Origin of the sequence: Aliiroseovarius sp. S1339, assembly GCF_023195695.1 — a bacterium.
In the GTDB taxonomy this organism is placed as follows: Bacteria; Pseudomonadota; Alphaproteobacteria; order Rhodobacterales; family Rhodobacteraceae; genus Aliiroseovarius.
On the sequence record NZ_JALPQG010000001.1, the window covers coordinates 460,068 to 571,622 of the forward strand.

General features: G+C 58.3%; 118 protein-coding genes, 5 tRNA genes and 1 pseudogene (2 of these 124 running past the window's edge). 62 read left to right on the plus strand and 62 right to left on the minus strand.

Translation table 11 applies throughout. The features are described from left to right. The 4 genes in view from MUY35_RS02040 to MUY35_RS02055 are tightly spaced (at most 3 nt apart) and all read right to left on the minus strand, a layout consistent with a single transcriptional unit that may run on beyond the window. Positions 1-1,766, minus strand: the 5' portion of a protein-coding gene (locus MUY35_RS02040) for a sarcosine oxidase subunit alpha family protein (RefSeq protein WP_248363530.1). It extends 1,252 nt beyond the left edge of the window; only the first 1,766 of its 3,018 coding nucleotides appear in the window; the start codon lies at positions 1,764-1,766; its stop codon lies off the left edge, out of view. After that, on the minus strand, positions 1,763-2,101 hold the full coding sequence (locus MUY35_RS02045) for a sarcosine oxidase subunit delta (RefSeq protein ID WP_248363532.1): 339 nt from the start codon (positions 2,099-2,101) through the stop codon (positions 1,763-1,765). The genes MUY35_RS02040 and MUY35_RS02045 overlap by 4 nt, the downstream gene beginning before the upstream one ends. Before the next feature lie 3 nt (positions 2,102-2,104). Further along, positions 2,105-2,623: a hypothetical protein gene (locus tag MUY35_RS02050; RefSeq protein ID WP_248363534.1), complete on the minus strand. Its 519-nt coding sequence runs from the start codon at positions 2,621-2,623 to the stop codon at positions 2,105-2,107. Then, the gene (locus MUY35_RS02055) at positions 2,620-3,867 is read right to left on the minus strand and encodes a sarcosine oxidase subunit beta family protein (protein WP_248363537.1); all 1,248 of its coding nucleotides are present in this window, start codon (positions 3,865-3,867) and stop codon (positions 2,620-2,622) included. The genes MUY35_RS02050 and MUY35_RS02055 overlap by 4 nt, the downstream gene beginning before the upstream one ends. A 216-nt stretch (positions 3,868-4,083) precedes the next feature. Here MUY35_RS02055 and ccmI point away from each other — a divergent pair, with 216 nt between their 5' ends. From ccmI to MUY35_RS02075, 4 genes are all read left to right on the plus strand, one after another. After that, positions 4,084-5,358 (plus strand): c-type cytochrome biogenesis protein CcmI, encoded by a 1,275-nt coding sequence (ccmI, locus tag MUY35_RS02060; protein ID WP_248363540.1) that lies wholly within the window; start codon positions 4,084-4,086, stop codon positions 5,356-5,358. Next, positions 5,355-5,819, plus strand: a complete 465-nt coding sequence (ruvX, locus tag MUY35_RS02065; protein WP_248363542.1) for a Holliday junction resolvase RuvX — start codon at positions 5,355-5,357, stop codon at positions 5,817-5,819. Before ccmI ends, ruvX begins: the two co-directional genes overlap by 4 nt. After that, complete coding sequence (locus MUY35_RS02070) at positions 5,819-6,052, plus strand: DUF1289 domain-containing protein (protein WP_248363544.1); 234 nt, start codon at positions 5,819-5,821, stop codon at positions 6,050-6,052. Before ruvX ends, MUY35_RS02070 begins: the two co-directional genes overlap by 1 nt. Positions 6,053-6,120: 68 nt before the next feature. Further along, positions 6,121-6,504: a hypothetical protein gene (locus MUY35_RS02075; protein WP_248363546.1), complete on the plus strand. Its 384-nt coding sequence runs from the start codon at positions 6,121-6,123 to the stop codon at positions 6,502-6,504. 1,377 nt (positions 6,505-7,881) lie between these two features. On the opposite strand, the gene ispG is transcribed toward MUY35_RS02075, so the two are convergent. The 3 genes from ispG to hemA all read right to left on the minus strand — a co-directional run bounded on the left by ispG (position 7,882) and on the right by hemA (position 11,740). Beyond that, positions 7,882-9,006 carry a flavodoxin-dependent (E)-4-hydroxy-3-methylbut-2-enyl-diphosphate synthase gene (gene ispG / locus MUY35_RS02080; protein ID WP_248363548.1) on the minus strand — a complete coding sequence of 375 codons (1,125 nt, stop codon included), beginning with the start codon at positions 9,004-9,006 and terminating at the stop codon, positions 7,882-7,884. 108 nt (positions 9,007-9,114) lie between these two features. After that, positions 9,115-10,404, minus strand: a complete 1,290-nt coding sequence (locus MUY35_RS02085; RefSeq protein ID WP_248363551.1) for a helix-turn-helix domain-containing protein — start codon at positions 10,402-10,404, stop codon at positions 9,115-9,117. A 112-nt stretch (positions 10,405-10,516) separates the two neighbouring features. Then, positions 10,517-11,740, minus strand: a complete 1,224-nt coding sequence (gene hemA / locus MUY35_RS02090) for a 5-aminolevulinate synthase (protein ID WP_248363553.1) — start codon at positions 11,738-11,740, stop codon at positions 10,517-10,519. Between the two features lie 267 nt (positions 11,741-12,007). Here hemA and MUY35_RS02095 point away from each other — a divergent pair, with 267 nt between their 5' ends. Next, on the plus strand, positions 12,008-13,384 hold the full coding sequence (locus MUY35_RS02095; protein WP_248363555.1) for a M20/M25/M40 family metallo-hydrolase: 1,377 nt from the start codon (positions 12,008-12,010) through the stop codon (positions 13,382-13,384). Between the two features lie 46 nt (positions 13,385-13,430). Here the strand turns inward: MUY35_RS02095 and MUY35_RS02100 are convergent, their stop codons facing one another. From MUY35_RS02100 to MUY35_RS02120, 5 genes are all read right to left on the minus strand, one after another. Then, on the minus strand, positions 13,431-13,664 hold the full coding sequence (locus MUY35_RS02100; RefSeq protein ID WP_248363557.1) for an RND transporter: 234 nt from the start codon (positions 13,662-13,664) through the stop codon (positions 13,431-13,433). 72 nt (positions 13,665-13,736) lie between these two features. Beyond that, positions 13,737-13,813, minus strand: a tRNA-Asp gene (locus MUY35_RS02105). A gap of 139 nt (positions 13,814-13,952) precedes the next feature. Next, positions 13,953-14,029, minus strand: a tRNA-Asp gene (locus MUY35_RS02110). An 81-nt stretch (positions 14,030-14,110) separates the two neighbouring features. Next, entirely contained in the window at positions 14,111-14,707 is a 597-nt protein-coding gene (locus tag MUY35_RS02115; RefSeq protein WP_248363558.1) for a histidine phosphatase family protein, read from the minus strand. A gap of 78 nt (positions 14,708-14,785) precedes the next feature. Next, positions 14,786-14,861 (minus strand) — tRNA-Val (locus MUY35_RS02120). 179 nt (positions 14,862-15,040) lie between these two features. Between MUY35_RS02120 and MUY35_RS02125 the strand changes: the two genes are divergently transcribed. Next, entirely contained in the window at positions 15,041-16,042 is a 1,002-nt protein-coding gene (locus tag MUY35_RS02125) for a GlxA family transcriptional regulator (protein WP_248363559.1), read from the plus strand. Between the two features lie 59 nt (positions 16,043-16,101). Here MUY35_RS02125 and MUY35_RS02130 read toward each other — a convergent pair. From MUY35_RS02130 to MUY35_RS02150, 5 genes are all read right to left on the minus strand, one after another. Then, positions 16,102-16,176, minus strand: a tRNA-Val gene (locus MUY35_RS02130). A gap of 19 nt (positions 16,177-16,195) precedes the next feature. Beyond that, positions 16,196-16,597 (minus strand): HU family DNA-binding protein, encoded by a 402-nt coding sequence (locus MUY35_RS02135; protein ID WP_248363560.1) that lies wholly within the window; start codon positions 16,595-16,597, stop codon positions 16,196-16,198. 143 nt (positions 16,598-16,740) lie between these two features. After that, a complete protein-coding gene (gene lon, locus MUY35_RS02140) occupies positions 16,741-19,146 on the minus strand; it encodes an endopeptidase La (RefSeq protein WP_248363562.1) in 2,406 nt (801 codons plus the stop codon). Positions 19,147-19,339: 193 nt separating this feature from the next. Further along, positions 19,340-20,482, minus strand: a complete 1,143-nt coding sequence (tgt, locus tag MUY35_RS02145; RefSeq protein ID WP_248363836.1) for a tRNA guanosine(34) transglycosylase Tgt — start codon at positions 20,480-20,482, stop codon at positions 19,340-19,342. Between the two features lie 91 nt (positions 20,483-20,573). Then, complete coding sequence (locus MUY35_RS02150; RefSeq protein WP_248363563.1) at positions 20,574-20,798, minus strand: hypothetical protein; 225 nt, start codon at positions 20,796-20,798, stop codon at positions 20,574-20,576. Between the two features lie 322 nt (positions 20,799-21,120). Here MUY35_RS02150 and MUY35_RS02155 point away from each other — a divergent pair, with 322 nt between their 5' ends. From MUY35_RS02155 to MUY35_RS02165, 3 genes are all read left to right on the plus strand, one after another. Next, entirely contained in the window at positions 21,121-21,486 is a 366-nt protein-coding gene (locus MUY35_RS02155) for an SUF system Fe-S cluster assembly protein (RefSeq protein ID WP_248363566.1), read from the plus strand. Between the two features lie 67 nt (positions 21,487-21,553). Then, positions 21,554-21,928 carry an iron-sulfur cluster assembly accessory protein gene (locus MUY35_RS02160; protein WP_248363569.1) on the plus strand — a complete coding sequence of 125 codons (375 nt, stop codon included), beginning with the start codon at positions 21,554-21,556 and terminating at the stop codon, positions 21,926-21,928. Continuing rightward, a complete protein-coding gene (locus MUY35_RS02165; RefSeq protein ID WP_248363571.1) occupies positions 21,928-22,239 on the plus strand; it encodes a TfoX/Sxy family protein in 312 nt (103 codons plus the stop codon). Before MUY35_RS02160 ends, MUY35_RS02165 begins: the two co-directional genes overlap by 1 nt. On the opposite strand, the gene MUY35_RS02170 is transcribed toward MUY35_RS02165, so the two are convergent. After that, a complete protein-coding gene (locus MUY35_RS02170; protein WP_248363574.1) occupies positions 22,236-23,165 on the minus strand; it encodes a 2-oxoglutarate and iron-dependent oxygenase domain-containing protein in 930 nt (309 codons plus the stop codon). The two genes, MUY35_RS02165 and MUY35_RS02170, sit on opposite strands and share 4 nt — an antisense overlap. 130 nt (positions 23,166-23,295) lie before the next feature. On the opposite strand from MUY35_RS02170, the gene tpiA reads away from it, so the two are divergent. The 4 genes from tpiA to MUY35_RS02190 all read left to right on the plus strand — a co-directional run bounded on the left by tpiA (position 23,296) and on the right by MUY35_RS02190 (position 28,054). Continuing rightward, positions 23,296-24,045 (plus strand): triose-phosphate isomerase, encoded by a 750-nt coding sequence (gene tpiA, locus MUY35_RS02175; protein ID WP_248363577.1) that lies wholly within the window; start codon positions 23,296-23,298, stop codon positions 24,043-24,045. A gap of 68 nt (positions 24,046-24,113) precedes the next feature. Continuing rightward, on the plus strand, positions 24,114-25,511 hold the full coding sequence (locus MUY35_RS02180) for a pyridoxal-dependent decarboxylase (RefSeq protein ID WP_248363579.1): 1,398 nt from the start codon (positions 24,114-24,116) through the stop codon (positions 25,509-25,511). A 144-nt stretch (positions 25,512-25,655) separates the two neighbouring features. Beyond that, a complete protein-coding gene (locus MUY35_RS02185) occupies positions 25,656-26,297 on the plus strand; it encodes a hemolysin III family protein (RefSeq protein ID WP_248363581.1) in 642 nt (213 codons plus the stop codon). Between the two features lie 218 nt (positions 26,298-26,515). Continuing rightward, positions 26,516-28,054 (plus strand): trimethylamine methyltransferase family protein, encoded by a 1,539-nt coding sequence (locus MUY35_RS02190; protein ID WP_248363583.1) that lies wholly within the window; start codon positions 26,516-26,518, stop codon positions 28,052-28,054. Between the two features lie 30 nt (positions 28,055-28,084). Here MUY35_RS02190 and MUY35_RS02195 read toward each other — a convergent pair whose 3' ends face one another. Together MUY35_RS02195 and MUY35_RS02200 are read right to left on the minus strand one after the other, a co-directional pair. Then, positions 28,085-29,911 (minus strand): ATP-binding cassette domain-containing protein, encoded by a 1,827-nt coding sequence (locus MUY35_RS02195; protein ID WP_248363586.1) that lies wholly within the window; start codon positions 29,909-29,911, stop codon positions 28,085-28,087. Positions 29,912-29,954: 43 nt separating this feature from the next. Beyond that, positions 29,955-30,689, minus strand: coding sequence for a GNAT family N-acetyltransferase (locus tag MUY35_RS02200; RefSeq protein ID WP_248363589.1), 735 nt, complete (start codon positions 30,687-30,689; stop codon positions 29,955-29,957). Positions 30,690-31,033: 344 nt separating this feature from the next. Between MUY35_RS02200 and MUY35_RS02205 the strand changes: the two genes are divergently transcribed. Continuing rightward, the gene (locus MUY35_RS02205; protein WP_248363591.1) at positions 31,034-31,426 is read left to right on the plus strand and encodes a hypothetical protein; all 393 of its coding nucleotides are present in this window, start codon (positions 31,034-31,036) and stop codon (positions 31,424-31,426) included. A gap of 212 nt (positions 31,427-31,638) precedes the next feature. Here the strand turns inward: MUY35_RS02205 and bamE are convergent, their stop codons facing one another. Further along, a complete protein-coding gene (bamE, locus tag MUY35_RS02210) occupies positions 31,639-32,112 on the minus strand; it encodes an outer membrane protein assembly factor BamE (RefSeq protein WP_248363593.1) in 474 nt (157 codons plus the stop codon). 148 nt (positions 32,113-32,260) lie between these two features. On the opposite strand from bamE, the gene MUY35_RS02215 reads away from it, so the two are divergent. The 8 genes from MUY35_RS02215 (at position 32,261) to MUY35_RS02250 (ending at position 38,176) form a co-directional block, all read left to right on the plus strand. Continuing rightward, on the plus strand, positions 32,261-32,839 hold the full coding sequence (locus MUY35_RS02215) for a DUF177 domain-containing protein (protein WP_248363595.1): 579 nt from the start codon (positions 32,261-32,263) through the stop codon (positions 32,837-32,839). A gap of 254 nt (positions 32,840-33,093) precedes the next feature. Next, a complete protein-coding gene (gene rpmF, locus MUY35_RS02220) occupies positions 33,094-33,303 on the plus strand; it encodes a 50S ribosomal protein L32 (protein WP_191284736.1) in 210 nt (69 codons plus the stop codon). A 56-nt stretch (positions 33,304-33,359) separates the two neighbouring features. Then, positions 33,360-34,448 (plus strand): phosphate acyltransferase PlsX, encoded by a 1,089-nt coding sequence (gene plsX, locus MUY35_RS02225; protein WP_248363598.1) that lies wholly within the window; start codon positions 33,360-33,362, stop codon positions 34,446-34,448. Then, a complete protein-coding gene (locus tag MUY35_RS02230) occupies positions 34,445-35,419 on the plus strand; it encodes a beta-ketoacyl-ACP synthase III (protein WP_248363601.1) in 975 nt (324 codons plus the stop codon). The genes plsX and MUY35_RS02230 overlap by 4 nt, the downstream gene beginning before the upstream one ends. Positions 35,420-35,518: 99 nt before the next feature. After that, complete coding sequence (gene ihfA / locus MUY35_RS02235) at positions 35,519-35,821, plus strand: integration host factor subunit alpha (protein WP_248363603.1); 303 nt, start codon at positions 35,519-35,521, stop codon at positions 35,819-35,821. 74 nt (positions 35,822-35,895) lie between these two features. Continuing rightward, positions 35,896-36,849 carry a MerR family transcriptional regulator gene (locus MUY35_RS02240; RefSeq protein ID WP_248363606.1) on the plus strand — a complete coding sequence of 318 codons (954 nt, stop codon included), beginning with the start codon at positions 35,896-35,898 and terminating at the stop codon, positions 36,847-36,849. 103 nt (positions 36,850-36,952) lie between these two features. Further along, positions 36,953-37,029: transfer RNA gene (locus MUY35_RS02245), tRNA-Pro, on the plus strand. A 73-nt stretch (positions 37,030-37,102) separates the two neighbouring features. Further along, on the plus strand, positions 37,103-38,176 hold the full coding sequence (locus MUY35_RS02250) for a 2'-deoxycytidine 5'-triphosphate deaminase (protein ID WP_248363609.1): 1,074 nt from the start codon (positions 37,103-37,105) through the stop codon (positions 38,174-38,176). Between the two features lie 75 nt (positions 38,177-38,251). Here MUY35_RS02250 and MUY35_RS02255 read toward each other — a convergent pair whose 3' ends face one another. Beyond that, positions 38,252-39,136, minus strand: coding sequence for a LysR family transcriptional regulator (locus tag MUY35_RS02255; RefSeq protein WP_248363611.1), 885 nt, complete (start codon positions 39,134-39,136; stop codon positions 38,252-38,254). A 104-nt stretch (positions 39,137-39,240) separates the two neighbouring features. On the opposite strand from MUY35_RS02255, the gene MUY35_RS02260 reads away from it, so the two are divergent. Genes MUY35_RS02260 through MUY35_RS02270 form a run of 3 tightly spaced genes read left to right on the plus strand, consistent with a single transcriptional unit; the run spans position 39,241 to position 42,083 of the window. After that, positions 39,241-39,846 carry an SDR family oxidoreductase gene (locus tag MUY35_RS02260; RefSeq protein ID WP_248363613.1) on the plus strand — a complete coding sequence of 202 codons (606 nt, stop codon included), beginning with the start codon at positions 39,241-39,243 and terminating at the stop codon, positions 39,844-39,846. Between the two features lie 28 nt (positions 39,847-39,874). Continuing rightward, the gene (locus tag MUY35_RS02265) at positions 39,875-41,050 is read left to right on the plus strand and encodes an MFS transporter (RefSeq protein ID WP_248363615.1); all 1,176 of its coding nucleotides are present in this window, start codon (positions 39,875-39,877) and stop codon (positions 41,048-41,050) included. A gap of 22 nt (positions 41,051-41,072) precedes the next feature. Then, the gene (locus tag MUY35_RS02270; RefSeq protein ID WP_248363618.1) at positions 41,073-42,083 is read left to right on the plus strand and encodes a zinc-binding alcohol dehydrogenase family protein; all 1,011 of its coding nucleotides are present in this window, start codon (positions 41,073-41,075) and stop codon (positions 42,081-42,083) included. A gap of 85 nt (positions 42,084-42,168) precedes the next feature. On the opposite strand, the gene MUY35_RS02275 is transcribed toward MUY35_RS02270, so the two are convergent. The 9 genes and pseudogenes from MUY35_RS02275 to MUY35_RS02310 form a co-directional block, all read right to left on the minus strand. Beyond that, positions 42,169-42,735 carry a hypothetical protein gene (locus MUY35_RS02275; RefSeq protein ID WP_348984490.1) on the minus strand — a complete coding sequence of 189 codons (567 nt, stop codon included), beginning with the start codon at positions 42,733-42,735 and terminating at the stop codon, positions 42,169-42,171. Beyond that, positions 42,654-43,157, minus strand: a complete 504-nt coding sequence (locus tag MUY35_RS02280; RefSeq protein ID WP_248363620.1) for a hypothetical protein — start codon at positions 43,155-43,157, stop codon at positions 42,654-42,656. Before MUY35_RS02280 ends, MUY35_RS02275 begins: the two co-directional genes overlap by 82 nt. Next, entirely contained in the window at positions 43,090-43,710 is a 621-nt protein-coding gene (locus MUY35_RS17145) for an FAD-dependent oxidoreductase (protein ID WP_248363621.1), read from the minus strand. Before MUY35_RS17145 ends, MUY35_RS02280 begins: the two co-directional genes overlap by 68 nt. A 218-nt stretch (positions 43,711-43,928) precedes the next feature. After that, positions 43,929-44,087 (minus strand): annotated as a pseudogene (locus MUY35_RS17150) (hypothetical protein); the annotation flags it as partial. A gap of 68 nt (positions 44,088-44,155) precedes the next feature. Beyond that, positions 44,156-44,365 carry an FAD-dependent oxidoreductase gene (locus MUY35_RS17075; protein WP_282569151.1) on the minus strand — a complete coding sequence of 70 codons (210 nt, stop codon included), beginning with the start codon at positions 44,363-44,365 and terminating at the stop codon, positions 44,156-44,158. A gap of 14 nt (positions 44,366-44,379) precedes the next feature. Then, the gene (locus MUY35_RS02295; RefSeq protein WP_248363622.1) at positions 44,380-44,736 is read right to left on the minus strand and encodes a hypothetical protein; all 357 of its coding nucleotides are present in this window, start codon (positions 44,734-44,736) and stop codon (positions 44,380-44,382) included. Between the two features lie 38 nt (positions 44,737-44,774). Then, on the minus strand, positions 44,775-44,948 hold the full coding sequence (locus MUY35_RS02300) for a hypothetical protein (RefSeq protein ID WP_248363623.1): 174 nt from the start codon (positions 44,946-44,948) through the stop codon (positions 44,775-44,777). After that, positions 44,949-45,155, minus strand: a complete 207-nt coding sequence (locus tag MUY35_RS02305; protein WP_248363624.1) for a hypothetical protein — start codon at positions 45,153-45,155, stop codon at positions 44,949-44,951. 25 nt (positions 45,156-45,180) lie between these two features. Further along, positions 45,181-45,903, minus strand: a complete 723-nt coding sequence (locus MUY35_RS02310) for a phytanoyl-CoA dioxygenase family protein (protein ID WP_248363625.1) — start codon at positions 45,901-45,903, stop codon at positions 45,181-45,183. Positions 45,904-46,195: 292 nt separating this feature from the next. Here MUY35_RS02310 and MUY35_RS02315 point away from each other — a divergent pair, with 292 nt between their 5' ends. From MUY35_RS02315 to MUY35_RS02335, 5 genes are all read left to right on the plus strand, one after another. After that, positions 46,196-46,951, plus strand: coding sequence for a GntR family transcriptional regulator (locus tag MUY35_RS02315; RefSeq protein WP_248363626.1), 756 nt, complete (start codon positions 46,196-46,198; stop codon positions 46,949-46,951). 37 nt (positions 46,952-46,988) lie between these two features. Further along, positions 46,989-48,167, plus strand: a complete 1,179-nt coding sequence (locus MUY35_RS02320; protein WP_248363628.1) for a Xaa-Pro peptidase family protein — start codon at positions 46,989-46,991, stop codon at positions 48,165-48,167. Positions 48,168-48,372: 205 nt separating this feature from the next. Then, a complete protein-coding gene (locus tag MUY35_RS02325) occupies positions 48,373-49,347 on the plus strand; it encodes an ABC transporter substrate-binding protein (protein WP_248363629.1) in 975 nt (324 codons plus the stop codon). Positions 49,348-49,469: 122 nt separating this feature from the next. Next, positions 49,470-50,501: an ABC transporter permease subunit gene (locus tag MUY35_RS02330; protein ID WP_248363631.1), complete on the plus strand. Its 1,032-nt coding sequence runs from the start codon at positions 49,470-49,472 to the stop codon at positions 50,499-50,501. 14 nt (positions 50,502-50,515) lie between these two features. Beyond that, entirely contained in the window at positions 50,516-51,577 is a 1,062-nt protein-coding gene (locus tag MUY35_RS02335; RefSeq protein WP_248363633.1) for a glycine betaine/L-proline ABC transporter ATP-binding protein, read from the plus strand. 366 nt (positions 51,578-51,943) lie between these two features. Here MUY35_RS02335 and MUY35_RS02340 read toward each other — a convergent pair whose 3' ends face one another. The 7 genes from MUY35_RS02340 to MUY35_RS02370 form a co-directional block, all read right to left on the minus strand. Continuing rightward, positions 51,944-52,171 carry a hypothetical protein gene (locus MUY35_RS02340; RefSeq protein WP_348984491.1) on the minus strand — a complete coding sequence of 76 codons (228 nt, stop codon included), beginning with the start codon at positions 52,169-52,171 and terminating at the stop codon, positions 51,944-51,946. A 79-nt stretch (positions 52,172-52,250) separates the two neighbouring features. Continuing rightward, the gene (gene scpB, locus MUY35_RS02345; RefSeq protein WP_248363635.1) at positions 52,251-52,937 is read right to left on the minus strand and encodes an SMC-Scp complex subunit ScpB; all 687 of its coding nucleotides are present in this window, start codon (positions 52,935-52,937) and stop codon (positions 52,251-52,253) included. Then, complete coding sequence (locus tag MUY35_RS02350; RefSeq protein ID WP_248363636.1) at positions 52,927-53,721, minus strand: ScpA family protein; 795 nt, start codon at positions 53,719-53,721, stop codon at positions 52,927-52,929. The genes scpB and MUY35_RS02350 overlap by 11 nt, the downstream gene beginning before the upstream one ends. Further along, positions 53,708-54,739 (minus strand): glycoside hydrolase family 3 N-terminal domain-containing protein, encoded by a 1,032-nt coding sequence (locus tag MUY35_RS02355; protein ID WP_248363638.1) that lies wholly within the window; start codon positions 54,737-54,739, stop codon positions 53,708-53,710. The genes MUY35_RS02350 and MUY35_RS02355 overlap by 14 nt, the downstream gene beginning before the upstream one ends. Position 54,740: 1 nt before the next feature. Further along, the gene (locus MUY35_RS02360; RefSeq protein ID WP_248363640.1) at positions 54,741-55,895 is read right to left on the minus strand and encodes an SPOR domain-containing protein; all 1,155 of its coding nucleotides are present in this window, start codon (positions 55,893-55,895) and stop codon (positions 54,741-54,743) included. Between the two features lie 105 nt (positions 55,896-56,000). Next, complete coding sequence (gene argS / locus MUY35_RS02365; protein ID WP_248363642.1) at positions 56,001-57,722, minus strand: arginine--tRNA ligase; 1,722 nt, start codon at positions 57,720-57,722, stop codon at positions 56,001-56,003. Positions 57,723-57,867: 145 nt separating this feature from the next. Next, a complete protein-coding gene (locus MUY35_RS02370; RefSeq protein ID WP_248363644.1) occupies positions 57,868-59,010 on the minus strand; it encodes a deoxyguanosinetriphosphate triphosphohydrolase in 1,143 nt (380 codons plus the stop codon). Positions 59,011-59,147: 137 nt separating this feature from the next. Here MUY35_RS02370 and MUY35_RS02375 point away from each other — a divergent pair, with 137 nt between their 5' ends. Then, positions 59,148-59,471: an iron-sulfur cluster assembly accessory protein gene (locus MUY35_RS02375; RefSeq protein WP_248363840.1), complete on the plus strand. Its 324-nt coding sequence runs from the start codon at positions 59,148-59,150 to the stop codon at positions 59,469-59,471. Between the two features lie 8 nt (positions 59,472-59,479). Here the strand turns inward: MUY35_RS02375 and MUY35_RS02380 are convergent, their stop codons facing one another. Further along, positions 59,480-59,887 (minus strand): globin, encoded by a 408-nt coding sequence (locus tag MUY35_RS02380; RefSeq protein ID WP_248363646.1) that lies wholly within the window; start codon positions 59,885-59,887, stop codon positions 59,480-59,482. A gap of 148 nt (positions 59,888-60,035) precedes the next feature. Here MUY35_RS02380 and MUY35_RS02385 point away from each other — a divergent pair, with 148 nt between their 5' ends. The 7 genes from MUY35_RS02385 to MUY35_RS02415 all read left to right on the plus strand — a co-directional run bounded on the left by MUY35_RS02385 (position 60,036) and on the right by MUY35_RS02415 (position 67,003). Continuing rightward, positions 60,036-61,229 (plus strand): NAD(P)/FAD-dependent oxidoreductase, encoded by a 1,194-nt coding sequence (locus tag MUY35_RS02385; protein WP_248363647.1) that lies wholly within the window; start codon positions 60,036-60,038, stop codon positions 61,227-61,229. 64 nt (positions 61,230-61,293) lie between these two features. After that, entirely contained in the window at positions 61,294-62,073 is a 780-nt protein-coding gene (gene xth / locus MUY35_RS02390) for an exodeoxyribonuclease III (RefSeq protein ID WP_248363648.1), read from the plus strand. 9 nt (positions 62,074-62,082) lie between these two features. Beyond that, complete coding sequence (locus MUY35_RS02395; RefSeq protein WP_248363649.1) at positions 62,083-63,021, plus strand: nucleoside hydrolase; 939 nt, start codon at positions 62,083-62,085, stop codon at positions 63,019-63,021. Next, positions 63,018-63,464, plus strand: a complete 447-nt coding sequence (locus MUY35_RS02400; RefSeq protein WP_248363651.1) for a GNAT family N-acetyltransferase — start codon at positions 63,018-63,020, stop codon at positions 63,462-63,464. The genes MUY35_RS02395 and MUY35_RS02400 overlap by 4 nt, the downstream gene beginning before the upstream one ends. Before the next feature lie 30 nt (positions 63,465-63,494). Further along, positions 63,495-64,904 carry a protein adenylyltransferase SelO gene (locus MUY35_RS02405; RefSeq protein ID WP_248363653.1) on the plus strand — a complete coding sequence of 470 codons (1,410 nt, stop codon included), beginning with the start codon at positions 63,495-63,497 and terminating at the stop codon, positions 64,902-64,904. 48 nt (positions 64,905-64,952) lie between these two features. Beyond that, on the plus strand, positions 64,953-65,651 hold the full coding sequence (locus MUY35_RS02410) for an endonuclease/exonuclease/phosphatase family protein (RefSeq protein WP_248363654.1): 699 nt from the start codon (positions 64,953-64,955) through the stop codon (positions 65,649-65,651). A 95-nt stretch (positions 65,652-65,746) separates the two neighbouring features. After that, complete coding sequence (locus MUY35_RS02415; RefSeq protein WP_248363655.1) at positions 65,747-67,003, plus strand: sodium:proton antiporter; 1,257 nt, start codon at positions 65,747-65,749, stop codon at positions 67,001-67,003. Positions 67,004-67,038: 35 nt separating this feature from the next. Here MUY35_RS02415 and MUY35_RS02420 read toward each other — a convergent pair whose 3' ends face one another. Next, positions 67,039-67,692, minus strand: coding sequence for a TetR/AcrR family transcriptional regulator (locus tag MUY35_RS02420; protein ID WP_282569152.1), 654 nt, complete (start codon positions 67,690-67,692; stop codon positions 67,039-67,041). A 304-nt stretch (positions 67,693-67,996) separates the two neighbouring features. On the opposite strand from MUY35_RS02420, the gene MUY35_RS02425 reads away from it, so the two are divergent. From MUY35_RS02425 to eno, 3 genes are all read left to right on the plus strand, one after another. Next, on the plus strand, positions 67,997-68,419 hold the full coding sequence (locus MUY35_RS02425) for a Fur family transcriptional regulator (protein WP_248363658.1): 423 nt from the start codon (positions 67,997-67,999) through the stop codon (positions 68,417-68,419). A 121-nt stretch (positions 68,420-68,540) separates the two neighbouring features. After that, complete coding sequence (locus tag MUY35_RS02430; RefSeq protein WP_248363659.1) at positions 68,541-69,434, plus strand: DMT family transporter; 894 nt, start codon at positions 68,541-68,543, stop codon at positions 69,432-69,434. A 70-nt stretch (positions 69,435-69,504) separates the two neighbouring features. Next, positions 69,505-70,779 carry a phosphopyruvate hydratase gene (gene eno, locus MUY35_RS02435; RefSeq protein ID WP_248363660.1) on the plus strand — a complete coding sequence of 425 codons (1,275 nt, stop codon included), beginning with the start codon at positions 69,505-69,507 and terminating at the stop codon, positions 70,777-70,779. Positions 70,780-70,853: 74 nt separating this feature from the next. Here eno and MUY35_RS02440 read toward each other — a convergent pair whose 3' ends face one another. Then, positions 70,854-71,186, minus strand: coding sequence for a GYD domain-containing protein (locus MUY35_RS02440; RefSeq protein WP_248363662.1), 333 nt, complete (start codon positions 71,184-71,186; stop codon positions 70,854-70,856). A 252-nt stretch (positions 71,187-71,438) separates the two neighbouring features. On the opposite strand from MUY35_RS02440, the gene MUY35_RS02445 reads away from it, so the two are divergent. Continuing rightward, complete coding sequence (locus MUY35_RS02445; protein ID WP_248363663.1) at positions 71,439-72,224, plus strand: hypothetical protein; 786 nt, start codon at positions 71,439-71,441, stop codon at positions 72,222-72,224. A gap of 41 nt (positions 72,225-72,265) precedes the next feature. Here the strand turns inward: MUY35_RS02445 and MUY35_RS02450 are convergent, their stop codons facing one another. Then, entirely contained in the window at positions 72,266-73,567 is a 1,302-nt protein-coding gene (locus MUY35_RS02450; RefSeq protein ID WP_248363665.1) for a divergent polysaccharide deacetylase family protein, read from the minus strand. A 131-nt stretch (positions 73,568-73,698) separates the two neighbouring features. On the opposite strand from MUY35_RS02450, the gene MUY35_RS02455 reads away from it, so the two are divergent. The 6 genes from MUY35_RS02455 (at position 73,699) to lexA (ending at position 78,662) form a co-directional block, all read left to right on the plus strand. Further along, a complete protein-coding gene (locus MUY35_RS02455; protein ID WP_248363666.1) occupies positions 73,699-74,280 on the plus strand; it encodes an aminodeoxychorismate/anthranilate synthase component II in 582 nt (193 codons plus the stop codon). Then, on the plus strand, positions 74,277-75,293 hold the full coding sequence (gene trpD, locus MUY35_RS02460; RefSeq protein ID WP_248363667.1) for an anthranilate phosphoribosyltransferase: 1,017 nt from the start codon (positions 74,277-74,279) through the stop codon (positions 75,291-75,293). The genes MUY35_RS02455 and trpD overlap by 4 nt, the downstream gene beginning before the upstream one ends. A 46-nt stretch (positions 75,294-75,339) precedes the next feature. Next, positions 75,340-76,140: an indole-3-glycerol phosphate synthase TrpC gene (gene trpC / locus MUY35_RS02465; RefSeq protein WP_248363669.1), complete on the plus strand. Its 801-nt coding sequence runs from the start codon at positions 75,340-75,342 to the stop codon at positions 76,138-76,140. Then, positions 76,137-76,634: a cyclic pyranopterin monophosphate synthase MoaC gene (gene moaC / locus MUY35_RS02470; protein ID WP_248363670.1), complete on the plus strand. Its 498-nt coding sequence runs from the start codon at positions 76,137-76,139 to the stop codon at positions 76,632-76,634. Before trpC ends, moaC begins: the two co-directional genes overlap by 4 nt. Next, positions 76,634-77,806, plus strand: coding sequence for a gephyrin-like molybdotransferase Glp (gene glp / locus MUY35_RS02475; protein ID WP_248363671.1), 1,173 nt, complete (start codon positions 76,634-76,636; stop codon positions 77,804-77,806). Before moaC ends, glp begins: the two co-directional genes overlap by 1 nt. A gap of 157 nt (positions 77,807-77,963) precedes the next feature. After that, on the plus strand, positions 77,964-78,662 hold the full coding sequence (gene lexA, locus MUY35_RS02480; RefSeq protein ID WP_248363673.1) for a transcriptional repressor LexA: 699 nt from the start codon (positions 77,964-77,966) through the stop codon (positions 78,660-78,662). Between the two features lie 81 nt (positions 78,663-78,743). Here lexA and phaR read toward each other — a convergent pair whose 3' ends face one another. From phaR to phaC, 3 genes are all read right to left on the minus strand, one after another. Next, a complete protein-coding gene (gene phaR / locus MUY35_RS02485; RefSeq protein ID WP_248363674.1) occupies positions 78,744-79,313 on the minus strand; it encodes a polyhydroxyalkanoate synthesis repressor PhaR in 570 nt (189 codons plus the stop codon). 188 nt (positions 79,314-79,501) lie between these two features. Continuing rightward, on the minus strand, positions 79,502-79,945 hold the full coding sequence (locus MUY35_RS02490; RefSeq protein ID WP_248363676.1) for a phasin, PhaP: 444 nt from the start codon (positions 79,943-79,945) through the stop codon (positions 79,502-79,504). Positions 79,946-80,081: 136 nt separating this feature from the next. Beyond that, positions 80,082-81,875: a class I poly(R)-hydroxyalkanoic acid synthase gene (gene phaC, locus MUY35_RS02495; RefSeq protein ID WP_248363677.1), complete on the minus strand. Its 1,794-nt coding sequence runs from the start codon at positions 81,873-81,875 to the stop codon at positions 80,082-80,084. A 104-nt stretch (positions 81,876-81,979) separates the two neighbouring features. Here phaC and phaZ point away from each other — a divergent pair, with 104 nt between their 5' ends. Beyond that, positions 81,980-83,299: a polyhydroxyalkanoate depolymerase gene (gene phaZ / locus MUY35_RS02500; RefSeq protein ID WP_248363678.1), complete on the plus strand. Its 1,320-nt coding sequence runs from the start codon at positions 81,980-81,982 to the stop codon at positions 83,297-83,299. 71 nt (positions 83,300-83,370) lie between these two features. Here the strand turns inward: phaZ and MUY35_RS02505 are convergent, their stop codons facing one another. Together MUY35_RS02505 and MUY35_RS02510 are read right to left on the minus strand one after the other, a co-directional pair. Further along, on the minus strand, positions 83,371-84,084 hold the full coding sequence (locus tag MUY35_RS02505; RefSeq protein WP_348984492.1) for an alpha/beta fold hydrolase: 714 nt from the start codon (positions 84,082-84,084) through the stop codon (positions 83,371-83,373). Between the two features lie 95 nt (positions 84,085-84,179). Next, the gene (locus MUY35_RS02510; RefSeq protein ID WP_248363680.1) at positions 84,180-84,929 is read right to left on the minus strand and encodes an alpha/beta hydrolase; all 750 of its coding nucleotides are present in this window, start codon (positions 84,927-84,929) and stop codon (positions 84,180-84,182) included. Between the two features lie 170 nt (positions 84,930-85,099). On the opposite strand from MUY35_RS02510, the gene thrS reads away from it, so the two are divergent. From thrS to MUY35_RS02535, 5 genes are all read left to right on the plus strand, one after another. Next, positions 85,100-87,046, plus strand: a complete 1,947-nt coding sequence (gene thrS, locus MUY35_RS02515) for a threonine--tRNA ligase (protein WP_248363682.1) — start codon at positions 85,100-85,102, stop codon at positions 87,044-87,046. 407 nt (positions 87,047-87,453) lie between these two features. Beyond that, the gene (locus tag MUY35_RS02520) at positions 87,454-87,759 is read left to right on the plus strand and encodes a DUF2282 domain-containing protein (RefSeq protein WP_248363683.1); all 306 of its coding nucleotides are present in this window, start codon (positions 87,454-87,456) and stop codon (positions 87,757-87,759) included. 114 nt (positions 87,760-87,873) lie between these two features. Then, entirely contained in the window at positions 87,874-88,743 is an 870-nt protein-coding gene (locus MUY35_RS02525; protein WP_248363685.1) for a DUF692 domain-containing protein, read from the plus strand. Then, entirely contained in the window at positions 88,740-89,528 is a 789-nt protein-coding gene (locus MUY35_RS02530) for a DNA-binding domain-containing protein (RefSeq protein ID WP_248363687.1), read from the plus strand. The genes MUY35_RS02525 and MUY35_RS02530 overlap by 4 nt, the downstream gene beginning before the upstream one ends. A gap of 20 nt (positions 89,529-89,548) precedes the next feature. Then, a complete protein-coding gene (locus MUY35_RS02535; protein WP_248363690.1) occupies positions 89,549-90,097 on the plus strand; it encodes a DoxX family membrane protein in 549 nt (182 codons plus the stop codon). A gap of 8 nt (positions 90,098-90,105) precedes the next feature. Here the strand turns inward: MUY35_RS02535 and MUY35_RS02540 are convergent, their stop codons facing one another. Together MUY35_RS02540 and MUY35_RS02545 are read right to left on the minus strand one after the other, a co-directional pair. After that, entirely contained in the window at positions 90,106-90,462 is a 357-nt protein-coding gene (locus tag MUY35_RS02540; RefSeq protein WP_248363693.1) for a hypothetical protein, read from the minus strand. Positions 90,463-90,496: 34 nt separating this feature from the next. Further along, a complete protein-coding gene (locus MUY35_RS02545) occupies positions 90,497-90,832 on the minus strand; it encodes an ArsC/Spx/MgsR family protein (RefSeq protein WP_248363844.1) in 336 nt (111 codons plus the stop codon). A 259-nt stretch (positions 90,833-91,091) separates the two neighbouring features. On the opposite strand from MUY35_RS02545, the gene MUY35_RS02550 reads away from it, so the two are divergent. Continuing rightward, complete coding sequence (locus MUY35_RS02550; RefSeq protein ID WP_242113536.1) at positions 91,092-91,310, plus strand: cold-shock protein; 219 nt, start codon at positions 91,092-91,094, stop codon at positions 91,308-91,310. A 412-nt stretch (positions 91,311-91,722) separates the two neighbouring features. Here the strand turns inward: MUY35_RS02550 and MUY35_RS02555 are convergent, their stop codons facing one another. Both MUY35_RS02555 and thyX read right to left on the minus strand, forming a co-directional pair. Beyond that, complete coding sequence (locus MUY35_RS02555) at positions 91,723-92,571, minus strand: nucleotide-binding protein (RefSeq protein WP_248363695.1); 849 nt, start codon at positions 92,569-92,571, stop codon at positions 91,723-91,725. After that, positions 92,568-93,476, minus strand: coding sequence for an FAD-dependent thymidylate synthase (gene thyX / locus MUY35_RS02560; RefSeq protein ID WP_248363698.1), 909 nt, complete (start codon positions 93,474-93,476; stop codon positions 92,568-92,570). The genes MUY35_RS02555 and thyX overlap by 4 nt, the downstream gene beginning before the upstream one ends. Before the next feature lie 154 nt (positions 93,477-93,630). Here thyX and MUY35_RS02565 point away from each other — a divergent pair, with 154 nt between their 5' ends. Beyond that, complete coding sequence (locus MUY35_RS02565) at positions 93,631-94,059, plus strand: VOC family protein (protein WP_248363700.1); 429 nt, start codon at positions 93,631-93,633, stop codon at positions 94,057-94,059. Continuing rightward, positions 94,059-94,772 (plus strand): DUF1194 domain-containing protein, encoded by a 714-nt coding sequence (locus MUY35_RS02570; RefSeq protein ID WP_248363702.1) that lies wholly within the window; start codon positions 94,059-94,061, stop codon positions 94,770-94,772. The genes MUY35_RS02565 and MUY35_RS02570 overlap by 1 nt, the downstream gene beginning before the upstream one ends. A 21-nt stretch (positions 94,773-94,793) precedes the next feature. Here MUY35_RS02570 and MUY35_RS02575 read toward each other — a convergent pair whose 3' ends face one another. From MUY35_RS02575 to MUY35_RS02585, 3 genes are all read right to left on the minus strand, one after another. After that, the gene (locus MUY35_RS02575; RefSeq protein WP_248363704.1) at positions 94,794-95,291 is read right to left on the minus strand and encodes a MarR family transcriptional regulator; all 498 of its coding nucleotides are present in this window, start codon (positions 95,289-95,291) and stop codon (positions 94,794-94,796) included. A 105-nt stretch (positions 95,292-95,396) separates the two neighbouring features. Then, on the minus strand, positions 95,397-95,618 hold the full coding sequence (locus tag MUY35_RS02580) for a succinate dehydrogenase assembly factor 2 (protein ID WP_248363846.1): 222 nt from the start codon (positions 95,616-95,618) through the stop codon (positions 95,397-95,399). Positions 95,619-95,701: 83 nt separating this feature from the next. Continuing rightward, the gene (locus MUY35_RS02585; protein ID WP_248363705.1) at positions 95,702-96,106 is read right to left on the minus strand and encodes a helix-turn-helix domain-containing protein; all 405 of its coding nucleotides are present in this window, start codon (positions 96,104-96,106) and stop codon (positions 95,702-95,704) included. Between the two features lie 108 nt (positions 96,107-96,214). Here MUY35_RS02585 and MUY35_RS02590 point away from each other — a divergent pair, with 108 nt between their 5' ends. Then, the gene (locus MUY35_RS02590) at positions 96,215-97,417 is read left to right on the plus strand and encodes a pyridoxal phosphate-dependent aminotransferase (protein ID WP_248363707.1); all 1,203 of its coding nucleotides are present in this window, start codon (positions 96,215-96,217) and stop codon (positions 97,415-97,417) included. 31 nt (positions 97,418-97,448) lie between these two features. Continuing rightward, positions 97,449-97,850, plus strand: coding sequence for a hypothetical protein (locus tag MUY35_RS02595; RefSeq protein WP_248363709.1), 402 nt, complete (start codon positions 97,449-97,451; stop codon positions 97,848-97,850). A gap of 13 nt (positions 97,851-97,863) precedes the next feature. Here MUY35_RS02595 and MUY35_RS02600 read toward each other — a convergent pair whose 3' ends face one another. The 5 genes from MUY35_RS02600 to MUY35_RS02620 form a co-directional block, all read right to left on the minus strand. Further along, positions 97,864-99,228, minus strand: coding sequence for an MATE family efflux transporter (locus MUY35_RS02600; RefSeq protein WP_248363712.1), 1,365 nt, complete (start codon positions 99,226-99,228; stop codon positions 97,864-97,866). A 73-nt stretch (positions 99,229-99,301) separates the two neighbouring features. After that, positions 99,302-100,450 carry a lytic murein transglycosylase gene (locus MUY35_RS02605; RefSeq protein WP_248363716.1) on the minus strand — a complete coding sequence of 383 codons (1,149 nt, stop codon included), beginning with the start codon at positions 100,448-100,450 and terminating at the stop codon, positions 99,302-99,304. A gap of 148 nt (positions 100,451-100,598) precedes the next feature. Then, the gene (ppk2, locus tag MUY35_RS02610; RefSeq protein ID WP_248363718.1) at positions 100,599-101,582 is read right to left on the minus strand and encodes a polyphosphate kinase 2; all 984 of its coding nucleotides are present in this window, start codon (positions 101,580-101,582) and stop codon (positions 100,599-100,601) included. 144 nt (positions 101,583-101,726) lie between these two features. Next, on the minus strand, positions 101,727-104,018 hold the full coding sequence (locus MUY35_RS02615) for a glycoside hydrolase family 55 protein (RefSeq protein ID WP_248363720.1): 2,292 nt from the start codon (positions 104,016-104,018) through the stop codon (positions 101,727-101,729). A 215-nt stretch (positions 104,019-104,233) separates the two neighbouring features. Then, complete coding sequence (locus MUY35_RS02620; protein ID WP_248363722.1) at positions 104,234-105,880, minus strand: lysine--tRNA ligase; 1,647 nt, start codon at positions 105,878-105,880, stop codon at positions 104,234-104,236. A gap of 142 nt (positions 105,881-106,022) precedes the next feature. Between MUY35_RS02620 and MUY35_RS02625 the strand changes: the two genes are divergently transcribed. After that, complete coding sequence (locus MUY35_RS02625) at positions 106,023-106,424, plus strand: tellurite resistance TerB family protein (RefSeq protein ID WP_248363848.1); 402 nt, start codon at positions 106,023-106,025, stop codon at positions 106,422-106,424. Between the two features lie 88 nt (positions 106,425-106,512). Then, on the plus strand, positions 106,513-107,211 hold the full coding sequence (locus MUY35_RS02630; RefSeq protein WP_248363724.1) for a glutathione S-transferase N-terminal domain-containing protein: 699 nt from the start codon (positions 106,513-106,515) through the stop codon (positions 107,209-107,211). A gap of 40 nt (positions 107,212-107,251) precedes the next feature. Here MUY35_RS02630 and dacB read toward each other — a convergent pair whose 3' ends face one another. From dacB to mgrA, 3 genes are all read right to left on the minus strand, one after another. After that, positions 107,252-108,742 (minus strand): D-alanyl-D-alanine carboxypeptidase/D-alanyl-D-alanine-endopeptidase, encoded by a 1,491-nt coding sequence (gene dacB / locus MUY35_RS02635; RefSeq protein WP_248363726.1) that lies wholly within the window; start codon positions 108,740-108,742, stop codon positions 107,252-107,254. A gap of 96 nt (positions 108,743-108,838) precedes the next feature. Beyond that, complete coding sequence (locus MUY35_RS02640) at positions 108,839-109,435, minus strand: nicotinate-nucleotide adenylyltransferase (RefSeq protein WP_248363728.1); 597 nt, start codon at positions 109,433-109,435, stop codon at positions 108,839-108,841. A gap of 40 nt (positions 109,436-109,475) precedes the next feature. After that, positions 109,476-110,507, minus strand: a complete 1,032-nt coding sequence (mgrA, locus tag MUY35_RS02645) for an L-glyceraldehyde 3-phosphate reductase (protein ID WP_248363730.1) — start codon at positions 110,505-110,507, stop codon at positions 109,476-109,478. Between the two features lie 75 nt (positions 110,508-110,582). Here mgrA and ettA point away from each other — a divergent pair, with 75 nt between their 5' ends. Further along, positions 110,583-111,555 carry the 5' portion of an energy-dependent translational throttle protein EttA gene (gene ettA, locus MUY35_RS02650; RefSeq protein ID WP_248363733.1) on the plus strand. It continues 683 nt past the right edge of the window, so 973 of the gene's 1,656 nt are visible here — the first part of the coding sequence; the start codon lies at positions 110,583-110,585; its stop codon lies beyond the right edge, outside the window.

A 111,555-nucleotide genomic window follows, 5' to 3' on the forward strand; every position in this document is an offset into this window, starting at 1 on the left:
GTGGTGGTGCCGGTCGCCGGAATGGGTTGACCCAATGCATCAGAAAGGATCGCCAAGCCATTGATATTGGATAGCTTCCCTTGGTCCGTCGCCATGCCCAATGTGGTATAACGCTTGGTGTGCTCAACGCTTTCATATCCCTCACGGGCAGCAAGCTGCACGTCCGACACCTTCACGTCGTTCTGATAATCCAGCCACATTTTCATGCGTTTCTGATGACCAGCACCCTGCGGCATGATCCAGACAGGAGCCATTGGCTGTGTCGCCTCGGGGTCTGCCTTGGGGCCAGCCTTGCGCACGGCCTTGCCGCCTGCCGCTTTCGCAGCTTGCTGGCCCGCCGCATAAGCGTCCGACAGCACATCCGCCAAACTCATCGCGCCCGAAGCGGCACCCGCGGTGACCACAAAGGATTGGCCATCATGGCCTGTGGGCGCGCGGTCAGGGTCGGGGCGGAAATGGCTCTGTTCGTCGTCCCAGATCAGTTTGCCGCCGCAATGCGACCACAGGTGCACGACGGGGGACCAGCCGCCCGACATGGCGACCGCGTCGCAAGCGATATCTTCGACCGCCGAGCCTTCGCCTGCCTGCGAGCAGATCGAAACGCCCGTCACGCGTTTGCCGCCGTTCACCTTGGCGATGGCCTTGCCGACTTCGACTCGAATGCCAGCGGCGCGGGCAGCCTCTGCCAGCGGACCGGTGGCTTGGTCGCGTGCGTCCAGAATAACCGGAACCTCAAGCCCGGCCTCTTTCAACACAAGTGCAGTGCGGTATGCATCGTCATTGTTGGTCACAACCACGGTGCGGTCGCCCACCGACACGCCCCAGTTCACGGCGTAGTCACGCACGGCAGCCGCCAGCATGACACCCGGAATGTCGTTGCCTGCAAAGGACAACGGGCGTTCGATCGACCCCGTCGCGGTGACGATTTGCTGCGCACGGATGCGCCACAGGCGATGGCGCGGGCGGTCGTCGCCCGGCGTGTGATCGGCCACACGTTCATAGCCAAGCGCATAGCCGTGGTCATAAACGCCCGATCCCATCATGCGGGTGCGCAGGGTGACGTTGTCCATACTTTCAAGCTCGGCCAGGGTCGCGGCGGTCCAGTCATCGGGCGACTGCCCGTCAATCTCGCCACCATCAACCGGGGCACGACCGCCCCAATGGTGCGTCTGCTCCATCACCAGCACTTTCGCGCCCGACCGACCCGCGGCCAGAGCGGCGGCCAGACCGGCGACACCGCCACCGATCACCAGCACATCAGTGTGGTGATAGAAATGCTCGTAACGATCCACGTCAGCCTCGGTCGGGACTTTGCCCAGACCGGCGGATTTACGGATGATCGGTTCGAACACGTGTTTCCACGCGGGCGCGGGCGCCATGAAGGTTTTGTAATAGAACCCCGCCGGCAGGAAACGCGCAGCGTAGTTGTTCACCACGCCCACGTCGAATTCAAGGCTCGGCCAGTGGTTTTGCGAAGTGCAGGCGAGGCCGTCAAACAGCTCGGTCGTGGTGACGCGTTGGTTGGGTTCAAAACGCCCGCCCTGCCCCATGTTGACCAGCGCATTGGGTTCTTCCGCGCCAGACGCGACAATGCCGCGCGGGCGGTGGTATTTGAACGACCGGCCAACCAGCATCTGGTCTTCGCCCAGAAGGGCTGCGGCCAGCGTGTCGCCCTCATACCCCTTCATGCGTTTACCGTTGAAGGTGAAATTCTTCGGTTTGGTGCGGTCGATCAGGCGACCGCCCTTTGCCAGACGGGTGCTCATTTCGCTTCACCCATGTTCGGGCCCTCCCACTCGGGATGTTTCTTTTTAACCGCATTGATGATCGCCTTGGGCGGCTCATAAGTCTGGGCGGAATAGGTGCCGTAGACCTCTAGCGTCATGGTGTTACGCGCCGCGTGGAACCACTTGCCGCAACCCGACACGTGCCGCCAGCGTTCAAAGTGAACACCCTTGGGGTTCGCGCGGTGGAACAAATATGTCTGAAAATCTTCATCGGACGAGCCGGGGCCATAGCGCTTCAGATGCGCCTCGCCACCGCCATGCAGGTCCGTTTCATCGGCCATCACGCCGCAATAGGGGCATTCAAGGATCAGCATATTTTATCCTTCCAACATTCTTAGCAAAACTGTTTCGCCAACACCGCTCTGGACTGAGGCGATGATTACAAGCGCTATCTCCCACCAACCCATCTTCGAAAGAACCTGTTCATGCTTCTGGATCATCCGATCAAGTGCGGTGATTATAGGTTTACTCATCTCATGTGCTTGCGTAATTGCACCTTTGTTTTGCTCCAAAACTGCACGATCATCAGGCCCAAAGTGCAGCTTGGCTTTGTCATAAATCGCAAAAAACTCTGCGGTTTTGGGAGCGACTGAAAACAATTCGGCATTCCAAAGAGCTATATGTGTTTGAAGCCAGCGGACGTAGGATGCATAGGCATTTCTCGCAAACGCAAAAGAAACCAATATAAGACCCAGGCCAACAATTCCCATCCGCCCGAAAAGTGCAGGCAAATGTTCATATATTGCGATAAGAGAAACAGTGCCCCACAGCGCAACTGCCACCAGTGGAGCAAAGCGTTTCCAACCAACTTGCCTAGCCGGATCTCTGAAAATCAATGAGCCACCCCCGCAGCCACGCTTTCATCAATGAAGCGTCCTTCAGTGAAGCGGTCCAAACCGAACTCGCTTGCCAGCGCGCCGGGTTCGCCCTTGGCGACAGTTTCGGCCATGGCCCAGCCCGATCCGGGGATCGATTTGAAGCCGCCGGTGCCCCAACCGCAGTTGATGAAGCAGTTGCCCAAGGGCGTCTTGCCGATGATGGGTGAGCGGTCGCCGGTCACGTCCACGATGCCGCCCCATTGGCGCAGCATTTTCAGGCGTGAGATGATTGGGAAGGTCTCGACCAAGGCCCGCACGGTTTCTTCCACATGGTGGAACGATCCGCGCTGGGTGTAGTTGTTGTAACCGTCCGTGCCGCCACCGATGACCAGCTCACCCTTGTCGGACTGAGACATGTAGCCGTGCACCGTGTTGGCCATGACCACCACGTCGATGCAGGGTTTGATCGGCTCGGACACCAGTGCTTGCAACGCCACGCTTTCCATCGGCAGACGGAAGCCCGCCATATCGGCCAGATGGCTTGCGTTTCCGGCCACAAGCATGGCCAGCTTGTCGCAATCAATCTGACCCTGCGTGGTATCAACGCCCGTGACCTTGCCGCCCGACTGGCGCACCCCGGTCACTTCACATTTCTGGATGATGTCCATGCCCATGTCTGAACACGCACGCGCATAGCCCCAAGCCACCGCATCGTGACGCGCGGTGCCCGCACGGGCCTGCCACAGCGCACCCAGAACGGGATAGCGCGGGCCGTCGATGTTCATGATCGGCACGAGTTCCTTCACCCGCTGCGGCGAGATAAATTCAGTCGTCACACCCTGCAGCGCATTGGCGTGGGCCGTGCGCACATATCCGCGCACCTCGCTTTCGGTCTGGGCCAGCATCATGACGCCACGCGGGCTGAACATGACGTTGTAGTTCAGGTCCTGGCTCATCGTCTCGTAAAGCGAGCGGGCTTTTTCATAGATCGCGGCAGAAGGGTCTTGCAGATAGTTCGACCGGATGATCGTGGTGTTGCGGCCCGTATTGCCGCCGCCCAGCCAGCCCTTTTCGATGATCGCCACATTGGTGATCCCGAAATTCTTGCCCAGATAAAACGCCGTGGCCAACCCGTGGCCACCCGCGCCCACGATGACCACATCGTATTTCTTCTTCGGCTTGGGCGACGCCCACGCGCGCTCCCACCCCTGGTGATAACGCGCAGCCTCGCGCGCAATGGCAAATGCAGAATAACGTCGCATGCGAATCCCCTCAGCTGGGCACACAGTTCATGTCGGTTTTACACGTCTTGCGACGTTGGCGGACGATATTCCAGCGTCATTTGGAATGAAAAAGGCGACATAGCGCGGAATTTACCGCCCCGCGCGGCATCGTGATTGTCGCACTTGACCTTTAAGGGTTTTGCCCGCCCGCGTTGCGCATTACATGGGGGGGTAACTTAAGCTCGCGGAGGGAACATGGTTTTCTGGCTGATCATCGGGGCGCTCACGCTCGTCACCATTTTGGTTCTGGCGCGGCAAATGTTGCGGCCCCACGACCTGTCTGCGCCCGCGGACGGCGAAACGGGTAAGTTAAGCTCGGACATGAAAGTTTATCGCGACCAACTCAGCGAGCTGGATCGTGACTTGGAACGTGGCACTGTGACCGCGCAAGAAGCCGACCGCGCCCGGATCGAGATTTCGCGACGCCTGCTTGAGGCCGACAAAACCGCGCAAGCCAAAATCGTGCCTGCCGACGCCCCGGCTGGTGTCAGCCGCCTCGCCATGGCGCTGTCCGCCGGCGCAATCGCTTGTGGCGCCTTTGGGCTCTATTGGGTCATGGGCTCACCCGGCTATCAGGATCTTGGCCGCGAAAAACGGATCGCAATGAGCCAAGAGATGCGCGAAAGCCGTCCCAGCCAGGCTGAAGTCGAAGCCGACATGCCACCGTGGCCCGGGCCCCCTCCCGAAGCGCCTGAAGATTATCTTGCACTGATCAATAATCTGCGTGAAGCGGTCGCCAAAAAACCCGATGACATCCGCGGTTTGGACCTATTGGCGCAGCACGAAGCCGCCCTTGGCAACATGGTGGCTGCGCGCGAGGCGATGAGCCAGTTGCTGGCAATCAAAGGGCAATCCGCGACCGCAGACGATTATGTCCGGCAAGCCGACCTGATGGTCAACGCGGCGGGCGGTTTTATCTCGCCCGAAGCCGAGGACATGTTGAAAAATGCCCTTGAGCGTGACCCACGTCACCAGTTGGCACGTTACTATACCGGGCTAATGTTTGCCCAAAACGGACGCCCCGACATGGGGTTCCGCCTGTGGCGCGGGCTGCTGGAAGAAGGCCCTGACACCGCCATCTGGTGGACGTCGGTGCGAACGCAAATCGGTAGCCTCGCGGCTCATGCTGGCGTCGACTACACCCCGCCCGATGCCGCGCCCCGACCCACGATGCCTGCCGCCCCCGGCCTGCCCGGCCCCAGCGCCGACGATGTCGACGCAGCCCAAGACATGAGCGAAGAAGACCGCAACGCGATGATTCAAGGGATGATCGAACAGCTCTCGGAACGGCTGGCCACTGAAGGCGGCACGCCCGAGGAATGGGCCCGCCTGATCAGTGTGCTTGGCGTTGTTGGCGACACAGAACGCGCTGCGGCCATCTGGGGCGAGGCTCAGACCGTGTTTGCCGACACCCCCGATGCGCTGGCCACTGTGCGCGCCGCTGCCGAACAAGCCGGGGTCGCCTCGTGATCCATGAGACGGTCGAGGCCTTCGCCCAAGACCTGCCCCCAATGGCGGCGCTGGGTGGGTTGGATCTTGGCACGAAAACCATCGGCGTCGCGGTGTCTGATGGATTGCGTCAGGTTTCAACCCCGCTTGAGACCATCAAACGCAAGAAGTTCACCACGGACGCGGCCCGCTTGCTTGACATCATCGCGGATCGCCAGCTTGGCGGGTTGGTCCTTGGTCTGCCGCGCAACATGGACGGTAGCGAAGGGCCGCGCTGCCAATCCACCCGTGCTTTCGCCCGAAATCTGGAAAAGCTGGTCGACATCCCGATCACATTCTGGGACGAACGCCTGTCTACCGTCGCTGCCGAACGCGCCCTGCTAGAGGCGGATACGTCCCGAAAGCGTCGCGCAGAGGTGATCGACCATGTCGCCGCCGGGTATATCCTGCAAGGTGTGCTGGACCGAATGAGGCATCTGTAATGACCGACGACATCTGGAAACGCGACGAGGTGGAAAGCCCCTGCGTCAACGTCTGTGTCGTCCACCCCGTGGCACGCATTTGCACCGGATGCTTCCGCACGATCGAAGAAATCGGCGGATGGTCACGCCTGTCACCCGCCGCCCGACGGGCCGTGATGATCGACTTGCCAGACCGCAAAAACTTGCTGACCAAACGGCGAGGTGGACGCAAAGCGCGACTTGCGCAGGAATAAGCCTGCTCACCGCAACGTGACGCGACACAGTTGAGATTGCCGTTAGTCTTGGGGTGAAAGGAAGCCCCATGCCCCACCCGACCCATCTCGCGCTGTGCCTGACCGCCCTGTCTTTCGGATTTCCAGCACAGGCCGAAAACTGGAAAACCCGGCCAAACGACACCCGCCTAAGCGCTTCAGAGTTGTCCGACACTCTGACAGGACACACACTGACATACCATGATGGAGGCACCTCGGCGTTCGAAAAAGACGGGCATTACACTTATACCTATGGCGGCGGGGGAACATGGCTGGGGGAATATGTGATTGGCGCGGACAGTACGGCTTGCGTGACATTTGTCACCGGTATTTCACGCTGCGATCTTTACATAATGAATGGCACCAGCCTGGTGGTCATCACCGAGGACGGGCTTCGGTTTCCGATCCAATCGGTCACGCCTAATGAGGAGTAGGCCCGAGTATAGGTCGGAAGAGGCCTCGGCCCTCGCACCTTCGGGGCTCACCCCAGGATATTTCGCGCCGGAAGAAACCCGCAGCAATCATCGGGATTCTGGGCCCGACGAACACAAGCTCGTGACGCTGCAACTGCAGCTTCATCGCCGTCGGCTGTATCCCACTTCATTTGCGCAGGACTTGGTTGCGATTTGGTGCTTCTTCTGGCCTGAAATATCTACCATGGCGCGCTGGCCAACACCCAGCTTAATCGTGAGCATGGGTAAAGCGCGTCTAGGCGCCAAATATCGGACGCTCTTTGCGAATGCGGTTTCAGCAGAGCAGCCGTTCGTCCCGCGCGCGACATAGTCGTCCTCCGAGCCCTCATTAACTTTCTTATGGGACAACTCTCCACCCAAAATAATCCGTTTCGAACCACATCAACCTTGCCGAGCCAGTAGCTTTCGCAGCTTCCGCGCGCGCGCTCGAACTGAAGCGGCTTCATCTAACTCTGCCGAACTCAAAGCAAGTCCGGAGGCATGTCTGTGCTTTGCGAACTTGATCCCAAGCTTCACTCTCGCATGTAGGCTCCATGCCCTCAGGAACGGGCGTGAATGGTCAGCTAGTTGTGCCGCCCACGCGATAAATCGATCTGCTTGAGCTGCTGTAAACTGAAACCCGTCAACGGATTGGCAAATATGGAGTTTTGCTTGCCACGATTGAAGATTTTCCAGCGAAGCGACAATCAGATCAACCAAATCCGGTGCCAATTGAACACCGTCCTCAATTTCCGCCTTGAGTATCCAAGTCGCTCCGTCCGCGATGTTTGGTCTTGGGTCAAAACACAGAGGTATGAGGTCATCAAGGTAACCGTGTGCGTCTCGACTGGCAGCTCTCGCCTCTGACAATATTGAAATGGCAGTACCATCGAATTCTTGTATCCGAGACTCAAGACCAGATTGCATAACGTTCTTATAAAGCACTTCGCAACGCATTGACTATCAAAGACTGCATTGTCCGGCCCTCTCACCAGCTCATGCCTGCTCAGCGAACGGCATACCGCTTTGATCGTCGCGTGTTCCGGGCGGCTTTGCTTGATCCGCGTGACCTTGGCCGGATTGTCCCGGCGGCGACGCTAGGCCCGCAGCTTTCGGTTCAATCGGTTGCCAAAGCCGTAATCCATCCGACTTTAGCGCGAACACGGCCAGCATCCACGCATCAATCGCGTCTGTCTTGCGAACCCGGCCCAGGAAGCGCGCGAAAAGGCACGTCCGGGTGCCAGGCGCCTGATGCCAGACAGACTGTCTATCCTCAATCTGGCATTCGTCAGACCAGAGACAATGATAAACGCATGATCTTATGGAGAATGCCAACGGATCGAGGGGGCCAAGTCCCCGTTATTCGGCCGCCTCGTCTGCCTGAGCATCAATCTCTGCCGCACGCTTTTCGACAAGCCCGACGATATGGTCGACCATCTTTTCATTGTCGAGTTTGTGGTCCTGCTTCCCGGCCACGTAGACCATACCGGACCCAGCGCCGCCGCCGGTGAACCCGACATCGGTCATCAAAGCCTCGCCCGGTCCGTTCACCACGCAGCCGATGATCGACAGGCTCATCGGCGTGTGGATATGGGCCAAACGTTCTTCCAGCGTTGCGACGGTCTTGATCACATCAAACCCCTGTCGCGCGCAGGACGGGCACGAGATAATGTTCACACCCCGGTGGCGAAGGCCTAGGCTTTTCAGAATTTCAAATCCAACTTTGACTTCTTCCACCGGATCGGCAGACAAGCTGACGCGGATCGTGTCCCCGATCCCGGCCCACAGAAGATTGCCCAGCCCGACGGCACTTTTGATTGTGCCGGACACAAACCCGCCAGCCTCAGTTATGCCAAGATGGATCGGGGCGTCGGTCGCCTCGGCGATCCCGTGATAGGCGGCGGCGGACAGGAACACATCTGACGCTTTCACGCTGATTTTATAGTCGCGGAAGTCATTGTCTTCCAAAATGCGGATATGATCCAAGCCACTTTCCACCATCGCCTCAGGGCATGGCTCGCCGTATTTCTCAAGCAGGTGACGTTCCAGCGATCCGGCGTTCACGCCAATCCGGATTGAGCAGCCGTGGTCCTTCGCAGCCTTGATCACTTCACGCACCCGACCTTCATCACCGATATTGCCGGGATTAATGCGCAGACAGGCAGCACCCGCTTCGGCCGCTTCAATCGCGCGTTTGTAATGAAAATGGATGTCGGCCACGATGGGCACTGGGCTTTCTGCGGTAATCTCTTTCAACGCTACCGTCGATCCCACGTCTGGGCACGATATACGTACGATATCCGCGCCAGCCTCGGCAGCGGCTTGAACCTGCGCCAGCGTGGCCTTCACGTCTGAGCTGTCGGTGTTGGTCATCGTCTGCACGGCAATCGGGGCATCGCCACCGACTGGTACATTGCCCACCATCACCTGCCGCGACTTGCGACGTTCGATATCTCGCCATGGTCGGATCGGATTGTGGGACATGGGGGTCACTCTTTTGCCGGTTTGTTCGGGGTTAGGGATAACGTGCGCAGGCAACGGCGACAAGCGCAACGGCGCGCCGCGCATCCCAAGTTTTCGTGAAAGGTGAAGTTACTGCGCCACGGTCAGTTCGGCCACATAGGTGGCCAGATCAGCATCGTTTGCCAGATCGGCGAGTGCGAAGGTTTCGGTCAGCGCATCTTGCGACAGCGCGATGTTCTTCACAACCGATGGGCCATCGCCTGATGGACCATAGGCTGTGCCGTTGACCGCGAAGTAAATCGAACCGGCATTCCCGGTGCGCATGACGGGCGCTTGTTCGGTTTTTGGTAGGATGTAGTGTTCGCCAGCGTCCAAAATCTTTTCAAAAATAACTGTGCCGTCAGCGGACTTGATGCGTACCCAGGACGGGCGCACGGCAAAGACGGCCACCTCGGCGGCCTCTGCCCCCAGCACCTGTACAGCGCGGGTTGTGTCTTCTATCGGGGCACCGGCAACCGGCGCGGTCAAATTCGTGGCGAAGCGCTGCGTATCGCGTGACGCGATGGAACTCGGTTTCGCAAAGCTGGGCGCAATCCCCAGATCGGGGCCAAGATCCGGCGCGCTGACACCGGCCAGAACACCAACCCTGGATGGATCTAAAGTCGAGATCGGCGCATCGCGATGGGTCAGCACCGGCACCTCCAGCGCTTGCGGCCGATACAGCCGGTCCAGCGCTTCGGCCGATGGGGGTTGGGACAGGCCAACGCCAGCTTGTGCCAATACTTCTGTATCGTTCACACCACGGTCAGACGGCCCCCCACCAACGTCCGGCAGTTCGGCCAGCACACCGGGTGTTTGCTCAATGGGCGCGAAGTCGACACGTTGAATTTCTTGCAGCACCGACCAGCTGCCAAAGCCCAAAACGCCGATCAGCGCGGCAAGAACAGCGACAGAACCGACCGCCCCGGGTTCAATGCCGGCAAAGACGCTTTCGGTTTGCGGCACCCAGTTTGCGTTGGGGTTGGCCAGCGGATCGCCTGAGTGATCGGCGCGCTTGGACTGCTTGGATGACTTTTCGGACAAGGTGGACGCGCTAGGGGCCAGACCATGGGCCGTGGTAAACCCGCTTTCCGCGCAGAATGTGGCATAGGCCCATTCTGGGTCCATCCCCAAATACCGGGCATAAGACCGAACATAACCGGCGATGAACCCCTGCGTTTCGAACGCAGCGACATCTGCGTTTTCGATCGCAGCGATATAGGTGGCTTTAATTTTCAGTTCGCGCTGAACATCCAACAGCGATTTGCCCAGCGTGGCACGTTCGCCACGCATGACATCGCCTAGTCGGAGATCAAAGGAGTCATAGCCTGTTGGCTTCTCTTCTTCCTCGATCCGAGACGTGTTCCAACGCCCGATCATCCAGCTGCTCCTAGTGCCTCAAGTGTCCCAAAGAAGCTGACGATTCGCGTTCGTCACCTTCCCTAGTGGAAAAGTAACACATTCTCACAAAATGTGCAGTGCGTGATTGAGGTTAAGCTGACAGTTCGGCGCGATTTAGCTCACAATGGGACCAAAGTTGGTCAAGTGCATTGATAAGCGCATCCATTTCCTTCGGCCCATGCACTGGCGACGGGGTAAACCGCAACCGTTCAGTGCCGCGCGGCACCGTCGGATAGTTAATCGGCTGGACGTAAATTCCGAAGTTTTCCAATAACATATCAGACAATTGCTTGGTGTGGACGGGGTCGCCAACGATAACCGGCACGATGTGCGAATCATGGTCGATGATCGGAAGTCCAAGCGCTTTCAAGCGGGTCTTCAAAATCTTGGCCTGAGTCTGATGCGCTTCGCGCAACGCCTGATCTTCCTTCAGGTGCTTGACCGACGCCGCCGCTCCGGCCGCAACGGCTGGCGGCAGTGACGTCGTGAAGATGAAGCCAGGCGCATAAGACCTGATCGCATCACACATTTTCGTCGATGCCGCGATATAGCCGCCCATCACGCCATACGCCTTGGCCAAAGTGCCGTTGATAATGTCGATACGGTGCGCAAGGTTATCACGCTCGGAAACACCTGCCCCGCGCGGGCCATACATGCCAACCGCGTGCACTTCATCGATATAGGTCAGCGCGCCGAACTCGTCGGCCAAATCGCACAGCGCTTCGATCGGTCCGAAATCACCATCCATCGAATAGACGCTTTCAAACGCAATCAGCTTGGGCGCGGCGGGATCGTCGGCCTCCAGAAGCTCGCGAAGGTGCGCCAGGTCGTTGTGGCGGAAAATACGTTTTGCCCCACCATTGCGGCGCACACCTTCGATCATCGAGGCGTGGTTCAGCGCGTCCGAATAAATAATCAGGCCCGGAAACAGTTTCGGCAATGTCGACAGAGTCGCGTCATTGGCGATGTAGGCCGAGGTGAAGATCAGCGCGTCTTCCTTCTGGTGAAGGTCCGCGATCTCGGCCTCTAGCCGTTTGTGATAGACGGTTGTGCCAGAGATGTTGCGTGTGCCGCCCGAACCGGCGCCGGTGGCTTCAATCGCTTCGTGCATGGCATCGCGCACGGCGGGGTGCTGACCCATACCCAGATAGTCGTTGCCGCACCAGACGGTGACGGGCGCTTCGGTGCCATCGGGCTTGTTCCATGTGGCGTGGGGGAACTGGCCCTGACGGCGCTCAATCTCGATGAATGTGCGATAGCGGCCTTCGTCGTGCAGGCGCTGCAGCGCTGCGTCGAGCTCGTGATTATAGTCCAAGGTTCCCTCCTGGCCGGTCTGATCCTGTTCGTTCGCTCAACATACAGGGTATCACCTCACAAACATATTCAAAAATTAGATATGTTTTCCCTGATCGTCGCTGCTTGCCGTGTTAACGGTTTGCACGCGGGTTTTACATTGATCCAGCGCAAACGGAACCCTTTTTGGGATTTCCGCGACACTACGCCCCCTTTTCCAGACGGGGTGGACAGTGTCAGACGGGCTGGTAGGCTCGGCGCCAACGACCACAAATTTGGAGCCTTTCCCATGTCGCTCGACCCTGTTCTGGACCGTATTGACGCGGACCTTCCTGACGCCATCGACCGCCTTCTGGCGCTGTTGCGCATCCCGTCCATTTCGACGGACCCAGCATATGCCGTGGAATGCCAGAAGGCTGCCGATTGGTTGGTGGGCGACCTGAAAACCATTGGATTTCAAGTAGATAAACGCCAAACGCCGGGCCACCCGATGGTCGTGGCGCATGCAGATGGCCCTGCAGATGCGCCGCATCTGATGTTCTATGGGCATTATGACGTGCAGCCCGTTGACCCGCTGGAGCTGTGGGACTCGCCGCCGTTTGAGCCCGCCCTTGAAGGCACGCCAGCCGGCAAGGTGATCCGGGGTCGCGGATCGTCCGATGACAAGGGACAATTGATGACTTTTGTCGAAGCCTGCCGGGCGTGGATTGCCGTCCACGGCAGCCTGCCCGCGCGCATTTCGCTGTTTTTTGAAGGCGAAGAAGAATCAGGCTCGCCCTCGCTGATCCCCTTCATGGAGGACAACAAAGACGAACTGACCTCCGATATCGCGCTGATCTGCGACACCGGGCTGTTCGAATCAAAAACGCCCGCGATCATCACCCAATTGCGCGGTATGACCTGCGAGGATTTCACCATCACCGGCCCCGACCGCGACCTGCATTCAGGCATGTATGGCGGTGTGGCGATGAATCCCATCCGAATCCTGGCCCGCGCGCTGGCAGACCTGCATGACGACACGGGCCGCATCACCCTGCCCGGCTTTTATGACGGGGTTGAGGAACTGTCAGACGATATGCGCGCCCAATGGCAGGGGTTGGGCTTTGATCACGTGTCTTTCCTTGGTGACGTGGGCCTAAAACACCCGGCGGGCGAACAAGACCGTATGCCGATCGAGATGCTGTGGTCGCGCCCCACCTGCGATGTGAACGGCATCTGGGGAGGCTATACCGGTGACGGGTTCAAGACCGTGCTGCCCAGCAAAGCCTCGGCCAAGGTCAGTTTCCGACTGGTGGGCAAGCAAGACCCCGACGCAATCCGCAAGACCTTCCGCGCCTATCTGGAAGACCGCTTGCCCGAGGGCTTCACGGTTGAATATCGCACCGAAAAAGGATCGCCCGCCGCGCAGGTCTCAACGGAAAATCCGATGTTCGAACAAGCCCGCAAGGCGCTGAGTGACGAATGGGGCATCCCTGCTGCCTTTGCGGGTTGCGGTGGGTCGATCCCGATTGCGGGCTATTTCAAGGACATCCTTGGTGTGGACGCGATGCTGATCGGGTTTGCAAAGGATGACGACAACATCCACAGCCCGAACGAGAAATACGATCTGGAAAGCTTCCACAAAGGCATCCGTAGCTGGGCGCGCATTCTGGCGGAATTATCGTAAGCCGCAAAGCTCACGCGTCCCATGACGCATGCCAGCAAAACTTCGATCAGCCCTCTTTCCCGGGCTGATCGCCGCGACGCATCCGCACAAGTTTGATGGCCAAGACCACCCACGGCGTGCCGTGCATCAGCAGATCAAACATATCAATCGGCCGCACCAGCGTCCCAGTGAACAGCATGACAAGCTTTTCCCACACATGGGGCGGCGTAAACGGCGCAAGCCCGATGGTCGCGCAGAATATCAAAATTGTCAGAAGCGGAATATCATCAATGACCGACACAATCTTTCCTCATCCGCAGCGGTGGATATAGACAGGCTAGCCGCCAATAGTGTTGGCGAAAATGTGGTGAAGTGGCGCGGTTGACGGGGCTCGAACCCGCGACCCCCGGCGTGACAGGCCGGTACTCTAACCAGCTGAGCTACAACCGCGCGTGGCGGCGTGGATACAGCGCGCATGGGCAGGCGTCAATGGGGAAATCACGAAGCCTGGCCTTCGGATTTGCACCTTCTACGGCACGTTCAAAACGAAAAAACCCCGCCAAAAGCGGGGCTTCATTTCGGGCAGTGGTGGCGCGGTTGACGGGACTCGAACCCGCGACCCCCGGCGTGACAGGCCGGTACTCTAACCAACTGAGCTACAACCGCTCACTGCCAGCCTCTCGGCTAGTTCGGGCGTTCTAGGCTGCACACCCAAGGGCGTCAAGCGGCCAATGCCGATTTTCAGGATTATTTTTCGATCACCTGATGACCGTGCCGGGGCGAGAGGTGGAAAATGATCCCCTGCCCGCCCGGCAGGTCCAACATTTCATATTCGTTTAGCCCCAGCCAGCGTGCCCGCAGCACCCGTGACAAAACCCCATGGGTAAAAATCACCGCCGGACCGGCCAGGTCTTTCAAAAAGCTGTCAGTGCGCAGCTGCAGGTCTGCCAAAGTCTCGCCACCCGGCGACATGTAGTTCCAAGCCACTGGATGCTGTTCTGCATAGGCAGCCTGATCGCCCCAACCTGCGTCTATTTCGTCTCGCGTCAGGCCTTCCCAGACGCCAAAAGCCACCTCACATAGCCGCTCGTCTTGCTTGATCGGCCAACCCAACGACGCCAGCGACAATTGGGCCGTATGAAACGCCCGCTCCTGCGGCGAACTGAGGGCCGCCACGTCCGTTCGCCCACCGACCACCCGCTGCAACACCGACCCCATGTGGCGCGCCTGTTGCTGCCCTTTCTCGGTCAAAGGCGAATCCAGTCGCCCTTGATGACGGCGCGCCAAATTCCATTCGGTCTGACCGTGGCGAATGACAAACAGTTCGGGATATTGGATGGGCATGGCGCACCTATTGGGGCTGGACGCAACCACGCTAACGTAATCGGGCCATTTGGCAAATCAGCTATGCGGTTAGGGGAATGGTGGGTCGTGAGAGGCTCGAACTCCCGACATCTTCGGTGTAAACGAAGCGCTCTACCAACTGAGCTAACGACCCGTTGCGCCAGCTAATAGCCTTGTCAAACCGGGGATTGCAAGAGCGGTTTGCGCAAAGGGCAAAAAAATTATCTGTCCACCACTGGTAGGGTGCACAAAACAATCATATCCTGCCCCAACACTTGTACTTTGCATAAGCTGACGTCTGCTGCGTCACTCCCTTTGACAAGGAACCGGAAAATGTCGGCGTCTGTCGTTCCAAAAGGCGTTGCCCATGTTGCAATCGACGCTCCGGACAACCCGGAGCCGATTGTCTTTGTGCTGCTGCCCAACCTGTCGATGCTGGCGTTCACCTCAGCCATTGAACCATTGCGCATCGCCAACCAATTGACCGGGCAAAGCCTTTACACGTGGACCACTATGTCCGAAGACGGCGGCAATGTGCGCTGTTCGAACGGGATCGAGATCGGGATTGATCGCCCGTTGGGTGACACCCCCACCGACAGTCGGATTTTCATCTGCTCGGGCGTGCAACCAGAGCTGTCCACCAGCACCAAGGTTGCGGATTGGACGCGTAAGCAATGGCGCATGGGGCGCACGGTCGGGGGCTTGTGCACTGGCACTTACACACTGGCGCGCGCAGGCATTCTGGCTGGTCACAAGTTTACGCTGCACTGGGAAAATATCGCCCCGTTTCGTGAGCATTTCCCAGACCTCACCCCGGTCGAGCAGCTATATACAATAGACAACCGCGTGCTGACCTGTGGCGGAGGGTCCGCGGCGACCGATTTGTTTTTCAAACTGATCTATGACACCCATGGACCCGTGCTGGCGCAAGCGGTTCTGAACATGTGCCTGCATACCGTGCAACGATCAGAAACCGATCGGCAGCAAAGCTCGACCTCGGCCTCGATTGGGGTGCGCAACGACAAGTTGGTCCGCATCATCAACCATTTCGAAGAACACATGGACGATCATATCAATTTGGATGTTGTGATCGAACAGCTAGGGATATCGCGCCGACAAATGGAACGCTTGTTCCGGCAATACTTGGACACGACACCCAAGAAATACCTGCAAAACCTGCGGCTGCAACGGGCCCGCATCCTGCTGGCGGAAACCAATCTGGCCGTGGTTGATGTGGCAGTGGCGTGTGGTTTTGAATCAGCCGCCTATTTTTCTAAGCGATTTCGAGAAGCGTTTGGCATGTCACCGCACAAATTCTCGACCGGTCACGGGTAGAGTCTGATAAGATAACGGGCGTTAAAACAGCGCCCGGTGGGTGGCCAAAAAAAGGAAGCTGGTGGGTGATAAGAGATTTGAACTCCTGACATCTTCGATGTGAACGAAGCGCTCTACCACTGAGCTAATCACCCAACGCCGCGCGTTTTAGCGTCACTCGTCCGTCGGCGCGAGTTCATCTTTGCCGCTGCCCGTCGCCTTATTGCGCCGGATTTTACACACAATGATATCCGCGTCCGGCAGTTCTTTGTGGCGGTTCACCTTCACCAAGCCCAAGGGGGGCAGGCGCAGCTTTTCACCGCGCAGCAACGCGTCACCAAGCTCTTGCAACACCGCGTCATAAACGGTGCGAACTTCGCTGGGGCGTAGATTTGCGCGCGCCGCGACGCGGGCCATCAAATCTTTCTTTTTCACGACCGGCTCTTTGGGGGCGGCAAGGCTATCAGTCTTTGGCTCTTTGGACGGGGCTGTCTGGGACGGCTTCGCCACACCCCGTTTGGCCGCCGCGGCGGTGCCATGCTTGGCCTTTGACGTTGATTTGGTACTGGCTGCCATGGAGCGCCCCTTTGATATTATGTTAGATTTGTTGCACGGCGAAAGTAATCTGACGCCGACAACCGTGTCGTTGTGATCATAGTCCGCAAAATGGAAAGGCGCGAGCATTTTGCCCGCGCTTTTCCGTTGTCGTAAGAAACCGCTTAGTGTGCGACCGGGGTCGCGCCAGCGGGGTTCTTGGCCAAGGCCGCCGCGGCAGCTTCTTCCGCCGCTTCGTCCCATTCAACCGCGACCGGCTCCCGCACCAAGGCGTGTTTCAGAACCTCGGACACGTGGCTGACCGGAATGATTGTCAGACCTTCTTTCACATTGTCCGGAATCTCGCGCAGATCTTTTTCGTTTTCCTGCGGGATAAGTACAGTTTTGACACCACCACGAAGGGCCGCCAGCAGTTTTTCTTTCAGGCCACCGATGGCCAGCGCGTTGCCGCGAAGCGTGACTTCACCGGTCATGGCGAGATCTTTTTTCACCGGAATGCCGGTCAAGACAGACACGATGGACGTGACCATCGCCAGACCCGCTGAAGGGCCATCCTTGGGTGTCGCGCCTTCCGGCACGTGTACGTGGATATCCCACTTTTCGAACTTGGGTGGCTTCACGCCGATCTCGGGTGCGATCGAACGGACATAGGAACTGGCCGCGTCGATGGACTCCTTCATCACGTCACCCAGTTTCCCGGTGGTCTTCATGCGACCTTTGCCCGGCAGCCGCAGCGCCTCGATAGACAGCAGATCACCGCCCACACTGGTCCAAGCCAGGCCCGTGACGACACCGACCTGATCTTCCTGTTCGGCCAGACCAAAGCGATGCTTGCGCACGCCCAGATAGTCCTCAAGCAGATCAGGCGTGACCTCGACGGTCTCGACCTCTTTCTTGACCAGCTGGGTCACGGCCTTGCGGGCCAGTTTCGCCAATTCGCGCTTCAGGTTCCGCACACCCGCTTCACGGGTATAGTAGCGGATCATATCCGTCAGGGCGGCTTCGCTGACCGCGAATTCGTCCTTTTTCAGCCCGTGATCCTTGATCACTTCCGGCAGAAGGTGACGCGACGCAATCTCGCGCTTCTCATCTTCGGTGTAGCCCGCCAGCGGAATGATCTCCATCCGGTCCAGAAGCGGGCCGGGCATGTTGTAGGAGTTCGCCGTGGTCAGGAACATCACGTTCGACAGGTCATATTCGACCTCAAGATAGTGGTCGACAAAGGTCGAGTTCTGTTCAGGATCAAGCACTTCCAGCATCGCCGATGCCGGGTCGCCACGAAAATCCTGCCCCATCTTGTCGATCTCGTCGAGCAGGATCAGCGGGTTCGTGGTTTTCGCCTTTTTCAGCGCCTGAATGATCTTGCCGGGCATCGAGCCGATATAGGTCCGGCGGTGGCCGCGAATTTCACTTTCATCACGTACGCCACCCAGCGAGATGCGGATAAACTCGCGCCCCGTGGCCTTCGCAACCGATTTCCCAAGCGAGGTTTTGCCCACACCCGGAGGGCCGACAAGGCACATGATCGGGCCCTTCAGCTTCTTCGACCGTTGCTGCACCGCCAGATATTCGACGATCCGTTCCTTGACCTTCTCAAGCCCATAGTGATCGGCGTCGAGCACTTTTTGCGCGTTGTTCAGGTCTTTCTTCACGCGGCTTTTTACGCCCCATGGAACACCAAGCATCCAATCCAGATAGTTGCGCACGACGGTCGCTTCCGCCGACATCGGCGACATGTTCTTGAGCTTTTTCAGCTCAGCGTCAGCCTTTTCGCGCGCCTCTTTGGAAAGCTTGGTGGCTTCGATCTTTTCTTCCAGCTCGGTCAGTTCGTTCTGACCTTCTTCGCCGTCACCAAGTTCCTTCTGAATGGCCTTCATTTGCTCATTCAAATAGTACTCACGCTGGGTGCGCTCCATCTGGCTTTTGACGCGGGTCTTGATCTTTTTCTCGACCCGCAAAACCGACATTTCGCCCTGCATCAGACCATAGACCTTCTCAAGCCGTTCGCTGACGGTGAAGGTTTCGAGAAGCTCCTGTTTCTGGTCGACTTCCACGCCCAGATGACCGGCCACAAGGTCAGCCAGTTTGTCAGGGGCGCGGGTTTCGGACACTGCGGCAAGGGCTTCTTCAGGAATGTTCTTTTTGATCTTGGCGTAGCGTTCGAATTCGTCGCCGACCGAGCGCAACAGCGCTTCAATCTCGTTCGGATCGCCGGGGCGTTCTTCGATCACTTCGGCGAAAGCTTCGAAATAATCTTCATTGTCGACATAGTCGCTGATGCGCACCCGCGACTGACCTTCGACCAGAACTTTTACTGTGCCGTCGGGCAGTTTCAACAGTTGCAGCACATTGGCCAGCACACCGACGGTATAGATGCCTTCGACATCCGGCTCATCAATCGACGGGTCGATCTGGCTGGACAGAAGGATTTGCTTGTCATCCGCCATCACTTCTTCCAAGGCGCGCACGCTTTTTTCGCGTCCAACGAACAGCGGCACGATCATGTGTGGGAACACCACAATGTCACGCAGCGGAAGGACCGGGAAGGATTGGCTCAGTTGCTCACTCATAGTTTTTCCTTATTCTTGGCAAAGCGCCCTGCCCCTGTGTTTCGGCAGCTCGGGCGCCTCCTGTTCGGACTATTCAGATGGGGGTCGCACCGCCCAACGTCAACCCGTTTTGCCCCGACACTTTGCCCCTGGCGCGCGCGGACGACAAGGGGAAAGCTGGCGAGATGTTGGCATGAACGGGATTTCAGAACCCTTAAAGCGGGTCGATATCGCCTTGCGCGCGGCCTGCATGGAAATCGGCCTCCCACTCAGCGAATCTTTGAGTCGCAATCGCGTCGCGCATACTCTGCATGATGTCTTGGAAATAATGCAGATTGTGCCATGTCAGCAGCATGCCTGAGATCATTTCCTGAGCGCGAAAAACGTGATGCAGATAGGCGCGGGAATAGTTGCGGCAGGCTGGGCAGCCACAGTTTTCATCCAACGGGCGCGGGTCATCTTGGTGACGCGCATTCTTGATGTTCAAAACTCCGTGACGGGTGAACACTTGCCCCGTCCGACCAGATCGAGACGGCAGCACGCAATCCATCATGTCGATGCCGCGTTTGACCGCGCCAACGATGTCGTCGGGCTTGCCGACACCCATCAAATAACGCGGCTTGTCGTCGGGCAGGAAATCGGGCGCATAATCGAGGCAGTCAAACATCGCCGCCTGCCCTTCGCCCACGGCCAGCCCGCCAACCGCGTAGCCGTCAAAGCCGATCTTTTTCAGCGCCTCGGCGCTTTCTTCTCGGAAATCGCGTTCCAGCCCGCCTTGCATAATGCCAAACAAGGCGTGGCCGGGCCGATCCCCGAACGCGTCGCGCGACCGTGCCGCCCAGCGCATCGACAGGCGCATGCTTTCGGCGATCCGGTCGCGATCTGCTGGCAAAGCGGGGCATTCGTCGAAACACATCACGATATCGGACCCCAGAAGCTTTTGAATCTCCATCGACCGTTCCGGCGTCAGCTCGTGTTTCGAGCCATCAATGTGGGATTTGAAGGTCACGCCCGTTTCGGTCATCTTGCGAAGGTCGGCAAGGCTCATCACCTGAAACCCGCCGCTGTCGGTTAGAATCGGTTTGTCCCAATTCATAAACTTGTGCAGCCCGCCCAGACGATCGATCCGTTCTGCCGTCGGGCGCAGCATAAGGTGATAGGTGTTGCCAAGCAGAATGTCGGCCCCTGTCGCCGCCACACTTTCCGGCATCATCGCTTTTACGGTGGCCGCGGTTCCAACGGGCATAAAGGCAGGCGTGCGGATCTGGCCGCGCGGCGTGTCGATCACACCGGAGCGGGCCTTGCCGTCTGTGGCATTCAGGGAAAACGAAACGCGGTTTGGGCTTTGGGCTTGCATGCGGCTGATTTGGCCCATGCAGACCCGATTGCCAAGGGTTTTTTGACGTCAGGTGATCAGCGCCGCCGCGATCTGCTGGTCAACTGGCCCTTCAGCGGTCATCGTCGCGGTTGATCTTGACGGACCCCAAATTGGCAGCATTCACCCGTTCAGACAACCTCTCCAGCTTGCGGCTGGTCAGCATCAGCTCGGTCAGCGTCGTGTTGTCCACCCGGTTGGCCAACGCATAGGCAACGTCCTGCACCATCCGCGCGGCCTGATCCAGCTGCTCGGCACATGTTATAGTTTTGGTGTCACCGTTTTTCGTCGAAATCACCGTTCTGGCTCCTCGTGCTGCCCCGACTCTTTAAGAAGAGCGCTTCCAGTGGAAAATTGAAGGCGAACACGTCTATTTTATGGCGAATTATAGGCGATTGCGCATCATGTGGCTGTGATTTCCAACACAATGCACCGGATTTACCTAGTTTTGGATCAAATCAGGAAACAGGCAACTGTTCAATTTTCGGGCCAGCGACCCACTTGCCCACGACCAAGTTGGGGCAGAAGCTGCACCGCAACATCTGCGTTCTTCCGGTCTGGCTCTGGACCTTACCCGCCGCAATCCTTATATGTTCAGTCAGGATTAGGACGATGGCAAAATGACAATGAACACAACCGACAAGCTTGAAGGTGAACCACTGATCAAGCCCTCTACCGTTGACCACCCGCTATATGACAGCGTGGTCGAAGCCTGCCGCACGGTCTATGACCCGGAAATTCCGGTCAATATCTATGACTTGGGGCTGGTCTATACGGTTGAGATCAATAAAGAAAACGAAGTTGATCTGATCATGACACTGACCGCACCCGGCTGCCCTGTGGCAGGCGAAATGCCCGGCTGGCTGGTCGAGGCGATCGAGCCCGTCGCGGGTGTCAAGCAGGTGAACGTCGAAATGACATGGGATCCGCCTTGGGGGATGGAGATGATGTCAGACGAAGCGCGTCTTGAACTGGGGTTCATGTAACCCCAGATGCACCCTGCCCTTGAGCAAACCGACCTGACGGCTTAGCCTTGGGATGAAGGAGAATTCGATGTTTGGCATACCCGGCAAATCGCCGATCACCATGACGACGGCCGCCGAGGCCCAGATCGCTAAGCTTATGGCGTCGGGCGGGCACAAAGGCTTGCGCATTGGTGTCAAGAAAGGCGGCTGTGCGGGCATGGAATACACCATGGATTATGTCGATGATGTCGACACCCACGACGAGGTGGTCGAACAGGGCAATGCCCGCGTAATGATCGCGCCAATGGCGCAGATGTTCTTGTTCGGGACCGAAATCGACTATGAAATCTCGCTTCTGGAAGCCGGGTTCAAGTTCCGCAATCCGAATGTCAGCGAAGCCTGCGGGTGCGGCGAATCGATTAAATTCGATGATGCGCTCAGCGCGGACACATCACGGGCCTGATGTCGGTCACCGATTCAGATATCGCCTTTGTCAAAGAGCTGCTTGAAGGGCTTGGCCCCCTGACCCACCGCAAAATGATGGGCGGCGCGACATTCTATTTTGACGGTCAGGTCTTCGCGATCCTGTCCAGCAGCGGCGATATCTATTTGAAGGCCAAAGGTCCCTTCGCCGAGGCGCTTGAGGCCGAGGGCAGTCGCATTTTCGGTATGGATGGCAAAACCATGGGATATTGGACCCTGCCGGACGCCGCATTGGACGACCCGGAACTGGCCTGCGCATGGGCGCGCCGCGCGCTGGACGCGCTGGCTTAGGCTTTGGTTGCCGCCTTGAGGTGCAGATAGGTCTCGTCGAACCGTTTCTTCATGTGGTCCCCAGCCAGAATGGTCTGGCCCGAACCAACCGGCGCAACGTTGGTGTCATGGTTCGGATTGAAAAACATCGGAACCGAAATACGCTCGGCACTTGACCCGACCACCCTGTGCATCGTGGCCTTCACCCAACCGCCGGTCCACATCTCCAGCATCTCACCGAAATTGACCACGAATTCGCCGAGCGGGGCGTCAACAGGCAGCCATTTTCCGTCCGCCGCCAACACCTCAAGACCGGCAACACCGTCGGTTGCCAGAAGGGTCAGGCAACCATAGTCGGTGTGCGGGGCAATGCCGAAATCCTTAGCCCCTGCCCAATCCGGGCGCGGCGGATAGTAATTACCGCGCAGCAGTGCCATAGGGCGGGTAAAGGCGTCGTCAAAGAAAGTCTCATCCTCGCCGATGGCAACTGAAATACCGCGCAGCAGCTCCATCAAGACTTTCAGCGCTTGGGCATAGTAGTCCTGAATTTCCTGCCGAAACCCCGGCAGATCGGGCCACAGATTGTCGCCATAAACTGAAAGCCCCTCGGCCCGCAGCGGGTCATCGTCGGCCAGTTCAAACCCGCAATCAAAGACCTGCTTGAAATCGGGGTTGGCTTTGGGATCGACTTGCTCGGATCCCGACCCGCCCCATCCGCGATTTGCACCGGTCCGCGCCATATCGACGGCCCACTTTTCCGCGTCCGGCAATTGAAAAAACCGCCGATAGGTGTCCAGCACTCTGACCATCTCCTTCTCGGAAATGCCCGTATTATGGACGGTCAGAAACCCGACCTCCTCGACTGCGTATTTCAGCTCGGCCATTGTTTCGGGATCACCAATGGCGGTTTTTGCGGCATCCAGTCGTGGTATAAGTGTGGGGATCATCTGACTTCCCTCTAGAACGACCCATTCCACTTAGACTTGTAGCGATCCATGATTGGTGCGCAAGCACTACCAGGGCTTGACGCCCCCCGCCGCGCATCCGACAACATATCAACCAATAGGGAGAGATGTGATGACGCGGCGCAAAATGGCAGCAGGCAATTGGAAGATGAACGGGACCAGCGCAAATCTGACCGAGCTTGACGCGCTGGCGAAGGCGCACCCGACGCCGGGTTGTGACATCCTGATCTGCCCCCCAGCCACGCTGATTTCGCGTGCAGCGAACGCGACGCCCGACCAGATCGCCATCGGCGGGCAGGATTGCCATTCCAGTGAAACCGGCGCGCATACCGGCGATATTTCCGCGCAAATGTTGGTTGATGCGGGCGCGAGTCATGTAATCCTTGGTCATTCCGAACGGCGCCAAGATTACGAAGAAAGCGACGCGGATGTGCGCAACAAGGTTGTCACCGCTCTGACCGCCGGGTTGAAAGTTGTGGTCTGCGTCGGCGAAAGCCTTGCCGAACGCGAGGCCCGAAACACGCTGGATATCATCGGCGGGCAAATGGCGGGCTCCATCCCGGATGTGGTGACGGGCGAAAACCTTGTCGTCGCCTACGAGCCGATTTGGGCCATTGGCACGGGTAAGGTGCCGACACTGGACCAGATCGGTGATGTGCATGACTTCATCCGCGCCGGTCTGGAACGACGGTTCGGCGCGGGCGTCGGGCTTTCAACCCGCATTCTTTATGGCGGCTCGGTCAAACCATCCAATGCGGCAGACATCTTTGCGGTGTCAAACGTAGATGGCGCGTTGGTTGGCGGGGCAAGCCTGTCGGCGGCGGACTTTTCGCCGATCATCACAGCACTTGAAAACGCCTGAGCCTGCCCAATCTGCTGGGTGACCGCCTGGCGGCCCGGCCCTTGATTGCTAATCCCACGGAGCGTGCGATGGACTATTCCGAACTAGCAGAGTGGCAAAAACGCGCAGCCGACTGGGCACGTGACTACCACGCCGGTCTGCGTGACCGCCCGGTGCGCCCCGACCTCGCGCCGGGTGACTTTCTGGCCAAGATCGAGGCCCCCGTCCCCGAAGCGCCCGAACCGATCGAGGCTATCTTTGACGACTTTACCCGACTGGTGCCCGACGCCATGACCCACTGGCAACACCCGCGTTTCTTTGCCTATTTCCCTGCCAATGCTGCGCCTGCGTCAATGCTGGCCGAGCAACTGGCCAACGCGATGTCTGCCCAAGCGATGCTGTGGCAAACGGCCCCTGCAGCCAACGAGATGGAAGACCTTGTCATCCGGTGGCTGCGCGACGCGATGGGGCTGCCTAGCGATTTCACCGGCACAATCCATGACAGTGCGACCACCGCAACATTTTCAGCCGTCACCACGATGCGAGAGCTGGCGTTGGGGCACGAAGGCATCACCAAGGGGCTGTCCGGCGCGCCGACGCTGCGCATCTATGCCAGCGCGCAAACCCATTCCAGCGTGGACAAGGCGGTGCGCCTGTCGGGGATTGGGCAGGACAATCTTGTCAAAGTTCCGACCATCCCCCACCACCCAACATGGTCGATGGACCCCACCGCGCTGGATGCGATGATCCGCGCCGATCTTAAGGCGGGTATGAAGCCTGCGGGCGTGGTCTTATGCGTTGGCGGCACCTCAATCGGGGCCTGTGACGACATTGCTGCCTGCATCGACGTGGCGCGATCTCACGGCCTGACCGTGCATGTGGACGCCGCCTGGGCAGGGTCCGCCATGATCTGCGAGGAGTTTCGAACCCTCTGGAAAGGGGTCGAGGCCGCTGACAGCATCATCTTCAATCCTCACAAATGGCTGGGCGCTCAGTTCGATTGCGCCGTGCAGTTCCTGCGCGATCCCGCTCCGCAGATCGGCGCGATGGGCTTACGCCCCGAATATCTGAAGACCCAAGGCGCGGATGAGGTTGTGAATTACAACGAATGGACCCTGCCGCTTGGCCGTCGTTTCCGGGCGTTGAAACTATGGTTCCTGCTGCGATCCGAAGGTCTGACCGGCCTGCGTGCACGCATCCGCAACCATGTCGCATGGGCGGCGGAGGCGGCAGAGGAGATTGCCGCCCTGCCCGGCACGGACATCACCACGCCCCCGATCCTGTCGCTGTTCTCGTTCCGCTTCAAAGATGATGCAAAAACCGCCGAACTGCTGGAACGGGTGAACCGCGACGGGCGCATCTATCTGACCCAGACCAATCACGCAGGGCAGTTCGTCATCCGCGTTGCTGTCGGGCAGTTTGCGTGCACCCGCGAAGATGTGATGATGATCCCCGACGTACTCAAAGACCTCACCCGCGACCTGTAACAGCAAGAAATCTTTACTTTTCCGTGCCAGCGTATAAACTGGATGTGGGTCGTGCCCTGTGCGGCGGACATTAACTTTACCGCACAACGGCATGCCGGCACCCGCTTTGGTTCTTATCTATTTGATAGGCGAAAGGGGAATCCAATGGAGTTCGGGAAGGACTTTACATATCACGAGTACGTCGCCGACGGCGTCGTTCACGGCTTAGGGGTAATTGCGGCCATGATTGGTGCGGCGGCCCTGATCTACTGGTCAATGGGTGATGCACCTTTGGGTCACTTGCCCCCAATGCTGGCTTATGGGGCTGGTTTGATCGCAAGCTTCACGCTTTCTGCCGCATACAACATGACCTTGCATCGTTCAGCGCGCCAAGTGCTGCGCAAGTTCGACCACGCGGCCATCTATCTGATGATCGCGGGGACATATACACCAATCGCCCTGATCGGAATCGGTGGCACAAACGGCTACGCGCTGGTAGCGGCGGCATGGACGTTGGCCATTGTCGGCGTTTGTATGAAGCTGTTTTTCTTTGGGCGATTTGAACGGTTTGGGCTGATGTTGACCTTGATGCAGGGCTGGATGGCCGTTCTGATGATCGGCCCGCTGATTGCCACGTTCAGCCCTGTGGTTCTCGTGCTGCTTGTGGGTGGCGGCTTGCTGTTCACGCTGGGCATCTTCTTCCATCTGGGCGAGCATTTGCCGTTTAACCGAGCTATCTGGCATGTCCATGTGCTGCTGGGTGCAGCCGCTCATTACGCGGCTGTTGTAATGGTTGTGGGCACCTAAGGTCTGATTTAGCCGCCAAGAATGACGCGAATAGGATAGACCTGTCGCTTTCTGCCCCACTACGCTTGTCGGCAGGAGGACGGGAATGGATCGGCTAGACTGGCTCGTTTCAATTGTTGTGCGCACAATCGGTGCGGACCGCGGGCGTGCGGCGCGTGGGCGGCCCTGAAGGGTCGTTGCCCTCACCCAAGCGCCACAACAATTTTCAGGTATTCAATATGACAACGACATCTGCCCGCCGCTCTGGCGGTCGCGCCGCCCGCCAAGCCCTTCGCGCCGCCCCCCTTGCCCAAGATGTTCGCCCCGTTCGGGCGGGGATGGAGGGGGGGACGTTCAAGCCCCTTACCCCAGCCGGCATCAATCGCATTCACCACGCCGCGCTGGACGCTTTGGAACAGATCGGTTTGGCGGACGCGCCGCCGTCAGGCATCGACATCATGACCCGCGCGGGTGCGATCCTTGGCGACGACGGTCGCCTGCGCTTCCCGCGTGCTCTGGTTGAAGACATGCTGGCCAAAGCAGCCAAGGGCATCACCCTGTGCGGTCGCGACCCTCAGCATGACCTGACCCTCAGCGGCAAGCGCGTGCATTACGGCACCGCAGGCGCGGCGGTTCATATGGTTGATCCGCACGGGCGCGAATACCGGGAAAGCACGGTTCAGGACCTGCATGATGCTGCACGCATCGTCGATCAGCTGGACAACATCCATTTCCTTCAGCGGCCCATGGTCTGCCGGGATATTCCCGACAACCGCGAGATGGACCTGAACTCGATCTACGCCTGCACATCAGGGACAAAAAAGCATGTCGGCGTCTCGTTTTCAGAGCCTGACTTCGTAGAAGACGGGATCGAGCTTCTGCACATGATCGCGGGCGGCGAGGACGCGTGGCGCGCGCGCCCCTTCGTGTCGAACACCAACTGTTTTGTCGTGCCGCCGATGAAATTCGCCACCGAAAGCTGTCAGGTGATGGAGAAGGTCATCGCGGCTGGCATGCCCGTGTTGCTGTTGTCAGCCGGCATGGCCACAGCCACGGCGCCCCCCACGCTGGCCGGCGCGATCGTTCAGGCCGTGGCGGAATGTCTGGCGGGCGTTGTCTATGTCAATTCAATCGCACCGGGGCACCCCGCGATCTTCGGCACGTGGCCCTTCCTGGTCGATCTGCGGTCCGGGGCGATGTCGGGCGGATCGGGCGAACAGGCTTTGATGTCGGCTGGTTGCGCGCAGATGCACCAGTTCTATGGCCTGCCCGGTGGGGCGGCCGCCGGGTTCTCGGATTCAAAACTGCCGGATATGCAGGCTGGCTGGGAACAGATGTGTTCCAATGTGCTGGCCGGTCTTTCGGGTCTGAACATGGTTTACGAGGCCGCCGGCATGCACGCTTCGCTTCTGGGCTTCTGTCATGAAAGCCTGATCCTTGGCGACGACATCGTCGGGCAGGCGTTGCGCTGCGTGCGCGGGATCGAGATCACTGAGGATTCGGTCAGCATCGAAATGATGAGATCGGTCTGTCTTGGGGGGCCGGGTCATTACCTAGGGGAAGATCAGACGTTAAGCCGGATGCAGACAGATTTTGTCTATCCGACCCTCGGCGACAGGACGTCCCCGAAAGAATGGGCTGAGGTTGGCAAACCCGATCTGATCGCTGCCGCCACCGCGCGGAAAGAGGATATTCTGGCGCAGCGGGCCAGTGCGCGCTTCGACCCGCAAGTTGACGCCGCGATCCGGGCGCGGTTCAACATCCACCTTCCGATGTAAATCCTTAGAAGCGGGGCCACTGGCCTCGCTTTACCCCTGCGCGGCCTCCGCCTTTTCTTCCAACAAAAGCCATTCCTCTTCCGCAGCCGCCAACGCTTGCTGCCTCTGGGTCAGCCCTTCGGTCGCTTTCTTGAACTTCACCGGTTCTTTGGTGAACAGATCGGGGTCCATCAGGAACTCTTCCAGCTTGGCAATCTCGGCGGACAGACGGTCCATTTCGGCAGGTAGCGCGTCAAGACGGTGCTGTTCGGTGAATGACAGACCGTCGGGTTCGGGCTTCACGTCCTGCTTGACCTTGTCGGCCTTGGTCCTTGTTTTTGAAGGCTTTCTTGCAAAATTATCCTCGTGATCGCCGCGCTGTGCCTGATAGTCGGACCAGCCGCCGGGATAGATCGTGGCCCGCCCGTCTCCTTCCATCGCAATGGTGCGTTCAGCAACTCGGTCAAGGAAGTCGCGGTCGTGGCTGACCACCAAAACCGTCCCGTTATAGGCGGTGATCAGCTCTTGCAGCAGGTCCAGCGTTTCGACGTCCAAATCGTTGGTCGGCTCGTCCATCACCAGCAGGTTGGACTGCCGCGCCATGATCTTTGCCAGGATCAATCGTGCCTTTTCGCCGCCTGACAGAGACCGCACAGGCGCGCGGGCTTGGGCGTCGGAAAACAGGAACTCTTTCAGATAGCCGACAACGTGTTTAGGCGTGCCGCGCACCATCACCTGATCAGCCTTGCCCGACACCCGCATTTCGGGATCACCCGCTAGGTTTTCCCACAGGCTGTCATCCTCAACCAACCCGGTTCGGTTTTGGTCAAAGACGGCAATCTCAAGCCCGGTGCCGTGTTGCACGCTGCCGGTGTCGGGCGTTTCCTGACCGATCAACATCTTCAAAAGCGTTGTTTTGCCAGCGCCATTGGGGCCAACCAACGCAATGGTTTCGCCGCGCATCACGCGCAGGTCGAATTCATTCAGAATCACTCGGTCGCCGTATGATTTCGAGATGCCGCGCGCCTCGATCACCTTGCGGCCAGATTTTGGCCCAGCGTCCAGCGCCATTTCGGCAGCACCTTGGCGGTTGATCTGGGCGGCGCGCTCGGCCCTCAGATCACCCAACGCCCGCAGACGACCCTGATTGCGTTTGCGCCGCGCGCTAATACCTTCGACGGCCCAGCGTCCCTCGGCCTTGATCTTGCGGTTCAGCTTGTGGCGGCTCTGGTCTTCTTCATCCCAAACCTTGTCGCGCCATGCCTCAAAATGCTCAAAGCCCTTTTCCTGTCGGCGCACCTGCCCGCGATCCACCCACAGCGTGGCGCGTGTCAGCGCACGCAGGAAGGCGCGGTCGTGGCTGATCAGAACAAAACCCGCGCGCGTTTGCGTCAGCTCGGCCTCCAACCACTCGATTGCTTCGATATCCAAATGGTTCGTGGGTTCGTCCAGCAACATCAGGTCAGGCGCCTCGGCCAGCAACTTGGCAAGGGCTGCGCGCCGCCGCTCGCCGCCCGACGCGGTGCCAACCGGAGCGTCCAGTTGGAACTTCAGGCCTTCGGCGACCCGTTCGACCAGATAATCCTGCCCCGGCTCAAGTCCGGAGGTCGCGAAATCGCCCAGCGTGGTAAATTCCGATAAATCAGGGTGTTGTTCCATATATCCGACCGAGACACCGGGCGACAGAACGCGCGTGCCGTGATCGGCTTCGATCAGTCCCGCCATGACCTTCATCAACGTCGATTTGCCCGATCCGTTGCGCCCCACCAGCGCCACGCGGTCGCCCGGTTGCACCACAAGGTCAAGCCCGTCAAAGACGGGATCGCCACCAAAGGTCAGCGAGATATCAGACATCTGAAGAAGGGGTATACGTGCCATAAGGCGGAGTTAGGCAATCACACCTGCAAGGTCAACCAAAGGCTTATCCGGTGATGGCCCGCAACAGGCGTGCGCGGGTTGGCGGCACCGCGCCGATCTCAAGCCCGGTGAAGACATGCAGGGTGTTCAGGTCATGATCGACCACAGCGTGATCGGACACCCACCCCCCCATCAAAAGATAGGTGCGCAACAGCGGAGGCATCGTGCGCATCGCAAGTTTAGCGTCCGGTTTGCGGCGTAACCGTTGGGCAAAACGAAACACTTTGGGGGCTTTCACCCGAGGCAGCCAACGCTTAGGCGCGATGTGACGGTCGCGCAACATGGCGAAGGTATCGAAATACTGCGCCGCATCCGTGCCTTGAAAAGAAGAACAGCCAAACAGCATTCCCACATTTTCGTCGTCCACATAGCGCGTCATTGCGCCCCAAGCGACGCGCAGGATGTCAGCGCCGCCCTTGGCCTCGGGGTCAATGCAAAACCGCCCCATCTCGATCATCGGAGCGTCATAGGCGCGCAGGGCAGACAGTTCGTAATACTGGGCACTATAGCTGTCCCCGATGCGTGTGCCGTTTTCAAGCGGCATCAATCGAAAGCACCCGACCAGCGCGCGCGTCGCGCGATCCTCGATCAAGATATGACGACAGAGTTGGTCAAATGGGTCCGCGTCCGACCCATCATGGCCGCGAAAACAGCGATGGCGCAGGGCCTGGGCCGCCTTGATATCATCTTGGCTTTCGCCAAAGCGGGCGACATAGCAGCCTTTGGTAACTGTCGGCATTGCGGACCTCCGCCCATGATGCAGTGCTGTTGGTAAAACATATGCGCCTCTGACACCGTGGCGACAAGATGTGACAGAAATATGAGCAGCGTAGCAAACGAAAAGAAGCCACGGCGACCCTGCGCCAAGCCCCTTACCTGTTGTGTGGGGGAGTGTGTCCTCTTGTGGCCGCGATCAGTTCTCCCATCGGCCGCTTTGCTCTTTGCAGACAAGAGTTAACCCATAATCGAATGATTTCAGTGGGTCGGCCAATGCCGATTGGACCAGCCGCCGTCCAATATTGTTTTGACAACTGATGGCTAACCCCAGAAAATTTGCGTTTGCGCTTTATGAAAGGTCGGGCCATGGCGACCGACGAGTTCTTTGGAAACGACGATCAGCGCGCCGTCTTGCGGCGCGGCCGGATGATGGTTGCCTTGCTGGATCAGGATGAGCGCTACTTTTACTACGGTCGCACGCTTGGCTTGACCAAACCAGAGGACGGCGATGTGGATCAGCTTGCCGCCTTGGCCATAGTCCAGGGCAATGCGGCCTACGGTGCCGTCCGGGTGAATGGGGCACATGCCCTCCTCGAGATGGAAACGCGGTTCGGGTTTGGTGATTTCATGACCGGCGTCGAGCCCGGAAACGCGCCATCAGAATCCGTCTGCACCCGAATGGGGCTGTCTCGGGGGGATGTTGCGATCATGGGATGCGCCGATCCGCACGCCTTGGCTGGCGGAAGGATGACGAAATAGAGCTTTGGACAAACGCGCAACCCCGAAGGCGGAGCGTGCTGCTATTCTCGCACTGCCAGCATTCAACAGGTCATTTCCCCTTGCGTATTATTGCGCGGACGTCGCCATCAAACGCTCAGAGACTTTTCACGATTGGCCCGGCCGTTCAACTCATCTGGTTAGGGGCTTGACCCTGCGGTCTCGCGCGTTTCGCGGTAAAGTCCCTTCGCCCGTTAGTTGCCGCGAAGTCGCTCGGCCACATCGATCCTACCGATCGAGCCAAACAGCTGCCTTAGGAACCCAACACCCTTGATGTTGCTGTCTGTCACACGACGTTCCAGTGCAACCACACGCCCCTGCTCAAGACCGAAGCGTTCGATGTTCTCGACCACCCCTTTGTCGCTGAACGAAATGGCCAATACCTCGCGGTCAATTTCTTTCGGAGCGTTATAAAGATAGTGCTTGAACCGCGAGCGCACGTAATAATAGCCACTGTCTGCCAGCAAGCCAGATGTGCCGGGCTTGCCAATCGACGTGGCAACGGTTTCGCGCGTATCCTTGCCGACCTCGATCAGATCCACATCTTCCTTCAGCGGCATATAGCCGTGATTGCGGTACGTTGCGGAACAGGCTGCAACAAGTGCCACAAGCAGCACCACACCCATTACTTTACCCATTTTCTTGCCTGTTTGGCGCAGATAAGACATACCGCCCCCCTTGCGTTCGCCACTCTGTCTTGGGTATCGGCTTAGCCTAGGATCGCGCATGGTTCAAGAAACGATCACCAGCTATGTTGGCACAGGGCCAAGATAAACTGGATCAAACACGAGACTGAAAAACCAGCGGAGACGCAAAATGACCAACACGACCCCTTCGGGCAACGCCCTGCCCTTCAAACATCCCATCCGTCCGGCTGATCTGTCGACCAAGCGTGTGACCGAGTTCGAACTGGTGCCAAGCCAAGCAGATTGCGACGCCATCGCGCGCGATCTGGGCATTGTTGGTCTGCGCAAGCTGCGCTTTACCGGCGCGTTGAAGCCTTTGGATAGGCGCGACTGGCAAATGACGGCTGATCTTGGGGCAACTGTAACGCAGGAATGTGTGGTTACACTGGACCCCGTGACAACGCGGATTGACGACAAGATCGAACGCCGCTGGCTTCAGCATCTGTCTGAGCCAAGCGACGACGACGAGGTCGAGATGCCGGAAGATGACAGCGTCGAGCCGCTGACGGACGTGATTGACCTTGGACTGGTGATGATCGAGGCATTGGCGCTGGCCCTGCCCCTGTACCCTCGTGTCGAAGGCGCAGAAGTGCAGGCGAGTGTGTTCGCCGAGACGGGCACCAAGCCTTTGACAGATGATGACGTGAAGCCATTTGCAGGCCTGTCTGAATTGCGTGACAAGCTTTCTGGTGGTGGCGAAAAGACCTGAGGCGGGCTGACGATACCCCACGTGTCAGGTACTTCTGCCAAAAAATCGACGATTTCACCCGAAATTGGCGCGTTTCACCCCTTGCACGAAAAAAGAATCCCAGTATTTTGCCGCCTTCTTCCACAAGATGGGTTGGACAGCGCACCGCAAACCGCGTATGAGGCGCCGAGACTCAGGAATATTTGAGAACACCGGGCGATATCGCCCCTGAAACACACCGGGCCCTGCGCCCCCGAAATCCAAAGGTTGAGACCATGGCTGTCCAACAGAACAAAGTATCAAAGTCGCGTCGCAACAACCGTCGCGCGCATGACGCCCTGGTTGCCGCGAACCCGAACGAATGTTCGAACTGCGGCGAGCTGAAGCGCCCCCACCACGTCTGCCCCTCGTGCGGCCACTATGACGACCGTGAAGTGGTCGCCATTGCCGACGAAGTCGATTTCGACGACGAAGACGCGGCGTAAGCCTCTTGCCCGGCGCGGGCGGTCGTGTCAGAAAATCCCCGAGCATGGGATGAAGAATGACAATGGACGCCCCCAAACGCACAATCGTATCGGTCGACGCCATGGGCGGCGACTTGGGGCCGGCAGCCGTGGTTGCCGGTCTTGCGCTGTCTGCGGACAAGAACCCGGAAATCGGGTTCATTCTGCACGGCAACAAACCAGAGCTTGAGCAGTTGGTCGCCCGCACCAAGGGCCTGTCCGAGGTGTGCGAGATACGTCACGCTGACGAAGTCGTCACGATGGATGACAAACCCAGCCAAGTGATGCGCAATGGTCAGAAGACCTCGATGTGGTCGGCGATTGACGCGGTGCGCGACGGCGACGCCGATGTGGCTGTCAGCTGCGGCAATACCGGCGCGCTGATGCTGTTGTCGATGGTGCGCTTGCGCAAGCTGCCGGGTGTCAGCCGGCCCGCGATTGCCTGCCTGTGGCCATCACGTAACCCGACTGGGTTCAACGTGATGCTGGATGTGGGTGCCGATGTGCGCGCCGATGAAAACGACCTGCTGCAATATGCCATGATGGGCGCGTCCTATGCGCGCAACGGGCTGGGCATCAATCGCCCGCGGGTCGGGTTGTTGAATGTCGGAACCGAAGAACACAAGGGCCGCAGCGAATTGAAGGCTGCGCATGAGCTGATCTCTAATGCCGCAGATGGCGCGCAAATCGACTTTGTCGGTTTTATCGAAGGGGTCGACTTGCCGTCTGATCGGGTTGATGTGATCGTCACGGATGGGTTTACGGGCAATGTTGCCCTGAAAACCGGCGAAGGCACGGCCAACCTGATCTCGGGCCTGCTGCGGGACGCTTTCAAATCGACCCTCCTGTCAAAGATCGCCGCCCTTTTGGCGATGTCGCCACTTAAACGGATGCGCAATCGCGTGGACCCCAGCCGCAACAATGGCGGTGTGTTTCTGGGACTGAACGGGACGGTTGTGAAAAGCCACGGATCGGCAGATGCCACAGGTATTTCCGCAGCGGTCAGACTGGCCTTTCAACTGGGCAAAAGCGGTTTCAACCAGAAGCTCGCCGCGCGGGTTGCATCCGGGGACGCATCACGCCAAGATGTCGCAACGGAAAGCCGGCAAGGTGAGCAGCAAGAATGACAAGACGCGCCGTGGTCAAGGGCGTCGGGCACTACCTGCCCGAGCAAGTCGTCCCAAACTCGCACTTCGAAGACATTGTGGATACCACGGACGAATGGATTCGCACGCGGTCAGGCATTGAACGTCGCCATTTTGCTGCCGAAGGTGAAACCACCTCGCAGATGGCCACGCACGCCGCACGCGCAGCCCTGAAGCACGCAGGGTTGGACGTCGACGATATCGACGCAATCATCGTCGCCACCTCGACCCCCGATCTGACATTTCCCTCGGTCGCCACCATGGTGCAGAACGAACTGGGTATGACGCGCGGCTTCGGCTTTGACGTGCAGGCGGTCTGCGCGGGCTTCGTCTTTGCGCTAACCAACGCCAATGCGCTGATCCTGTCAGGACAGATCGACCGCGCGCTGGTGATCGGTTCAGAAACCTTTTCGCGCATCCTTGATATGACGGATCGGGCAACTTGCGTCCTGTTTGGCGACGGCGCGGGCGCGGTGGTGCTGGAAGCACAAAACGGCAGCGGAGAGACCACGGATCGCGGCATCCTGTCGGCCGACCTGAACTCGGACGGACGCATGCGGGACATGCTTTTCGTCGACGGTGGGGTGTCGACAACCCAGACCTCCGGCCATTTGCGCATGCAGGGCAATCCGCTGTTCCGTCAGGCCATTGGAAAGCTTACTGAAACTGCTGAAACAGCGCTGACCAAGGTCGGCCTGAACGATGATGACGTTGACTGGATCGTCCCCCATCAAGCCAACATCCGCATCATTCAAGGCACCGCCAAGAAAATGGGCGTGCCGATGGATCGCGTGATTGTGACGGTGCAGGATCACGGCAATACGTCGGCGGCATCGATCCCGTTGGCCCTGTCGGTGGGATGCGCTGAAGGCAAGATCAAACACGGTGATCTTGTCGTCACCGAGGCGATTGGCGGCGGTCTGGCGTGGGGCGCGGTGGTTATCCGCTGGTAACGCCCTTAAACCCATGCACGAACGCCTTTTCCCAAGCCGTTGATATTGACTCGTAAATTCAAACGACCCATGCTTCCCGAAAATAATCAGGGGGACGACATGAGTGAAAAGACTTTGACCCGGATGGACCTAAGCGAGGCCGTGTTCCGCGAAGTCGGCCTGTCACGCAACGAAAGCGCGCAACTGGTCGAGACCGTATTGGGTCACATTTCCGATGCATTGGTAGATGGCGAAAGCGTGAAAATCTCGTCTTTCGGAACGTTTTCAGTGCGCGACAAGGCGGCCCGCGTGGGTCGAAACCCGAAAACAGGCGAAGAAGCGCCGATCCCGCCGCGTCGGGTTCTGACCTTCCGCCCGTCCCACCTTATGAAAGACCGCGTTGACGACGGAAACAAGCGCTGACGCGTCTGCGTGACCACCACACCGGGCGCGTGCGTCCTTAATGATGATAAGAAGCAGAACAGACAGGTCTGGACATGGATAAGAAGTCTCCCGACGCCTTCCGCACGATAAGCGAGGTGGCCGAATGGTTAGGCGTGCCGACCCATGTGCTGCGGTTCTGGGAAAGCCGTTTCAGTCAAGTTAAGCCGGTGAAACGCGCCGGTGGCCGTCGGTATTATCGCCCCAATGACATGGAGCTTCTGGGCGGCATCAGAAAGCTGTTGCACCAAGATGGGATGACCATTCGCGGGGTGCAGAAACTGCTGCGCGAAGAAGGCGTGAAGCATGTAGCGGCGATGTCCCCACCACTTGACAGCGATGAAATGCGCGACGTCACACCGTCAAACGTTGTTCCGTTGGCAGGCAAATCTGGCAAGGAAGACACGTCAACGAAAGACGCTAAGCCCCAGATCGAAGACGCACAGACCATCGACGACAATGCGGCAGCTGAACCCGAGCCGAACACGCCGCCTGCCAAGGAAGAACGGCCAGTCGCCGCAAAATCCGAAGCGCAGCCAATGTCGCCGTCAGAAAAAGATGCGGCTAAAGCCCCGATCGAAAGCGAGGCACCCTTTACGCGCGGCGATGTGGCTGACTCTTCTGATGCACCATTGCCCAAAGAAACAGCTGCCCCGGGCCAACCCCCTGCCCCGCCGACGCAACCTGTGTTCGGCTCGGACCGCGTGGCGTCAGCCGATCAGGCCGCGTCGCAAGAAGACACCACAGACACCCCGCCGCCGGTCGCCCCCGAACTGCCCGGATTGCAAAACGATGCCGAATCGTCCACCGCGGCACCCTCAGTTGATATTTCTCATGTTCCCAGCGACCCCGGCGATGACGACGCAGCCGCCCACGCACCACTGTCCAGCGCCCTGCGACGCGCACGCAAATCCGGTACCGGGGCGAATATTGCTGCCCTGCAGGCGCTTGCCGATCGACTGGAGTCGCTTGGCGCACAGATGGGCCGCCAGCCCGGACAAACGCCTTAAGCGCGCCGATGCCCGGCCCATGTGCACAGGAAAGCGGAATGATGAATTTCCTGCTGTTTCCCGCTTGCCCTGCCTGCGAAAATCACTATGTAAGGTCTCCAGTCGGGCTATGGCGCAGCCTGGTAGCGCGTCCGTCTGGGGGACGGAAGGTCGCAGGTTCGAGTCCTGCTAGCCCGACCAAATTCAAAACCGCCCGCCCGTCTATCGGGCGGGTGTTTTTGTATCCGCAGCACGGGTCCGAGGAGGGACGCAGATGAAAACCGGCGTTTTGGCAGACCGACAGATCCGGCAGATGGTTGCCGAAGGCGGCATCGCGGCCTCGTCTCCGATCCTCAATGAACAAATTCAACCGGCATCGCTGGATTTGCGTCTGGGGGATACAGCCTATCGCGTCCGCGCGTCGTTCCTGCCCGGCAAAACCTCGACCGTGGCCGAGCGGCTGGACGAGTTGACCATGCACGAAGTTTCGCTGACCGGCGGTGCTGTGTTGGAAAAAGGCTGCGTATATGTCGTTCCGTTGATGGAGCGCCTGCGCCTGCCCAAGGGCATGACCGCCGCCGCCAGCGCCAAAAGCTCGATCGGGCGCGTTGACCTGATGACCCGCGTCATCACCGATCACGGGATCGAATTCGACCGCGTGCCCGAAGGCTATGACGGACCGCTCTATGCCGAGCTCTGCCCGCAAAGCTTTTCGGTCGTCGCCCAGCCCGGCCAATTGCTGAACCAGATCATTTTCCGGCAAGGCAAAACGATTCTGTCCGATGACGAGTTGCGGGACGTGCACGCCCGCACGCCGATTGTTTCAGGCGATCCGGTAATTTCGGACGGGCTTGGGTTTTCGGTCGATTTAAAACCGGCCTCGGGCGATCTGGTTGGCTATCGCGCCAAGCGGCACACGGGCGTTGTCGATCTGTCAAAACTCGCACATTACGACCCGGCGGAATACTGGGAAGAGGTGCATACCACCGACGGGCGCATCATCCTTGACCCCGGCGCGTTCTATATCCTCGTCAGTCGCGAGGCGATTGCCATTCCACCCGATTGCGCCGCCGAAATGGCCCCTTACCTGGCAATGGTCGGCGAGTTTCGCGTGCACTACGCAGGCTTTTTTGATCCTGGTTTTGGCTATGACGCCGCAGGCGGCTCGGGCTCGCGCGGCGTGCTTGAAGTGCGCTGCCACGAAGCACCGTTTGTGTTGGAACATGGACAGGTCGTGGGGCGATTGGTTTATGAGCGAATGAGCGAAGTGCCTGAAGCGCTGTATGGGTCCGACATCAAGTCGAATTATCAGGGTCAGGGGCTAAAGCTGTCGAAGCATTTTCGGTGAGGGGATGGCCGGTATGCGAACAAAGCGCAATTTCACCACAGAAGTGCGAAAGTCTGCTTTTCCAACGTCCGGTCGCTAGTGATCAAGCATCTCTGACAGGTAATCCATCAGCGCACGCACACGACGCGGTTGCACCGCGCCTGCGGGATATACAATTTGCAGCGCGCTTGGACTCGGTGCGTACTCACCGAGGACCGAGACAAGGTTGCCCGCTGCCAGATCGTGTCGGACATCCCACTCGGACTTCAGGGCCACGCCACGTCCATTCAGGCACCAACGCCGAATAAGATCGCCCCTATTGGCAATTCGATCACCGTAAACGCGGAAGTTCCGCAGTTTTCCATCCACGACAAATGCCCAATCCTGATCGGTGCTGGTCCCAAACCGCATGATCAGGCAATTGTGGTGGGCAAGATCATCAGGATGCGCAGGCACACCGTTGCACTTCAGGTAGTCCGGGCTGGCACAGATGTGGCGGCGATTACTTCCAAGCTTGCGCGATTTCATCGTGCTGTCTGACAGCTCGCCATATCTCAAAGCAAGGTCAATACCTTGCCCCACAAGATCGACATATCCATCAGTGAGAGTTAGATCGACGGCAATTTCAGAGTGCTCAGACATGAAGCGGTCAAGCAAAGGCACAATCTGACTGCGCCCCAGATCGTTCGGCGCGCTGATATGGATTGTTCCTGATATCTTCTCGACGCCCAGCTTGATCCGCGCTTCTGTTTCGTCGGCCTCGGCCAAGATGCGTCTCGCACCTTTCACCAACTCACCGCCCTCATCTGTCAGGCTGATTGAGCGTGTCGTTCGCGTCAAAAGCCGCGCGCCGTAATGCGCCTCAAGGGTCGCTAGCCGATCTGTGACTGTGGCCGGCGATAAGCCGACCTCTCGGCCCGCCGCCGCAAGCCCACCTTTTTCAACGATTTTTAAGAACAGCTTGAGGTTTTCAATCAGCATTTGGTTTTCCATTATACGGTCAGACCGAATTATAAATTCATATTTTGATCAATTATACTGCCTATAGGCAAGTGCTACGTGATGACCAACGAAAGGAGGACATTATGCACCTTGATCACATCACACTGCACACCCGCGATCTGGCCTGCACACGAGCGTTCTTTCCCAAAGTCTTCGGCGATCTGGAGGAGCGCGATCGACCCAAGGCGATCCATCGCGATCCCGGACACAGGCTCTATGCAGGTGACAAGCCGTTCGTTCACCTGATCGTCACACGCGGTAACGGGAGAGATACGGCCGACGAAACCTTCGATCACTTTGGTATCCGCCTTGCGGGCTACAAGTCGTTTCGCGCCAGACTCCAAGATCTCGGGATCCAGCATTCAACGATGGACTTTCCAGAGATTGAGGAGCGACTCCTATTTTCGCGCGCCCCATCCAGTCCGCTTCTTGAAGCCGTCGCAAGAATCCTCGCCAACGAACTGGCCCCGATCCGCGTCAATGTGATCAGCCCCCACCTAACCGATACCGAGGCCCATTCGGGAATGAATGAAGAGGCGCGCAACGCCATGCTGGACCGCGCGGTGTCTTTGCTGCCGCTGGTACAGCAGGCGCACCGAAAAACCTCGCACGAGTCTCTCTTCGCAATCGACAATCCCTTTGTCACCGGTGCCGTCATGGACATCGACGGTGGCGCATTGATCAACTGAACACCACGTCCGCGAAAGGATCAGACACATGTCACTGAAATCAAAAATGCCGCTACAGGTCTGGATTTTGACCTTGGCCGCCTTCGCCATCGGCACCGCAGAGTTTGTGATCGCCGGTATCCTGACGCAGGTCGCTGAAAGCCTGACCATTTCTGAAGGACAGGCAGGTCACCTTATCACAGCCTATGCCTTGGCCATCGTGATCGGTGGGCCAATCTTGACGCTCTGGCTTGCGCGCTATCGCAAGCGGGTGGTCCTAATCGGCCTGATGGCGTTGTTTGTCGTCTCCAACCTGATCACGGCATTCTCAACCGACTACACAACGTTGATGATCAGCCGCGTGATGGCCGGTCTGACACAAGGGCCGTTTTATGGGATCGGGGCCGTCGTCGCGACCCGTCTGGTGTCAGAGAAAATGGCAGGACAGGCCGTGGGCCAAATGTTTGCAGGTCTGACGCTGGCCAATGTGCTGGGCGTGCCCGGTGGTGCATGGATCGGCAACATCTACGGCTGGAACACTACGTTCGTTGTTGTCGCCATCCTTGGCGCACTATCTGCGGTCGCCATAGCAATTGGCGTTCCTGCGCGAGGGGCGGAAGAGCCGAAATCCGTGCGCTCGCAACTTGGCGCGTTCCGCAATCCACAATTGATCGCCAGCTTGATGATCACGACTTTGGGCTGGGTCGGGTTTATGACGTTCTATGGATACATAGCACCGATTGCCGAGAACATCGCAGGCTTCGAGCGTTCATCCCTGACTTGGATTTTGGCAATCGTTGGCTTGGGCTTGGTCTTGGGCAACACGCTTGGCGGCAAAACCGCTGACAGGAACCTCAGCGTATCCCTAATCGGCTGGCCCGCCGCGATGATCGCCTCTTTGATCCTCGTCGGGCTGGTGGCATCCCAACCTTTCCTTTTCGTCGCAGCCGCCTTTGTCTTCGGTATTGTCTCCTTCGCCAATGTGCCACCGATGCAGATGCGCGTGATGAAGCACGCTGGCGACGCGCCCGAGTTTGCAGCAACGGCCAACATCTCTGCCTTCAATATCGCCAACGCCTTGGGCGGGATTATTGGCGGGATCGTTGTCGATAGCACCTATGGTGCGGGCTACATCCCATTCGCAGCGATTATCGTTCCAGCCATAGGGCTGGCCTTCATCATCTGGCAAGAACACAAATCTCGCTTTGCCAACGTCATAGCTTAAATTTATCAAAAGGAACAAACCCATGAAGGCCGTAGGATTTACACACTACTTGCCCGTCGAGGACAGCAATGCATTTCTCGATCTGGACATCAAAACACCGACGGCGACAGGCCGGGACGTCTTGGTCGCCGTCAAGGCGGTTGCAGTGAACCCCGTCGATACCAAAGTCCGCGCGCCCAAGGACAAGGTTGAGGAAGCGCCACGCATCATTGGCTACGACGCATCCGGCGTTGTCGAATCTGTCGGCCCTGACGTAACGCTCTTCAAGCCCGGCGATGAGGTCTACTACGCCGGCGATATCTCCCGCTCCGGCACTAATGCTGAGTTTCATTTGGTGGATGAACGGATTGTCGGCCACAAACCAAAATCCTTGGGCCATGCCGAAGCCGCCGCCCTGCCGCTGACGACCATCACCGCGTATGAGGCGTTCTTTGATCGCTTGGGCATCGACCGTGATGGCACCGATAAGGGACAGTCAGTCCTGATCATCGGCGCGGGTGGCGGCGTTGGTTCCATCGGTATTCAGCTTGCAAAACAGGCGGGATTGACTGTTATCGCCACAGCGTCGCGCCCAGAGACGACTGTTTGGGTCAAAGAACTGGGCGCAGATCATGTCGTCAATCACCGCAAAGACATGGTTCTACAGATCCGAGCATTGGGGATGCATTACGTCGATCACATCGCCATCTTCAATGACATGCGCCATTGGGATACCGCCGTAGAGCTTATTCGCCCCCAAGGCGGCATTGTGTCAATCGACGACACCGACATACCAATGCCGATGGGAGGCATGAAAATGAAGGCGGCCAGTCTCCATTGGGAGTTCATGTTCGCACGATCTATGCACCAAACACCGGACATGATCGAACAGCATAACCTGTTGTCCTATATTGCCGCGCAAATCGACGCTGGAAACATCAAGACGACAGTCTCCAAAATCTTATCACCAATCGACGCCGCCAACATGCGCGAAGCACATAGGTTGGTTGAAACGGGACAAGCGAAAGGCAAAATCGTCGTCGAAGGCTTTTGATCTGGAACCGCGCAGAATGGCAGTTGGGTCTGCCTTCTCGCATCCTTTGTGGTTGCGTAGTGCATTGGCTCAATCGGTGCGCCGGTCACATCCATGAAAGCGACGGTAAACCCGGCCGACAGCGAGTTAGGCGCGACCGGCACCTTGTGGTGCAGCAGTCGCTCTGCGTCAATGAGTTTGATGAAACACAGGAACGCCTTTGCACTCGGCCTTGCACTGAAAGTAGGCCCCGCGACCAATGAAGGGGATCGCTTTGTTCGGTTTGCAGGTGAACGCCTAGACCAACCGGATACGGCACTTCTGTATAGGCCAAGTTATGCCCCCAATGCAGGAAGCCCATTTCGATACGCAGCGCATTGAGCGCCGCGCCGCCTACAAGTTTGTGGCCAAGCGGCGCACCTGCGTCCATGAGCGCTTCGAACACATGTTCGGCGAAGTCGGGAGAGATAAATATCTCCCAGCCGTGCTCGCCTGTGTAAGAGAGATGCTGAGCAAAAACCGGCGCATGGCCGATGTGAAAATCCTGCAGGCAGTTGAGGGGCAAGGTCTCGCTTGAGAGGTCGATATTTGTCACCGCAGCGAGCAGATCACGCGCTTTGGGCCCGGCAACCGAGAGCACACCGTAAGAGGATGTGACGTCGCGCAGGTGCACGTCTTCGCCCGGTTGGAATGGCGCTTCAGGTGGTCGCGGTCGCGGCGGGTGTCAGAAATAGAAGACATTACCATGTAGGCGTCGTTGCCGTGGCGGGCGACTGTCACATCGCTTTCGACGCCGCCGCGTTCGTTGAGCAACAGCGAATAGGCAAGGCGGCCGACCGGCATGGCCATATCGTTGGTGCAAACCCTTTGCGCGAAGCTTTCGGCATCGCGTCCTTCGATCATCAACTTACCAAGCATCGAATAGTCGATCATCGCGAAGCATTCGCGGGCCGCCTTTTGCTCTGCCTGCGCCTGATCGAACCAACTGGGGCAGTGGAAGGAATAATCGTATTTCGGCACGACACCTTTAGGGGCGAACCAACCCGGGCGTTCCCAGACTTGGGCTTCGGCATAGACAGCGCCGCGCGCTTTCATGGCGTGAAAAAACGGGGTGCGGCGCAGGCCACGTGCGCTTTCGCGCTGGCGATCCGGCCAGTGCATCGCATAGGTCAGCACCAGTGTCTTCGGGGCAGCGTTCGCGCAAGTAAGGGTCGCGCGCCTGCAATTCTTCGATGCGGGCAGGGTCCATCTCGGCCAGGTCCACAGGCGGATGGCCCGCCATGATCCAGTCGGCCCGTGCTTTGCCTGCGCCCGGGCCAGACTGGATACCTGTCGAGTTTACACCTGCCAGCACGTAGCAGCCCCTAAGGTCAGGTGCTTCTCCGAGAGTAAAGCGGCAATCATGCGAATAGCTTTCCGCCCCGTTGAAGAAGGTGCGAATGCCGGTTTCGAGCAAGATCGGAACGCGGCTCATGCTGCGTTCGAGCACCTCCATCACGTCGTCCTCCATGAACGGCAGACTGTCGAACTCGAAGCTTTCCGGGATGCCATCCTTTGCCCGGGCCTTCGCGTGGAAGTGGGCAAAACCAAAGAGCAGTTTGCCAGCGCCCTCCTTCCAATTGGTGCCATCGCAGCCACAGCGAAGCACCGGCAAATCGGAGGGCAGATCAGTGATCGGCTCGGTCCGAGGTAGTAGTGTTCACAAGCATGGAGCGGCACGCCGACGCCGTTCTGGCGACCCAGCTCGCGCGCCCACCTGCCGCCGCAATTGGCGACAATATCGGCGGTGATTGTCCCATGATCAATGCGCAGGCCTGTGGCAAGCGCCTGCGCCAGATCAATCGGGTTGGCGGAGCCGTCAGAGGGCATATGGATACCCCCCAGAACGCCATCGGCGTTCATCAAAGGCCAGCGCTCAGCGGCCTCGGCGGTTTCCATATTGTGCGCCTCGATACCGAAGAGCGAGGCAAAATCAGCTTTGCGACTCAGCTCGGACAGCCGCTCTTTATTGACGGCGATAGGGATGGAACCTGATTGGCGAAAGCCGGAGTTTTGGCCGGTTTCAGTTTTACTTCTTGAAGCATTTCAAAGCCCTAACTGGCGAAGGCGGTTGTCGAATAGCTCCCTTCTAACTGTCCAGTAAGTCCTGCAGCATGCCATGTAGTGCGGCTGGTCAGCGCCTTGCGTTCGAGCAGGATCACCTCTTTCCAAACCGTGTTCGCGATGTGATAGGCCACCGAACAGCCATGAACGCCGCCACCGATAACCACCACTTGCGCGTGGGAAGGAAGAGGTTTTGACATTGGGGTATCCTGTTCTACTTAATGTCGGTCTCGAAAAGGTGTCCGGCGTTCGCTGGCCCGTCTGCGAGACCCGCAAGGCGCATCATGTGCCAGGCGAGTGCTTGATTGGATGAATTGACGGGTTTACCAATTTCGGCTTCAGCCCCAACGATCACTTGCAGTGTTCGCAGGCTGGTGCAGGAAACAAAGGCACCATCACAGTCTTTTCGCGCGCCGACCCGCTGCACAGCTTTAAGGATACTGTCGGCACTGATCCTTGCCACTGTGAAATCATCGGATTGATCAAATGTCGCTGCGGCAGTTGTGTCAAATCTGTCAGCGCGCAATTTGGCTTGCATTTCCAGCGTGACATCAACCGCATAGGGCGTCATCAAGGCGATACGTCAAGCCCGAGCGCGGCCATGGCCATCTAACAGACACTGAGCGGATTGGTGGTTTTCACCTCTGGATATACGTTCCGGATCAGCGCGCCCACGCGGTCTTCGCCGATCATCGTGGCACTCGACGTGCAGGCATAACCAATCACATCAAACCCGAAACTTGCAGGCAGAAGCGCTGCGGCAATTGGCAGTCGATCTGTCACTTACCGCAGCGCTTCAGGCGTGACATCCATCGCGTTGGGAATGCGTGCTGCGTAAAGCACAATATCGGATTGTGCGCCGAAAATACCTGCGCGCTCTTGCTCGATTGTTTGGTCGGTGTGCAACACGATCAGACCAAGGCGCACGCCCGTGCTAAGGCCCTCGTCGGCACCGAAGTCGAGCGTTTCGACCTGATCGTTTGTTGTCATGGTTGCAGGCTCCAACGAACTGGCATCAGCCGATATCGCCCCCTTCTTGTTGCGCAAAGAACGACGTTGCCTTTGGCACGGCAGGTAGCTCCATCTTGTAAGGGGTGCAGCGCACGCGTCCGCTGGCTTCACCGCGCACCAGTACGTGTGTCAATGTGCAGGGCAAGTGGTTCGGGCTCAGTTCAATCGCATCTTCCGCGTAGCACGCGGTGATGTAGAGCCTACGCGATTGATCCGACAGATTGCGTGCAGAGGCATGAAGCAGGTTGGCGTGGATCAGGCAGGCTGCCCCCCCCCCGCCTGTGCATTTCACGATCTTGTCGCGCTGTGCGTCGGTAATCGCGTCATCCACCGCACCGGTGAAGACACCGTCATGCCAGTGAGAATGGGTCGAGCCCTTGTGTTTTCCGGGAAGAACTTCATGCGGGCCGTTTTCCAGCGTTACGTCGTCGATAAACAAAAGGCAGGTGATCATGTCGTCGTTCGTCATTGGTTCAAACGGGAAGTCCTGATGCCATTTCATTTGTGTCGCGGTGCCGGGCAGCTTGGAGTTCACCTTGCCGTGGTGAAGGCGGATGCCGGGGCCGATGAGCTCGGCGCAATATTCTACCGTCTTGGCGTTGCGCCTGGTCTGAGCAAATACTTGTGAAACTTCTTCCGGAGATTGCACTCGGCGCAAGCCGGGTGTTTCTGCGCTGTGGCCAGGCTGCAAGTCAAACCTTGGGCAGACCATCAAGGGTTTCGCCATGGCCGCCGTCATGGGCACGTCTTTCTTCAACCCAGCTGGCAAGTTCCGCCCTCAAGGCAGCCAGCTCGTCAGCGGTGATCGCGTTTTCTACAACTATCACGCCAGAAAGTGTCGGTCTGTTCTTGTGTCAGCAATCCCATTCCGCACCTCTCCTTTGCAACTGGTATATACTAGGTAGACAGGCTGAGTTGGCGAGACAATATCACCACCTGTCAACGCAAAAGAATTTCCTTGATTAACCTGGTATATACCACCTAGGCTACCAGCCACGGTAAGATACGAGGGTGCAGATTTGCGAGACAAACGAAGCAAACAGGACGGCGACGACGAACCTTCGACCCGCCCCCGTTTTCTTCAAATTGCCGATAAAATTCGCGAGAAAATCGAAAGAGGCGACCTGACGGTGCACGACATTTTGCCCTCGGAACGGAGTCTTTCAGAACAGTATAACGTAAGCCGCATGACGGGTCGGCGCGCTCTTGAAGCATTGGAAACCGAGGGGCTTGTCTACAACGCAGACAGGCGCGGGCGCTTTGTTTCGCCCAAGCGGCTTAACTACAACGTCAGCAACATGGTCAGCTTTGTTGTGAACGCCCAGACCAACGAATTTGATCTGGAGATCAATGTTATCGAGGCCGCTGAGAGCATCGCCGACTCGCGTCTGGCGGCATTGCTCGAACAGCCCGAAGAATGCGATGTTGTCCAATACACCCGCCTTTTTCATTCTGGCAATCATCCGATTTTCATTGAGACCGAGTATTTGATCGCCGAACGCTTCCCTGATTTTCTTGATCATGATTTGCGGCAATCCACCGCGCAGATCCTTGAGAAGAGCTACAACACATCGGCAAACACCGGTGATATCGTGATCCGAATGCGGGGCGTGCAAGCACACGAGGCGCAGCTATTGAACATCGCTGCCAGTCATACGGTGATCGAACTGGAACAGGTTATCCGCGATGACAAAGGGACTCCGTTCTGTTTTGGACGTCAGGTCTGGCGCGGAGAGATGGCCGAGTTTTCGGCTCATGCCATTGTCACCCGGTAAAATCAAATCAAAGCAAGGCTTGAGAAGTACGATCAACATGACACGCGCCTCCGCAACCCCCAAACGTGGCTTTACCGATTTGGAGTTCAGCCAGCGCACTGCACGCGCACAGGCGTTGATGGCACAAGCCGGGTTGGCCGGCCTTTTGCTGATGAGTGAACACGAAGTGCGTTATTTCACGGGCTTTCACACATTGTTCTGGCAAAGCCCAACCCGACCTTGGTTCGTGTTTGTGCCAGCCACCGGCAAGCCCATCGCCGTGATCCCCGAGATCGGCGCCGAACTGATGCGCCGCTGTTGGCTTGAGGACATCCGAACATGGAGCGCTCCAACGCCGGATGATGACGGCATCAGCCTGTTGACGGATTTGCTGGCTCCATTTGCCAAAGCAGGTGACAAGATCGGTGTGATGAAAGGCCATGAGACGTTGTTGCGGATGCCCTTGGGCGACTGGGAGCGCTTGATGGCTGCGTTGCCCGGGCTTGAAGTGACCGATGCGACAGGCCTTGTTCAAGGGTTGCGCATGGTCAAGTCAGAAGCAGAGATCGAAAAGCTTAGCTATATTTGCAGTGTTGGCTCGGCCGCCTTTGGCAAGGTGCCTGAACTGATCCAAGAAGGCTTGCCGCTGGAAGAGGTTTTCCGCAAGTTCCGACTCGCTGCAATTGGCCTTGGTGCCGATGACGCGCCTTATGTTGTAGGGGCGGCAGATCAGGGTGGCTATGCCGATGTTATCTCGCCGCCCTCGCGCCGCCCCTTGCAGTCCGGAGATATTCTGATGCTGGATACGGGGTGCACGTGGGATGGATATTTCTGCGATTTTGATCGAAACTGGGCAGTCGGTCACACAGACGACGGCGCAAAACGTGCCTATGATGTATTGTGGCGTGCCACACAAGCGGGCATTGAAGCGGCCAAGCCAGGCAATACCTGCCGCGATCTGTTTGCTGCCATGTCCGCTGTGATCGCGGAACTAGACGACAGCCGCGGCGACATTGGGCGTCTTGGCCACGGGCTGGGTATGCAGCTCACTGAGCAACCTTCGCACGCCGCATTCGACGAAACAGCGCTGGTGGAAAACATGGTGCTGACGATCGAACCATCACTGTCCTACGGAAAAGGACATATGATGGTACACGAAGAAAACATTGTTGTCGGCGCGCAGGGATCGACCTTGCTTACGGAAAGGGCAGCTCGCGAGCTCCCAGTCATTCGTTGACGTATGAACAAGAAACCGAAGGAGGAATATCACGCAACAAGTTGATGAATTCACATATCGCGATTTCAATTCTACTGAAACTGAATGCAGTTAATTCTAATTGCTGTGAACCTATTAGGTATCTAGCTTTGTAACGCGGCAATGCGCCCAATAGACCCAAAAACTAGGGGAATTGGCGTAAAAAGACCACCAACGGGAGAAAAAAATGAAAAACTCACTGAAACTGATGAAAGGCATTGTGGCGGTTGCCGTTATGTCAACTGCGTCAGCAGCCTATGCTGATTGCGGCGAAGTTTCGATCACCGAGATGAACTGGCCATCATCCCAGATCATTACCCATGTGTCCAAATTCCTGATGGAACAGGGCTATGGGTGCACGGTTGAGCTGGTGCCATCTGCAACGGTAACCGCCGTTGCATCGCTGTCTGAAAACCAAGAACCTGACATCGTGACCGAGCTTTGGCTGAACTCAACCGGTGAAGCTTATGCAAAACTTCGGGACGAAGGCAAAGTGAAACAACTCGCCGACGTGTTCAATCCCGGTGGTGTTGAAGGTTGGTGGATCCCATCATACTTGGCCGAAGCTCATCCTGAACTAAAGACCATTCAGGACATTTTGGCCAATCCTGATCTTGTCGGTGGTCGCTTCAACAACTGCCCGGTTGGCTGGGGTTGCCGGATTGTTAACGACAACATCATAACCGCCCTTGGCATGCGAGACAAAATTGAAGTCTTCGATCACGGATCGGGCGAAACGCTGGCAACATCAATCGCCGCCGCCTACGACGACAAGCAGCCCTGGTTTGGGTACTATTGGGCGCCGACTGCTGTTCTTGGCAAATACCCAATGACCAAGATTGAGATCGGACCGATTGATGTCGACATCCACAAAGCGAACGGACAGGCGGACAATGACGCGCCAGGCGTCTCCGATTTCCCGCCGGCGCCGGTTTTGACGGTTGCGACTTCGGATTTGTCCGACCGCGAACCCGACATCGCAGCCCTGATGTCCAACGTTAGCTTCGACATTGAAGTGCTGAACAGTGTTCTGGCCTGGGCCGACGAAAACGGCGCTTCGACAGAAGAAGCCGCAGTTTACTTCATCACCAACAACTCGGAAATCTGGTCGGGTTGGATCAATGACAGCGCGCGCGAAAAACTGGCCGCTTTGATCAAGTAAAACTGCGATCACATGGTATCGCCGGACCGCTTCTTTGGTCCGGCGGCATCCAAAGGTGATCTCTTCTATTTCCACGAGACGGGCCACGCTCGTGTCAAACACGGCGGAAGGGGCAGCGTATCATGGCGACTTATGATTTCCTGTTTGACGGACTTGGCCTACGAGACTGGTGCAATAGGGGAGGCTCCGACGACGCCCCCGCTTCAATGGCAGATTTGCTGGCGCAGGCCGGTGTCGAGGACAAGGGATCCGTCCTGGATGTTCCGTTCCCCTCGCTTGATGAACTAAACCAAGCCTGTGGGTCCTTTGCACAGTCTCGTGACGTCACAAAAGGCGTTGAGAATGGATTTCTGGCGGCCAAGGATGCGCTGCGCTTCATCCTTGACCCGCTCACTCAACCGCTGAGCTGGATGTTGGATTTCGCCCTTGCGACATTCGAAGCCACGCCCTGGTGGATCATGATGCCAATCCTTGGGCTGATTGTTTATTACGCGTCCAAGTCAGTTAAACTGGTGGGCTTTGTCTTGGCCTGCCTGATGTTTCTCGCCTTCGTCGATCACTACGATCATGCCATGCAGACGCTGGCGATTATCTTTGTCTGTGCGTTCTTATGCGTCTTGTTGGGGGTACCCATCGGAATTGCGATGTCACGCAACGACCGGCTTCAAAGGATGACGATCCCGGTGTTGGATATGCTGCAGACGCTTCCCTCATTCGTCTACCTGATCCCGCTTATCTTTCTGTTTTCGGTGACCGAACCAAAGCTCTACGGTATCGCCATTATTCTTTACGCCATCGTTCCTGTTATCCGACTGACGGATTTGGGCATCCGGCTTGTCGACAAAGAAGTGATTGAAGCGGCAGACAGCTTTGGCATGACCGACCGGCAAAAGCTTTTCAACGTGCAAATTCCATTGGCCCTCCCCAACATCATGGCGGGCGTGAACCAGACCATCATGATGAGCCTCGCCATGGTCGTTATTGCTTCGCTGGTGTCTGCACCAGGGCTGGGTGTGCTTGTGCTTCGCGGCATCCGAAACCTTGAGCTGGGTGTGGGACTCGTGTCGGGTCTTGGAATTGTGCTGTTGGCGATCATCCTGGACCGCGTCACCAAAGCTGCACTTGACCGTGTCAACGCTTCGCAGAAACACTGATCGGGAATGAACAAATGACCAACAATATCAAAGTCTCGATCCGCAACCTCTATAAGATCTTTGGTGCCAACCCCGAGAGCGCATTGAAGCACGTATATGACGGAACCTCTAAGGCTGATCTGCTGAAAAAGCACCGCCATGTGCTGGGTCTGAAGGACATCAATGTCGATATGCGCGAAGGCGAGATCACCGTGATCATGGGGCTGTCGGGGTCTGGCAAGTCAACCCTGATCCGCCACCTGAACCGCCTGATCGAACCCACCGCTGGGCAGGTTGAGGTCGATGGTGAAGATGTTCTGTCATACGACGAAGAGCAGTTGCGCAACATGCGTCGTGAAGTCATGTCGATGGTGTTCCAGAAGTTCGCCCTTTTGCCTCACCGAACCGTGGCCGAAAACGCTGGAACCACATTGGCTGTGCGCGGGGTGCCCAAAAGTGAATACCTGCCCGAAGCCGACAAGTGGCTCGATCGGGTGGGCCTGCACGGATATGGGGGACATTATCCGCACCAGCTTTCGGGTGGTATGCAGCAACGTGTGGGCATTGCCCGGGCACTGACCTCGAACTCGCCCATCATGCTGATGGATGAAGCGTTCTCGGCGCTTGACCCGTTGATCCGCACCGACATGCAGGATTTGCTGCTGGAACTTCAAAAAGAACTGCATAAGACAATCATCTTCATCACTCACGATCTGGACGAAGCGCTGAAACTGGCGGATCATCTGGTGATCTTGAAGGACGGTTATGTGGTTCAGCAAGGGGAGCCGCAACACATCCTGCTGAACCCAAACGATCCGTATATCGAAGACTTTGTGAGCGACATCAATCGCGCGCGCGTTCTGCGTGTGCGATCGATTATGACACCTCTTATAGGCAACGTGGTGCCACCAGAGGCCCATGGCGATGTTGACTATGACGATACCCTGGAAAGCATGATCGCACGGTCGGGCGGAGACACTTCGCATGCCTACGTCGTTATGCAAGATGGCAATCCCGTCGGCACGCTGGATATGACCAGCCTCGTCCGGGCGCTGGTACCCCGCGTGGCGTCAGAAGCGGGCGCGCGGCAGTACTAACTTGTTCTGAGGGGGCACTATGACCCTCCTCGGGTATTTCGATCGCTCGGCAAATAGGGGGCTGCAGCCATTCAATTGCAGGTCCTGGATGCGGCCTTTGAATCAGCGAATGTTGGTTCATCATCGGCACATAATTCCGCGATGTACACACATCGCGGATCGCTGCTATCCCGATGTCTTGGCCGAAAACCCACTTTATCCCGCGACCAGTGAGTTCGAGGACCAATCCTTGTTGTAGCCCGCATGAAAAACCGATCTTGCCGCTGCATGGCAGAAAGAAAATCAAATTCACAGTATGGGATCATTCCGGACATTCAGATCATAGGCAGAACGAGCTTGCGTTGAACAGAAGCCGCCAGATACTCTTCAAAAAAACTTGCGCGTAAGCCGTCGCGCTTGTTTTGCACGCTTCGTCATGTCTTTGCCCTGACGGGCCTGTGACCGGGCTTGCGCGCGCTCCTCGTCAGTCATCTCGTCTTTGGATTTGCCGCGCCGCGACGCAAGATCGATCCCGGCATCCACGCCCTTATTGACCAGCCGACGGGTTAGCTGCCGGATGATCATGTTGATGATCTGGTTGACATTCATCGTCATGCGTCCTTTTTTCTGCCCGCAGGCAGCATACACGAAAATTGGGTGATTTCACGGCGTGGCGGAGCCCGCTCCAATATGATCAATCCTCGAAAAGTTCCGACTGCCCTTCAGGGCTTTCATCCTCGTCATCCGTTTCCGGCCCCGGCATAGATCCGGGGGGCGGGCGACTTTCCAGAAGGCCGGCCGAGCGTAGTTCTTTCAGACCCGGCAAGTCGCGCGCGCTTTCCAGACCGAAATGGTCCATGAAAATCTGGGTGACCACGAACGTCACCGGACGGCCCGGTGTCATACGGCGGCGGCCAAAGCGGATCCACTCCATTTCGATCAACTGATCCACGGTGCCACGACTGACCGAGACACCACGGATTTCTTCAATCTCGGCGCGGGTAACCGGCTGGTGATAAGCGATGATCGCCAGCGTTTCGATGGCTGCGCGCGACAGCTTGCGCGTCTCGACCGTTTCTTTTTGCATCAGGTAGCCCAGGTCCGGTGCGGTGCGAATGGCCCACGCGTCGCCGACCTTCACCACCGACACCCCCCGCCCTTCATAGCGTTTGCGCAGATAGACCAGTGCTTCAGCGGCGTCTGACCCATGCGGCATGCGCGCCTCTAGCTCTTTCACCGTCACAGGCTCGGCAGAGGCAAACAGGATGGCTTCCACCATGCGTTCCTGTTCGCCCATTGGCGGGGCCTCGAACAGGCTGTCATTGGGCGCAACTGCACCTTTTTCGGCGGTTACATCGTCACGCGTTACATCATCCGTCATGTGTCTTCCTGCGGATTTGAATGGGGGCGAATACGTCCCCCTGTCGAAGTTCTACGGCGCCACGTTTGGCAAGCTCCAGCGTGGCTGCAAAGTTTGCGGCGGTGGCCGAGCGGCGGCGCGCGGGGTCGGTTTGCCAGCCTTCCGGCAGATACGAGGTCAAGTCGGTCCAGTCGCCCGCATAACCGATCAGCCCCCGCATCCGGTCCAGCGCCTGTTCCATCGTCATCACCGCGTCACGGTCCATGACGAAGGGGCGGAATTCATCCTTGGTGCGGATGCGTGCGTAACCCTGCATCAGGTCCAGAAGGGTCGCGGTATAGGTCACGCGGCGCACGCGCGTCACGTCTTCGGGAATACCGCGGGCAAAGAAATCGCGCCCCAACTGGTCGCGCGCCATCAGCTTGGCCGCCGCATCACGCATCCCCTGAAGGCGTTCAAGCTGGAACGCGAGGTGGGCTGCCAGTTCTTCGCCTGACGGGCCGTCTTCAGACGGATCAGGTGGCAACAACAGGCGTGATTTCAGAAACGCCAGCCACGCCGCCATCACCAGATAGTCCGCCGCCAGTTCGATGCGCAGGTGTCGCGCCTTTTCGACAAAGCCCAAATACTGCTCGGCCAATTCCAGAACCGACACCTTGCGCAGGTCAACTTTCTGGGTGCGGCTGAGGGTCAACAGCAGGTCAAGCGGACCTTCATACCCCTCGACATCCACGATCAGCGCCTCGGTCGCCAAGCGTTCCGAGACCGACATCGCGTCGCTTTCAAATTCGTCAGTCTCGCTCATCCGTCGCCTGTTCCGACCCCTGACCTGTCATCAGGTTCTGAAACTCGGCGTCAAGCGCGGGAATGTCAATGGGATCGGGGCGGCGGCGCCAAGTCAAAGCGGCCTCGGCCCGTTCCAGCGCCTTGCCATCCAGACGTCCGGCGGCGTCGGCAACCTCTTCCATCTGCTCCAGCACACCATTGCAATGCAGGATCATATCGCAACCGGCATGCAACGACCTGCGCGCACGCAGCGACAACGGCCCCGACAGCGCTTCCATCGACAGATCGTCTGTCATCAAGAGGCCACCGAACCCGATACGGTCGCGGATCAATTGGATCATCGCCGGGCTTTGCGTGGCGGGGTTTTCAGCGTCGATATCTTCGTAAACGACATGCGCGGTCATCGCGATGGGCAAGGCGGCCAGAGGCTCAAACGCCATGAAATCGGTGCGCGCCAGTTCTTTGGCCTTGGTTTTTACGCGCGGCAGATCTTTGTGGCTGTCCAAACTGGCGCGCCCGTGGCCGGGGATGTGCTTGACCACTGGCAAGACACCGCCTTCCAGCAGCGCTTGCGCCACGGTGCCCGCCCGTTCCGCCACGCGCACAACATCTTCGCCGTAACAGCGGTTGCGCAGGATCGGATGGGTGTCGGCATTGGCAATGTCAGCGATTGGCGCGCAGTTGCCGTCGATACCGACGGCCATCAATTCATCGGCAATCAGGCGATATCGAATATAAAGTGTGCGCAGGGCGTCGCGTTTGTTCAGCGTCACTTGATCCAGCGCAGGCAACCATTCGCGCCAATGCGGCCCGGTCATCCGCGCCACGCGCCCACCTTCTTGATCTATAAAAACCGGAACGTCACGCCCAACCGCACCGCGCAACTCGGCGGTCAGCGCCCGGATCTGATCAGGGTCTTCGACGTTACGAGCAAACAGGATGAAGCCCCAAGGCTGGGCGCGCTCATAGAAATCCCGTTCGGACTGTTTGAGCCGCGGCCCCTCGCATCCGAGGATAAAAGCGCCCGGCCCCGACATGTTAACGGGTCACAACAGGAATACAGGCGGCTTTCGCAGCCATCAGGACAGAACAGAACCGACGTGCATCAGCAAGGTCGTCAAAGCCCATAACGCGCAGGCGATAGAAGGTTTTTCCACCCGACTTGGCCTGCTGGATGACGCGTGACTTGCCTGAAAGGTAGTCCTCGAAGCGGACGGACAGTTTGTCCCATTCGGCGCGGGCCACATCGGCGCTGTCAAATGCCCCAAGCTGAACCAGACGCGTGCCAACGGCGATCTTGTCAGGTGCGACATCGGTAACCGTCGCGGTCGCGTTGGTGGCAGCGGGCGCTGCGGCAACACGTGTATCAAGATCGGCCGGGCGACCCGAGGGGCGGGGCGACTTGCGCACACCGGGAACCGAGGCAGGAATTATTTTTGGGACGCTAGCTTCTGAAGCCGCATCAGGCACGGTCGGTTGTGCAACCGAGGCCACGACAGCTTCGTCCAGCGCCTCGCCAGATAACGGCTCTGCGTCCGCAGCAATCTGTTTGGCGATGGCCAATGCTGCGGCCACGGGGTCGACAGCCGTGGGCTTGGGCGCAGGCACGATGGCGGAGGCCTCGTGCAACGGCAGTGCGGCCCCGGGCGCGGTATCGGCGCGGGCGGAGACTTCAGCCGTCATATCTTCTTCGGCCAACTCGTCGGGGGCTGGAGCCAAAACCAATCGGTCTGCGGGCGCAGCGGCCTGCCCTTCGGACTGTACATCGTTCACGGCAAAGCCTTGATGGGCTGCGGATTGGCCGCCGGGGTTTTCCGGCTGCACGCGCATCGGCCCTTCAAGGGCACGCACGACGGGAATGCCAGTCACGTCGCGCACCGCCAGCTTATAGCCCCAGACGCCCAGACCTACGATCAGCGCAAGCGACAAAGCCGCGCCAGCATAGTTTAGGGCCGAGCCTAAACCACCAGGCGCAGTTGGGGCTCCGGTCGACATGGTATCTTCTTCGGTCAGGTCAGCCATCGGCGCAGCATATCCCGCCTGCACCCCGTGCGGATGCGGCGCGTAGTGCGACTGCGGCGACACAGGTGCAACCAACGGAGGTTCAACCCGATGCGCCAGATCATAGCCCTGATCATATTGATTTTGATACGTCGCCTGCCGGGTCTCGGGACCCCAGTTTGCTTCTGCCATTATGCCTCACCTCCGGATACGAACGCGCCCGGCCATTGATGGCTCTGCGTGCGTCCCGTTCCGACTACTGCGTCAACCTCTCTCCGGGCCAAGCAGCACTTGTGATCAGCGCATTTCCTCGGCAGGAGTGATGCCCAAAATACCCAAGCCTGAAGAAATGACAACGGCTACCGCACGCGGTAGGGCGATTTTCGCCGCCGATGAGTCATTATTACCATCCTGAAGGAAGCGCAGTTCGGGCTTGTCATTGCCCCGGTTCCACAACCCATGAAAGTCCGAGGCAAGCTCGTACAAGTAAAACGCAATCCGGTGCGGCTCGTGCGTGCGCGCGGCGATTTCGACCAAGCGTGGCCATTCGGCCAGTTTTTTGGCGACCGCCGCCTCGGCCTCATCTTCAATCTTCGGTGTGTCGGTCAGCACGATCCCCTGCTCCGCCGCCTTACGCAGCACAGACCGCACCCGCGCATGGGCGTATTGCACATAAAACACAGGGTTTTCGCGGCTCTGCTCCAGCACCTTGTCGAAATCGAAATCAAGCGGCGCGTCGTTTTTGCGGGTCAGCATAACAAACCGGGTCACATCTGCGCCCACCTGCTCGACCAAATCACGCAGGGTCACAAACGTGCCCGCGCGTTTGGACATCTTGAACGGCTCGCCATTCTTGTATAGCTTCACAAGTTGGGTCAGCTTCACGTCAAGCGGCACGCGCCCATCTGACAGAGCCGAAACCGCCGCCTTCATACGCTTCACATAGCCACCATGGTCAGCGCCAAAGACGTCAATCAACGCATCGAAACCACGTTCGACCTTGTCAAAATGATAGGCGATATCAGGCGCAAAATACGTCCAGTTGCCATCCGATTTCTTGACCGGACGGTCCACGTCGTCACCATGTTCCGTTGATTTGAAAAGGGTTTGCTCGCGCGGCTCCCAATCTTCGGGCTTCTTACCTTTGGGCGGCTCCAGAACGCCTTCATAGATCAAGCCCTTGCTCTCAAGCGCCGCCAACGCATCTTCGATCCGGCCCGTGCCATACAGCGATTTTTCCGAGAAGAAGACATCCATCTTCACACCCAGCATCGCCAAATCTTCGCGGATCAGGTCCAGCATCGCCTCGGTTGCAAATTCACGGATCTCAGCCAGCCAGTATTGCTCACCCTTGTCGACATAGGCGTCGCCAACTTTGTCTTTCAGCGCTTGGCCAACCGGGACAAGATAATCCCCCGGATAGGTGCCGTCTTCAAACGCAACCTCCTGCCCGTGCGCCTCCAGATAGCGCAGGTAAACCGACCGGGCGAGCACGTCGACCTGTGCGCCACCATCATTGATGTAATACTCGCGCGTTACGTCATGGCCGGCATATTCCAGCAGGCTCGCCAGCGCGTCACCAAATACCGCGCCCCGCGTGTGACCCACATGAAGCGGGCCGGTCGGGTTGGCCGACACATATTCGACATTCACTTTCTGACCCGCCCCCATGGACGACTGTCCATAAGTTGCCTCGCCCAGAATACCACTGACCAGTCCGGTCCAGACCCTCGCATCCAGACGCAGGTTCAAAAACCCCGGCCCGGCCACTTCGGCAAGTTCGATCCGATCATCGGCCGCAAGCTTACCCGCCAGCACATCCGCAATGTCGCGCGGCTTCATCTTCGCAGGCTTTGCCAATACCATCGCGGCATTGGTCGCCATGTCGCCATGAGCCGCATCGCGCGGCGGCTCAACCGCCACGTTATCAAAGCTCAACCCCTCAGGCAGCACGCCGTCAGAGGTCATGGCATTAAGCGCGTCGATCACAAGGCCGCGAATATCAGCAAAGAGGTTCATGGGCTGGGTCCTTTTTCTCAGCCGCACTCCTACCAGCCCCGCCCCAAAGGTCAAGCGACGCGGGCGAATGAACGCCCCCCACCTGCTTCTTCTGGCAAGAAATATCCCGGGGGTAAGGGCCACCCTCCCGAGGGGGCAGCGCCCCCTAGCCGCCCAGCCCCAGCCGCTGGTGTTCCTGCAACGCGAAACGATCTGTCATCCCGGCAATGTAATCTGCGACCAGTCGGGCCAGACTCGTCGGGTTATCTGCCGCCGCGATCTCGGTGCGCCATTCGCCGGGAAGGTCCGAAGGCACGGTTTGGAAATGCGCAAACAATTCCTCGACCACATGGGTCACACGCTCGCGCATCGCGACCACGGAAGGGGCGCGGTACATTCGGGTGAACAGGAACTGTCGGATCTGCTTCAGATCAGCCCACAGCGCGGGCGAGAACCGGATGACCGCGTGATCCAATCCGCGGATATCTTCGACCGATTGCGGGTCTGCGTCGGCTAGAAGCGCTTGAGACGTTGTCAGAACATCTTCCACCATTACCCCAAACACCCGGCGCAGGGCTTCGTGCTGTCGACGTCCCGGATCAAGATCGGGATAGGTGGCATCCACGTCGGCGATGGCAGGGCCGATGATGGGCAGCGCGGCAATCTCGTCCATCGTGAACAGCCCAGCGCGCAGCCCGTCATGCAGGTCGTGATTGTTATAGGCGATGTCGTCGGCCAAGGCCGCTGCCTGCGCTTCGCCGCCTGCAAAAGTGTGCAATTCAAGATCGTGGCGCGCGTTGTATTCCGCAAGCGCATAAGGCAGGTCACCCATCACCGGACCGTTATGTTTCGCAATGCCTTCAAGGGTTTCCCAAGTAAGGTTCAACCCATCCCATTCGGCATAGTGGCGTTCCAGAGAGGTCACGATCTTCAGCGCCTGCGCGTTGTGATCGAACCCGCCAAAGGGGGTCATCATGGCATCCAGCGCGTCTTCGCCCGTGTGGCCGAACGGCGTATGCCCCAGATCATGGGCCAACGCGACGGCCTCGGTCAGATGGCTGTTCAGCCCCAGCGCGCCCGCGATGGTGCGCGCCACCTGCGCCACTTCGATTGAGTGGGTCAGCCGCGTGCGGAAATAGTCGCCCTCGTGTTCGACAAAGACCTGCGTCTTGTGCTTTAGCCTGCGAAAGGCCGAACTGTGGATGATCCGATCACGATCCCGCTGATAGGGTTCACGAAACGCGCTTTCGCCTTCGTAATATAACCGCCCCCGGCTGCCACCGGGCTGGGTCGCATAAATAGCGAGCATATCTGCCCCCTTTTTGCCTGTCACCGCTGGCACGCCCGGCGTTTCGACCGACACGCACCCTTCGGGGCGTCTTGTCGCGCCCGCTTGGCCCACCTATATTCTGTTTAGCGTGAACATGAAACGGATTTCCAATGGACCTGACCCTGCCCCCGACTGTCACCGAACGCGCCTTTGCGCGGCTGGCCGAAATCGGCGCGGGCGCACAAGGCAAGGCATTGCGCGTTGCCGTCGATGGTGGCGGCTGTTCGGGGTTCCAATATGATATCTCGCTGGACGACCCGGCCAAGGGTGATCTGATCCTGCAAGGTGCAGGCGAACAGGTGGTGGTGGACGAGGTGTCCCTGCCCTTTTTGGCCAACGCGACGATCGACTTCACGGAAGAGCTGATCGGCGCGCGGTTTATTGTGGAAAACCCCAACGCCACATCGTCCTGCGGCTGCGGCACGTCCTTCTCGATGTAACGCATCACTTAGGCGGCCATCAGACCGGCGCCGTCCTCCATGATATCCAGCGCCTCGGCCTTCGCATTGCGCCACGCATGGGAATAGTCGCTTTGCCATGACCCGCATAGATGACGTTGGAGCGTGCCGATCAACGTGTTTGCCAAAACTTCGCAATGGCGGCGATCCATCCCGCGCATTGCCATGCGAAACCCGATCAGCCGCAACTTGTTTACCAGCATCGCGTCATTGCCAGCGAACGCGATGACCATTCGGTAAAACCATTGAAGCTGCACAGCGGGATTTTCGATATCGCCCGGGAAGATCACTCGCATCTCCGGCACGCGTGCGAACAGAAGGGAAAAGAATGCGCTGGCAACCTCTTGTTCGCGCCCAACCAACAAATGAAGGCTGCGTTTGCATCGAGAGCGTGTCATGTGGTCCAAATTGCTGATCCTTCGTCCATCAACCGTGATTTAAGCTGAATTTGAACGATCTGGGTTAACAAACCCTGACCGCGATCGGAAAACGCGCAACAGGCGCAAAATTCTTCCCCTAAGACGTCGAACGCGCTAGGTGCAGCCCATGAAAACCGACTGGGACACAATCATAATTGGCGCGGGCGCTGCTGGACTGTTCTGCGCGCCATTTGCGGCGGGCACAGGCAAGTCCACGTTGGTGATCGACCACGCCGCCAAACCGGGCGAGAAAATCCGCATTTCAGGCGGCGGGCGGTGCAACTTCACCAACATGCATTCTGAGCCTGCCAATTTCACAGGCCAAAACCCACATTTCCACAAATCCGCTCTGGCGCGCTTTACCCAATGGGATTTCATAGAACTGATCGACCACGCCGAGATAGCATGGCACGAAAAGACGCTGGGGCAGTTGTTTTGCGACGGCAAGTCGACGCAAATCATCGACTTGCTGGTTCGGAACTTGAAAGAAGCAGGGGCCGAATTGCGCCTGTCCACATCCATTGAAAGTCTTGACCAGAAAGGCGACCATTTTGCCGTAAAGACCACGGCGGGTCCGTTGACCTGCCGCAACCTTGTCCTTGCCACCGGTGGCAAGTCTATCCCCAAGATGGGCGCGACCGGTTTTGCCTATGACATCGCCCGCCAGTTCGGGCACGAGGTCATCGAACCCCGCCCCGCACTCGTCCCCCTGACCTTCCCCGAAGGACGCTTTGCCGCCCTGTCTGGCGTGTCCCTGCCCGTCCGCGTCTGGACCGACCGAGCGCGCTTTGACGAGGCGACGCTGTTCACCCATCGCGGGCTGTCCGGGCCTGCGATCCTGCAGATCTCGTCCTTCTGGCGCGAGGGTGAACCAATCCATATTGACCTGACAGGCGGGCGCGACCTGTTCACCACGCTCCGCGATCAACGGCAGGCCGAGGGGCGACGGCAGATCTCGACCGAACTAGCGCGTCATCTGCCCGCACGGCTGGTGGAGTTTCTGACGACGGACTGGGCCGAGCGGTTCGACCTGACCGCGCGTCTGGCAGACCAGTCGGACACCGCGCTGCGCACCCTAACCGATCAATTGTCCAACTGGACGCTGACCCCATCCGGGTCCGAGGGCTATCGCACCGCCGAAGTCACCCTTGGCGGCATCGCCACCAACGGGATCGACAGCAAGTCGATGATGTCGATAACCGTTCCCGGCCTCTACTTCATCGGCGAATGTGTGGACGTGACCGGATGGCTTGGCGGGTTCAACTTTCAATGGGCTTGGTCCAGCGCGCATGCCGCCGGGCGGCATATCGCCGAAACCTAAGACGCATCGCTTGCACCCCCGCCCGTTTGCGCCCACATTGGCCGCCACGAACAGGAGGGGCCTCATGAAAATCGCCAGTTTCAACATCAATGGTATCAAAGCACGTTTGCCCGCATTGATGGACTGGCTGGACGACGCCCAACCCGACGTCGCGATCTTGCAGGAGATCAAGTCGATTGATGAGAGTTTCCCGCGAGAAGCCTTTGAGGACAAAGGATATAACGTCGAAACCCACGGGCAGAAAAGTTTCAACGGTGTGGCGCTTCTGTCCAAGCTGCCGCTGGAAGATGTGACGCGCGGCCTGCCCGGTGACGCAGATGACGAACAGGCGCGTTATATTGAGGCAACCGTGGTAGGTGAACACGCCGTGCGCATCTGTGGCCTGTACCTGCCCAATGGCAACCCTGTGCCGGGGCCGAAATACGACTACAAGCTTGCGTGGATGAAACGCCTGCAAGCCCGCGCAGAAGAACTTCTAGCCGCCGAGGAGCCCTTTTTGATGGCGGGGGATTACAACATCATCCCCCAGCCCGAGGACGCCGCCCGCCCGGAGGCTTGGATCGACGACGCTCTGTTTCGCCCCGAAAGCCGCGAGGCATGGCGCAAGATCGTGAACCTTGGCCTGACCGAGGCGTTCCGCGCCCGCAATCAAGCGTCTGAGCAGTATTCGTTCTGGGACTTCCAGCGAGGTGCGTGGCAACGCAATGACGGCATCCGCATCGACCATTTTCTTTTGTCACCAGAATGCGCCGACCTGCTGACCGACTGCCAAATCGATAAAGAGGTGCGCGGGCGCGAAAAACCATCCGACCACGTGCCAGTCTGGATTGAGTTGGCGGCATAAGAGACTGATATGAAAAGTAAGATCATCATTGACACCGACCCCGGCCAGGACGACGCGGTTGCCATTCTTCTGGCGCTGGCCAGCCCCGAGGACATCGACGTTTTGGGCATTACAGCGGTCGCTGGAAACGTGCCGCTGGAGCTAACTGCAAAGAATGCTCGGATCATTTGCGAGCTGGCCGGAAGGCCGGACACCAAAGTCTTCGCAGGCTGTGACCGCCCGCTACGCCGCGATCTGGTGACAGCTGAATATGTGCATGGCAAGACGGGGTTGAACGGCCCGGTGCTGCCCGACCCCGCGATGCAGCTTCAGGATCAGCACGCCGTCGATTTCATCATCGACACCCTGCGCGCGCATGATCCCGGCACCGTGACCCTGTGCCCGCTTGGACCGTTGACCAACATCGCCACCGCCTTTGAACGCGCGCCTGACATCATTGAGAAGGTGCAGGAAATCATCCTGATGGGCGGGGCGTATTTCGAGGTTGGCAACGTCACCCCGGCGGCTGAGTTTAACATCTATGTTGACCCGCAAGCTGCTGATATCGTGTTCCGATCAGGCATTCCGCTGGTTGTGATGCCGCTGGATGTGACCCACAAGGCACTGGTGACGAAAGCCCGCAACGACGCCTTTCGTGCCCTGCCCGGCGACATCGGCCACGCGGTCGCCGAAATGACCGACTTCTTCGAACGTTTCGACAAGGAAAAATACGGCTCGGACGGTGCGCCTTTGCACGATCCGACCGTCATTGCCTACCTGATCCAGCCCGACATGTTTCGTGGCCGCCACGTGAATGTGCAAATCGAAACCCAGTCCGAACTGACCATGGGCATGACCGTTGCCGATTGGTGGGGCGTCACCGATCAGGCGGCCAACGCTCTCTTCGTCGGAGATCTGGACAGCGACGCCTTCTTTGACCTTTTGACCACAAGGATTGCCCGCCTATGAGCAGCCTTCGCCTTGCCGCCTCAGACGACCTTGATCGGCTACTGCCGCTTGTGGCCGGGTTTCACGCCCAAAACGGCATCGAACAGGACAACGAAACACGGCGCGGCGCGCTTCAACCGCTTCTGGACGGCTCGCCGCACGGGGCGATCTGGATGATCGGCCCACGCGTGGCCCCGGTCGGCTATATCGCCGTCAGTTTCGGCTGGTCGATCGAATTCGGCGGGCTGGATGCCTTTTTGGATGAAATCTATGTGCGCGAACGCGTCCGTGGCCGCGGCATGGGTAGCGAAGCTTTGTCCTCGTTGGTGCGCGCACTGGCCGAACAGGGCATCAATGCCATGCATCTTGAGGTCGACGCGGATAACGACCGCGCTAGGCTGCTATACGAACGGGTCGGTTTTCAGTCCCGCAATCGATACCACCTGATGACACGGGTGATGTAGAGGTTGGAAAAAGCTGATATAGTTCAGGCAATGCGCGAAGATTTCGACAACTCCTATGCTCGCCTGCCCGACAGGTTTTATTCAAGGCTGGTACCGACAGCGGTCGCCAGCCCGCAGGTCCTGCGGGTGAACGAACCGCTTGCGCGTGAGCTTGGGCTGGACCCCTCTGCGCTTACCGCCGAGGTGCTGTCTGGCAACGCGCTGTTACCCGGCACCGACCCCTTGGCACAGGTCTATGCTGGCCACCAGTTTGGCGGCTGGGTGCCGCGTCTGGGCGACGGGCGGGCGATCTTGCTGGGTGAAATCACTGGCGATTTCGGGCGACGCGATATTCAGCTTAAGGGCTCCGGCATCACGCCCTATAGTCGCAATGGCGATGGGCGGGCCTGGGTTGGCCCGGTGATGCGCGAGTACATTGTGTCCGAGGCAATGCACGCCCTTGGTATCCCCACCACCCGCGCGCTTGGCGCTGCATTGACGGGCGAAGGTGTTCAGCGCGAGCGCCGCTATCCCGGTGCCGTCCTGACACGGGTCGCCGCAAGCCATATCCGCGTCGGTACCTTCCAGTATTTTGCGGCGCGCGGCGACAGTGCAGGCCTTCGCCTGCTGCTGGATCACTGTATCGCGCGCCATTACCCCCAAGCAGATGGCCCCTTGTCCTTTCTTTCCGAAGTCGCCGCCGCACAGGCGCGATTGATCGCCCGCTGGATGAGCGTGGGCTTCATCCATGGCGTGATGAACACCGACAACATGGCTGTGTCGGGCGAAACCATTGATTATGGCCCGTGCGCTTTCATGGATGCCTATCATCCGCGCACGGTCTTTTCCTCGATTGACCAGCAAGGGCGGTATGCGTTTCAGGAACAGCCCAACATGGCGGTGTGGAACCTTGCGCAACTGGCGACCTCGCTGTTGCCGCTGATGGATGGCGACCCTGAACACGCAGCAGAGGAAGCAACCCGCGTCCTTGAAAACTTCGCCACGCAGTTCAGCCCGGAATGGATGCAGCTTTTCCGCGCCAAGATCGGCCTGACCACGCAGGAAGACGGGGATGAAGCGCTGATCACCGGGTTGTTGGCCCGCATGGCCAGTTCGCAGGCCGACTTTACCGCCACATTCAGCGCGCTAACCAACGGCAAAGCGCGCGACCACATCACCGATAACGGTGCGTGGGCCAGTTGGGCACCGAACTGGAGGGCTCGAATTTCCCGCGAGCCGGGCGATCCGAAGGCCACAATGCGGGCGGCCAACCCCGTTCTGATCCCCCGCAATCACCGCGTGGAAGAGGCTATTCAGGCCGGGATAGGTGGCGACTACGCCCCTTTCCACCGCCTTGTTGATGCGCTGGCTCGTCCCTTTGATCCGCTGGCGGACGACTTGGACCTGGCCGCCCCCCCGCGCCCGGACGAACGCGTTTTGCGCACGTTCTGTGGCACCTAAGCGGCTCGACGTCTGGAAATGCCCTGCCGCGTTGATTAAGTTGCTGGTATGAGTTCCGATGACCTGAACCTGAAACTGGCGACATACAATATGCGTAAGGCCGTGGGCCTTGATCGGCGTCGCGACCCGCACCGCATTTTGGACGTGATCAACCATCTGGATGCCGATGTAATCGTGCTGCAGGAAGCCGACCGCCGCCTTGGTGCGCGCCCGTCCGCGCTTCCGCGCCGCATGCTGGAAGACGAAACTGATTTTGTCCCCGTGCCATTTGCCAGCAATGGCGTGTCACTTGGCAGCCATGGCAATGCGATCCTTGTGCGCAAGGGGCTGACCTTCCACGCCATGGAGCAGTTGGAATTGCCGGGGCTTGAGCCGCGCGGTGCCGTTTCGGTTGAAATCGCTGGGCGGCTGAAGCTTGTCGGCACTCATCTGGGCCTGTTGCGCCCCTATCGCCATCAGCAAATGCGCCAACTGGCAAGAAAACTCGCGATCACACCACTTCCCACGCTGATCATGGGGGATTTCAACGAATGGTCTCCGAAACGCGGGTTCGAGCCTTTGGAACATAACTTCGATATCATCTCGCCCGGTCGATCCTTTCATGCGTCCCGCCCAGTCGCCGGGTTGGACCGCTTGGCGCTCAGCGCGGGCGTCGAACTGCGCGACGCGGGTGTGGACCAATCCCCCTTGGCAAAGGTGGCGTCAGATCACTTGCCGGTCTGGGCGCGGATCCGCGTCAAAGACTGACCGACTATCCTTCGCCCACAGCAAGTTTATCTTGAACGTTTGTCATGTGACCCCTGCGTGTTAAGAGGGCGGCAAATGATGCTTCGGGGCTCCGCATGAACATTCTGCAAATCACATCGCTTCTGATTGTTCTGGCCGGAGTGTTCGGGTCGATTAACTACCTGTTCCTGAAGCTTCCTTCGCCCATCGGGATTTTGCTGGTATCGCTGATGGCGTCTCTGGCGCTGATGGGGCTGGATTTTCTCATCCCGGCGATGGGGGTTGCCGATCAGGTTCGCACCACGGTCGAGAACCTTGATTTTTCCGATACGTTGCTTGAGGGCATGTTGGGTCTGCTGCTGTTTGCCGGCGCGTTGCATGTGAAAATCCGCCATTTGCGGGCGCAGTGGGGCGTCGTGTTCCTCATGGCGACGATGGGCGTCGCGCTGTCCACCGTGGTGGTCGGCGTCGGGTTCAGTTGGCTGACTGGCGCACCGTTGCTGATCGCGCTGGTTTTCGGCTCATTGATTTCCCCCACCGACCCGGTTGCTGTTCTGGGTGTGTTGCGCGAAGCCAATCTGCAAAAATCGCTTGAGACGAAGATTGCGGGCGAAAGCCTGTTCAATGACGGCGTCGGCTATGTGGTTTTTCTGGTGCTGGTGGGGCTGGCCTTTCCCACAGGACACGGTGACCATGCCAGCGACCCGAGTATTGAAGCCGCCTTCACCCTGTTCTTTCAAGAAGCCGTCGGCGGCGCGGTGCTGGGCGTTGTGCTGGGGTGGCTGACCTTCCGCGTGATGCGCCACATTGACGACTATTCGCTGGAGGTGCTGCTGACGCTTGGGCTGGCGTTTGGCGGGTACGAGTTGGCCGTGGCGCTGCATGTGTCCGGCCCGATCATGGCGGTCTGTGCGGGGCTATTGATTGGCGATGTTGGCACCAAACACGGCATGACCGAAGAAACCCGCCGCTATGTCGAAGCCTTCTGGAAGCTGATCGACGAGATCCTGAACGCGGTCCTGTTCCTGATGATCGGGTTCGAGGTCTTCGCCGTCGCCTTCACCACCGACGCCGTAACCGCCGGTGTTCTGTCGATCATTCTGGCCCTGTTTGCCCGCCTGACCGCTGTCGCTGTGCCCGTGTTCTTGCTCAAACCCTTCCGCAGTTTTTCAAAGGGCGTGGTGCCGATCATGACATGGGGCGGCTTAAAGGGCGGGATTTCGGTCGCCCTGGCGCTGAGCTTGCCCGACAATGAATGGAAACCGCTGATCCTGACGGCGACCTATATTATCGTTGTGTTCTCAATCATCGTGCAAGGGCTGACCGTGGCCCCGTTGGCGTCCCGTTTGGGCCGCGAGCCAGAGTTGATGTAACAAAACCGGGGTGCCATTCATCCAAGCAGCTTGGATCAGTCGTCTTTTGCCAAAATGGCCCTCAGGATCAACTCGGCGGCAGGGCGGAAATTGCGAGCGAATGCATTGACGGCAAATGCATCGCGCAGGTCTTCGGGCAAGCCTTCTGGATCGCGCCCCGAGGTCAGATCAAACTGGGCCGTTCCCTGCAACACATTCATCAACACGCGGGTCACCAGTTCAGCGCGCGCGGCGTCAAGCTGTAGGAGCTTGGCCAGATGCACTGTGATGCGCTTACTTTTCGCTGCCATGCTGCGCTTGGCCGAAAACAACGCCTCATCCGCCACGTTTGCTTCGATCACCGCGACCAGCCGGGCATACAGAGGCAGAAAAAGCGGGGTATCTTGCGACAGGTCCGTCAAATAAGCCGCCAGTTGGTCGGGATCGGCGGTAAGCCCCGATTCAGTTTCGAGCCGGGTGACTAGATCTTCCAATGCATCGACGAATAACAGAAGGAACAGTTCCTCCTTGGTGCGCACGTAAAGATACAACGTCCCTTTCGCCAGACCCGCACGTTTTGCCAAAGCGCTCATCGTGACGCCATCACAGCCGAGCTCTTCTATCAGATCACGCGCTGCTGAGAGGATCGCAACGTGTCGTTCAACCTTCTGATCTTCGGATCGGGCTCTTTTGCTTTGAATACTCGTCAATTATATCCGCCATTCCTGACTGCCGCAGATCAGCCCTGCGGTCTCAACCCCGACTATCGGACGTTCTTTGCCTGCTTGGCAAGGGCAGGACAACCGGCCGTGCGGCGCACAATCGTGCCGACGCACCAATCACCAGCCAGTTGTCGTGCGAAAAGTTGTGCCTCGGCCGCCGAGCCACACCCCGCATGGTCAGAGATTTCCGCCCCGAATATTTCATCCAATGCGCAGCGAAACCAACTGACCATTTCCCCCGCTCAGATTTCGCGCCATAAGGGGGGCAGGCAGATCGAGAAACGGGGGCACAATGTCCGAAGCATCCATTCTGAAACGTTGCGAGGATTTGGGTCTGCGCATGACTGGCCAGCGCCGGGTGATCGCACGTATCCTGGAAGAAGCGCATCGCGACCACCCCGATGTCGAAGAACTGCACGCCCGCGCCGCCCGACTGGACAATCGCATTTCGCTGGCCACGGTTTATCGCACCGTGAAGCTGTTTGAAGAAGCCGGCATCCTTGTCAAAAACGAATTCGGTGATGGGCGCGCGCGCTATGAAAGTGCGGACCGCGATCATCACGACCATCTGATCGACCTAACCTCTGGGCAGGTGATCGAGTTTCTGGACCCCGAAATCGAAGCCCTGCAGGAAAAGATCGCCGCCAAGCTGGGCTATGAGTTGAAGGGCCACCGGTTGGAGCTTTACGGCGTGCGCAAGAAAGACAAGGAATAGGCGCTCCCCATCGCGCCCGGTGATCGGTTTCATCACCGATCACATCTTGCTTTGGGTGCGAAAACCGGGTTCTGTCGCCGGATTGTTCTTTCTGCCTCACCCACAGTCGTCTGAGCCCTCCATGCAAAATGTCCGCGGCATCATCCTTGTTATCGTGTCCATGGCCGCTTTCGCGGTCGAGGATACGTTTATCAAATCCATGTCGCGCGGCCTGCCCGTGTCGCAGGTCTTGGTCATGCTGGGGCTTGGCGGGTCGGTGGCGTTTGCCATCCTGACCTATGTCCAACGCGGCACATTGGCCCCGCTGGTGCATCGCGACATGCGCGCACCCATCATGCTGTGGCGCAACGCGTCCGAGGCGATATCGGCGATGTTCTTCATCACCGCGCTATCACTTGTCCCGATCTCGACCGTGGCGGCCGTCTTTCAAGCCACGCCGCTGGCCATCACCGCAGGGGCTGCGCTGTTTTTGGGTGAACAGGTCGGTTGGCGCCGCTGGACCGCCATCGCGGTCGGGTTTATCGGCGTGTTGATCATCATTCGACCGGGCGCTGAGGGCTTTCAAATCGCCGCTCTACTTCCACTGGCGGCCGTTTTCGGCATCGCACTGCGCGATCTGCTGACGCGCCAGCTCGACCCTACCATCCCCTCCGTCAGCGTGGCTTTCTATGGGTTCGCCGCAGTGATCCCGGCAGGGCTTGCCATGTCGATTTTCACCGCCCCGTTCGTCATGCCAGTCGGGGTCGAATGGGCGTTTATCCTGGGCGCAATCTGCTTTGGCGTGTCCGGGTATTACGCGATCGTTCTGGCGATGCGGATCGCCGAAACCTCGATCATCATGCCGTTTCGCTATGCCCGGCTGATCTTTTCGATGATCCTTGGCATGATCGTGTTTGACGAAAACCCGGACAGATGGACCTATCTAGGCGCCAGCATCGTGATCGGCATGGGCATCTATACCTTCCTGCGCGAACGCCGCGCCACCCGCGACGAGGCGCCCGAACAAGCTGCATGACAGTTGTCGAAAGGCGCAGGACGCGCTAAAGAGCCTCAACTGAAGTTTTCTTCTTATTGGGAGCGCTAACATGAGCACCATCGTCGATATTTTCGCCCGCGAGATTCTGGACAGCCGCGGCAACCCCACCGTCGAGGTGGATGTCATTCTGGACGACGGCACGCTGGGCCGCGCGGCAGTGCCATCGGGCGCTTCCACCGGCGCGCACGAAGCGGTTGAAAAGCGAGATGGTGATAAGGCGCGTTACATGGGCAAAGGCGTTCTGGATGCGGTCGAAGCCGTGAACGGCGAGATCGCCGATGCGCTGGTCGGCTTTGACGCGACAGAACAGGAAGCCATCGACGCGACCATGTGCGAGTTGGACGGCACGCCCAACAAAGCCCGCCTTGGCGCCAACGCCATTCTGGGTGTGTCTCTGGCTGTGGCGAAAGCCGCCGCAGACGCGTCCGCCCTGCCCCTTTATCGCTATGTCGGCGGAGCGTCCGCGCGGGTGTTGCCGGTGCCGATGATGAACATCATCAATGGCGGCGAACATGCCGACAATCCGATCGACATTCAGGAATTCATGATCATGCCGGTCGCAGCGGAAAACATTCGCGAAGCCGTGCGCATGGGGTCAGAAGTCTTTCACACCCTGAAAAAAGAGCTGTCGGCCGCTGGTCTGTCCACCGGCATCGGGGATGAGGGCGGCTTTGCGCCCAATATCGGATCAACCCGTGAAGCGCTCGATTTTATCATGAACGCGATCAAGAAAGCGGGCTACACGCCGGGCCAAGACATCTATCTGGCGCTCGATTGCGCCGCGACCGAGTATTACAAGGGTGGCAAATATGTCTTTTCAGGTGAAGGCAAATCGCTGACCAGCGACGAGAATGCCCAATACCTGAAAGCGCTCTGCGATGACTACCCGATCATCTCGATCGAAGACGGCATGTCGGAAGATGACTGGGACGGCTGGGTCGCGCTGACCGAATTGTTGGGCGACAAGATCCAACTGGTCGGCGACGACTTGTTCGTGACCAACCCCGAACGTCTGGCCGAAGGGATCGCCAAGGGCGCGGCCAACTCGATGCTGGTGAAAGTGAACCAGATCGGCACCTTGTCCGAGACGCTGAAGGCCGTCGACATGGCCCACCGTGCGCGCATGACCAACGTCATGTCCCACCGTTCCGGCGAAACCGAGGACGCCACCATCGCCGACCTTGCCGTCGCCACCAATTGCGGCCAGATCAAAACCGGCTCGCTCGCGCGCTCTGACCGGCTGGCGAAGTATAACCAGCTGATCCGGATCGAGGAACTGCTGGGCGAGACAGCGGAATATGCCGGGCGATCGATTTTGAAGTAAGCGATCCGCCGATTATTACTCGCAAAGGCCTGGGCAATGCTCCGGCCTTTTTCTTTGCTTGGCGGTCAAGACGCCTAGCTTGCCACGGCCTGATATGACTTCTGGCCTTCCTGCGCTTTTTTCATCGCAGACATGGCCTCTTTACTGGTCATGAGCTTGGTCGTTGATCCACCCGCCATAGTCCCCGAGGCGCCAACCACCAAGGCACATGCCGCCATGACTTCGTCGCTTGGCGCTTCGATCAGCGCCATCACGTCATCTTCTCCGAAGCAAAAGAACATGTGGTGTAACTTCCCACCCATCGCCGCGATCATCTTCCCCGCGGCAGCTTCGCGATCTTGCGGTTTCTCCACGAGGGAGCGCAATGAATCCGTGCTGTATTGACCTTTGAACATATAAAACGACATCTGATCTTCCTTTTTTGTTTGGAAGGTTTCATGCCGATGACGCCTGCCCCATTGTGCAGTCTGGTGGCGGCGTCATACCATGTTTCCGCGTCTACGTCATTCTTGGTCGTCTCGCACATAGGGCGGCCCAAGATGGTCGCCTCGTCGATTGCTCATTATCGGGCTGATCAAAACATCGCCGGTTCATCAGAGTTTTCAAAAATTTCGCACCTACTATGTTGCAAGCGCGCCAACTGGCCCTAGACTTTGCGCATGATGTTTATCGCCAGCAACCAATTGGAGCTTCTGCTGTCCCTTTTTGTCGTCGGCGCGATAGGGACTGCATTTCTGTTTCGCAAACCCGCTGGCCACAGCGCTTGGAAATTCGCAGATCTGGTCTGGGTGGTGTTGGGGGGTATTGGCGCGTTAGTGGCCATTGTGGCAGGGTTATATACCGCCGATAGTTCACGGCTGGACCGGCAAATCGACCTGGCTTACAGCGCAACCGCCGCATTTGATCGCGATGCCGCACGATTCAGGCTGAGGTTTTGCGAAACGGCCAGCACCACCAACATGATGACTTTGTGCGAAAAAGTTGAGTTTCTTTCTGCATCTACTGCCGCAAATTCTGATCTGCCGCTGTTTATCGCCGTTACTGACGAGGTGGCACCGCTTGCCGGTCTGAGTTTTCTGTTTGGCAATCGCGGTGCCGAAAAATCTGCGGGCGAAGACGATATGCGCCAGATGGTTGGTCGTCTGGAAGCCTTTGATGTTGAAAGATTCTTGGTTTTCGCGGCGCTTGACGACAAAACCAAAGAGGCCGTCGAAAAGACCCGACTTGCAGCGCCATCCATCGCCGCTGACTATCTTATCATCGCGCAAAGCTATGATGATTTGATCGAGCAGGTTGGCAAGCTGAAGGACGAATGGGAATACTTACAGTCGCATTCCAGTATTTTGGTCCTTCAAATCCTTGCGCTTTGTCTGGTCAGCTTTGCCGCGCCCTTCCGATTGGGCAAGTCGATTGTAGAGGTCAGGGCAAGTATGATGAGAAGATAAGACCCTTCAAATACGGTTCGAGCCGCGCCAATCCATCCTATCTATCCGCCCAGAAGCAGCGCCGAGATCGGGGCCATGGCGACAGATTTCACCCGATTGCCAAGGCTCCATTCGATCAGGGCTTGCAGGGTTTCAACCCGCGCCTGACCCATCATGATCACACCGTTTTCCTGACCGGCCTTGAAGGCTGCGTTGTCCAGAAAGCGGCGCATAACTTTGCCATCCTGCCCTTCGCCATCCAACTCGCGGAACACGATACCGGATGCGACGCCGGTTTTCAGGGCGGTTTTATGTCCGGTGTTCAGGCCTTGTGGCTCGGACACCAGACCGTGACCGCTGGCGACCAAAATCTGCGAAATCTGAGCGGCAAGCTGGCTGTCACTTTGAAACCCACTGTCTTCAGCCATGAACACGGCCACGGCCTGGTCCAGCAGCGGAGCTTGTGCCTGAAAGATAACCTCGGCGTCGGTTGGGGTCGCGCCAGCGGGCAGTGTCGGCACAATGATCACCTCGGCCCCGGCGTCGCGATAAAAGGCGATAGCTTCGGCGGCATCATCCGCGCCTGCCTCTACGATAAAGCTGATCGGGAAGGGCACGTTTTTCAAATCGCCAAGCGACTGGCGGTCAGCGCCTTGATCCATCAGCACCACCGACATCAATGGGCGCCCGTCGGGATTTGTGAACTCAGCCGCATTCATATCAATTGCCAGCGTCGTCACATCAGCCAGAACAGGACCAGGATCTGCAGCGTCCGCGTCACCATCGGCATCTGGCGCATCAATGGTTGGCAGGCGGTTGGTTGTCACGCCTTCAGCCAGATCGCCAATGGGGGCCACCGGGTCGCTTTTGATCTGAGGTGTGTTGGCCAGATCAGGAATGGTTTGGGGAATGTCGGGCGCTGGACTTTCTTCGCCAGCGCCGGCGGCCTCGTCCGTATCCGCTGCGTCCGGTTGGTCCGCTTCCGGCGCGGCTACAGCAGGTGCAGCGGCAGGCGCATCGGTTTGAACCGGCGCGCTGTTGTCTGGCGCAGTCGGCTCTGGCGGTGCGGCAGGTGCGTCCGGCACCGGCACTGCGTCATCGGCTGTGGCATCAGGCGACACTTCGGCGCTGTCCACGTTCGATGGCGCATCCGGCGCGCTGATTGCATCGGGCGGCGTGTCATCGACCTCGGGCGCGTCCGGGCTAACTGCCGCAGCCTCATCACTTGGGGCTCCGTCTTGATCGACAGGCGCAGGGGCAAACCGACCCGGCTGCACTGGGGCAAGTTGCAGCGATACAACGCCCAAACCAACGACCGACACAACCGATCCCAACAACACACCTGACAGGAAGCCTTTTGCCATGGCTTACTCTCCTCGAAACCTCATCCTTTGCACGCGCCGCTCTTGACCGTCGGTGCCTGCGTGGATCATGTATAGCCCGACAAACGCGGGACGTAACCCCTGCTTAGACATTCTTGGTGAAAGGCCGCACAATGATCTTGCTGATCGATAATTATGACAGTTTCACCTACAATCTCGTCCATTATTTCGGAGAGTTGGGGGCAGATGTTGTGGTCAAACGCAACGACGCGTTGGATGTGCAAGAGGCGATGGGCATGGGCGCGGATGGAATCGTTCTGTCCCCCGGCCCCTGTGATCCGGCGCAGGCGGGCATCTGTCTGCCCCTGACCGCCGCCGCCGCCGAAGCAAAAGTGCCGCTGTTTGGGGTCTGTCTTGGTCATCAGGCGATTGGCGAGGCGTTCGGCGGCAAAGTCGTGCGTGCGCCCGAGATCGTGCATGGTAAGATTGGCGAGATTCTACATCAGGGCAAAGGGGTGTTTCATGGCCTGCCATCGCCGTTGCAGGGCACCCGTTATCATTCGCTGGTCGTAGATCGCGACACCCTGCCCGACTGCCTTGAGATCACCGCCGAGCTGGACAATGGTCTGATCATGGGCCTGCGCCACAAGACGCTTGAGGTCGAAGGCGTGCAGTTTCACCCGGAAAGCATCCGGTCCGAGCACGGGCACAAGATGCTGGAAAACTTCCTGAACAGAACGAAGGTGTCGGCATGAGTGACGCGATGAAAACCCTGATCTATGCCGCGACCGAAGGCCCCCTGTCCCGCGCGCAGGCCGAGCTTGCCTTTGAAGAACTGTTCGATGGTCGAGCAACCCCTGCCCAAATCGGCGCGCTCCTGGCCGCGATGCGGGCGCGTGGGGAAAGCGTCGCGGAATACGCCGCCGCTGCCGCTGTCATGCGCGCCAAGTGCGCCAAGGTCAGCGCCCCGGACGGTGCGATGGACATTGTCGGCACGGGCGGCGACGGGATGGGCACGCTGAACATCTCGACCGCGACGGCCTTTGTCGTGGCGGGCGCGGGTGTGACGGTCGCCAAGCACGGCAACCGCAACCTGTCGTCCAAATCCGGCGCGGCGGATGCGCTGACCGAGATGGGCGTGAACGTCATGGTCGGTGCTGATGTGGCCGAACGCGCGATCAACGAGGTCGGCATCGGCTTCATGATGGCGCCCATGCACCACCCGGCGATGAAACATGTGATGCCCGTGCGGCAGGAAATGGGGTGCAAGACGATCTTCAACATCCTTGGCCCCCTGACCAACCCGGCCGGTGTCAAACGCCAACTGACCGGCGCCTTTGCCGCCGACCTGATCTTTCCGATGGCGGAAACGCTGCAATCACTGGGATCAGAGAAAGCATGGCTGGTGCATGGGGCGGACGGGATGGACGAAATCTCGATCACCGGGGTGACGTCTGTGGCAGCCCTTGAGGATGGCAAGATCCATGCGCGCGAAATTCACCCCGAAGATGCGGGGCTTCCGGTGCACCGGCTTGCGTCTATCCTTGGTGGAGAACCAGCCGAGAATGCCGTCGCCTTCCGCGCATTGCTGGCGGGCGAGGCATCCGCCTTTCGCGATGCAGTGCTGCTGAATTCCGCCGCTGCTTTGGTGGTGGCTGACAAGGCGGGCGACCTGAAATCCGGTGTTGAAATGGCCGCTGACAGTATCGACAGCGGGGCCGCGAAAGCAAAGATCGAAGCACTGGCAAAGCTGACCTCGGCGGCGTGACATTCCACGCCTTGCCCCCCAGCGCACGAAGGCATAAACCAAGACCATGAGCACTGTTTTAGACAAGATCAAAGCCTACAAGCTGGACCATGTGGCCGCGTGCAAAGCAGCCCGCCCCCTGTCCGAGGTTGAGGCCGCCGCCCGTGACGCTTCCCCCACGCGGGGCTTTGCCGCCTTCCTGATGAAGGCTGCTGAAACAGGCTATGGCCTGATTGCCGAAGTCAAGAAGGCCAGCCCGTCCAAAGGCTTGATCCGCGCCGATTTCAACCCGCCCGCATTGGCCCGCGCCTATGAGGCTGGCGGCGCGACTTGCCTGTCGGTTCTGACGGACACACCGTCCTTTCAAGGCGCGGACGAGTTCCTTATCGCAGCCCGTGCGGCGGTCAGCCTTCCTGCCCTGCGCAAAGACTTCATGTATGACACCTATCAGGTCGCTGAAGCGCGCGCTTTGGGCGCAGACTGCATCCTGATCATCATGGCATCCGTGGAAGACGCGCAAGCGCAAGAACTTGAGGACGCGGCCTTTTCATGGGGCATGGACGTTCTGATCGAGGTGCATGACGAGGACGAACTTGACCGCGCCCTTGCATTGAAATCCCCGCTTCTGGGCGTCAACAACCGAAACCTGAAGACGTTCGAGACGTCGCTCGACACCACCCGCCGCCTGTCGAAATTAGCCCCCGCCGACCGTCACCTTGTGTGCGAAAGCGGGCTGTCGACACCGCAGGATCTGGCGGATATCGCCGAATATGGCGCGCGGTCCTTCCTCATCGGCGAAAGCCTGATGCGGCAAGACGATGTTGAGGCTGCGACCCGAAACCTCCTCGCCAACCCGGTGCCCGCATGAGCGACAAATCCCCCCTCACCCATTTCGACGACGACGGGCAGGCCCATATGGTCGACGTGTCCGACAAGGCTGTGACCGACCGGGTTGCGCTGGCGGAAGGCTTTGTGAAAATGACGCCCGAGACGCTGGCGTTGGTTACGTCGGGGAGCGCCAAGAAAGGCGACGTGCTGGGCGTGGCGCGGCTGGCCGGGATCATGGGGGCGAAACGCACCTCGGACCTGATCCCGCTGTGCCACCCACTGCCCATCACCAAGGTCGCGCTAGACCTGACCCCTGCCCCCGACCTGCCTGGCGTGCGGATCACCGCGACCGTCAAGACTGGCGGGCAAACGGGCGTCGAGATGGAAGCGCTGACCGCCGTATCCGTCGCCTGCCTGACCGTCTATGACATGCTGAAGGCCGCGGAAAAGGGGATGGAAATCACCGGCATCCGCCTGCTGCGCAAGGAAGGCGGAAAATCCGGGATTTACACGCGGGATTCTGGGGCAAGCTGATGATCACTGTGACCCAGGCGCTGGACGCCATCTTCGATCTTGTCACGCCACTGGACAGCGAAGAGGTGACGCTGGCCGACGCCGCTGGTCGCGTGCTTGCGGCCCCTGTTACCGCGACCCGGCTGCAACCTCCTTTTGCCGCGTCCGCCATGGATGGCTATGCGCTGAACGGGGTCGAAGCTGACCCCGAGGCGATGTTCCGTGTCATCGGCGAAAGTGCGGCGGGGCATGGGTTTGGCGGAAAAGTCGGCCCCGGCGAATGCGTGCGCATTTTCACTGGCGCACCAATGCCTACCGGCGCGGATCGCGTGATTATTCAAGAGGATGTCGAGCGAAAGGGCGACCTGATCACACTGGCGCGCAAGCTGGACCAAGGCCCGCATGTGCGCCCCGCCGGTGCTGACTTTGCGCCCGGCGACACGATCCCCGCCCCCCGCGTTCTGTCGCCTGCTGACCTTGCATTGGCTGCGGCGATGAACGTGCCCGAACTGACCGTGACCCGCAAACCTCAAGTGGCGCTTCTGGCCACGGGGGATGAGCTTGTGATGCCCGGTGAAGCCCCCGGCCCGGACCAAATCATCGCGTCCAACAGCTTCGGTCTGAAGGCCTTGATCGAGGCCAATGGCGGCCACGCCCGCATGTTGCCCATCGCGCGCGACAACGCAGACAGCCTGCGCACAGCCTTTGAACTGGCCTCGGACGCTGATCTGATTGTGACCATTGGTGGCGCGTCCGTGGGCGATCACGATCTGGTCGGCGACGTGGCGGCCGGACTGGGCATGGATCAGAGCTTTTACAAAGTGTTGATGCGCCCCGGCAAACCCCTGATGGCAGGGCGGATCGGGAACGCTGCAATGATCGGACTGCCGGGCAATCCGGTCTCATCAATGGTGTGCGGTCATGTTTTTCTGGTGCCAGCGTTGCGTGCCATGTTGGGCTTGGGCGCGGCCCCTGCGCCTCGTCGAACCGCCACGCTGACAGCCGCCGTAAAGGCCAACGGGTCACGCGAACATTACATGCGCGCGCGCGTTGATGGGGGCGAAATCACCATATTCGAAAGCCAAGACAGCGCCTTGCTGAGCGTGCTGGCGCAGGCCAACGCCTTGGCGATCCGCCCCCCGTCCGACTCGGAGCGGGTTGCGAGCGACCAGCTCGAATATTTGCCTATTTGACACGATCAAAACCCAGACCTCTCACCCCTGACGTGTATGCTTGACACAAAAAGGGAACAGGGATAGAACATTGCTTGAACGCCCCGCAACGAGGGCGGTCCAAAACCATCGCCCCAAAGGGCGTCTTTGGATCAAAGTATGATGGAGGTGCGAGAGCATGTTGACGCGCAAGCAGTTGGAACTGTTGGATTTCATTAATAAACGGATTCAACGCGAAGGTGTTCCCCCATCATTTGATGAAATGAAAGAGGCGCTCGACCTGCGATCCAAATCCGGGATCCACCGTTTGATCACCGCGTTGGAAGAACGTGGCTTCATTCGTCGCCTTGCCCATCGTGCCCGCGCGATTGAGATCGTGAAACTGCCCGAGCCGTTGGAGAATTCCGGTCGCGCAGGGTTTGAACCACGTGTGATAGACGGTCACCGGCCTGATCGCACCCCGCCAGCCGCAATTCCCTTGGAAGGTCTGGGCGTCAGCGACCTTCCCTTGATGGGCCGCATTGCCGCCGGTGAACCGATCGAGGCGATCACCGACGGTGCACAGCACGTGTCAGTGCCCGAAACAATGCTCGCAACTGGTGGACGCCACTATGCGCTTGAGGTCAAAGGTGACTCGATGATTGATGCCGGGATCAATAACGGCGACGTTGTGATCATCCGTGAAACCAGTCAGGCCCAGAACGGCGATATCGTCGTGGCGCAGGTAGACGGGTATGAGGCGACTCTGAAACGGTTTCGCAAAAATGACGGGATGATCGCGCTGGAAGCGGCCAACCCGGCCTATGAAACACGCCTGCTGCCTGAAGGTCAGGTGAAGGTTCAGGGCAAACTGGTTGGCCTGATCCGCACCTACTGATCGGCGGATTAATCTGGATGGAAATGACTAAGGGACGCGGCTAAGACGCGTCCCTTTTTGCTTGCCGACCACGTTTTCGCGTCAGCCAAGGCCCGACAGCTTCTTTTGCAATTCAGCCAGTTGTTTTTTGATGGCATCCAGCTCGTCGCTTGACCCATCATTTTTTTTCTCAGATGCATCATCTTCTTCATCCGAAGATGAGGACGCGCCGGAATATCCGCCCATCATCGCCTTCATAAAGGCCTCTTGCTGCGCTTGCATCACCTCGAACCCCGGCATCTTAGATAAGGGGTTTCCCATCGGCCCAAGGCTGCCCAGCATTTTGGATTGCCCGTCGCGCAGCATTTCAAAGCTGGCGGCCAGAAACTGCGGCACAATGCTTTGCGCCTGCGTGGTGTAGGACCGCACCAGATCGGTCAACACATCCACGGGCAAAACACTTTCCCCGCGGCTTTCATGTTCGGCAACGATCTGCAGCAGGTATTGCCGCGTCAAATCATCACCCGACTTTAGGTCGATGATTTGCACTTCGCGACCATCGCGGATGAATCTGGCGATATCCTCCAACGTCACGTAATCGGACGTCTCGGTGTTATATAGGCGCCGACTTGCATAGCGTTTGATCAGCAGCGGTTCTTGTTTCTGTGGCATGATACCTCCCTGCAGCAATTTCTTGTTGCTGCACTGCAAAATCCTAACAGCGCAAGCATCAAAGGCAAGCCTTTTTGATCAAAGTTTACGTGAGGGGGTGTTGCGCGCTGCATAAGAAAAAAGGGCGAGCACAAGGCTCGCCCTTCTCGAATAGGCCGGACGCAGAGTTTGTATCCGGTGAAATTCGCTTACTTAGCAGTCGCTTTTTTAGCGGCAGCTTGTACTTCGTTGGTTGCTTTTTTGACAACAGCCTGAGCTTCGTCGCCCATTTCTTTGCCAGCAGCCATCATCAGTTCAACAGTTTCAGCTTGAACTTTTTTAGCAACTTCAGCGAAAGCAGCCATGTTTTCAGCTGCCAGCTCGGCCTGAGCCGAAGCGAAGTCGGTTACGGCTTTGCCATAATCAGCAGCTTCTTCTTTAGCAGTCGTTACGTCGCCCATTTTGGCCAGAGTTTCTTTGGTCCATTTGGTCGAGATTTCAGCCGATTTGTCTGCAGCTTGCAGAGCAACTTTCGACATTTTTTCGGCCAGAGCAGCTTGGTTTTTGAAAGCGTCTTGTGCGACCGACATGTCAACGGGGAAGTTGCCCAGCATGTCTTGGAACATTTTGGTGAAGTCTTGTGTCTTAGTCATTGTCGTATCTCCGAGGTTTCGCGCCGGGGAGGAGGTCGGCGCCTGAATTTCTTACTAACGACAATATGCATGCTGCAGCGCAGCAAATCAAGCTTTTTCTGCACTGCAGCATAAAGCAATTATAAGTTGTTGAAAATCAGGTGTTTGGTTTCGCAACAACATAGGTTCCGGGGGCAGGTGCCAAGGGTTTGTGCGACGAATCGCCGACTTCTCTGGCCTCAATCTCCTTGCCCGAACGCTTGCTAAGCCACGCATCCCAACGCCCCCACCACGAGCCTTCGTTGAAGGTCGCCCCCTCCATCCAGTCCCCGGAGGCTGCCGGCCATTCCTCGTTGGTGTAGTGGCCATACTTCTTTTTCGACGGCGGATTGACGATCCCTGCGATATGGCCGCTTTGCGACACAATGAAGGTTTTGTCCTTCGAACCCATCTGGCGCATACCGTCATAGGACGATTTCCAAGCGGCGATATGGTCCGTCTCGCAGGCGATGGCGCACAGAGGAACATCCACATCCTCGATCGACAGGTGCTCATCCAGCAGAAAGAAATCGCCCTTTGCAAACTGGTTGCCCTGACACAGGCCACGAAGATATTCGACCGTCATCTTTGCGGGCAGATTTGTGCTGTCTCCGTTCCAATACAGAAGGTCAAACGCGGGTGGTGTCTTACCCAACATATAGCTGTTGATGGCAGGGCCATAGATCAGGTCGTTTGGCCGCAGATACGAGAAGGTGCGCGACATGAAGAAACTGTCCAGATAGCCCCGTTCGGCCACTTCTTCCTCGATCCCGCTGACGAAGTCTTCATCAAGGAAAACACCCACTTCGCCCTGATCCGAGAAATCGGTCAGAGTCGTGAAGAAGGTCGCGGAGTTCACCGATTTGTCGCCGCGCTTCTTCATCAGCGACAAGGTCAGCGATAAGGTCGTTCCGGCGATACAATAGCCAACCACATTGACCTTTTTCTGGCCGGTGATCGCCTTCACTTCGCGCATGGCCGCCAAATACCCGTCTTCGATGTAGTCGCCCAGACCAACGTCCGCATAGGACGCATCCGGGTTCACCCAACTGACCACAAACAGGGTATAGCCCTGATCAACGATCCATTTGATCAGGCTGTTTTGTTCTTTCAGGTCCATAATGTAAAACTTGTTGATCCAGGGCGGGAAGATGATCAACGGCGTCGTGTGCACCTTTTCAGTGGTGGGTGCATATTGAATCAGTTCCATCATCCGGTTTCGAAAAACCACCTGCCCCGGCGTGGTTGCGATATTTTTGCCAACTTCAAAGGCGCTTTCATCAACCAGCTTCACCAGCAGTTCGCCGTCATTGGCCTCTAGATCTGCGACGAGGTTTTCCAGCCCCTTAACCAGCGACTGACCTTTCGTCTCCACCGCGCGTTCCATCGCATCGGGGTTGGTCGCCAGAAAGTTCGTTGGGCTCATCATGTCCATGATCTGATGGCTAAAGAACTCGAACCGTTTGGTGTCTTCGTCATCCAGCCCCTCGACGTTCTTCAGAGCGTCCTTCATCGTCTGCGTTGTGATCTGATACTGTTGCTTGATGTAGTTGTAATAGGGATGCGAGTCCCACAGCGGGTTCGAGAAACGGCGATCTTTGGGAGTCTTATCCTCGGGCGGTTTGAATTCACCGCTGGCCAACGCGGCCTGCGCTTCGATCGCGTGCTCAAGTGCTTTGCCCCAATAGGACACTTGGTGCTCGAACATTTTCGATGGATTGGCCATCATATCTGCCCAGATCGTTCCGGCAGTTTTCATATAGAAATCCTGCCCCGGCGCCTGCAGGCTGGACCGCACGGTTTTTCGATTGGCTATGATGTTCGCCAGACGTTTTGACAGCTCTTCGATACGGGCGAGGTTGTGGTTTAGTTCACTCAGTTCCTGGCCTTTGTTATCGTGGTCAGTTGTCATGAAACGAATTCCCCCCTATGGTTTCTGCAGGTGCAGCATCGAATTATCTGCATATGACACCGACTATGCGAATGCAGCGCGCAAAAATCAAAGGCTAATATCATATGCGTTATATGGCGACCTATGACCTGATGGAGACGATCCGCAACACGAATCAGTGGCTGGGGGCAACCGCCGCAGCCATGGGTTCGTATCCGGCGACGGCCTTGGTGCCGAACCCGTTCTTCCAAATTCTGGCGGCGTGGGGCGAGGTCACAGAGCGCAGTTTTGACCGCATGGTCACAAAACCCGACTGGAACATCGAAAACGTCGTCGGCGAGGATGGGCGCGATCATGTCGTCCAGATCGAAAAGCTGGTTGAAAAACCCTTCGGCGACCTGATCCATTTCAAGGTTATGGGGCGTCCTGAAAAGGAACGTCGCATCCTATTGGTGGCGCCAATGTCCGGCCACTATGCCACGCTTCTGCTCAAGACCGTTGTCAGCCTGCTGCCCGATGCCGAGGTGTATATCACCGATTGGCACAACGCGCGCGACATCCCGGTCAGCCAGGGCAAGTTTGATATTGAGGACTACACCCTTTATCTGGTTGATTTCATGCGCCATCTTGGCCCCGACATCAACGTTGTCGCGGTGTGCCAACCGGCCCCGCTGACGCTGGCCGCGACGGCCTATCTGGCCGAACTTGACCCAGAGGCGCAGCCGCAAACGCTCACCCTGATTGGTGGCCCGATCGACCCAGACGCCGCCACCACTGACGTGACCGACTTCGGACGTCGTGTAACGATGGGTCAGCTGGAAGAACTGGCAATCCAGCGGGTTGGGTTCAAATACAAGGGCGTGGGTCGGATGGTGTATCCGGGCCTTTTGCAACTGGCGGGCTTTATGTCGATGAACGCCGAAAGCCATTCCAAGGCTTTCTCGGGACAGATCATGCGCGTGGCGAAGGGCGAAGCGTCTGATCACGACAAACACAACCGCTTTTATGACGAATATCTTGCAGTCATGGACATGACGGCCGAGTTTTATCTGACCACGGTCGAACGGGTGTTCAAAAACAGCGAAATAGCCAAGAACGCGTTTATTGTTGACGGCCACAAGATCGACATTGGCGCGATCACCGACGTTGCGGTGAAAACTGTCGAGGGCACGAGTGACGACATCACCGCCCCCGGCCAATGTATCGCCGCTCTGGACCTTCTGACCGGCTTGCCTGAAGACAAGAAAGCCAGCCATGTCGAGGACGGCGCAGGGCATTACGGCATCTTCGCCGGCAAAAGCTGGCGCAATAATATCCGCCCGCTGGTTCTGGACTTTATCGACCAGAACGCCGGACGTCACGCCGCGCTGGCCGCAAAAAAACGGGCAAAGAAAGCCCCTGCCAAAAGCACCAAACTTAAGGTTGTTAGGGCCGTTGGCGAATAAGACTAGCTGGCTGACAATGGAAAGGGCGCGCGGCCTTGCGCGCCTTTTTTTGTTTTATTGCCTACTTTTATTCAATGAAGCTCAGGCGGCAAATCAAGCCAAGCACGCAGGCCGATATTGACCTGCTGTGGCACTTCGACTGTTGGCAGATGTCCGGCTTCTGGCAAGATCACAAGCTCGGCCCCGGGGATAAGCGCGGCCATGATCTCGTGCCGTTTCGGTGGGGTCAGGCCGTCATGTGCGCCGCACATCACCATGGTCGGAATGCGCAATTTCTGTAAGCTGCGTTGGGCATCCGGGCGGCGTTGAAGCGCGCGTGATTGACGCACGAACATCTCGCCCCCCAGCCCATGCGCCATGCTGCGCACCAGCGCGACCACGGTGTCACGACCGTCGCCGGGGGCCAGATTGTCGGGTGACAATGTTTCGTTCATCGCTTCGTCCAACCGCCCGGCACTGGCGCGCACGATCTGGGGTTCGCGCCAAGTTGCCTGCGCGGGCGTGTCGGGCAACGGGGTGGTCGAAATAAGCGCCAAACGGGTCACCCGTTCCGGCGCGCTGCGGGCGATTTCCATAGCAACGATCCCGCCCATACTGATGCCCGCCAACGCAAAACGCGGTGGCAGTTGATCTAATATGTTTGCTGCCATTTCGCGGACCGTCTCGCCAACCACCGGCGGCGCGATGACGACGGTGTGATCACGCGACAAATCGTCGATTTGCGGGCCAAACACCCGCGCATCACACATCATTCCGGGGATCAAAACCACAGGATCTGGCATCATTCGCTCGCTTGTCTGTCTTGCCTCGGTCGCGACATTGCCGCGCAGGGGGAAATTGCGCAAGCGCTATTGGGGCGACCTTCGGAAAGGTGCGGCAATCAGCTGCGCGCCAATACGACTTTCACCATCTTTTGAATGGTGCGCAGGCATTCTTCATCTGAAAAGCGATGATCCGCACCTTTCACCAACGTCAGGCGGATGTCGTCGCCCTGAACGTGTTCAAGAAGCTTCACCGCTTGGGCTGTCGGCACTGCCGTATCCTCGGTCCCTTGCACAAACCGCACCGGCATGTCGAATTTCAGCGGGCTGCGCAGGACCAGATGGTTGCGCCCATCCTCGATCAGCCGTTTGGTGATGACGTAATCCTCGTCATAATCCGAGGGCAGCGTAAGAAAACCTTCTCGCTCCAACTCCGCCTTCTGATCATCGGAAAATCCGGCCCAATAGCCGTCTTCGGTGAAGTCAGGCGCAGCCGCGATTGTGACAAGGCCAACCACCCGTCCCGGTCGCGCACGCGCCAGCAAAAGCGACTGCCAGCCGCCCATTGAACTGCCGACCGCCAGTACGGGGCCGTCAATCAACTGGTCAACAACCGCCAGCGTGTCCTCATGCCAATCTCCGATGCAGCCTTCGGTAAACTCGCCCGAGCTTTTGCCGTGCCCGGAATAGTCAAAACGCAGGAACGCCCGCCCCTCGGCCTTGGCCCAAGCCTCAAGCGCGACCGCCTTGGTGCCCTCCATGTCCGACTTCAGGCCGGACAGAAACAGGATCGTCGGCCCCTGCCCGTCTGTTTTCACGTAAGCGATGCAGCGGCCATTGGCGGTGTCGAGATACTGAATGTCGGTCATGGTCTTTCCCGTCTGATGTGTCGCGCAAACCATACCGGGCGCGAAATGCTCTGCAATCCCCAACTTGACCTTCAAGCCGTTGACAGCCGCGCACGCAAGGTTCAAAAGTCGCCCACACATAACCCGCAACCGGGCGTTCCGTGGGCGCCAAAACGACGAGGAGAAGGCCAATGAGCCAGATTTCCATTACATTTCCTGACGGCAATTCGCGCGACTATGACGCGGGCGTGACCCCTGCCGAAGTCGCCGCGAGCATATCCAACTCGCTTGCCAAAAAGGCCATTTCCGCCACTGTGGACGGTGCCCATTGGGACATGCAATGGCCGATCAACGACGATGCGTCGATCTCGCTTCACACGATGAGGGACGACACGCAGGCGCTGGAGCTGATCCGCCACGACTTCGCCCATGTGATGGCGCGCGCGGTGCAGGAAATCTGGCCGGACGTGAAAGTCACCATTGGCCCGGTCATCAAAGATGGCTGGTATTACGATTTTGACCGCGAAGAGCCGTTTACGCCCGAAGACCTCGGTACGATCGAAGCCAAGATGAAAGAGATCATCAACAAGCGCGAACCCGTCACGACCGAAATTTGGGACCGTGACCGCGCGGTGAAATTCTACGAGGCCAATAACGAGCCCTACAAGGTCGAGCTGATCGAAGCCATTCCGGGCGACGAACCGCTGCGCATGTATTGGCACGGGCATTGGCAGGATTTGTGTCGCGGTCCGCACCTGCAACACACGGGCCAACTGCCCGCCGACGCGTTCAAACTGATGAGCGTGGCGGGTGCCTATTGGCGTGGTGATTCAGATCGCGCGATGTTGCAACGGATCTATGGCGTCGGCTTCCAGAACAAAGAGCAGTTGAAGAAACACCTTCATATGCTGGAAGAAGCCGCCAAGCGTGACCATCGCAAACTGGGCCGCGAAATGGACCTGTTCCACATGCAGGAAGAAGCACCCGGCCAGATTTTCTGGCACCCCAACGGCTGGACAATCTACACCGAGCTTCAGGATTACATGCGCCGCCAGCAAAAGCGCGGCGGCTATGTCGAAGTGAACACACCGCAGGTCGTGGATCGGAAACTGTGGGAGGCCTCGGGCCACTGGGAAAAATATCAGGAGCATATGTTCATCGTTGAAGTGGACGAGGAGCACGCGCGCGAGAAATCCGTAAATGCGCTGAAGCCGATGAACTGTCCCTGTCACGTTCAGATTTATAATCAGGGCCTTAAGTCCTATCGCGACCTGCCCCTGCGGATGGCCGAATTTGGGTCATGCAACCGCTATGAACCCTCAGGCGCGCTGCACGGGATCATGCGGGTGCGGGGCTTCACGCAGGATGATGGTCACATCTTCTGTCGCGAAGACCAGATCGAAAGCGAAACGGCTGAATTCATTTCCTTCCTGTCAAATGTCTATAAAGACTTGGGATTTGACAGTTTCTCGGTCAAGTTCTCGGACCGCCCGGAAATGCGTGCTGGTTCGGACGAGGTCTGGGACAAAGCCGAAACTGCCCTTCTCGCCGCGACCCGCGCCGCAGGTATTGAACCGGAATTGAACCCCGGCGAAGGAGCGTTTTACGGACCAAAACTGGAGTTCGTTTTGACCGATGCCATTGGCCGTGACTGGCAATGCGGCACGCACCAGGTGGACTTCGTTCTGCCCGAACGGCTGGACGCAAACTATGTCGGCGAAGACGGAGCCAAGCATCGTCCCGTGATGTTGCACCGCGCCACGCTCGGGTCGTTCGAACGCTTCATCGGTATCCTGATTGAAAGCCACGCGGGCAAGCTGCCGTTTTGGGTCGCACCACGTCAGGTGGTCGTCGCCTCGATCGTGTCAGATGCTGACGAATACGTGCAAAAAGTCGCCGCCGCACTAAACGCCAAAGGCATCCGTGCCGAGGCTGATATTCGCAACGAAAAGATCAACTATAAGGTCCGCGAACACTCAGTCGGCAAGGTGCCGGTGATCCTGGCATGTGGCAAAAATGAAGTGGAAGACGGAACGGTGTCGATGCGCCGTTTGGGCGACAAGCACTCGAAAGTGCTGCCCTTGGACGAGGTTGCCATCGCGCTGGCACAGGAAGCCACGCCGCCCGATCTGGTTTAAACCCATCACCAAAGAGGTGAAAAGCCCCGCCACGTGCGGGGCTTTTTGAGTCTGCTCCGCGTCGTAAACCTTCACGTTGGTCGTGACTCGCGACCTGAGCCACGAAAATGGCTGTAACAAACGCCAAGCATTCCGCGTTTTTTTTGAAACTTTCGAAACCGCAGTCAGTCGAGTTTTAGCAAAGATTGCTGGAAAGATTTCCAAAACTCCTCAATAATCCCTTTAAAATGAAGACGTAACGCGGCAGACCCGCGCCAAATCCAAGAAGATGACGCGCCTTTGCAGCGATCACTCCCGCTAACGGAGCCGTGAATTACGCGTTCGTGAATGGAGCCGCCTGCCCCCCACGCTTTACCTTTCCCTTACCGCCCTTGAGCGGTGAGAATAAAACCCGAAAGGAAAACTTGATGTCCAACAACATGAAAACCGTCGCCGTTCTTGGTGCAGTCTCTGCCGCAGTTGCCGCCAGCGCTGTGCCCGCCTTCGCTGATGGCGAGCAGGAAAAATGCTTTGGTGTGTCGCTTGCAGGTCAAAACGATTGCGCCGCTGGCCCCGGCACCACCTGCGCAGGGACTTCCACCGTCGACTACCAAGGCAACGCTTGGAAACTAGTTCCGGCCGGCACGTGCGAAACCATGGAGGTCACCGACGCTGAAGGCATGATGATGAAGGGCTCGTTGGAGGCTCTGGATACCAACCTGCCTGCCAGCTAAATCTGGTTGCAAATCGCTCTGGCCGGTTGTCCGGCCGGAGCCACCATCGCGCCTGACCAGCCTGCGCCCTTTGCCAAGTCAACCGCCTGACCCGAGCTTTCGATGGAGCTTTCCATGCTTGATATTGCCCATGACAACACGTTGCCCAACGGGGCGGGCGTCGGATACAAACCGCAGCATTTTGCGGCCCTCATCGACAACCCCGGCACGGTCAGTTGGCTTGAGATTCACGCGGAAAACTACATGGGCGACGGCGGACGTCCGATGGCGCAACTGCGCCACTTGGCCGAGCATTTCCCGATTTCGGTGCACGGTGTCGGCCTATCCATCGGTGGTGAAACCCGTTTGGACCCCGAACATCTTGCCCGCCTGAAGCGGTTGGTCGATTGGCTGAACCCCGCGATGTTTTCCGAACATCTGGCGTGGTCGACCCATGACGGCGCGTTCCTGAACGATCTTTTACCGCTGCCCTACACAACCAACACGCTCACCCGCATCACCACGCATATCAACGAGGTGCAGGATCACCTTGGGCGCAAGATGCTGCTGGAAAACCCGTCGTCTTACCTAGCTTTCGCTGAAAGCACGTGGTCCGAACCGGATTTCCTGCGCGAAGTCGCGCGGCGCACCGAGTGCGGGCTGCTGCTGGATGTGAACAACGTCTTTGTCTCCGCGACCAATCTGGACTTTGATCCACGCGCCTATATCGACGCCTATCCGCTTGACTTGGTTGAAGAATTTCACCTTGCCGGCCATGACGAAGATGCCGACGAGATGGGTCGCAAGCTGTTGATTGACAGCCACGGCACGCCGGTGGACGAACCCGTCTGGACCCTGTTTGACCACGTGATCGCCCGTGCAGGCGCGCGCCCTGCCCTTGTGGAATGGGACAATGACGTGCCGGATTGGGACATTCTGGAAGCCGAAGCCGCCCGCGCGACGCGCCACATGGAACCAGCATTGGCCGCGCAGGTCTCGGCATGACGCGCGCTGAAACCCTTCCCCGCACAGGTGATGTGACCGTGACGCAAACGGCGTTTCGCAAAGCCCTGCTTGACCCACAACAGGCGGTGCCGGACGGGCTGACCAACCCCGACGGTCAACAAGTCTCCAAGCGGTTCTCGGTCTATCGCAACAACGTGGTGCATGGCTTATCCGAGGCGATGCTGACGGGATTCCCCGTGCTTGCCAAATTGGTCGGCGACGAATTTTTTCGCGAAATGGCAAAGGTTTACCTACGCATTCACCCGCCAACCTCGCCCCTTATGATGCATTACGGGGCCGCCCTTCCGGGGTTTCTGGAAAGCTTCCCCGGCACGCTTCATCTGAAATACCTGCCCGATGTGGCGCGGTTGGAACTGACCCTGCGGCGTGCCTATCACGCGGGCGACGCGGCACCTGTTAACCCTGATGACCTGACCAAGCTGGACCATCACGCATTAATGGCGACGCGGCTTCAGATGTCGCCTGCCAGCGAGGTTCTGATCACCAAATGGCCGGCAAAGGCGATCTGGGATTTCAATATGAAGGGTGGGCCACAGCCCAAAGGCGGAGGTGAGACCATCCTGATCAGCCGCATCGGCTTTGATCCCGTGGCCGAGCTGCTGCCCGATGGTGGCGCGCGTTTCGTCAATTCCCTGATCAAAGGTTGCAGCTTTGGCACTGCGCTGGGGCTTGCCACGGCAGACACACCAGATTTCGATCTGACAGCCACTCTGGGCGTTCTGATCGCAACCCACTCTATCATCGGCATCGACAAACCAGACTGAACACTCGGAAGGATACCGCCATGCGCGCCTTGGCAAATCTCCATAACCCGCTTGCCGATTTGGCCGAGCGGTTGGCCCCGGCCACCCTGCCCACGCTGGCCCGCTTTACCTTTGCCGCGACTTTGCTTGGGTATTTCTGGGCCTCGGCGCTGACCAAAACGGGCGACGGCCTGCTTGGCGTTTTCCAACCCAGCCTTGGCGCCTATGCGCAGATTTTCCCCAAAGCGATGGAGGCCGCATCGTATGACATCGGGCAGCTTGGCATGTTCCACTGGGCCGTGGTCGTCGCGGGCACCTTGGCCGAATTCGCCTTGCCGCTATTGATCACCATCGGATTGCTGACCCGCCTAACCGCCCTTGGGATGATCGGCTTTGTCGTCGTGCAAAGCCTGACCGACCTTTTTGGCCACGGCGGGATTGAGCAGCCCGAAACGCTGGGCGCATGGTTTGACCGCATTCCAGACAGCGTGATTTTGGATCAACGCCTGTTCTGGATGGTTTTGCTGGTGACCTTGGTGCTGAAAGGCGCAGGCCCGCTGTCTGTCGACCGACTGCTGAACATCCGCTGACGCGGACCCTAGTGCGGGTCGGGCTTCACAGCGACCAGAGCGAGCAGCCCGCCCAGACCTGCCAGCGCGATTGGGAACATGGTGAACACGCCATAGCCAAAAGCGAAATACATGCCCGCGGCGGACAGAAGCAGTAAAATGCCCCCTACCTGCGCGGCAGAGCGCGCCATCGCACCACCCGCCAGCGCCAGAACCGGCGCGATCAGGGCAAAGGCGCGGATGCGGCCCGGATTTTCCACCTGTTCGGCAAGATCAGGCAATTCACCCATCCGCGCGATCACTTCGGTATAGCCATAGCCGAAAAACCCAACGATCATGCCCCAAATCCCGGCGATGATCCCCAAAACCAATGCAGCGTTGCGCATGCAGATACCTCCTACTTTCCGAACAGATAGGCGCTTAAGGCGCGCGCTCCAACCACATGTCACGCGTTTTTGCGTCCCAACCCAACGTCAACTTGGCCCCGTCCTCAATCACCGGGCGTTTCATCAGGGTCGGGTGTTGGGCCAATAATGCGACCGGATCGCCCGCCCGGTCGCCGTCCGACAACCCGCGCCATGTGGTGGAGCGTTTGTTGACCAACGCCTCGTCAAACGCCACGTGGAAGCGCGCCAGATCGGCCGGGTCCACCCCGTCAGCGCGCACATCGACGTAATCGACGTCAAAGCCCGCCGCCTCTAACGCCTTCACTGCCTTGCGGCATGTGTCACAGTTTTTCAGCCCCCAAACGCGCATGTCATCCCCCAGAAATAAGCGGCCCATCAGATGCGACCCGAAGCCCGTTATGGCCCGAACAGACGGGATAGGGAAGCACGCAAAATGATGCCAATATCCACGCGCCGCAAAGGAAAACCTTGCATTTCCTCATATAACGCCCAAATCTTATACTGTTAGACAGACCTATCTACCGCCTCCTTTTATGCAGTCGGACGATACCTGACTGCACGACGAAGGCCCCGCACACTGCGGGCGCTCATATTAAGGAGAGACGGAAATGGCCGACAAACAAACCGGCACCGTAAAATGGTTCAACACCACAAAAGGCTTTGGCTTCATCGCCCCTGAAGGCGGCGGCAATGATGTGTTTGTGCACATCTCAGCGGTTGAGCGGTCGGGGCTGACAGGCCTTGCCGACAACCAAAAGGTCCGCTTTGGCTTGGAAGAGGGTCGCGACGGCCGCTCCTCCGCCGTGGACCTTGAACTGGCCGATTGATCGGTTGGACCTGAGGAAATGAGAGGCCCCGCGGAGTGAAAACTCGGCGGGGTTTTTCTTTGGGGGAGTGGTTGGGACGCGCTTCGTTTGCGAAGGGCTGCGCCTGACCCTGGGATGGTGCGAAGCGCCCTCCCGTGGGGAGGGTCGGGCGCTGCCCGTGCGCGGCACGGGCTAATTCATCCAATAGTTGCATTTCTTTTGGAACAGCGCCAATCTAACAAAGCAACCAATACATGAGATTACAATGACCATTTTGGCACAATACCACTGCAACAACTGTGGGAAAGAGTTTGAAGTAGAGATTCTAGAGCGCTCCGAAAAACAAAAATACGAGCAACAAAACCGTCCAAGCTACCCAGTCCGCTGTCCGAATTGTGGTAGGACCGATCTAAGAACTGGCTGGGGTGTCTAGTCACAGTTTGTTTAGGTCAATATCAAATCCTGCGGCTTTCAACTCCTTTCCAAGTATAGTCTGCCAAGCTCCTGCCGAGTCAATTTCAGTGTAAACGACCCCAAAAATGTCAGAAGGTGTTTCGACACCCTGAGACTTTAAGACACAGGTACCCTGCCTTTTGAGACGGGCAAAGAAATACCCAAGCTCAAGAACAACATTCTGGCGAGCTCTGGGGCAGTAATCTCCTTCTGAAGCAGAATCGAGAGAAGCACCCATATCATCTGCCGTCATTAGAACTACGGCGAAGTCGACATCTGCATTCGATTCAAACTTTTCGATGATAGTCCTACCTTTGTTAGGTTGTTCCCTAAGAACAATTGGTTTGAGTTGGAGCCTTTCCAACAATCGCGTCACTTGATGAAGGATTGCATCATCATGACCATGCACCACAAAAACCCTATTCGAGGCTGGCTTTCGGTTTGGATCTTCGAGAAAATGAGATGAAGTGGAGTTTCTAGCGTCTGTGCCGTCCGCCACTGTCAAAGCATCATTAGGACTGTTTTTGTTTAGATGCTTAGATCCGAAAGTCTTAAGCACTCTTTGCACTCTAAGAATCTTGGTCTGGAGCTGTGCGCGGTCGCCATTGTTAAACCCGTGATATCTGTCTGAATCGTCATTCAGTTCACGTATCTTTATTGCTAGTTGGTTAGCTGGAATTGTCTCACTATAGTCTGCCAAATCAACGAGAAGCTCGGTTAATCGCTGACTTTCCTCTACGAATTCGCGTGAACCGTACCCATCTTGTCGTTTAACTTGAACAACTTGAAGCAATTCATCTAAATCATCCCAAAAAACCTCCAGACTCATCCCTTCAACTCCGCCTCAAACTCGCGCCACTCCCCCTTCGACATGCCGGAGTTCTCCTGTGTAACCTCTTCGCCTTTCAGCATGCGGCGCACGCAGTCCATGGCGCGGCCTGACAGGTTGGCGCCGCCCAGACGGTAATCCTCGAACGCGCCGTATGCGGCGGGGACCCAGTCGGCGACGATGTTGCAGATCGCATCGGCATAGACGCGGATTTCGTATTGGGCGTGGTGGTCGGCGCGCAGGCGCAGGAAGTGGAACAGGTTGTGCAGGTCCACCTTCCAATACCATTGGGTATAGATGTTGGCGGGCAGATTCATCCGCGCGAGTTCCCGCGCCAGCCCCTGTTGGCCATCATCCGAGATCATCTGTTCATAGTGATCATAGGCGCGGTTGCTGTCGGTTTTCAGAATTTCCAGCACGCGCGCGGCTTCCTCGCCTTCCAGCGCGGCGCCGCGGCCCTGATTGTTCACCACCGACTGTGCGGCGACGTGTTCGGGCGCGGGGATATAGAACTCGCGGTCCAAGATCGAATAGCGCGCCGAATATTCGTTCACATTCGCGGTCCGGTGGCGGATCCACTGGCGGGCCACGAAGACGGGCAGTTTGACGTGCAGCTTGATCTCGCACATCTCAAACGGGGTCGAATGCCAGTGGCGCATCAGGTAGCGGATCAGGCCCGCGTCATTCTGCACGCTTTTGGTGCCCTTGCCGTAGCTGACCCGCGCGGCCTGACAAATCGCGGCGTCGTCGCCCATATAGTCGATGACGCGGACAAAGCCGTGGTCCAGCACTTCATGCGCGGTATAGAGGTGCTTTTCCATGCCGGGGCTGACCGCCCGCAGGGTGGGTTGCGGCGTGCTGCGTTGCTCTTCGATTTCGCGGATCTGCTCGGGGCTCAGGGGCATGTCGAATCTCTCGTCTCATGATTGCCCGGCCACTATATATAGTCGGAGCCGTTGGCAAAACACCTAGATGGCGTAGATGCGGCGTTTGTTCTTTTCTTGGACGCTTGACCTGATAGGCTGTCGGCAAATCCGCCATAAAAACGGGAGAGTGCCGATGAAAGTTCGTTACCTGCACACGATGGTTCGCGTGAAGAACCTTGAGGATAGCATTCGGTTTTTTGAACTGCTGGGGCTTGAGAAAACCCGCCAGATGGACAGTGAACAAGGGCGGTTTTCACTGATTTTCATGGCCCCGCCCGGTCAGCCGGAATGCCCGGTGGAGCTGACGTATAACTGGGACGGGGATGACGGCCTGCCGTCAGACAGCCGCCATTTCGGGCATCTGGCCTATGAGGTCGAGAATATTTACGACATGTGCCAGCACCTGATGGACAATGGCGTCACGATCAACCGTCCGCCGCGTGATGGGCATATGGCATTTGTGCGTTCGCCCGACAATATCTCGGTCGAGTTGCTGCAAGCGGGTGAACGTCTGGCCCCGGCCGAGCCTTGGGTGGCGATGGAAAACACCGGTCACTGGTGATGCAACTGCGCCGCGCGGGTTGTTTGGCATTGGGATTGGTCGCCGGGCTTTGGGCGGGCAACGCTTTTGCACAGACAGACCGCGCGTGCCGCCAAGCGCTTGCGTTGGGGCTGGATGTCTCGGGGTCGGTGGACGAAGGCGAATATCGGCTGCAACTGGATGGTCTGGCGGCGGCATTGGAGCAGACGGAGGTGTTGCGCGCCCTGCTCGCCCTGCCCGACCGCCCGATCGAGATTGCCATTTACGAATGGAGCGGCCCCAGCCACCAGCGTCTGTTGCAAGACTGGGTCAAGGTCACGGACCGCGCTGTGGTCGCCGCGATCACCGACCGGCTGCGCACAACGGGGCGGATCAAGGCTGACCCGTCCACGGGGCTGGGCGCTGCGATGCTTTTTGGCCAACGCCTGCTTTCACAACGCGATTGCTGGACGCGGACACTGGATATATCGGGTGACGGACCCGCAAATTCCGGCCCTCGCCCGCAGGATGTGCGCTATCTTTCCGGCTTCAACGGCATCACGATCAACGGGTTGGTGATCGGCGCGGGCGACGCAGACACCGACCTTGTCGCGTATTACGAAGAACTTGTGATTCACGGCATCGGAAGCTTTGTCGAACGCGCAGATGATTTCACAAATTATGAAGACGCCATGGCCCGCAAGCTATTGCGCGAGCTTATGGGCGTGGTCGTATCCGATGCGGGTCAGGACTGACGCCCGCCAGCCGCCACGACGCTAATAGATATAGCGGATCTGATCGGTCCAATAGCGTTCCACACGTTTCAGCGCCCCATTGATATCTTCAATCCCGGAAGAGCTAAGCACATCGCGCGATTGCAGCCCGTCCGCGTGACGTTCAAACAGCCCCGCGACAGTATCGCGGATGCCGCGCCCCTTTTCGGTCAGACGCACGCGGACGCTGCGGCGGTCAATTTCGCACCGCTGGTGGTGCATGTATCCCATTTCCACCAGTTTTTTGAGGTTATAGGACACATTCGAGCCCTGATAATATCCGCGCGTCTTCAATTCACCCGCCGTCACTTCGTTGTCGCCAATATTGAACAGCAAAAGCGCCTGAACAGCGTTTACTTCCAACACGCCGACCCGTTCAAATTCATCCTTGATCACATCAAGCAGCAGACGATGCAGCCGTTCGACCAACGCCAGCGCTTCAAGATACTGATACACAAATGTCTGGTTGCTTGTCTGCCCAATGGGGGAATGCATGCTCATCCGTCTCTCCGACCTAGTTACTGGGGTGACTATTCGGGGGGAAAAGAGAACATTCAGTTAAATGCGGTGAGCACTTACGGAAAATTTTCATCAAAACGGGGCAAGTCAGCGGGTGGCGGAATGTCCGGCAATATGCGCAATCAGATCAGAGAATTGCGGCGGCGACGATTGTTGACCGGACACCCATTGATAAAGGTCTTGGTCATTTTCGCTCAGCAGCGCTTCGTACAGATCGAGTTCGGCGTCACTCATCTGGCCCAACCGCTCGGTCGCATAGCGGTGCAGGATAATGTCCATCTCTTTGATGCCGCGCCGCATTGAACGCATGGCCAGTCGTTTCACGCGCGTATCGCGACTTTCGCCCGGACGCGCGCCGGGTGTTTCCTTTAGCTGATCCAATGGGATACCGGTCACGCGACGCTGCCCTCTAGCCGTTTGCGCATGCGTTTTTCAAGCCGACCAAGCTGATCTGCGGACCGGGTCATCTGCGATTTGATATCGCGGATTTCCAGCAGCAAGTCGCGCACCTCGGGCAGTTCGTCGGCGCTGGTGGCAGGTTCGCTGACGCCTGCGCCTTCGCCGGTCAAAAGCCACCGCAACGAGACGTTCAAAATACCCGACAGCATCTGCAATTTGTTGGCGCGCGGCTCGTTCAGGTCTTCTTCCCAACCGCGTAAGGTCTTGATCTTGACGCCAATTCGCCGGGCAAGGTCCACTTGCGTCAAGCCCACGGCCTCACGCGCACCGGCTAGGCGGTCGCCAAATGTTGCGGCCTCTTCCGAGAACCAGTCATCATCCTGCATTAAGTCGTCCATTTGCATTTCCTATCGTATCAATCGCGTTGGTCCGCAGTGGGTTCAAGCTTGATCGGAGTCGCGGCTGACCCTAGAAGAACTAAGGCCAACATACAAACCGGGGGCGCCATGACTTTTCTATCTGCGACACTTGATCGCGTAAAACCATCACCTACGATCGCTGTGTCCACCCTTGCCGCCGAACTAAAGGCCGCCGGGCGCGATGTGATCGGCCTTGGCGCAGGCGAGCCTGATTTCGACACACCCGAACACATCAAGGCCGCTGGCAAGGCCGCCATTGATGCGGGAAAGACAAAATATACAGCGCCCGACGGGATGCCCGAGCTAAAGCGGGCGATTTGCGACAAGTTCAAGCGTGAAAATGGGTTGGATTATGCGCCCAGCCAAATCTCGGTCGGCACCGGTGGCAAACAGATCCTTTACAACGCGCTGATGGCGACGCTGAACCCCGGCGACGAGGTGATCATCCCCGCGCCTTACTGGGTCAGCTATCCGGATATGGTGCTGCTGGCGGGAGGCGAGCCGGTGGTGGTCGAATGCCCGATCGAAACAGGCTTTCGCATGACGCCGGACCAGTTGGAGGCTGCAATTACACCGAAAACCAAGTGGCTCATCTTCAACTCGCCCTCGAACCCGACCGGGGCGGGATACACGCGCGATCAGTTGAAAGCGCTGACCGATGTGTTGATCCGTCACCCCCATGTCTGGGTGATGACCGACGATATGTATGAGCATCTTGCCTATGACGGGTTTGAGTTCTGCACGCCTGCCGAGGTTGAGCCGGGCCTGTATGATCGCACGCTAACCTGCAACGGCGTGTCCAAAGCTTATGCGATGACCGGCTGGCGGATCGGCTATGCCGGTGGTCCGGTCGAGCTAATTTCAGCCATGCGCAAGATCCAGTCGCAATCGACCTCGAACCCCTGTTCGATCAGCCAATGGGCGGCGGTCGAAGCATTGAACGGCCCGCAAGATTTTATCGCCGAAAACAACACGGCCTTCGTGCGCCGTCGCGATCTGGTGGTCAAGATGCTGAACGCCGCCGACGGGTTGGAATGCCCGGTGCCTGATGGGGCGTTCTATGTCTATCCCTCGATCAAAGGGTGTATAGGCAAGACCTCGGCTGGCGGCGTGAAGATCGACAATGACGAGGTGTTCGCCAAGGCGCTGCTGGAAGAAAAAGGCGTGGCCGTTGTGTTCGGCGCGGCCTTCGGGTTGTCGCCTAATTTCCGGGTCAGCTATGCAACCTCGGACGAAGCTCTGAAAGAAGCCTGCACGCGCATTCAGGATTTCTGCGCCGACCTTCGTTAAGCTTTGGCAGGACGAATACAAAGGACCTATGATGAGTGTTGATCTGCCCGCCTATTACTTCCGTGTCCGCGAAAACGGCGCATTTGTCTTTCGTGTAAACACCGAAAACCGCCAGCGCCCGCTGGAGCTGGACCAGATCGCCGCGATCAACATCAGGAATGGCGAGGTCAAGCCGCAGGGCGACCACGATCTGACAGATGCGGATCAGGCCGCGATTGCAGATTGGATGGCCGCACGCAAAGATACTCTTGAAGCGCGCGACATTGACGACATTCTGCGCAGTGTGGACCACCTGAACCTGACCGCGCACTGGGCCCAGACCCGCGCCACGCCAGAGGCGTTGGAAGAAGTGACCGATACTCTGCTGCTGGCGATGCATGACCTAAGATCGGTGCTGGTGCGCAAGAAAGCGGAACGTCTGCGAAAAGCTTGACGGGGTGTCAGCGTCAGGCGACCGGCGCGGCACCGATCCGGGATGAACGTTTCCAGAACCGCCACGACATGAAGACACCTGCGGACAGCAGCCCGACCACCAGCCCCATCCAGACACCTTCGGCCCCCCAGCCCCAGGTGATGCCCATCACATAAGACAGCGGCACCCCGACGATCCAATAGCTAAACGTGGCAATGATCATCGGCACTTTGGTGTCTTGCACGCCGCGCAGAAGGCCCAAGGTGACGGCTTGAACACCATCGGCAAATTGGAACAGGGCTGCGACGATCAAAAGCGCGCGGCCAATTCTGAGGATTTCATCTCGCAGCGGTTCGGTCGGGTCAAGGAACGCCTTGATCATCGGATCAGGCAGCCCGATGAACACAGCCACCGACGCAGCGCCCACCAGCCCGGACATGAACAGGACGGCCAGCGACCCGCGCCGCAGGCCATCTTCGTCGCGACGCCCCAACGCGCGCCCTGCCCGGACGGTGGCCGCATTGGACAGGCCCAAATGGACCATGAAAAACGCCGACACGATTTGCAAAGCGATGCCGTGGGCGGCCAGTTCCAACGTGCCGATCCAGCCGACAATCAGGGTTGAGGCGGCAAATAATCCGACCTCGGCCAGACCCGTCAAACCGATGGGCACGCCAAGGCGCAGAAGCTCGCCCAAAGCCTCCCAATCCGGTCGCCAGATGCGGTTGAACAGGCCCTGCTCGGGGTTTAGACGCGCGGCATAAATTGCCATCACCAGACCGGCCGCGATTTGAATTATCACCGACGCAATGGCCGCGCCGCGCACTCCAAGTTCCGGCGCGCCCCAGTTGCCAAAGATAAGCGCGTAGTTGATGACCCCGTTCATCGCCGCCGCCAGCAAAGTGGCCCACAGCACCACCCGCGTGCGTTCCAACGCGGCCAGATAGCTTTTCAGCGTCATCACGATCAGCGCGGGGATCAGCCCCCAACCCGCGATCCGCAAATAGTCTTGTGCAATCTCGCTTAGCCCGGCTTCCTGCCCAATGGCGCGCAGGATCGGGGCCGAAAACCACAAAAAAGGCATCACCAAAAGCGCCACGCCGACGGATATCCAAAGCGCCATGCGCGTCAGGCGGCGAACGCGCGTGTCGTTGCCTTCTTCAGACGCGGCGGCGACCATTGGCATCAAGGCCCAAGCGGGGCCGGAGCCCATGATAAGGAAGATGAAAAAGAACGTTCCTGCCAGCACGACGGCGGCCAGCTCCTCGACCCCGTACCAACCCAGCATGATCGTATCAATTATCTGCACCGCAAACTGCGCGAGATGCGAGGCCACCAGCGGCAGGCCCAGAATAAGGACCGCGCGCATATGCTGAGGAAGGGTGAGGATTGGTAACATCACCCAGACCTATGCCGGATGATTGGGCGGGGCAAGCCACGGAAATAGACCTGCCCCAATCGCCGGGGCGTCTCTATTGAAGCTGAGTAAGCAGCGCTTGCGAGGGCTTGCCGGTAACAGGCAGGCCACGTGCGCGCTGAAACGCTTCAATCGCCTGCAAGGTCTTTTTGCCTATGACGCCATCGGCTTCACCAACGTCATAGCCCGCACGCGTCAGGCCACGTTGCAGCGCTTTTCGATCTGCAAGCGTCATCCCGTTTTCATCCGGGCCGAACGAGGCGCGAAGTGCCGGACGTCCGACCAGCCGATCCGACAGATGGCCCACGCCGATGATGTATTTCTGCGCGTTGTTGTAACGCCCAAGAACCCCGTAATTGTGATAGACCTCGAAGACCGGCCCGCTGTCTCCCGCCGGCTTCACCACCCGACCGCGCCCAGACGGCGCGCGCCCGGTGATTTCATCCCCCCAACGCTGCCCGCGCTTCCAGCCAGACCGGCTGAGGTAGGCTGCGGTTGACGCCAGCGCATCGGTCGGATCATCCGACCAGATATCGCGTCGCCCATCGCCGCCGAAATCCACCGCATAGGCCAGATAAGAGGTCGGAATGAACTGCGTATGCCCCATCGCCCCTGCCCAACTTCCGGTCATGCGATCCGCTGACACATCGCCGCGTTCCAGAATTTTCAGCGCAGCCATCAACTGCCCTTCAAAGAACTTACCGCGCCGTCCGTCAAAGGCCAGCGTCGACAGGGCGGAAATGACTGGAACATCCCCGCGCCGTTCGCCATACCGGCTTTCCAAACCCCAGACAGCGACGATGACCTCTTTCTCGACACCGTATTTCGCCTGTAGCTGGGACAGAAGGCCTGCGTGTTTGCGCAACATCGCGCGCCCCTTGGCGATCCGGTCATCCGAGGCGGCGATGGCCATATAATCCTCGAACGAGCGGACGAACTCGGTTTGATTGCGGTCACGCTCAACCACGCCCGGAAGGTATCCCACATTGCGAAACGCGCGCGTCACGGTCGCGCTGCTGATGCCACGCGCCGTCGCGCGCGCCTTCGCACCCACAACCCACCGGTCAAACGCCGCATTGGGCGCGGCCCGCATGGCCGAACTGGCGGCCGGACGCGTTGCAGATTGGGTCGCCCCGCCGGATTGGCAACCGGCCAAATAAAGGCCAGCGATGGCGAAAGTGACGAAACGTCGGGTGTATGTCATATACCGAACCTGCTCTTGTTTTTCAGCAAGCTTATAGAGCCGCTGCACGAAGGCAAGTGCCGCATTTCCTGCCCGCGGGCAGTCGGCGCGAATACGCAAGAAAGAGGGCCAATCCAGCCCCCTTTTGCGCCTTCTCAGTTAGTTTACATCAACTGTCGCGTCGTTGTTCGGGATGCAGACTGGCGCTTAGGATATGATCGGCCTTGTGGATCACCTGACTGGCGTGCCCAACGATCAACGGGTCCGGGCTGCCGACCAATTCATGGTCCTTGTCCGGATAATCGAGCGTTGACAAGAAATGACGCATACATTCAAGACGCGCGCGTTTCTTGTCGTTGGATTTAATAATCGTCCATGGCGCGTCCGCGGTGTGCGTATAGAAAAACATAGCCTCTTTGGCTTGGGTATAGTCGTCCCACTTGGACAGCGACGCCAGATCGACGGGGCTGAGTTTCCAGCGCTTCAGCGGATCTTCCGTGCGGCTGTCGAACCGACGTTTCTGCTCAGCTCGCGTAACCGAGAACCAGTACTTATAAAGCTGTATGCCCGACCGCGTCAGCATGCGTTCAAATTCTGGCGTTTGACGCATGAATTCCAAATATTCGTTCGCGTTGCAAAACCCCATCACCCGCTCAACACCGGCGCGGTTGTACCAAGAGCGGTCGTAAAACACCATCTCGCCAGCGGTCGGCAGGTTCGAAATATAGCGTTGGTAAAACCACTGGCCACGCTCTTCATCAGTGGGCTTGTTCAGGGCCACAACTCGCGCTTCACGCGGGTTCAGATGTTCCATGAACCGTTTGATCGTACCACCCTTCCCAGCAGCGTCGCGACCTTCGAACAAGAGGACAAATTTCTGACCTGTTTCACCAACCCAGCGCTGCACTTTCAAAAGCTCAGCCTGCAACTGCGCTTTCGTGGCTTCGTATTCCCTGCGCCCCAGTTTAACCCGATAGGGGTATTTCCCATTTTCAAAGGTCTGACGGATTTTATCCTCGGTGACTGTCGGGAATTCACTCTTGCCGATGTTGGACCCTTTGGGCGCTGTCGCCTTGGCATTTGCCGCGGTCTTGGCCGTACTGTTTCCAGATTTTTCGGCGGCCGCCGTTGAAAGGGGTTGCTTCGCTGTCATGCGCATATCTCCTATTTAGATTTTGCAAGAGAGTTAGCACTGAAGTCGGCCCGGCGCTTTGATCCGAATCAACAAAACTTGGCATTAACCGCATTGAAAAAGGCCCGCGAAACCGCAGGCCTTCTAGTGTTATTTGTTGGCGCATCAGACTGGGCGATCAACCCGCATCGTGACATGGGCCGTTCCGCGAACCGCCCGCGACCACTTAAGCTGAACCAGCTTGAACGTTGCCCCTTGGTTCACCATCACATGTGGGTTGTCCCAAACAAGATTGTTGGACACATCGCGCAGGTCGCCCTCGATCGTGACGCTGGGCACAGTCCGAGCGTTGCCACCGAATGGGAAATACGCGGACCCATCCATCGTCCAAGTCGATGCTGCGGTGTTTTGGTTGAACTCCAACGTCACCGGCGAGATCGTCGTCTGCGTGACACCCGTGAAGGCATTATTTTCAAACGTGACGTCTTTCATGCTCCAATAGTCCAGATCGGCATGAGTGGTTGCGACACCTTCCACCCGGTCAATCGCGCCCGCGATCGTGCGGAACGTGTTGTTGGTCACATGCAGCCCCGAGACATAGTGACCGGTACCAAAGGGTTTGATCATGATCCACGTGAACCAAGACGCCACATCATTGGCGGTGAAGATATTGCCCGTGATTGTCATGCCGCCAAAGGAGTATTCGGACCCGTGATCCGGATAGGCATCATGTTCGTTGTTCCATTCGATGAAACAATTATCGACATAATTTCCGTTCAGAACGGTCTTGTTGTTCTCATAGGTAAACACCATGCCAGCCACGCACGGGCCGTCTGTCACCTCGTCGCCCTGAAACAAGTGGTTGCCCTGAATGATGTGGCCCGACCCATGCAGCACCATCGAAGTGCCCATGCGCTGAAACCGATTATCGCGGATCTTGGCGTCGTTGGCATTCACGTTGAACGCGACGGACTGGCGCGTGGTGGCGGGCTGGTTCTGTTCGGCTGAGATGAACTGGCAACGATCAAGGTGAAGATCCTGACACCCGCGCCCGACCGAACTGATACCCCGGTTCTTGGGCTTGATGAAAAAGCAGTCCTGAAAGACGAAGTTTTCGCCGTCGCGCGGCAGTAAGACAGCCGACGCGTGGGAATTACACTGAAATTCGACCTGGGTCAGGTTCATGCGATTGATCTGCGCGAAACCGCCGAAATCCAGCACGTATTTGTGCCGGGTGAAGGAATAGGTCTGGTTGGCCGCTGGCCCCCACAACGGTTGGCTTAACTCGACCTCGGACGCGCCGACATTCACGGATTTGACATAGATTTCGCGCCCCACTCCGGCACCGGTCACGACCGATCCCGCCTGAACAGCCGCGACATTCGTGACATTGGTCAGCTTATAGGGGTTTGCAGGGTTATATTTCGCCGCCGAGGTCGTGCTTTCGCTGTCCCAGGCCGACCCGCCAATCACGTAGAACTGGCCGTTCTTGATCACCCGTCGGATCAGGAAAGTGTCGCTTGCGTTATACGCTGCCTGCATATCGATGGGTGCCGTCACGTCGATGCGTCGCCCGCACATGTCCAAAATCTCGTGATCCGCGTAGTGCAGTAGCGCCTGAAAGGCTTTGCGAAAGCCCAACTCCTCTTCACCAAAAGCGTCAATATAGGTCGGCAGGTCGAAGTTGCGTGTCAAGGACAGATAGACATCGTCGGCCATCGTCACTGTGCCTTCAAAGCGAATGTCGGCGTGCAATGTCACGTTTGACCCGATGCGAAATATGCCTTCGGGCACCAGCACCGTGCGTCCGTTGGCCGCCGCGTCTGCCGCCTCAAAAGCGGGTTTGTCATCAGTGACACCGTCGCCCGCCGCGCCAAAGTCGCGCACATCCACCCAATCCATCATGTCGCGCAGATACGCACCGGTCACATCCTCAACAACCAGATCATCGATCCGCACCACGCCACCGTTTGACCCGATCAGGTCAAGCCCGACATGGGCATAGGCAACGTCGCCGCCCCAGATCATATCGACACCGTTGCGACCACCAGATCCGATGATGGCGGACACCTCAACCACTTCACCATAGGACGTTAGCGCCGTGACCGGCCCCGTTTCCAAATTGCCACCCGCGTGGGCACCGCCGGTCTGCGCAGGCCAAGCCGCCACACGCACCGACGGCAGCGGGCCCGAGATGGCTTTTACCTTGGCTGAGACGCGCAGATAACACCCCTGCTCATAGGGCGTCTGGCCCATATAACGCAGTTTCTGGGTGTTTTGGTTTTTCAAAAGCTCCAGACAACCCTCAAAGTCCTGATCAGCCGGAACCAATGCGGCGTTGCCCGCACCGACATAGGTCTGTGACCCCGGCGTTCCGTCCTCATTCGACCAGACCGCCAACCCATCTTCGAATGCGGGCGGCATGAAGACCACCCCATCGGTAATCGCCTTGTTCATTGATTTCCCTTTCAGGTCCAGACATGCAACCCCTTATGGCCGTGCGTCAAACACGCACGCTCCATCGCGCTGAATGCGAAGGGGTCAGAAACACTGAAAGAGCTAACAACAAGGCTTTAACGCGGGTTAACAGGACCGTGCGCTTGGGGCTGCCCGCAACAAAAACGGCGCACCATGAAGATGCGCCGTAGTTTCGGTCAGGTCGGAAGTTCACCCTATTTCATCAAGTCTCCCGCCAGTCCCTGATCGATCAGGTCAGCGGTTTCATTCACGCCGTAAAGCGCTGCAAAACTTCCGAAACGTGGGCCTTGGCTTGCACCCATAAGCACTTCATAAAGCGCTTTGAACCAGTCGCGCAGATTGTCAAATCCGTGCAGCTTACCCACCGCAAAAACAATGGACTGCAGGAATTCATCTGAGGTGAAATCGACATCAGGCAGCGGGTCATCATTGCCCATCTGTGCGTTTTTGCGCGCGATCACATCACGCGCAGTGTCGCCATCGCGGAAAGCCGCGGCCAGTTCTTCCATCGCGGCGCGTTCCTGATCGGTCGGGGCGCGGAAGGTCCGTGCCGGGGCCACGAAATCCTGAAAATACTTCACCGCATATCCGGCGGCTGCATCCAGATCAGGATGCGTCTCGGCCGAGGCATCCGGCGCATAGCGCTTGATGTAGCCCCACAGTTGGTCTTTGTCATCCGCAGACGCGACCGAGGCAAGGTTGAGCAGCATTGAGAACGACACCACCATATTCGACACCGGCACGTCACCCCCGTGGATATGCCACACAGGGTTGTTCAACTGCGCTTTCAGGTCCTGCTTGGGATAGGCGCGCAGTTGTTGGTGGTATTCGTCCATCGCCTTCGGGATCACGTCGAAATGCATCCTCTTGGCGGTTTTCGGCTTCAGATACATGAAATACGAAAGGCTCTCGGTCGACGCATAGGTCAGCCATTCATCAATCGAAATTCCATTGCCCGACGTCTTCGAGATTTTCTGACCATTGGCATCCAGAAAAAGCTCGTAACTGAAATGCTCGGGGGGGCGCCAGCCAAGGATGCGGCAGATGCTGTCATAGATTGGGGTGTTGGTGGAATGGTCTTTGCCATACATCTCAAAGTCGACCTCAAGCGCGGCCCAGCGCGCGCCGAAATCAGGCTTCCACTGCAATTTCACATTGCCGCCCGTGACAGGCAGCGTCCATTCGCGCCCATCCTCATCGTCGAAGGTGATCGTGTGGGTTTCCGCGTCGACCTTCTTCATCGGCACGTAAAGCACCCGCCCCGTTTCCGGGTGAAGCGGCAAGAAGATCGAATAGGTCTGGCGGCGCTCTTCACGCAGGCTGGCCAGCATCACATCCATGATCTCGTCGTATTTCTCGACCGCGCGTTTCAGCACCTCGTCAAATTGGCCCGACCCGTAAAATTCGGTCGCCGAGTGGAATTCATATTCAAATCCGAACGTGTCCAGAAACCGGCGCAACATCGCGTTGTTATGGTCGCCAAAGCTGTCATGGGTGCCAAACGGATCAGGAACAGACGTCAGCGGTTTTTGCAAATGCTCGTGCAGGCCTTCCGCGTTGGGCACATTGCCCGGCACCTTACGCATCCCGTCCAGATCGTCCGAAAAGCAGATCAGCTTGGTTGGGATATCAGAAATCACCTCAAACGCGCGCTGGATCATCGTTGTGCGGGCCACTTCGCCAAACGTACCTATATGGGGCAGCCCAGACGGGCCGTAACCCGTTTCAAACAGCACAAAGCCCTTTTCCGGCGCACCCTTTTGATAGCGTTTGAGAACCCGGCGCGCCTCTTCAAAGGGCCAGGCTTTCGAACTCATCGCGGCGTCTCGCATCTCGGACATGTGCTGTTTTCCTTTTGTGGCGCGGGATATTTGACGCGCTGCTTGGTCGCTAGGTGTTCTCCCTATTGCGATGGGCGCGCCGGGTCAATATTCTGCACCGCAACGAATAGGAGCATCCAACGTGCAAAGCCTTCCCCACTCCATGACCGCTGAGGACAGCTTGATCGCTGTCATGGTCGCTGTTTCTGCCTCGGACGAAAAAATTACATCCGCAGAATTGGTGATGATCGAGAGCTTGGTAAACCACCTGCCTGTCTTCGCCAAATATGATCCGGACCGCATCAAAACTGTGTCTCAGACGGTTTTTGACCTGTTCGGCGTCGAAGACGGGCTGGACGCACTGTTCGGACTGGTGCGCGAAAACCTTCCCGAGCAACTATGGGAAACTGCCTATGCGCTGGCTTGTGACGTGGCCGCCGCGGACGGAGAGTTGCAAGGCCCCGAACTGCGCATCCTCGAAGAGATTCGCTACGAGCTGAACATCGAACGCTTGCACGCTGCGGCCATTGAACGGGGTGCCCGCGCACGCCATATGACGCTTTGACCTAGGATCGGGCGCCTTTTCCGGCCCCCGAACCGATTTCCCGACAGGGCATCCAGACGCCTTTTCCAATTTCCCCGAAAGGAAAAATATGCTCGACCAGTTCGACATTACAAAACGCTGGCCCGCCAAGGACCCCAGCGTGATCCAGCTTTATTCGCTTCCCACGCCCAACGGTATCAAGGCGTCCGCCATGCTGGAAGAAACCGGACTGCCTTACGAGGCGCATCTGGTCAACTTTTCGACCGACGACCAGTTCACACCTGAATTCCTGTCGCTGAACCCCAACAACAAGATCCCGGCAATCATCGACCCGAACGGTCCCGACGGCAATCCCCTGCCCCTTTGGGAAAGCGGTGCCATCCTGATCTATCTGGCCGAGAAATCCGGGAAGTTTTTACCGGCGGACCCCGTTAAGCGCGCCGAAGTGCTTCAGTGGCTAATGTGGCAGATGGGTGGCTTCGGCCCAATGCTGGGTCAATTCGGGTTCTTCTATGCCTATGGCGGGAAAAAGATCGAAGACCCCCGCCCGCTGGATCGCTACAAAGCTGAAACCAAGCGGTTGTTATCTGTTTTGGATCAAAGGCTTGACGGGCGATCTGTGGTTGCTGGCGACGAATACTCCATCGCCGACATTGCCATCTGGCCATGGGTGCGCGCACTGTTCACAGGCTACAAGGCCGCCGATGCGTTGGGGCTTGAGAACTACGCCAACGTGTTGCGCTGGCACACGGAATGCGCCGACCGTCCCGCCTCGCAAGTCGCAGTGAACATCCCGCCAAGGCCCTAATCAACAGGGGGCCACGGCAGGCAAATCTGTGGCCCCTTTTTCACGTGCCGTAGGTTAAAGCCCAGCGCGACAAAAGCTGTTGTTGCAACCAGCGGGACTGGCGGCTCCATCCTTTTGCGCCCTTGGGCCGTTCGCGTTCCGCTTTAGGAATTGCTGCGCGGCGGTCCAAATCGGCGGTGAATATGGCGAACGTCAACGGGGTGCCATCAGGTGCGGTCAGATATCCAGCCAATGAGCTGACGAAGTTTAACGTGCCTGTCTTGGCGCGGATCGAATAGGCGGCGTCGTTGACGGGACGGCCTTTGCGATCCAGCGGCCTCACCTCTTTCATCAGCCCTTGCAGATAACCATTTGGCCCGACGCTGACCAATGCTTTCACCATGTCATGGGCCGAAATACGCGATCGATCACTTAGGCCGCTGTGGTCTTGAAACTGCGCGCGGCGTGCGCCCAGTTCTGTGTTCATCCAATCTCCCATCGCAGCCCCAGACGTAGCAAGGCTCGTCGGTGCCTCGCCGCGTGCAGTGCTGGCCGACAATCCGATCACCTCGGCCGTTAGATTAGTTGAGTATTTCAGCATACCGCGTGTCATATCCATCAAGGCCCGCGACCGGTGGGCGGCCAGCACAGTCCCTTTTGGTGGTGTCGTGCTGACGACCGGGCCGGGCAGCCGGATGCCTTCGCCACGCGCCAGCACCTGAAAGACTTCGCCTGCATAAAGGTCAGGGCGACGCACAGGCAGCCAGCGCGAACCACCCTTGCCCAAAGCGCCGCGTGCCACGGTCCAATTGTCCACGCCCATCGCGTCGTCGTAGGTATAGACAGGCCCACGGCGGTCGACGATCTGCATTTTGGCCATTTTTACGACCGGTCGGAACTGACCCGATCGCGCGTCCAGCGCCACATCGAAATCCTTCCCGGCGCGTTTCCATTCGAAATGAACCCGGTTGTAGTTCAGGTTCAATCCCGACACCGCCGGGTTATAGCCCAGATGATCTGGTTGCCCCGGATCAATCATTCGCTGATAAGGAAGCTGTCCGCCATAGACGACAAAATCGCCCTTCACGGCAATAATACCCTTGGCTTTCAGCGCCTTGGCAAGACCCGCCAGTGCATTTGTATCAAGCGTCGGATCACCCCCGCCGACCAGCACAAGATCGCCCTGAACGACGCCTGCTTCAATCGGGCCGGTCGCGATTACTTCGGTCGCAAAACTATGCTCAAGCCCAAGTGACGAAATGCCATAGACCGCGGTGATCGCCTTTGCAACACTGGCAGGTGGCAGCGGCAGCACCGGGCTGTTTGCTTCTAGGATCAGGCCCGTCTTGGAGTCGGCCACCACAAAGCCGATCTTCCCACCCAGATTGGCATCCGCCATCAGGGCCTCGGCAGTCGGGATCGTGCGCTTGCTGAAGTCGAGGATTTTGGGCGCAGGGCGGATCGACCGCTCTGGCGCATTTGCAAACACCGGGCCTGCCAAGCTTGCGCCCAGCCCCCCTAAAATTGCACGCCTCGAAATCACTTTAGCCATGGATCAAGTAAACCGTGCGCGCTGCGTCAGGGCAACCCGATTGTTTGCCTAAGGCGTGCTGGCATACACACGCGCGCAATGCCGCCGTAACAATAGCTACCATTGGCCTTGCGCCCGTATCTGGCTGGATGAGATATTCACCATCGGCACATTCACAAGGCACCAAGCGGGTGATGGCGCGCGCGCCAGCAGATGCGAGGCGCGCCCCGATATTTTCGCCTGTCGAAACCGATTGGCCGCCGGGGACATCCGTGCCGCCACCCGGTTGCCCGGGCGTGCGATCACACCGACCGGGAAATTGGCCATAATCCAATCCCACCTGCCCCAGCGGTGAAAGTCGGCCAGATTGTCCGCGCCCATTAACCAGACAAACCGAACACCGGGATACATGGCTTGAAGCGCTTTCAGCGTTTGCGCGGTGTAGCGCGTTCCGGTGTGGCGCTCGATGTCTGTGACGTCGACGCGCGGGTGCTGCATCACCTCACGCGCGCGCGCAAGCCGCACCTCGATCGCTGCGGGTCCGTTTTCTTTCAACGGGTTACCCGGTGAAACGAGCCACCAGACACGATCGAGCCCGAACCGTTTCAGCGCCTCTCGCGTGATATGTGCGTGACCTTGGTGGGCTGGATCGAATGACCCTCCCAGCAGACCAACCACCTGTCCGGGCCGTGCATATGGCAGTTCGTAGCGCATCTGGATCTCTTTGCCCGGCCTGTTTCGCGTGTCGCCTGCCCTAGTCCGTCTCGGACGAGGCGGCCCACAGGTTTGCAGTCTCTTCGCTGATACAGGCGTCAATTTCGGCCAGCTCGTCCTTGGAGAACGCCAGATTGTCAACAGCACCCGCACAATCAAGAACCTGTTCAGGCCGCGACGCACCGATCAGGGCCGTCGTAATCCCGCCATCACGCAAGACCCATGCGATCGCCATCTGTGCCAGCGTCTGCCCGCGACGCTCTGCAATACCCGCCAGCGCGCGAAGGCTTTTCACCACGTTGTCGGACACCAGCGATGGGGCCAAAGATTTGCCCTGACTGGCGCGGCTGTTCTTGGGAATGCCCTTCAGGTATTTGCCCGTCAGCAAGCCCTGCGCCAGCGGTGTGAACGCGATGGACCCGACGCCCAATTCGGCCAATGTATTCTTCAACCCATCCCGCTCGACCCAGCGGTTCAGCATATTGTAGCTGGGTTGGTGGATCAGGCAGGGCGTGCCCAGATCATTCAGTATCGCCACCGCCTCGCGGGTGCGCTGACTGTTATAGCTGGAAATGCCCGCGTATAACGCCCGCCCCGACCGGACGATGTGATCCAACGCGCCTATGGTCTCCTCAAGCGGCGTGTCAGGGTCAAACCGGTGGCTGTAGAAGATATCGACGTAATCAACGCCCATCCGCTTCAGGCTTTGATCGCACGAGGCAATCAGGTATTTGCGGCTGCCCCATTCACCATATGGCCCCGGCCACATTTCGTAGCCGGCTTTGGAACTGATGATCAACTCGTCGCGGAAGCCCGCAAAATCCGTCCGTAAAATCTCGCCAAATGCTTCCTCCGCACTGCCTGCGGGCGGGCCATAATTGTTGGCCAAATCGAAATGCGTGATCCCGTTGTCGAACGCCGCGCGGCAAATCGCTTGCTTGTTTGAATGTGGAAAGTCATGCCCGAAATTGTGCCACAGCCCCAAGCTGACCGCAGGCAGTTTCAGACCCGACGCCCCGCAACGCCGATATTCCATCTTTTCATAGCGATCTTCAGCCGGATGATAGGTCATGAAAGCTCCTTCGGGATTGCCCTGCCCCCTTTGTCTGGCTAAGACAACCGGAAGTCAAACGCGAGGACACATCCCATGGCCGCTTATCAATACGTTTACCACATGGACGGGGTTTCCAAGACCTATCCCGGTGGCAAGAAATGCTTCGAGAACATCCGCCTGAGCTTCCTGCCCGGCGTGAAGATCGGTGTGGTGGGCGTCAACGGCTCGGGTAAATCGACGCTGATGCGGATCATGGCGGGGATCGACAAGGATTTCCAGGGCGAAGCGTGGGCCGCCGAGGGCGCCAAGGTTGGCTACCTACCACAGGAACCGGAACTGGACGCATCGCTGGACGTGCGCGGCAACGTCATGAAAGGCGTGGCTGATAAGAAGGCGATCCTCGAACGGTATAACGAGCTGGCCATGAACTATTCGGACGAAACCGCCGAGGAAATGGCCAAGCTGCAAGACGAGATCGACGCGCAGAACCTCTGGGATCTGGACGCGCAAATCGATGTGTCGATGGAGGCGCTGCGCTGCCCCCCCGATGACGCCGACGTCACCAAGCTGTCAGGCGGTGAAAAGCGCCGTGTGGCCCTGTGCAAGCTGCTGCTTGAAGCTCCCGACATGCTGCTGCTCGACGAGCCGACCAACCACTTGGACGCCGAAACCATCGCGTGGCTGCAACAACACCTGATCGACTACAAAGGCACCATCCTGATCGTCACTCACGACCGTTACTTCCTGGATGACATCACCAGCTGGATTTTGGAACTCGATCGCGGCAGTGGCATCCCCTACGAAGGCAACTATTCCGCTTGGCTGGAACAGAAGGCCAAGCGGCTGTCGCAGGAAGCGCGCGAAGACAAATCCAAGCAAAAAACGCTGGAGCGAGAGCTGGAATGGATGCGTCAGGGCGCGAAGGCCCGGCAGGCGAAATCCAAAGCCCGGATCAACGCCTATAACGAAATGGCAGGCCAGTCTGAACGTGACCGCGTGGGCCGCGCACAGATCGTCATTCCGAACGGGCCGCGTTTGGGGTCCAAGGTGATCGAGGTCGACGGCC

Bases quoted from the DNA above. Each gene is read 5' to 3' on its own strand.
- MUY35_RS02045 (WP_248363532.1), bottom strand. From the start codon at position 2,101: ATGCTGATCCTTGAATGCCCCTATTGCGGCGTGATGGCCGATGAAACG.
- MUY35_RS02055 (WP_248363537.1), bottom strand. From the start codon at position 3,867: ATGCGACGTTATTCTGCATTTGCCATTGCGCGCGAGGCTGCGCGTTAT.
- ccmI (WP_248363540.1), top strand. From the start codon at position 4,084: ATGGTTTTCTGGCTGATCATCGGGGCGCTCACGCTCGTCACCATTTTG.
- MUY35_RS02070 (WP_248363544.1), top strand. From the start codon at position 5,819: ATGACCGACGACATCTGGAAACGCGACGAGGTGGAAAGCCCCTGCGTC.
- MUY35_RS02075 (WP_248363546.1), top strand. From the start codon at position 6,121: ATGCCCCACCCGACCCATCTCGCGCTGTGCCTGACCGCCCTGTCTTTC.
- ispG (WP_248363548.1), bottom strand. From the start codon at position 9,006: ATGTCCCACAATCCGATCCGACCATGGCGAGATATCGAACGTCGCAAG.
- MUY35_RS02085 (WP_248363551.1), bottom strand. From the start codon at position 10,404: ATGATCGGGCGTTGGAACACGTCTCGGATCGAGGAAGAAGAGAAGCCA.
- MUY35_RS02095 (WP_248363555.1), top strand. From the start codon at position 12,008: ATGTCGCTCGACCCTGTTCTGGACCGTATTGACGCGGACCTTCCTGAC.
- MUY35_RS02115 (WP_248363558.1), bottom strand. From the start codon at position 14,707: ATGCCCATCCAATATCCCGAACTGTTTGTCATTCGCCACGGTCAGACC.
- MUY35_RS02125 (WP_248363559.1), top strand. From the start codon at position 15,041: ATGTCGGCGTCTGTCGTTCCAAAAGGCGTTGCCCATGTTGCAATCGAC.
- MUY35_RS02135 (WP_248363560.1), bottom strand. From the start codon at position 16,597: ATGGCAGCCAGTACCAAATCAACGTCAAAGGCCAAGCATGGCACCGCC.
- lon (WP_248363562.1), bottom strand. From the start codon at position 19,146: ATGAGTGAGCAACTGAGCCAATCCTTCCCGGTCCTTCCGCTGCGTGAC.
- tgt (WP_248363836.1), bottom strand. From the start codon at position 20,482: ATGCAAGCCCAAAGCCCAAACCGCGTTTCGTTTTCCCTGAATGCCACA.
- MUY35_RS02155 (WP_248363566.1), top strand. From the start codon at position 21,121: ATGACAATGAACACAACCGACAAGCTTGAAGGTGAACCACTGATCAAG.
- MUY35_RS02160 (WP_248363569.1), top strand. From the start codon at position 21,554: ATGTTTGGCATACCCGGCAAATCGCCGATCACCATGACGACGGCCGCC.
- MUY35_RS02165 (WP_248363571.1), top strand. From the start codon at position 21,928: ATGTCGGTCACCGATTCAGATATCGCCTTTGTCAAAGAGCTGCTTGAA.
- MUY35_RS02170 (WP_248363574.1), bottom strand. From the start codon at position 23,165: ATGATCCCCACACTTATACCACGACTGGATGCCGCAAAAACCGCCATT.
- tpiA (WP_248363577.1), top strand. From the start codon at position 23,296: ATGACGCGGCGCAAAATGGCAGCAGGCAATTGGAAGATGAACGGGACC.
- MUY35_RS02180 (WP_248363579.1), top strand. From the start codon at position 24,114: ATGGACTATTCCGAACTAGCAGAGTGGCAAAAACGCGCAGCCGACTGG.
- MUY35_RS02185 (WP_248363581.1), top strand. From the start codon at position 25,656: ATGGAGTTCGGGAAGGACTTTACATATCACGAGTACGTCGCCGACGGC.
- MUY35_RS02190 (WP_248363583.1), top strand. From the start codon at position 26,516: ATGACAACGACATCTGCCCGCCGCTCTGGCGGTCGCGCCGCCCGCCAA.
- MUY35_RS02195 (WP_248363586.1), bottom strand. From the start codon at position 29,911: ATGGCACGTATACCCCTTCTTCAGATGTCTGATATCTCGCTGACCTTT.
- MUY35_RS02200 (WP_248363589.1), bottom strand. From the start codon at position 30,689: ATGCCGACAGTTACCAAAGGCTGCTATGTCGCCCGCTTTGGCGAAAGC.
- MUY35_RS02205 (WP_248363591.1), top strand. From the start codon at position 31,034: ATGGCGACCGACGAGTTCTTTGGAAACGACGATCAGCGCGCCGTCTTG.
- bamE (WP_248363593.1), bottom strand. From the start codon at position 32,112: ATGTCTTATCTGCGCCAAACAGGCAAGAAAATGGGTAAAGTAATGGGT.
- MUY35_RS02215 (WP_248363595.1), top strand. From the start codon at position 32,261: ATGACCAACACGACCCCTTCGGGCAACGCCCTGCCCTTCAAACATCCC.
- rpmF (WP_191284736.1), top strand. From the start codon at position 33,094: ATGGCTGTCCAACAGAACAAAGTATCAAAGTCGCGTCGCAACAACCGT.
- plsX (WP_248363598.1), top strand. From the start codon at position 33,360: ATGACAATGGACGCCCCCAAACGCACAATCGTATCGGTCGACGCCATG.
- MUY35_RS02230 (WP_248363601.1), top strand. From the start codon at position 34,445: ATGACAAGACGCGCCGTGGTCAAGGGCGTCGGGCACTACCTGCCCGAG.
- ihfA (WP_248363603.1), top strand. From the start codon at position 35,519: ATGAGTGAAAAGACTTTGACCCGGATGGACCTAAGCGAGGCCGTGTTC.
- MUY35_RS02240 (WP_248363606.1), top strand. From the start codon at position 35,896: ATGGATAAGAAGTCTCCCGACGCCTTCCGCACGATAAGCGAGGTGGCC.
- MUY35_RS02250 (WP_248363609.1), top strand. From the start codon at position 37,103: ATGAAAACCGGCGTTTTGGCAGACCGACAGATCCGGCAGATGGTTGCC.
- MUY35_RS02255 (WP_248363611.1), bottom strand. From the start codon at position 39,136: ATGCTGATTGAAAACCTCAAGCTGTTCTTAAAAATCGTTGAAAAAGGT.
- MUY35_RS02260 (WP_248363613.1), top strand. From the start codon at position 39,241: ATGCACCTTGATCACATCACACTGCACACCCGCGATCTGGCCTGCACA.
- MUY35_RS02265 (WP_248363615.1), top strand. From the start codon at position 39,875: ATGTCACTGAAATCAAAAATGCCGCTACAGGTCTGGATTTTGACCTTG.
- MUY35_RS02270 (WP_248363618.1), top strand. From the start codon at position 41,073: ATGAAGGCCGTAGGATTTACACACTACTTGCCCGTCGAGGACAGCAAT.
- MUY35_RS02280 (WP_248363620.1), bottom strand. From the start codon at position 43,157: ATGAAAGCGCGCGGCGCTGTCTATGCCGAAGCCCAAGTCTGGGAACGC.
- MUY35_RS17075 (WP_282569151.1), bottom strand. From the start codon at position 44,365: ATGTCAAAACCTCTTCCTTCCCACGCGCAAGTGGTGGTTATCGGTGGC.
- MUY35_RS02295 (WP_248363622.1), bottom strand. From the start codon at position 44,736: ATGACGCCCTATGCGGTTGATGTCACGCTGGAAATGCAAGCCAAATTG.
- MUY35_RS02305 (WP_248363624.1), bottom strand. From the start codon at position 45,155: ATGACAACAAACGATCAGGTCGAAACGCTCGACTTCGGTGCCGACGAG.
- MUY35_RS02310 (WP_248363625.1), bottom strand. From the start codon at position 45,903: ATGGCGAAACCCTTGATGGTCTGCCCAAGGTTTGACTTGCAGCCTGGC.
- MUY35_RS02320 (WP_248363628.1), top strand. From the start codon at position 46,989: ATGACACGCGCCTCCGCAACCCCCAAACGTGGCTTTACCGATTTGGAG.
- MUY35_RS02325 (WP_248363629.1), top strand. From the start codon at position 48,373: ATGAAAAACTCACTGAAACTGATGAAAGGCATTGTGGCGGTTGCCGTT.
- MUY35_RS02330 (WP_248363631.1), top strand. From the start codon at position 49,470: ATGGCGACTTATGATTTCCTGTTTGACGGACTTGGCCTACGAGACTGG.
- MUY35_RS02335 (WP_248363633.1), top strand. From the start codon at position 50,516: ATGACCAACAATATCAAAGTCTCGATCCGCAACCTCTATAAGATCTTT.
- MUY35_RS02340 (WP_348984491.1), bottom strand. From the start codon at position 52,171: ATGACGATGAATGTCAACCAGATCATCAACATGATCATCCGGCAGCTA.
- scpB (WP_248363635.1), bottom strand. From the start codon at position 52,937: ATGACGGATGATGTAACGCGTGACGATGTAACCGCCGAAAAAGGTGCA.
- MUY35_RS02350 (WP_248363636.1), bottom strand. From the start codon at position 53,721: ATGAGCGAGACTGACGAATTTGAAAGCGACGCGATGTCGGTCTCGGAA.
- MUY35_RS02355 (WP_248363638.1), bottom strand. From the start codon at position 54,739: ATGTCGGGGCCGGGCGCTTTTATCCTCGGATGCGAGGGGCCGCGGCTC.
- MUY35_RS02360 (WP_248363640.1), bottom strand. From the start codon at position 55,895: ATGGCAGAAGCAAACTGGGGTCCCGAGACCCGGCAGGCGACGTATCAA.
- argS (WP_248363642.1), bottom strand. From the start codon at position 57,722: ATGAACCTCTTTGCTGATATTCGCGGCCTTGTGATCGACGCGCTTAAT.
- MUY35_RS02370 (WP_248363644.1), bottom strand. From the start codon at position 59,010: ATGCTCGCTATTTATGCGACCCAGCCCGGTGGCAGCCGGGGGCGGTTA.
- MUY35_RS02380 (WP_248363646.1), bottom strand. From the start codon at position 59,887: ATGACACGCTCTCGATGCAAACGCAGCCTTCATTTGTTGGTTGGGCGC.
- MUY35_RS02385 (WP_248363647.1), top strand. From the start codon at position 60,036: ATGAAAACCGACTGGGACACAATCATAATTGGCGCGGGCGCTGCTGGA.
- xth (WP_248363648.1), top strand. From the start codon at position 61,294: ATGAAAATCGCCAGTTTCAACATCAATGGTATCAAAGCACGTTTGCCC.
- MUY35_RS02395 (WP_248363649.1), top strand. From the start codon at position 62,083: ATGAAAAGTAAGATCATCATTGACACCGACCCCGGCCAGGACGACGCG.
- MUY35_RS02400 (WP_248363651.1), top strand. From the start codon at position 63,018: ATGAGCAGCCTTCGCCTTGCCGCCTCAGACGACCTTGATCGGCTACTG.
- MUY35_RS02405 (WP_248363653.1), top strand. From the start codon at position 63,495: ATGCGCGAAGATTTCGACAACTCCTATGCTCGCCTGCCCGACAGGTTT.
- MUY35_RS02410 (WP_248363654.1), top strand. From the start codon at position 64,953: ATGAGTTCCGATGACCTGAACCTGAAACTGGCGACATACAATATGCGT.
- MUY35_RS02415 (WP_248363655.1), top strand. From the start codon at position 65,747: ATGAACATTCTGCAAATCACATCGCTTCTGATTGTTCTGGCCGGAGTG.
- MUY35_RS02425 (WP_248363658.1), top strand. From the start codon at position 67,997: ATGTCCGAAGCATCCATTCTGAAACGTTGCGAGGATTTGGGTCTGCGC.
- MUY35_RS02430 (WP_248363659.1), top strand. From the start codon at position 68,541: ATGCAAAATGTCCGCGGCATCATCCTTGTTATCGTGTCCATGGCCGCT.
- eno (WP_248363660.1), top strand. From the start codon at position 69,505: ATGAGCACCATCGTCGATATTTTCGCCCGCGAGATTCTGGACAGCCGC.
- MUY35_RS02440 (WP_248363662.1), bottom strand. From the start codon at position 71,186: ATGTCGTTTTATATGTTCAAAGGTCAATACAGCACGGATTCATTGCGC.
- MUY35_RS02445 (WP_248363663.1), top strand. From the start codon at position 71,439: ATGATGTTTATCGCCAGCAACCAATTGGAGCTTCTGCTGTCCCTTTTT.
- MUY35_RS02450 (WP_248363665.1), bottom strand. From the start codon at position 73,567: ATGGCAAAAGGCTTCCTGTCAGGTGTGTTGTTGGGATCGGTTGTGTCG.
- MUY35_RS02455 (WP_248363666.1), top strand. From the start codon at position 73,699: ATGATCTTGCTGATCGATAATTATGACAGTTTCACCTACAATCTCGTC.
- trpD (WP_248363667.1), top strand. From the start codon at position 74,277: ATGAGTGACGCGATGAAAACCCTGATCTATGCCGCGACCGAAGGCCCC.
- trpC (WP_248363669.1), top strand. From the start codon at position 75,340: ATGAGCACTGTTTTAGACAAGATCAAAGCCTACAAGCTGGACCATGTG.
- moaC (WP_248363670.1), top strand. From the start codon at position 76,137: ATGAGCGACAAATCCCCCCTCACCCATTTCGACGACGACGGGCAGGCC.
- glp (WP_248363671.1), top strand. From the start codon at position 76,634: ATGATCACTGTGACCCAGGCGCTGGACGCCATCTTCGATCTTGTCACG.
- lexA (WP_248363673.1), top strand. From the start codon at position 77,964: ATGTTGACGCGCAAGCAGTTGGAACTGTTGGATTTCATTAATAAACGG.
- phaR (WP_248363674.1), bottom strand. From the start codon at position 79,313: ATGCCACAGAAACAAGAACCGCTGCTGATCAAACGCTATGCAAGTCGG.
- MUY35_RS02490 (WP_248363676.1), bottom strand. From the start codon at position 79,945: ATGACTAAGACACAAGACTTCACCAAAATGTTCCAAGACATGCTGGGC.
- phaC (WP_248363677.1), bottom strand. From the start codon at position 81,875: ATGACAACTGACCACGATAACAAAGGCCAGGAACTGAGTGAACTAAAC.
- phaZ (WP_248363678.1), top strand. From the start codon at position 81,980: ATGCGTTATATGGCGACCTATGACCTGATGGAGACGATCCGCAACACG.
- MUY35_RS02505 (WP_348984492.1), bottom strand. From the start codon at position 84,084: ATGATGCCAGATCCTGTGGTTTTGATCCCCGGAATGATGTGTGATGCG.
- MUY35_RS02510 (WP_248363680.1), bottom strand. From the start codon at position 84,929: ATGACCGACATTCAGTATCTCGACACCGCCAATGGCCGCTGCATCGCT.
- thrS (WP_248363682.1), top strand. From the start codon at position 85,100: ATGAGCCAGATTTCCATTACATTTCCTGACGGCAATTCGCGCGACTAT.
- MUY35_RS02520 (WP_248363683.1), top strand. From the start codon at position 87,454: ATGTCCAACAACATGAAAACCGTCGCCGTTCTTGGTGCAGTCTCTGCC.
- MUY35_RS02525 (WP_248363685.1), top strand. From the start codon at position 87,874: ATGCTTGATATTGCCCATGACAACACGTTGCCCAACGGGGCGGGCGTC.
- MUY35_RS02530 (WP_248363687.1), top strand. From the start codon at position 88,740: ATGACGCGCGCTGAAACCCTTCCCCGCACAGGTGATGTGACCGTGACG.
- MUY35_RS02535 (WP_248363690.1), top strand. From the start codon at position 89,549: ATGCGCGCCTTGGCAAATCTCCATAACCCGCTTGCCGATTTGGCCGAG.
- MUY35_RS02540 (WP_248363693.1), bottom strand. From the start codon at position 90,462: ATGCGCAACGCTGCATTGGTTTTGGGGATCATCGCCGGGATTTGGGGC.
- MUY35_RS02545 (WP_248363844.1), bottom strand. From the start codon at position 90,832: ATGCGCGTTTGGGGGCTGAAAAACTGTGACACATGCCGCAAGGCAGTG.
- MUY35_RS02550 (WP_242113536.1), top strand. From the start codon at position 91,092: ATGGCCGACAAACAAACCGGCACCGTAAAATGGTTCAACACCACAAAA.
- MUY35_RS02555 (WP_248363695.1), bottom strand. From the start codon at position 92,571: ATGAGTCTGGAGGTTTTTTGGGATGATTTAGATGAATTGCTTCAAGTT.
- thyX (WP_248363698.1), bottom strand. From the start codon at position 93,476: ATGCCCCTGAGCCCCGAGCAGATCCGCGAAATCGAAGAGCAACGCAGC.
- MUY35_RS02565 (WP_248363700.1), top strand. From the start codon at position 93,631: ATGAAAGTTCGTTACCTGCACACGATGGTTCGCGTGAAGAACCTTGAG.
- MUY35_RS02570 (WP_248363702.1), top strand. From the start codon at position 94,059: ATGCAACTGCGCCGCGCGGGTTGTTTGGCATTGGGATTGGTCGCCGGG.
- MUY35_RS02575 (WP_248363704.1), bottom strand. From the start codon at position 95,291: ATGAGCATGCATTCCCCCATTGGGCAGACAAGCAACCAGACATTTGTG.
- MUY35_RS02580 (WP_248363846.1), bottom strand. From the start codon at position 95,618: ATGCGTTCAATGCGGCGCGGCATCAAAGAGATGGACATTATCCTGCAC.
- MUY35_RS02585 (WP_248363705.1), bottom strand. From the start codon at position 96,106: ATGGACGACTTAATGCAGGATGATGACTGGTTCTCGGAAGAGGCCGCA.
- MUY35_RS02590 (WP_248363707.1), top strand. From the start codon at position 96,215: ATGACTTTTCTATCTGCGACACTTGATCGCGTAAAACCATCACCTACG.
- MUY35_RS02595 (WP_248363709.1), top strand. From the start codon at position 97,449: ATGAGTGTTGATCTGCCCGCCTATTACTTCCGTGTCCGCGAAAACGGC.
- MUY35_RS02600 (WP_248363712.1), bottom strand. From the start codon at position 99,228: ATGTTACCAATCCTCACCCTTCCTCAGCATATGCGCGCGGTCCTTATT.
- MUY35_RS02605 (WP_248363716.1), bottom strand. From the start codon at position 100,450: ATGACATACACCCGACGTTTCGTCACTTTCGCCATCGCTGGCCTTTAT.
- ppk2 (WP_248363718.1), bottom strand. From the start codon at position 101,582: ATGACAGCGAAGCAACCCCTTTCAACGGCGGCCGCCGAAAAATCTGGA.
- MUY35_RS02615 (WP_248363720.1), bottom strand. From the start codon at position 104,018: ATGAACAAGGCGATTACCGATGGGGTGGTCTTCATGCCGCCCGCATTC.
- MUY35_RS02620 (WP_248363722.1), bottom strand. From the start codon at position 105,880: ATGTCCGAGATGCGAGACGCCGCGATGAGTTCGAAAGCCTGGCCCTTT.
- MUY35_RS02625 (WP_248363848.1), top strand. From the start codon at position 106,023: ATGACCGCTGAGGACAGCTTGATCGCTGTCATGGTCGCTGTTTCTGCC.
- MUY35_RS02630 (WP_248363724.1), top strand. From the start codon at position 106,513: ATGCTCGACCAGTTCGACATTACAAAACGCTGGCCCGCCAAGGACCCC.
- dacB (WP_248363726.1), bottom strand. From the start codon at position 108,742: ATGGCTAAAGTGATTTCGAGGCGTGCAATTTTAGGGGGGCTGGGCGCA.
- MUY35_RS02640 (WP_248363728.1), bottom strand. From the start codon at position 109,435: ATGCGCTACGAACTGCCATATGCACGGCCCGGACAGGTGGTTGGTCTG.
- mgrA (WP_248363730.1), bottom strand. From the start codon at position 110,507: ATGACCTATCATCCGGCTGAAGATCGCTATGAAAAGATGGAATATCGG.